Below are 115,343 nucleotides of genomic sequence, written 5' to 3'. Positions count from 1 at the left end.
CACCGGACTGATCGGCGTGCAGCTGCCCATGGGCGTGATGCGCGCCGGCATCCCCGAGGTCCTGGCCGATGCCGCAGCGGATGAGGCGGCCGGGTTGCGCGCGGCCCGGGCGATCATGACCACCGACACCGTGCCCAAGCAGGCCGCGCACACGAGCCCCGAGGGCTGGAGCGTGGGCGGGATGGCCAAGGGCGCGGGCATGCTCGCCCCGGGACTGGCCACCATGCTCGTGGTGCTCACCACCGACGCCGAGGTCCGCCCGGAGGTCCTGCAGCGCAGCCTGCGCGAGGCCTGCGCCGTGACCTTCGACCGTGCCGACTCCGACGGCTGCATGTCCACCAACGACACCGTGACCCTGCTGGCCTCGGGGGCCTCCGGCATCAGCCCCGACGAGCTCGAGCTCACCCGTGCGCTGAGCGCCGCGTGCCACAGCCTGGCCCAGCAGCTGATCACCGATGCCGAGGGCGCCGCCCACGACATCGCGATCACCACCATGGGCGCCGCCTCCGTGGTCCAGGCCGAGACGGTCTCGCGCACGGTGGCCCGCTCGAACCTGTTCAAGACCGCGATCTTCGGCAACGACCCCAACTGGGGCCGGGTCCTGTCGGCCGTGGGCACGACCGATGCCGAGTTCGATCCGGACGAGCTCGACGTCTCCATCAATGGCGTCATGGTCTGCCGCGGCGGGATGATCGGCGACCCCCGGGAGGGTGTGGACCTGGCGTCGTCGCGAAAGGTCGAGGTCGTTGTCGACCTGAAGGCCGGGGCGCACGAGGCCACGATCTGGACCAACGACCTGACCCACGACTACGTCGAGGAGAACTCGGCGTACTCGTCCTGAAGCCGCCCGAGCCGAACCCCTCCCAGGAGACACCCGATGACCGCACCGAACGACCGCATCACCGCCGCGCGCGCCAAGGCCGGCGTGCTCATGGAGGCGCTGCCGTGGATCAGCCGCTTCTCCGGGGCGGTCATGGTGTTCAAGTACGGCGGCAACGCCATGGTCTCGGAGCCGCTGCGCCAGGCGTTCGCCGCCGACATGGTCTTCCTGCGCGAGGTGGGGATCTGCCCCGTCGTCGTGCACGGCGGGGGGCCGCAGATCAATCGCATGCTCGAGCGGCTGGGGATCGAGTCCGAGTTCCGCGGGGGTCTGCGCGTCACCACGGCCGAGGCGATCGACGCCATCCGCATGGTCCTCACCGGCCAGGTCCAGCGCGAGCTCGTCTCCCTGCTCAATGCCACCGGCCCGTACGCCGTGGGGGTCTCGGGGGAGGACGCCTCCCTGCTCAACGCGGTGCGCCGCGGGACGGTCGTCGACGGCCAGGAGGTGGACCTGGGGCACGTGGGCGAGATCGTCTCCGTGAACCCCGAGCCGCTGCGCGAGCTGATCCAGGCCGGGCGCATCCCGGTGATCTCCTCGATCTCCCCGGAGGTCGACGCCCACGGCCGCTTCACCGGCGAGGTGCTCAACATCAACGCCGACACCGCAGCCGCCGCGGTCGCCGTGGCGCTGGGCGCGGAGAAGCTCGTGGCGCTGACCGATATCGAGGGCCTGTACTCGGACTGGCCGGATCGCAGCTCGCTGATCTCGTCGCTGACCGACTCCGAGCTGCGCGAGCTGCTGCCCAGCCTGCAGTCCGGGATGATCCCCAAGATGGAGGCGGCGCTCACCGCTGTGGAGGGCGGGGTCCCGCGGGCCACGATCGTCGACGGGCGCGAGGCGCACTCGGTGCTGCTCGAGATCTTCACGGACGAGGGGATCGGCACCGAGGTCCGCCCCGACGGCACCGCGCCGGCAGCCGAGCGGCCTCTGCGCCGGCATCCGGAACCGGTCGGCGTTGCCACCGCGGAGATCGATCGCGTCGTCCTGCGATCCGGTGCGGGGAAGCACCCGACCGGCGAGGAGGCCGCGCAGGGCTCCTCCGGCGCAGGACGCAGCGCGCAGACCGTCGGCGCGGCGGAGACCGCCCCGACCGAGACCACCACGACGGAGGACCCCGAATGAGCCGCACGCACTCTGCCCAGGACGCCTCCGCGGAGGCCCTGCTCGAGCAGTACTCCCAGCACCTGATGAACGTCTTCGGCCCGCCCCAGGCCGTGCTCGCCCGCGGTGAGGGTGCTGTCGTGTGGGACGCCGACGGCAACCGCCTGCTGGATCTGCTGGGCGGGATCGCCGTGAACGCGCTGGGCCACGCCCACCCCGCCTGGGTGCGCGCCCTCTCGGAGCAGGCGGCCGCCCTGGGCCACATCTCCAACTTCTTCACCTCGCCGCAGCAGATCGAGCTGGCCAAGAAGCTGCTCGAGCTGACCGGGGCGCCGGAGGGCTCGCGGGTCTTCTTCGCGAACTCCGGCTCGGAGGCCAATGAGGCCGCCTTCAAGCTGGCCCGCCGCCAGGGCCACGAGGTCCCCGGCCCGGACGGTCCCCGCACGCGGATCCTGGCCCTGGAGGATTCCTTCCACGGACGCACGGCCGGCTCGCTGGCCATGACCGCCAAGAAGGCCTACCGGGAGCCGTTCGAGCCGCTGCCGACCGGCGTGGAGTTCCTCGCCCCCACGCTCGAGGCGCTGGAGGCCGCCGTCGACAACACCGTCAGCGCCCTGATAGTGGAGCCCGTGCGCGGCGAGGCCGGCGTGCGACCGCTGCCCGAGGGATGGCTGCGCCGGGCTCGGCAGCTCACCCGCGAGCACGGGGCGCTGCTGATCGTCGACGAGGTCCAGACGGGCGTCGGGCGCACGGGGCAGTGGTTCGCCAGCTCGGCGGAGCTCTCGGGTGCCGATGCCCCGGATGCCATGACGCTGGCCAAGGGGCTGGGCGGAGGCTTCCCGATCGGGGCCATGATCACCTTCGGCGAGCACGCCTCCGGTCTGCTCGGCCCTGGCCAGCACGGTACGACCTTCGGCGGCAACCCGCTGGCCACCGCGGTCGGTCTGGCCACGCTCACGACGATCGAGGACGAGCAGATCCTGCAGAACGTCCGTTCGGTGGGTCAGCATCTGGCCGACGGACTGCGCGCGATCGACGGCGTCGCCGAGGTCCGCGCCCACGGGCTGCTGATCGGCATCGACCTCGAGCCGATCGATCGTTCGGCATCGCAGACCGCCGCTCTGGCCCCGGCCGTCGTGGCGGCGGCCCGCCGCGCGGGATTCATCGTCAATGCCCCGGGGCCGCTCACGCTGCGCCTGGCCCCGCCGCTGATCCTCAGCGCAGAGCAGGCCGACGAGCTGCTCGGGGCGCTGCCCTCCATCCTCGACGCGGCCCGCGAGGCCGTGCTCAGCGCTCCGGGCGCCTGAGCCTTCCGCCTCCGCCCGTCGGCCCCACCTTCCTTCCGAGAGGACGCCTCATGCCACGCCACTTCCTTCGCGACACGGATCTGAGCCCCGCCGAGCAGGCGGAGGTCCTGGACCTGGCCCTCGAGCTCAAGGCCGACCGGTGGCGCCATCGCGCGCTGGCGGGGCCGCAGACCGCGACCGTCATCTTCGACAAGACCTCCACCCGCACGCGCTACTCGTTCGCCACGGGCATCGCGGATCTCGGGGGATCGCCCCTGGTCGTGAATCCGGGGGAGGCGCAGCTGGGGGTCAAGGAGTCGGTCTCAGACACCGCCCGGGTCATCTCCCGGATGGTGGGGCTGATCGTGTGGCGGACGTACGACCAGGCCGGTCTCGAGGAGATGGCGCAGCACTCCCACGTCCCGGTGATCAACGCGCTGTCGGACGAGTACCACCCGTGCCAGATCCTGGCCGACCTGCTCACGATCCGCGAGCACTTCGGCGAGCTGGCCGGGCGCAGCTTCGCGTACCTGGGCGATGCCGCGAACAACATGGCCAACTCGTACCTGCTGGGGATGGCCACCGCCGGCATGCACGTGCGCGTCGCGGGCCCTGCCGGCTACCTGCCCGAGGAGTCGATCGTGGCCCGGGCGCGCGAGCTCGCCGAGCTCACGGGCGGCTCGATGCTCGTGACCGAGGATCCCGCCCACGCGCTCGCCGAGGCCGATGTGGTCTGCACCGACACCTGGGTCTCCATGGGCCAGGAGGACCAGAAGGACGCGCGCGCCGAGGTCTTCCGCCCGTACTCGATCGATACCGCGGCCATGGACCAGGCCGCCCCCGAGGCCGTGTTCATGCACTGCCTGCCGGCCTACCGCGGCAGCGAGGTCTCGGCCGAGGTCATCGACGGCCCGCGCTCGCTGGTCTTCCAGGAGGCCGAGAATCGGCTGCACGCCCAGAAGGCGCTGATGGTCTGGCTGCTGGCAGCCTCGGGGCAGTACAGCCTCGAGACGGGCGAGATCACCCTGCCGGAGCTGGGCTGATGAGCATCCCGGCCACCAAGATCGCCCGCCAGGCGCGCATCGTCGCCCTGGTCAGCTCGGGCTCCGTGCACTCGCAGGCCGAGCTCGCCGAGCTGCTGGCCCGCGACGACCTGCAGGTCACGCAGGCCACGCTCTCGCGCGATCTCGTCGAGGTCGGGGCGGTGCGCGTGCGGGACTCGTCGGGCTCGCTGGTCTACGCCGTGCCGCCGGCCTCCGGCGAGGTCGCGGGACCGGACGGCTCCGCCGGACCCGACGCCCGCCTTGCCGGTGTGTGCCGCGAGCTGCTGGTCACCGCCGAGTCCTCCGGCAACCTCGTCATGCTCAAGACCCCGCCGGGGGCCGCGCAGTACTTCGCCTCGATCATCGATCAGGCCGCTGTCCAGCTCGTCCTGGGTACCATCGCCGGGGACGATTCGATCATGGTCGTCAGCCGCGACCCCTCCGGGGGCGCCGAGCTGGCGGAGTTCTTCCTGCGGCTGGCGGGAGGCGACTGACGCGCGCGAGCGCCCGGATCCGGATCGGACCTGCACCTCCTTTCGCACGGAGCCGGGCCGTCGGGCCCGCTCCTGCGTCCGGTGACGGACGCACCGAGCCAGAAGGCCCCCATACGTGACGAACCTCGCGACACTGCTCACCGACTCCGCCCGCCGAGCCCCCGAGTCCCCGGCCCTGCGCCTGGGGGAGCTGAGCCTCAGCTACGGGCAGCTCGACGCGCTGTCCGCGGCGTTCGCCCAGCGGCTGCACGAGGCAGGTGTGGGCGTGGGGGATCGTGTCGCCCTCGTGGCGCCCAACGCGCCGCAGATGCCGGTCGCGTACTACGCCATCCTGCGCCTGGGCGCCGTCGTCGTCCCGCTCAGCCCGCTGCTCAGCGCTCGCGAGCTGACCGCTCTGTTCCGCACGGCCGAGCTCAGCGCGGTCGTCGTCCACGACGCGGTGAGCGCACCTGCCGAGCAGGCCTGCGCCGAGCTCGAGCCGTCGGTCCCCCTGCTCCTGCTGGATCAGCAGACCCTCGCCGCGCCGTCGAGAGACCTCGAGGTCCGGGAGCCGGTCGAGCGCGCCGCCGACGACCTCGCGGTGCTGCTGTTCACCTCCGGGACTACCGGCGAGCCCAAGGGCACCGCCCTGACGCACGACAACGTCACCTCGAACGCGTGGATGACCACCCGCATGTTCAGCTACGTGCCCGAGGACGTGATCCTGGGGGCGCTGCCGTTCTTCCACGTCTTCGGCCAGACGGTGTGCCTGAACGCCCCGGTGGCGGTCGGGGCCTGCATCAGCCTGGTCCCGTCGTTCCAGCCGCGCGCTGTGCTGCAGCAGCTGGGCGAGCACGGGGTGACCCGCGTGATCGGCGTGCCGTCCATGCACATGGCGCTGTGCCAGGTCCAGGCCCGACAGCCGCTCGAGCTGCCGAGCCTGGATTCGGCGCTCTCCGGCGGAGCGGCCCTGCCGGTCGAGGTCCTGCGCCGGTTCGAGCAGCTGTTCGGGATCACTCTCTACGAGGGCTACGGGCTCTCCGAGACCTCGCCCGTCGTCGCGTTCAACCAGCCCGTCGACCAGCGCGTCCCCGGCTCGATCGGCACCCCCGTGGAGGAGGCCCGCGTGGCGATCCTCGACGACGACGGCCGTGAGCTGCCGCGCGGCGAGATCGGGGAGCTGGCGGTGGCCGGTCGCTATGTCATGGCCGGGTACTGGAAGCAGCCCGAGCTCACCGCGGCGGCCTTCGCCGGCGAGTACTTCCGCACCGGGGACATGGCGCGTCAGGACGAGGACGACCGACTCTGGATCGTCGATCGCAAGAAGGACACGATCCTGCGCAACGGCTACAACGTGTACCCGCGCGAGATCGAGGAGCTGATCTACGAGCACCCCGGGGTCGAGGAGGCCGCGGTCGTCGGTCGCGGCGGGGCGACCACCGACCAGCAGGTCGTGGCCTGCCTGGTGCTGCGCGACGGGGCGCAGGAGGCCGAGGTGATCGAGCAGCTGCGCGCCACCATGCGCGAGTCGCTGGCCAGCTACAAGCGCCCGCAGGCCTACAAGGTCGTCGACGCGCTGCCCAAGGGCTCGACCGGCAAGATCCTCAAGCGGGAGATCGACCCGAGCTGATCAGGGGCGGGCCGACGCGCACGTTCCGCCGTGCTCAGGCGTGCTCGTCGAGCAGCGGGATCACGTTCTCGCGACCGAACTCCTGGGCCACGGCCCGAGCCGGCTGGAAGCCGGTGTCCTGCCCGGCCCCTGCCTCGAGGAGGCGTCGGGTGATGGCCTCGTTGCCGCGGAACACGGCGCAGATCAGGGCGGTGAAGCCCATGTCGGAGACCCGCTCGGTGTCGGCGCCGGCCTCGAGCAGCATCGCGACCGTGTCCTCGTGCTCGTGATAGGCGGCCAGGTTCAGCAGGGTGTCGCCCTTGCCGTTGGTGAGGTTCACCGGCACCCCCGCCTCCAGGGCCTGCCGCAGCTGATCGGTGCTGCCCTCGCGGGCCAGGTCGAACATCTGGTTCAGCAGGGCGAGCTCCTCCTCGCTGAGCTGCGGCGCGCCCTGCCCCGTCTGAGGTGAGGCTCCCGCCGGGGACTGGCCTTCGGCGTCGGGGGAGGATGGGCTCGTGCTGTGCTCGGACATGGTGCTCCTTGGCGGGGTCGGGGCGCCGACTGCGAGATGATGGCGGTCAGAGGCCGCCCGCGGTCGTGCTCGGGGATCGACCACCCAGTATCCCGCCTGCCGACGCGCCCCGGCAATGCATAAATACAACACGCTGTGTATAGTCATGCACAGAAGACCTGAAGCATCGAACCTCTCAAGGAGACACTCATGACCGAGCGCGTCGTACTCGCCTACTCGGGCGGCCTGGACACCTCCGTCGCCATCGGCTGGATCGGCGAGGCCACCGGGGCCGAGGTCGTGGCCGTGGCCGTGGACGTCGGACAGGGCGGTGAGGACCTCGAGGCCATCCGCCAGCGCGCGCTGGACTGCGGCGCCGTGGAGGCCGTGGTCGCCGATGCCCGCGACGAGTTCGCCGAGCAGTACTGCATGCCGGCGCTGAAGGCCAACGGCCTGTACATGGACTCCTACCCGCTGGTCTCGGCCGTCTCGCGCCCCGTGATCGTCAAGCACCTGGTGGATGCGGCCAAGCAGTTCGGCGCCACCACCGTCGCCCACGGCTGCACCGGCAAGGGCAACGACCAGGTCCGCTTCGAGGTCGGCATCCAGACCCTGGGCCCGGACCTCAAGTGCATCGCCCCGGTGCGCGACCTGGCGCTGACCCGCGAGAAGGCCATCGACTACGCCGAGCGCAATGACCTGCCGATCGTGACGACCAAGAAGAACCCCTTCTCGATCGACCAGAACGTGTGGGGCCGCGCCATCGAGACCGGCTTCCTCGAGGACATCTGGAACGGCCCCACCAAGGACGTCTACGACTACACGGACGATCCCGCCTTCCCGCCGGCGCCCGATGAGGTCATCATCGGCTTCGAGCAGGGCATCCCCGTCTCGATCGACGGCCGCCCGGTGACCCCGCTCGAGGCCATCCAGGAGATGAACCGCCGCGCCGGCGCCCAGGGTGTGGGCCGCATCGACATCGTCGAGGACCGCCTGGTGGGCATCAAGTCCCGCGAGATCTACGAGGCCCCCGGCGCCATGGCCCTGATCGCCGCGCACCGGGAGCTCGAGAACGTCACCGTCGAGCGCGAGCAGGCCCGGTTCAAGAAGACCGTCGGCCAGCGCTGGACCGAGCTGGTCTACGACGGCCAGTGGTTCTCCCCACTGAAGAAGTCCCTGGACTCCTTCATCGACGACACCCAGCGCTACGTCAACGGCGACATCCGCATGACCCTGCACGCCGGCAAGGCCACCGTCACCGGCCGTCGCTCGGAGACCGCGCTGTACGACTTCAACCTGGCGACCTACGACGAGGGCGACTCCTTCGACCAGTCCCAGGCCCGCGGCTTCATCGAGCTGTTCGGCATGTCCTCGAAGGTCGCCTCCGCTCGCGACCAGCGCCTGGCTGCCGAGGGCAAGTGAGGCTTCTGCTCTGAGCATCCTGGCTCGTCACGGAAGGCGCGGCGGCCCCTCCTCCCTTGACTGCTTCGCTTGACGTCTGCGGGAGGAGGGGCCGCCGCGCCTTCTCCCGTCCGCGACGTGGTCGGCCGGCGTCCGTCGTTCGCGGACCCGGACGCGACTCCCTCCCGACGACCTCGCGAGGAGCCCCGTGTGCAGACCTTCACCGGATGATGCCCTGCACACGCGGCCCCTCGGGAGGCTGCGACGGCCTGCTTCGGTGACGTGAGGCTGCGAGGCGTCGGCGCGGGGGATGGGCGGTGGGCCCCTTCCGCAGACGTCAAGCGAAGCAGTCAAGGAAGGGGCCCACCGGCCATCCCGTACCAAGTGAACGACGAACCCACACACCTCCAGCCCTAAGCTGGGACCAGTAGACGGAAGCGATCGAGGAGCAGCACCAGTGGCAGAGCACGTCAAGCACGGGACCAACGAGGGCGCGCTGTGGGGAGGCCGCTTCGCCGGCGGACCGGATCAGGCCCTGGCGGCGCTGTCCAAGTCGACGCAGTTCGACTGGCGCCTGGCTCCGTACGACATCGCCGGCTCCCGCGCCCACGCCCGCGTGCTGCACGCCGTGGACCTGCTCACCGACGACGAGCTCGCGGGCATGATCGAGGCGCTCGATCAGCTCGAGGCAGACGTCCGCTCCGGGGCCTATCGGCCTGCCGAGTCGGACGAGGACGTGCACGGCTCCCTGGAGCGCGGGCTGATCGAGCGCGCCGGCCCGGAGCTGGGCGGCAAGCTGCGCGCGGGCCGCTCGCGCAATGACCAGATCGCCACCGAGGGCCGCATGTACCTGCGCGATCACGCCTCGATCATTGCCAAGGAGCTGCTGGACGTCGTCCGCGCGCTGGTCCAGCAGGCTGAGGCGCACCCGTTCGCCCCCATGCCGGGGCGCACGCACCTGCAGCACGCCCAGCCGATCCTGCTCTCGCATCACCTGCTGGCCCATGCCTGGGCCATGGTCCGCGACGTCGAGCGCTTCGCGGACTGGGACCGCCGCGCGGCCGTCTCCCCGTACGGCTCCGGCGCTCTCGCCGGGTCCACGCTCGGGCTGGACCCGAACGCCGTGGCCCAGGAGCTCGGTTTCGACTCCGCGGTCCACAACTCGATCGACGGCACCGCCTCGCGCGACGTCTACGCCGAGTTCGCCTGGATCTGCGCCATGCTCTCGGTCGACGTCTCCCGCATCTCGGAGGAGATCACCACCTGGGCCACCAAGGAGTTCTCCTTCGTGACCCTGCACGACTCGTTCTCCACGGGCTCGTCGATCATGCCGCAGAAGAAGAACCCGGACGTGGCGGAGCTCGCCCGCGGCAAGGCGGGGCGCCTGATCGGCGATCTCACGGGTCTGCTGGCCACGCTCAAGGCCCTGCCGCTGGCCTACAACCGCGATCTGCAGGAGGACAAGGAGCCGGTCTTCGACGCCATCGATCAGCTCGAGGTCCTGCTGCCGGCCGTCTCCGGGATGGTCGCCACGCTGAGCTTCCACACCGAGCGCATGGCCGAGCTGGCACCGCGCGGATTCGCGCTGGCCACGGACATCGCCGAGTGGCTGGTCCGCCAGGGCGTGCCCTTCCGCGACGCCCACGAGATCTCCGGCGACGCCGTGCGGGTCTGCGAGCAGCGCGACATCGAGCTGTGGGACCTCACCGACGAGGACTTCGCTGCCATCGACGAGCGCCTCACCCCGCAGGTGCGCGAGGTCCTGACCCTGGAGGGCTCCCTGCGCTCGCGGTCCTCGCAGGGCGGCACCGGTCCCGACGCCGTCGCCGCTCAGCTGGCGGCGCTGAAGGAGCGCCTGGCGGCTCTGGAGGCCTTCGAGAACCGCGCACCCGTCGTCCAGGCCTGAGCGGACGGATGCACGAGAGCGCAACAGCTGATCTGGACCCTCAGCTGCTCGAGCTGCTGCAGCGCCCGGCCCCGGAGGCCGCGCCGCTGCTGCTGGGGTGCCTGCTCACCACCATCACCCCGCAGGGCCGCGTGACCGTGCGCCTCACAGAGGTCGAGGCCTACGGCGGGCCCGCGGACACGGATCTGCCGGACCCCGGAGCGCACACCTACAACGGGCGCACCGCGCGCAATGCGTCCATGTTCGGCCCGGCCGGTCACGCCTACGTGTATTTCACCTACGGGCTGCACCATGCGCTGAACCTGGTGTGCCGCCCGCAGGGCATCCCCGGCGGCTGCCTGCTGCGCTCCGGCGAGGTCGTCGAGGGCCAGGAGCTGGCCGTGGCCCGTCGCAGCGCCCGGCGGGCCTCGGAGCCCGCGGCGGTCTCCCTGGCCCGTGGCCCGGGCAACCTCGCCCAGGCCCTGGGGCTCGGCCTGCAGGACGACGGCGCGCCCCTGCGCGGCCGCGCGCACGACGACGGCGGCCGGCACCTGGTGCTCGCACCGGGGAGCCCTCCGCAGACGATCGTGACGACCCCGCGCACAGGGGTCTCGGGGAGGGCGGCACGGAGCGGTTCCCATGGCGCTTCGCCGCCCAGGGCGACCCCACGGTCTCCCCGTACCGTCGTGCGACGCCCAAGAAGCGGCGCACCCGCGGCGGTGGCACTAGCATGGCCGGGTGACTCAGCCCAGCCCTGCTCCCGTGCCCGCCCCGCGACCCGAATCGGTCGAGGAGATGATCGACCGGCTGTGCGCAAAGATCCCGGACTACCCCGAGCCCGGGGTCCTCTTCCGGGATCTGACGCCGCTGTTCGCCGACGGGGCCGCCTTCGCCCGCGCCGTGGACGCCCTGGGTGAGGCCTTCCGGGGGCAGTTCGAGTACGTGGCGGGCATCGAGGCGCGCGGCTTCCTGCTGGCCGGTGCGGTCTCGCGCGCCACGGGCGCCGGCGTGATCCCCATCCGCAAGGAGGGCAAGCTGCCCCGGGAGACCTACCGGGAGAGCTACCAGCTCGAGTACGGCTCGGCCGTGCTGGAGATCCACACCGACGACGTCGCCCGCGGTTCCCGCGTGCTCGTGGTCGACGACATCCTGGCCACCGGCGGCACGCTCGAGGCGAGTGCCAAGCTGCTGCACCGCGCGGGGCTGCACATCGCGGGCTTCGGGCTGCTGATGGAGCTGACCGACCAGCGCGGCCGAGGCAAGCTGGGCGGGCACCGCACCCGGGCCCTGTATCGCGTCTGAGAGCCGGGAGGTCCCGCCGCGATCCGCTGAGGGCGGACGACATGAAGCGCTGCGGGCAACCTCCTGTTCATGCCCGGGGGATTAGCATGACTGGTTCCCCGATCGCGGCTGATCGGGGAGGTGGACGTTTCAAGGAGCACGAGCACATGACGGATGTCGCCAGGAGCAGCGGTGCTGGGACCGGCCTGCCCGACGACCGCGGGCAGGGCCACGGCAGCGCAGTGGACGAGCAGCTGGAGATCGAGCAGCGCTACGTCACGGGGCTCTACGACCGCCTGGACGAGCTGCGACGCGAGAAGGCCGATGAGCTGGCGCGCGTGCGCCGCACGGACATGGGCACGGGACATCAGTCCCGCTCGGAGCGCGATGCCTTCGCCACCCACTACGAGGACCGGCTCGCCCAGCTCGAGGCCGTCGACAAGCGGTTGGCCTTCGGACGCCTGGACACCACCGAGACCGGAGAGGCCTCCACGCGCTACATCGGGCGCATCGGCCTGGCCACGGAGGACCACCGACGCCTCCTGGTGGACTGGCGCGCCCGCGAGGCCGCCGCGTTCTACCAGGCCACGGGCCGCAGCCCCATGGGCGTGCGCCGCCGTCGCCACCTGATCCTCGACGGACGCCATGTCTCGGCGATCGAGGACGACGTCCTGGACCCCGAGCTGCTCGACGATGAGTCCGTCCTGCAGGGCGAAGGCGCTCTGCTGGCGGCGCTGAACTCCAAGCGCACGGGTCGCATGACGGACATCGTCGCCACGATCCAGGCCGAGCAGGACCGGATCATCCGCGCCCCTCTGCAGGGCGTGCGCGTGGTCCAGGGCGGTCCGGGCACCGGCAAGACCGCGGTCGCCCTGCACCGCGCGGCGTTCCTGCTCTACGAGCACCGGGAGCGGCTGCGCAAATCAGGGGTGCTGCTCGTCGGGCCGTCGTCGTCGTTCCTGTGGTACATCGACCGCGTGCTGCCCTCTCTGGGCGAGACGGGCGTGGTGATGTCGTCGCTGGCCGATCTGTTCCCCGGGATCCACGGCGCGCCGGAGCGCGACCGCGAGGTCGCCGGTCTCAAGGCAGGCCTGGAGATGGTCGACGTCATCAAGCAGGCGGTCAAGGACCGGCAGAAGCTGCCCGAGCGCGACCTCGTGCTCACCGTGGACTCGCACCGCGTGGTGCTGACCCGGCAGCTCGCCCGACGGGCCCGCGAGAAGGCCAGGGGCACGGGCAAGCCGCACAACGAGGCCCGCGCGACCTTCGTGAAGATCATCCTGCGCGAGCTCGCCGAGAAGCTGGGGGAGGAGCTCGACGCCTCCTCCGGCAACGCGATCGATCGCTCCTACCTGGTGGAGGACCTGCGCCAGGCCCCCGAGGTGCGCCGGGCCGTGAACCTGCTGTGGCTGCCGCTGTCGGCCGAGACGCTGGTGCGCCAGCTCTTCGCCAAGCGGCGCTACCTCGACTCGGCCTTCCGCCACCTGAGCCCCGCCCAGCGGGACCAGCTCGAGCGCCCGGCCGCCGCTGCGCTGACCGTCTCGGACGTCCCGCTGCTGGACGAGGCCGCCGAGCGCCTGGGGACCCTCGAGGACGCCGGCGTGCGGATGCGCACCGGTGAGGCGGAGCGCGCCAAGGCCACCGAGATGGCCGAGCGGGCGCTCTACAACATGAGCCAGGCCCTCGAGGACGTCGGGGTCGACGGCGTGGTGAGCGCCAGCGACCTCACGGAGTTCAACGAGGAGCAGGAGCACCGGATGACCGCGGCCGAGGCCGCGACCTCCGATCGGACCTGGGCCTACGGGCACGTCGTGGTGGATGAGGCGCAGGAGCTGACGCCCATGCAGTGGCGGGTGCTCATGCGCCGATGCCCCATGAAGTCGTTCACGGTCGTCGGCGATATCGCCCAGGCCGGCTCGGCCTCGGCCGCCGCCTCCTGGGGCGAGGCCCTGGCGCCCTTCGTGGGGGAGCGTTTCAGCCTGGAGGAGCTCACCGTCAACTACCGCACGCCTGAGGCGGTGGCCTCGGTCGCCGCGGCCGTCGCCCGCGCCGCCGGTCAGCACGTAGCCGCTCCGCGGGCGGTGCGCGAGGGGGAGCCGCCGATCATCGCGCAGCTGCCCGCTCAGGCCGACGACGCCGCGATCATGCGCGCGATCGACGACCAGCTCGAGGAGGAGCTCGAGGTCGTCCAGGGCGGTCTCGTGGCCGTCATCGCCCCGGAGGAGCGCGTGCGCGGCATCGGCCGGCATCTCTCCGAGCGCCTGCCCGGCAGGGTGGGCGCGGGTGTGCGCCGGCTGGAGCACCAGGTCGTCGTGCTGTCCACGTGGGATGCCAAGGGCCTGGAGTTCGACTCCGTGGTCCTCGTGCAGCCGCAGGAGATCATCGACGAGTACCGCGGCGTCGGATCCCTGTACGTGGCCATGACCCGTCCCACCCAGAGGCTGCGCACCGTCTCGGCCGGCCCGCTGCCCGCCGGCTACGACGGCGTCCGCGCCTGAAACCCCTTCCGCTTCCGCAACCCGAGAGGTACCCCGACGTGATCCCGACACCCACCACCGCGATCGATCTGGCGGCCCAGCACAACGACCCCGACTTCCCGGGCATCTGGGAGGAGCTGAACTGGCGCGGGCTCGTGCACGTGTCCACGGACCGGGCGGCCCTCCAGGAGCTGCTGGACGGGGAGCCGATCACGTTCTACTGCGGCTTCGACCCCACGGCGGCCTCGCTGCACCTGGGGCACCTGGTGCAGCTGCTGACCATGCGCCGGCTGCAGCTGGCGGGGCACCGTCCGCTGGGGCTCGTCGGCGGCTCGACCGGACTGATCGGCGATCCCCGCCAGACCTCGGAGCGGGTGCTGAACACTCGCGAGGTCGTGGAGCAGTGGGTCGGGCAGCTGCGCGAGCAGATCGAGCGCTTCCTGTCCTTCGACGGCGACAGCGCCGCTCGCATGGTCAACAACATGGACTGGACCGGCGAGATGTCGGCGATCGACTTCCTGCGCGACATCGGCAAGCACTTCCGCGTGGGCACCATGATCAAGAAGGAGATCGTGGCCAAGCGGCTGAACTCGGAGGAGGGCATCTCCTACACCGAGTTCAGCTACCAGATCCTGCAGGGCATGGACTTCCTGAACCTGCACCGCGAGTACGGCTGCATGCTGCAGACCGGCGGCTCGGATCAGTGGGGCAACCTGACCTCGGGCACGGAGCTGGTGCGCAAGGTCGAGGGGACCGCGGTCCAGGCCATCGGCACGCCGCTGATCACCAACTCGGACGGCACCAAGTTCGGCAAGTCCGAGGGCAACGCCATCTGGCTGGACCCCGAGCTGACCTCGCCGTACGCCTTCTACCAGTTCTGGCTCAACACCGCCGACGCCGATGTGCTCGACCGCCTCAAGGTCTTCACCTTCCGCACCAGCCAGGAGATCGCCGAGTTCGAGCGCAAGGTCGCCGAGGAGCCCTTCCGCCGAGAGGCGCAGAAGCAGCTCGCGTGGGATGTGACCGTGCTGGTGCACGGGGCCCAGGCCACCGAGCAGGCGATCGCGGCCTCCGAGGCCGTGTTCGGCAAGGGGGACCTCGGCGCTCTGGACGAGCAGACCCTGGCCGCGGTGATCGGGGAGCTCCCCTCGGCGACCGTGGGTGCTGAGGATCGAGCGCTGATCGACCTGCTCGTGGCCACGGGGCTGTCGACCACCCGCTCCGAGGCGCGACGCACCCTCCAGGAGGGCGGCGTCTCCGTGAACAACCAGAAGGTGCAGGGCATCGAGGCTCAGCTAGAGGACGAGCAGCTGCTGCACGGCCGGTACGCCCTGCTCAAGCGCGGCAAGAAGAACATGGCGGGAGTCGTGCTGGGGGAGTGACCCGAAAGGCACCTTCATGCGGGTGCGCGCCTGGCTCGGCCCCCGAGGCCCGCGGCTGTCAGCCGCGGGGCTCGGGGGCCTCGTCGTGGTCCTCGGCCGGCGGATGAGGGCTTCCTGTGGGGTGCAGCACAAACGGCCCAGATGGTTTGCGGGGGGGCGCAGGGGGTGTGTAATGTTCTTCTCTGTCGCCGCGAGCGGCCCGCCGGTTCGAACCGGTGCGGCGCAGCGGCAGGATCACCGATCCGGATGATCCTGCGTCGACACAACCATTGAACGGCTCGATCGAGCAGATCGCTTCGCCCTGCACTGCATGGGCGTGGGGGGATCGGATCGAAGGAGCCGGGTTGTGAAGACCGGGTGAAGCGAGTACGATGATCTGGCCGCACAACGGTGAACGAGAGATGAACGAAGGTTCGGGTCTCGTGAGCTGCGGCGGCTGAAGGAACTGATCTTCGCGGGCCTGGTGAAACGGGCTGGTTGATCGTCTGTTGTTTGAGAACTCGATAGTGTGCCAAATTGTCTGCTGATACCAGTTCAAGCAATTTTTTGTTTGGTTGGATCAGCTGATGCGTCAGTGCGTCTCGTTCCCGTGACGTGCTGGCGATCTTATTTTTGATTCCAGCCAGGTATGGTTTTTCGTTTTTCAACGGAGAGTTTGATCCTGGCTCAGGACGAACGCTGGCGGCGTGCTTAACACATGCAAGTCGAACGCTGAAGCACCAGCTTGCTGGTGTGGATGAGTGGCGAACGGGTGAGTAATACGTGAGTAACCTGCCCTTGACTCTGGGATAAGCCCGGGAAACTGGGTCTAATACTGGATGCTACATGTCACCGCATGGTGGTGTGTGGAAAGGGTTTACTGGTCTTGGATGGGCTCACGGCCTATCAGCTTGTTGGTGAGGTAATGGCTCACCAAGGCGACGACGGGTAGCCGGCCTGAGAGGGTGACCGGCCACACTGGGACTGAGACACGGCCCAGACTCCTACGGGAGGCAGCAGTGGGGAATATTGCACAATGGGCGAAAGCCTGATGCAGCGACGCCGCGTGAGGGATGACGGCCTTCGGGTTGTAAACCTCTTTCAGCAGGGAAGAAGCCACAAGTGACGGTACCTGCAGAAGAAGCGCCGGCTAACTACGTGCCAGCAGCCGCGGTAATACGTAGGGCGCAAGCGTTGTCCGGAATTATTGGGCGTAAAGAGCTCGTAGGCGGTTTGTCGCGTCTGCTGTGAAAGCCCGGGGCTTAACCCCGGGTGTGCAGTGGGTACGGGCAGACTAGAGTGCAGTAGGGGAGACTGGAATTCCTGGTGTAGCGGTGGAATGCGCAGATATCAGGAGGAACACCGATGGCGAAGGCAGGTCTCTGGGCTGTTACTGACGCTGAGGAGCGAAAGCATGGGGAGCGAACAGGATTAGATACCCTGGTAGTCCATGCCGTAAACGTTGGGCACTAGGTGTGGGGGACATTCCACGTTTTCCGCGCCGTAGCTAACGCATTAAGTGCCCCGCCTGGGGAGTACGGCCGCAAGGCTAAAACTCAAAGGAATTGACGGGGGCCCGCACAAGCGGCGGAGCATGCGGATTAATTCGATGCAACGCGAAGAACCTTACCAAGGCTTGACATATACCGGATCGTTCCAGAGATGGTTCTTCCCCTTTGGGGTCGGTATACAGGTGGTGCATGGTTGTCGTCAGCTCGTGTCGTGAGATGTTGGGTTAAGTCCCGCAACGAGCGCAACCCTCGTTCCATGTTGCCAGCACGTGATGGTGGGGACTCATGGGAGACTGCCGGGGTCAACTCGGAGGAAGGTGGGGATGACGTCAAATCATCATGCCCCTTATGTCTTGGGCTTCACGCATGCTACAATGGCCGGTACAAAGGGTTGCGATACTGTGAGGTGGAGCTAATCCCAAAAAGCCGGTCTCAGTTCGGATTGAGGTCTGCAACTCGACCTCATGAAGTCGGAGTCGCTAGTAATCGCAGATCAGCAACGCTGCGGTGAATACGTTCCCGGGCCTTGTACACACCGCCCGTCAAGTCACGAAAGTCGGTAACACCCGAAGCCGGTGGCCCAACCCTTGTGGAGGGAGCCGTCGAAGGTGGGACTGGCGATTGGGACTAAGTCGTAACAAGGTAGCCGTACCGGAAGGTGCGGCTGGATCACCTCCTTTCTAAGGAGCTTCACTCTGGTCGCCGTGTGGCGGCCCGCCCGCGCACCGCTTACTTGGTGTGGGGGTTGTTTTGGTGAGACCCGCTGCACCTGGCCCGTTTCGAGGGCCCGGTGGTGGGTTCGTGCTCATGGGTGGAATATCAGCGGACGAGGCAGCCGGTGCGACCTTCGGGTTGTGGTGGGTGTCTGATCACTGTCTGGTGTCTGCGTGCTTGCTTGGTGCGTGGGTGCTGTTGACGGTTGGTGGTTTGGTGCACTGTCGGGTCCTGGAACAACAGGCCCCGTCACCGTGGTCCTTGCCTTCGGGTGGGGGTGTGGTGGTTGGGTGTGTGTTCTGTGGCTTGCTTCAGGTAGCTGCGCACGGTGTGTGTGGTGAGGGGGCGGCTGGTGTTGTTTGAGAACTGTATAGTGGACGCGAGCATCTTATTCTTTATGTGAGAATATTTTTGTGTGTCTGTTTGAAGATTACTAAGGGCGCACGGTGGATGCCTTGGCATCAGGAGCCGATGAAGGACGTGGCAATCTGCGATATGCCTCGGGGAGCCGATAAGCGGGCTGTGATCCGAGGATTTCCGAATGGGGAAACCCCGTCGTCTGTGAGGGCGATGACCTGTATCTGAATACATAGGGTGCAGGGGGGAACGCGGGGAAGTGAAACATCTCAGTACCCGCAGGAAGAGAAAACAACAGTGATTCCGTGAGTAGTGGCGAGCGAAAGCGGAAGTGGCTAAACCGTCTGTGTGTGATACCCGGCAGGGGTTGCATGGGCGGGGTTGTGGGAGCATCAGTGCCCGGTCTGCCGGCTGGGTCGTGTGAGTGCAGCGTGATAGTCGAATCATCTTGAGTGGTGTGCCGTAGAGGGTGTGAGTCCCGTAGACGAAATCATTGCTGCCGCGCGTGGTGTTTCCCGAGTAGCACGGAGCCCGTGAAACTTCGTGTGAATCTGCCAGGACCACCTGGTAAGCCTGAATACTACCTGATGACCGATAGCGGACCAGTACCGTGAGGGAAAGGTGAAAAGCACCCCGGGAGGGGAGTGAAATAGTACCTGAAACCGTGTGCCTACAAGCCGTCGGAGCCTTTTGGGGTGACGGCGTGCCTTTTGAAGAATGAGCCTGCGAGTTAGTGTCATGTCGCGAGGTTAACCCGTGTGGGGTAGTCGTAGCGAAAGCGAGTCTGAAGAGGGCGTTGAGTGGCGTGATCTAGACCCGAAGCGAAGTGATCTACCCATGGCCAGGTTGAAGCGCGTGTAAGAGCGCGTGGAGGACCGAACCCACTTCAGTTGAAAATGGAGGGGATGAGCTGTGGGTAGGGGTGAAAGGCCAATCAAACTTCGTGATAGCTGGTTCTCCCCGAAATGCATTTAGGTGCAGCGTCGTGTGTTTCTTGCCAGAGGTAGAGCTACTGGATGGCTGATGGGCCCCAACGGGTTACTGACGTCAACCAAACTCCGAATGCTGGTAAGTGAGAGCACGGCAGTGAGACTGTGGGGGATAAGCTTCATAGTCGAAAGGGAAACAGCCCAGACCACCGACTAAGGCCCCTAAGCGTGTGCTAAGTGGGAAAGGATGTGGAGTTGCTCAGACAACCAGGAGGTTGGCTTAGAAGCAGCCATCCTTGAAAGAGTGCGTAATAGCTCACTGGTCAAGTGATTCCGCGCCGATAATGTAGCGGGGCTCAAGTACACCGCCGAAGTCGTGGCAATGCACATTTCCGCACACCGATCCTGTCAGGGCTTTTGGGTTCTGGTGGGGTGCTGTGTGGTGACTGTAATGGTTTTGTGTGTGTTGGGTAGGGGAGCGTCGAGCGGGTGGTGAAGCTGCCGGGTGACCGAGTGGTGGAGCCTGTTCGAGTGAGAATGCAGGCATGAGTAGCGAATGACGGGTGAGAAACCCGTCCGCCGAATGATCAAGGGTTCCGGGGTCAAGCTAATCTGCCCCGGGTGAGTCGGGACCTAAGGCGAGGCCGACAGGCGTAGTCGATGGACAACGGGTTGATATTCCCGTACCGGCGAAGAACCGCCCATACTGAACTGGGGATACTAACCACCGGTTCCACCCGTTTCTCATGCGCCACTTTGTGGTGTGTGGTTGTGGTGGGATGCGTGGGACCTGATCCAGGGAGGTAAGCGTGTTAACAGGTGTGACGCAGGAAGGTAGCCGAGCCAGGCGATGGTAGTCCTGGTCTAAGCGTGTAGGGCGAGTCATTGGTAAATCCGTGGCTCATATAGCTTGAGACGTGATGGGACCCCTTTGGTGGGGGATTCGGTGATCCTATGCTGCCGAGAAAAGCATCGACGTGAGGTTCTAGCCGCCCGTACCCTAAACCGACACAGGTGATCAGGTAGAGAATACTAAGGCGTTCGAGAGAATCATGGTTAAGGAACTCGGCAAAATGCCCCCGTAACTTCGGGAGAAGGGGGGCCCGGACCCTGATATGCCCTTGCGGTGTGGAGGGGGTAAGGGTCGCAGAGACCAGGGGGAAGCGACTGTTTATCAAAAACACAGGTCCGTGCGAAGTCGTAAGACGATGTATACGGACTGACTCCTGCCCGGTGCTGGAAGGTTAAGAGGACCTGTTAGACGCAAGTCGAAGCGGAGAATTTAAGCCCCAGTAAACGGCGGTGGTAACTATAACCATCCTAAGGTAGCGAAATTCCTTGTCGGGTAAGTTCCGACCTGCACGAATGGAGTAACGACTTCCCCGCTGTCTCAACCATGAACTCGGCGAAATTGCAGTACGAGTAAAGATGCTCGTTACGCGCAGCAGGACGGAAAGACCCCGAGACCTTTACTATAGTTTGGTATTGGTGTTCGGTGCGGCTTGTGTAGGATAGGTGGGAGACTGTGAAGCGGACACGCCAGTGTTCGTGGAGTCGTTGTTGAAATACCACTCTGGTCGCTCTGGATATCTAACTTCGGCCCGTGATCCGGGTCAGGGACAGTGCCTGATGGGTAGTTTAACTGGGGCGGTTGCCTCCTAAAGAGTAACGGAGGCGCCCAAAGGTTCCCTCAGCCTGGTTGGCAATCAGGTGTTGAGTGCAAGTGCACAAGGGAGCTTGACTGTGAGAGTGACGGCTCGAGCAGGGACGAAAGTCGGGACTAGTGATCCGGCGGTACATTGTGGAATGGCCGTCGCTCAACGGATAAAAGGTACCTCGGGGATAACAGGCTGATCTTGCCCAAGAGTCCATATCGACGGCATGGTTTGGCACCTCGATGTCGGCTCGTCGCATCCTGGGGCTGGAGTTGGTCCCAAGGGTTGGGCTGTTCGCCCATTAAAGCGGCACGCGAGCTGGGTTCAGAACGTCGTGAGACAGTTCGGTCCCTATCCGCTGCGCGCGTTGGAAATTTGAGAAGGTCTGTCCTTAGTACGAGAGGACCGGGACGGACGAACCTCTGGTATGTCAGTTGTACCGCCAGGTGCATGGCTGATTGGCTACGTTCGGGAGAGATAACCGCTGAAAGCATCTAAGCGGGAAGCTTGCTTCGAGATGAGATTTCCTTCCTCCTTTGTGGGGGTGAGGCTCCCAGGAGACTACTGGGTTGATAGGCTGGATGTGGTAGCGAGGACTGACGACTCGTGGAGCTGACCAGTACTAATAAGCCGATGATCTTCACACACACAACATGTCTTGCAGCCCCGTTTGGGGTGTGAATAGCAGCGTGTTTCGCGTCCACTGTACGGTTTTGGAACAACACCGTCCCACAACCACTGAATGTCCTTCGGGGTGATGTGGTGGTGGGTGGTAGGTTCGTGAACAGGTTTCCACGCGCACTGCGGTGTGTGGTGGTGGCAGGTTTGCGGTGGTTATAGCGTGAGGGAAACGCCCGGTCCCATCCCGAACCCGGAAGCTAAGGCTCACAGCGCCGATGGTACTGCACTCTGATGGGTGTGGGAGAGTAGGTCGCCGCCGCAATTATTTGTACGGAGAGAGGCTGATCGCTGACTCCTTGTCTTCACCGTGAGGGTGAGGATGAGTCGAGTCGCGGTCGGCCTCTTTCCGCGTACCTAGATGCTTTGTGCCCCCTCCTGCTGAGTGGATACCTGATTGCGCTATGAGGGCCTTTAGCGCAATTGGGGATCCACTCGAATGCCGGTCAAGGGCCAGCTTCGGTGAGGGGGGATGCGGCCGTGAGCAGCGAAGCGAAAGACAGCACCTGCGCGCGATGACGCCGCAAGCTGAGCTGCCGCCCCACGACGATTGGATGCTCAATTGCGTTGTCGGCGTCCTCAACGCAATTGAGCATCCAATCGATCTCAGGGGCCGGTGCCGGTTCTGAGTAGGACTGAGGGCCGTTCGGGGCATCGGCACGGGCAGCTCTGGACCCCGCTGCGCCTGGGTGCGGAGCCGGGGCTGGCTCCCGACGCTCGAGTGGACCCTCAGTTGCGGTATCGGCGTCCTCAATGCAGCTGGCGATCCACTCGAACAGGGGAGTGGGTGTTTCCGCTCCAGAAGCTCTCCTGGCTCTGTCTGCCGGCTCTCGGCCGCCCTGGCCCTGTCTGCCGACCCTCCGCGGGCCCTGCTGGCTTGAGACGTGATTCGAGTGTGCGCTGCCTTGCGCTGAGGGGTGTTTCAGCGCAAATGGGTATCCACTCGGCGAGAGGCAGTGGCCTTGGCCGCTCTTGTCGTCATGGCGGGGCCGTGGGCTTCTGGGGGTGTGGTGTCGTTTTCCGCTGCGGTGCGGCACTGGTGCTCGCGGTGCGGTGAGACGAATGACGAAGGCCCCGAGCCTCCTCCAGAGAGCTCGGGGCCTTCGCGTCGTCCGCGCTCAGGGCGCGGGGAGCAGATCACACAGCAGACGGCCGCGGATCCTCAGCGACAGCGTCGTCGTCGATGTCCTCCGACTTCTTGTAGAAGCGGTCGATGGCCACGGCGATCGCACCGTCACCGGTCACGTTGGTGGCCGTGCCGATCGAGTCGATGGCCACGTAGGTGGCGATCATGATGGAGATTGCAGTCTCGTCGAAGCCGAGCATGGACTGCAGGATGCCCACGGCGGCCATGATGGCACCGCCGGGAACGCCCGGTGCGGCGACCATGGTGATGCCGAGCATCAGGATGAAGCCGAAGTACTGCACCGGATCGATCTCGATGCCCGTGACCATCATGACGGCGGTGGAGAACAGCACGATCTTCACGGTTGAGCCGGCCAGGTGGATCGTGGCGCACAGGGGGATCGTGAAGCCGGCGACCTCCTCGCTCACCCCGTTGTTCCGGGTGGCCTGCAGGGTCACCGGGATGGTGGCCGCGGAGGAGGACGTGCCCAGGGCAGTGAAGTAGGCCGGCAGCATGTTCTTGAGCAGGCGGATGGGGTTCTTCTTGGCGATGGCCCCGGCGATCACGTACTGCAGGAGCAGCAGGATGATCGTGAGCACGAACGCGGTGATGACCACCTTGAAGAACGTGGAGATGACCGTCCCGATCTGCCCGTTCATGGTCAGCGACAGGAACGAACCGAACACGTAGACCGGCAGCAGCGGGATCACGATGCGGGTGACCACGAGCATGATGATGTCGCGCAGCTCCTCCAGACCGCTCTTCAGCGTGGTCCCGCGAACCATCGTGATGCCCACGCCCACGCAGAAGGCGAGCAGAAGCGCGGTCATGATGTCGAAGGGCGGGGGCATCTCGATGCTGAAGAACGACGACAGCGACTCCTCCGAGGGATCGCTCAGTGCGCCGCCGTCGTGGGTCTCATCGGCCAGCAGCGACGGGAACAGCGCCATCGAGGTGCCGAAGGCCATGAGGCCGGCACAGATGGTGGAGCCGTAGGCCACGGCGGCCGTGATCAGCAGCCACTTGCCGGCGCCGCGCCCGAGATCCGCGATCGCCGGAGCGACGAGGGCCAGGATCAGCACGGGGATCAGGAAGCCGAGGAAGCCGCTGAAGACGCCGTTGAACGTGACGAAGACGCGAGCGATCGGTTCCGGGAAGAACAGGCCGCACAGGGCGCCGAGCACGATGGCGACGACGATTCTCGTCAGCAGTGAGGACAGCATTCGATGGAGCATGGAGGGTCTTTCTTCGGGGTGTGGGGAGGCGGCCCTGAGACCAGCTGTGGTGCGCTCGCTCAGGTGCTGCGACCGATTCTGCGATCGGCGGACGAGTAGACTGTGCCGTCCATGGCTCAGAGGCCGCATCCGCTGCGGCCTCACTATGGCACGACTGCGCTCGGATGAGCTGCAGATCACGGAATTGTTGAACACATATCTGCGCGACGCGCACCGGAGGACTGAGATGGCCGAGGCCTGGTCGCAGGACAGCAACGATCGCGGCGAGGACCGGGGCGGCGATCGTCGGACTCCGGGGCGGGGTCGCGATGATCGCGGCGGCTCCGGATACCGATCGTCGGGGCAGGGGCGCAGCGGCGCCCGGCGTGACGATCGCCAGGGTTCGGGCCGCGGCTTCCGCGACGACGCGCGCGGCGGATCCCGCGATGGTGAGCGACGCGGCTTCCGCGGCGACGATTCCCGCAGCGGGCGCGACGCACGCGGCGGATTCTCGCGCGAGGGCCGCGGCGGCCAGGGACAGCGCTCGGACGGTCCTCGGCGTGATTTCCGCGGCGACGATCGCCGTGGGGCTCAGGGCGATCGCTCGGAGGGCCCGCGCGGGGACTTCCGCGGCGATGATCGTCGTGGTGGCCGGGAGGGGCGCTCCGGCGGTCCGCGTAGGGACTTCCGCAGCGATGATCGTCGGGGTGGCCGCGATGAGCGCTCGGGTGCTCCGCGCAGGGACTTCCGCGGCGACGATGGGCGTCCGGACGACCGGGGACCCCGTCGTGACTTCCGGGGCGGCTCTCAGGGCGGCGGCTCCGGTCGTCGCTGGGAGGACCGCGGCGGGCAGCGCCGTGACGAGCGCAGGGATGATCGCGGCCCGCGTCGGGACGGCGATCGCCCCGGCGGGCGCGACGATTCCCGCGGCGGCGCGCGCTCTGGCGAGCGGCGCAGCAGCTGGGGCGATGACCGTCGCGGAGGACAGTCCCGCTCGACATGGCGCGACGAGCCGCGTCACAGCAGCGAGGCACGTCGCGGCGGCGAGGGGCGTCGCGACGAGCGCAGGGACGACCGTCGAGGCCCGGGCACTCGCCCCGACGGCGGTCGGGACGGCGCCCGTGATGACCGTCGCGGCGGCTCCCGCGGCTCCGACTCCCCGCGGGGGCTCCAGAGGAGGGGGCTCCCGCGATGGCCAGCGTCGGGGCTTCCGCGGCGAAGACTCGCGCGGCGGGCGTAGGGATGATCGGCAGGGCGGCTTCCGCGGGGAGCGTCGGGACGATCGTCGCGGCGGCCAGCGGCGGACGTCGAGCTCCTTCGAGGAGCGCGGCCGTCCCGTGCGCGCACCGCGTCCGGAGGTCGATGCCGACATCACCGGCCAGGAGCTGGACCGCGACGCCCAGTTCCAGGTGCGCGCGCTCGAGGCCGACAACGCCGAGGCCGTCTCGCAGCACCTGGTGATGGTCGCCCGCTACATCGAGGACGATCCCGCCTTCGCGCTGGAGCACGCCCGCTACGCCGTCAGCCGCGCCGGTCGCGTGGCCGCGGTCCGCGAGGCTGCAGGCGTGGCTGCCTATGAGAACGGCGAGTACCACGAGGCCCTCAAGGAGCTGCGCACGTACCGCCGCATGACCGGCGACGACATCCACCTCCCCCTGATGGTCGACTGCGAGCGGGCCCTGGGCCGTCCGGAGAAGGCCCTGGAGCTGGCGACCTCGGAGGGCGTGACCGAGCTTCCGGCCGATGCCCGCGTGGAGCTGGCGATCATCGTGGCAGGGTTGCGCCGGGACGAGGGCGACGCCGACGGCGCCCTGAAGGCCCTGGAGATCCCGCAGCTGGACCGCAACCGCGGCTTCTCCTACAGCCCGCGCCTGTTCCGCGCCTACGGCGAGGCTCTGCGCGGCGTCGGGCGGGAGAAGGAGGCGACCGCCTGGGACCGGCAGGCCCTCGTGGCAGAGGCCGCTCTGGGCACCGGCCCGTTCGAGGACCCGGAGATCGTGGACCTGGGCGAGGACGAGATCGGAGTGGAGCTCGACTCCGCCGAGGGTGCCCAGCGCGACATCGACCGGGTCTCCGACGTCACCGGGCAGTCCGACGCCGAGGCCGAGGCGGACGACGCGGCGCAGGGCTCCGAGGAGCCCGCTGCGCAGCATCAGCCGGGTCTCGACGACGAGGACCTCGCCTCGATGGGCGGGGAGTCGGCCTCCGCCGACGGCTTCGACGACGATGAGGATCCGGCGCCGTCGTCGGGCCCAAGCGGCATCGTCCGCGACGCCGCCGCCGATGACGAATCCCTCGCGGACGGTGCTGCGAGCGAGGGCGAGACGGAGCAGGAGGACTCCTGAGATGACTCGGCGACTGATCGACGGTTGCGACGCGATCCTGGCCGACCTGGACGGCGTGGTCTACGCCGGTCCCGGGGCGATCTCGGAGGCTCCGGAATCGCTCGAGCGGGCCAAGTCCGAGGGCGTGCCGGTGATGTTCGTGACGAACAACGCCTCGCGCGCCGTCGAGACGGTCGCCGAGCACCTCAGCGAGCTCGGTGTGGCGACCCGCGGCGAGGACGTGGTCAGCTCCGCGCAGGCCGCCGCCCAACTGCTCAGCGACCGCCTTCCGGCCGGATCGCGGGTGCTGATCACGGGGGCCCAGGCGCTGTCGGACTACATCGCCGAGGCCGGCCTGACCCCGGTGAGCTCCCAGCACGACGACCCCGTGGCGGTCGTCCAGGGATTCGACCCGGAGATCGGCTGGAGCGATCTGGCCGAGGCGGCCTACACCCTGGCCGATGCCTCGGTGCTCTGGATCGCCACGAACACCGACGGTTCGATCCCGCGCGAGCGGGGCATCGCCCCGGGCAACGGGACGCTGGTGGACGCGGTGGCCAGGGCGACCGGGCGCACCCCGGAGGTCGCGGGCAAGCCCGAGGCCCCGATCTTCCGCACCGGCGCCCAGCGCCTGGGGGCTCAGCGCCCGCTGGTGGTCGGCGACCGGCTGGACACCGACATCCTGGGCGGCAATCGCGCCGGCTTCGCGACCGCCCTGGTGCTCACCGGCGTGGATACGGTGCGCACCGCCCTCGGTGCGATCACCGACGAGCGCCCCGATCACCTCATCGCCGATCTCACGGGGCTCTTCGCCCCGGAGGCGGAGATCGCCGTGGAGGAATCGGACGGCGCCAGCATCGCGCGCTGCGGTGCCGCGCAGGCCACCGCGCACGACGACGGCCTGCGGATCTCCGGTGATGAGGACGACCTCGACGCCTGGCGCGCCGCCTGCGCCGCCTGGTGGGTCCGGCATCCGCAGGTCGACACGGCCTCGATCCCCGAGATCGAGTGGACGGCGGCATGACCCAGTCGTTCGAGCCCTCGCAGAGCCCCGGGGTCCAGCGCGTCCTGCAGGACCTCGAGGACCTGGACCAGCGCCCCGTGGGCGAGCACGCCGCCGCCTATCAGGACGCCCACGAGCGGCTGACCCGCGAGCTCGAGTCCGCGCAGTCGCGCATCGCCGGTGCCGGCGGGACGTCGTGAGCTCTGAAGGACCGAGCGCCGAGCGGCTGGACCGCGCCCTGGTGACCCGGGGCCTGGCGCGCTCGCGCACCCTGGCCGCCCGATGGATCGCCGAGGGCCGCGTGAGCGTGGACGGGCAGCGCACGAGGAAGGCCTCGCTGCTGGTGGCCGCGACCTCCGGGGTGGAGCTCGAGGAGGCCGAGGGCCCCGAGTACGTCAGCCGCGCCGGGCACAAGCTGGTAGGGGCGCTCGAGGCGTTCCCGGACGTCGTCGTGGAGGGGCTGCGCTGCCTGGACGCCGGAGCCTCCACCGGGGGATTCACCGACGTGCTGCTGCGGGGCGGGGCACGGGAGGTCGTGGCCGTGGACGTGGGCCACGACCAGCTCGTGCCGCAGCTGCGCGCGGATCCGCGGGTGCGCGTGCACGAGGGCCTGAACCTGCGCTACATGGCCCCCGAGGACATCGGCGGCCCTGCCGAGCTGACCGTCTGCGATGTCTCCTTCATCTCCCTGACCCTGGTGATCGCACCGCTGGCGGCGGCCACCCTGCCCGGCGGGCACCTGCTGCTCATGGTCAAGCCGCAGTTCGAGGTCGGAGCGGATCGACTGGGCCGCGACGGAGTGGTCGCCTCGGAGCAGCAGCGCCTCGAGGCGGTCGAGAAGGTGGCGGCCGCAGGCGTCGCTGCGGGCCTGATCGAGCTCGGGCGGACGCGCTCGCCGCTGCCGGGCCAGGACGGCAACCATGAGTTCTTCCTGCACCTGCAGCGTCCGGTGCCGGCGTCGTCCTGAACCCGAGGGCAGAACCGGGCCCTCCGTGTGCCGTCGGTCGGAGGACGTAGGGTGGAGCGCATGATCGACGACTCCGGCATGCGCGCGCCCGCCTCACGACGCATCCTGGTGCTCGCCCACATGGGACGTCCGGAGGCCCGGGTCGCAGCCCAGCAGACACTGCGCCAGCTGGCCGACTCCGGCGTGGAGGGCGTCCTGACCGCCGAGGACCGCGACGCCATGCTGCGCGCCCCGGAGGTGGACGAGCTGCCCCCGGTGGGAGTGGTGCCGGACAACTGCGCGCTGTCGGACATCGAGCTGGTGGTTGTGCTCGGCGGCGACGGCTCCATCCTGCGCGCCGCGGAGGTCGTCCGCGACGTCGAGGTCCCGCTGCTGGGTGTGAATCTGGGCCATGTGGGGTTCCTGGCCGAATCCGAGCGCTCCGGCCTGGCGGAGACGGTCCAGGCCGTCGTCGACGGCCGCTACACCGTCGAGGACCGCATGGCCCTGGACGTGCGGGTCTGGCACGCGGGACGCCCCGTGCTGCACACCTGGGCGCTGAACGAGGCCTCGGTGGAGAAGGGCGACCGCGAGAAGATGCTCGAGGTCGTCACCGAGGTGGACCGCAGGCCCCTGTCGTCCTTCGGCTGCGACGGCGTCATCATGGCCACACCCACCGGTTCGACCGCCTACGCGTTCTCCGCCGGGGGACCGGTCGTGTGGCCGGAGGTCGAGGCGCTGCTGATGGTCCCGCTCTCGCCGCACGCGCTGTTCTCGCGGCCGCTGGTCGTCTCGCCGTCGTCCATGATCGCCGTGGAGGTGCTCACCCGCACCGATGCCCGCGGCGTGCTGTGGTGCGACGGCCGCCGCACGGTCGAGCTGCCTCCGGGATCGCGCATCGAGGTCACCCGCGCCGAGCGGCCCGTGACCCTGGCGCGCATGCATCGCACGCCGTTCTCGGAGCGCCTGGTCAAGAAGTTCGGCCTGCCGACCGCAGGCTGGCGCGGCCCCGTGGAGCGGGACGAGATCTCGGACGCCACCTCCACGCTGCCGATCGTCCAGCCGGACTACCGCACGACCATCCGCCGCCAGGAGCCGGGCACGCCTCAGCACCTGTCCGTGGGCCAGGAGATCCCGCAGGCCGATCGTCCGGAGGAGGGCTCATGATCGAGGAGATCCACATCCGCGATCTCGGGGTGATCACCGATGCCGTGCTCCCCCTGGGGCCGGGGCTGACGATCCTCTCCGGCGAGACCGGCGCGGGCAAGACCATGGTCGTGACCGCCCTGGGCATGCTGCTGGGACGCCGCGCCGACGCCGGCGCTGTGCGCGTGGGCGCAGAGAAGGCCGTGGCGGAGGCCGTCGTGAACGTCCCGTCCGATCACGCCGCGGTGGCTCTGGTGGAAGACGCCGGGGGAGACGTCGACCACGAGCAGGACCGCGCCTCCCTGCAGCTCAGCCGCACCATGGCCGCCACGGGGCGCTCGCGGGCGCACGTGGGCGGACGCAGCGCCCCGGTGGCTCGGCTCGGCGAGCTCGGCGAGACCCTGGTGGCCGTGCACGGGCAGTCGGATCAGCTGCGGCTGACCTCGGCGGCCGCGCAGCGCCATGCGCTGGACACGTTCGCAGCCGTGCACGACACCGGCTCGGCACGCGGTCGGAAGAAGGCCGCCGAGAGCCGGGGCTTCGAGGAGCTGCTGGGCGAGTACCGTGCGGCGCTGTCGTCGTTCGAGGCCGTCGAGGCCGAGCTCTCCGAGATCCGCGAGAAGGGCCGGGAGCGCGCGCTCGAGGCGCAGTCGCTGCGGGCCGCGCTCGAGGAGATCGACGCCGTCGAGCCGGTCAGCGGTGAGGACGAGGCCCTGAACGCCGAATCGCAGAAGCTCACGAGCCTCGAGTCGCTGCGCGGCGCCTCCATGACCGCGCACGCGGCGCTGTCGGGAAGCGAGGAGGATCCGGACGCGGCGTCGTCGATCCTGCTGGTGGACCGGGCGCTGTCCGCCCTCGACCAGGAGGCCGACTCCGATCCCGAGCTCGAGCAGCTGGCCCAGCGCGTGCGCGAGCTGTCCGTGCTGACCAACGACGTCGCGGCGGATCTCTCCGCCTACGCGACCGGCCTGGACGAGGACGGCCCGGCGCGGCTGGCCGAGGTCGAGGCCAGGCGCGCGGCCCTGCGCGGGCTGACCAAGACCTACGGCGCGGACATCGACGAGGTCCTCGCCTTCGCCGAGACCGCTCGCACCCGGCTGGAGTCCCTCGGCGATGATCCCCACCGCGAGGAGCAGCTCAGCGCGCAGCGCGATCAGCTGCTGGAGGCCCTCGAGGCCCAGGCCGGCGAACTCACGCAGCGCCGCCGCGGCGCGGCCGAGCAGCTGGCGCAGGAGGTCGGCACCGAGCTCAAAGCGCTGGCCATGCCCAACGCCGCGCTGATCGTCTCCGTCGAGCCCTCGCAGCGCTTCGACCGCTGGGGCCGCGACACCATCGAGTTTCTGCTGCGCGCCCACGCCGATGCCTCGCCGCGGCCTCTGGGCAAGGGCGCCTCCGGCGGCGAGCTCTCGCGCCTGATGCTGGCGCTGGAGGTCGTGCTGGCCGCCGTCGACCCCGTGCCCACGTTCGTGTTCGACGAGGTCGACTCCGGCGTGGGCGGCAAGGCCGCCCTGGAGATCGGCAGGCGCCTGAAGATGCTGGCCCAGAACGTGCAGGTGCTCGTGGTGACGCACCTGCCGCAGGTCGCGGCCTTCGCCGATGAGCACGTGCTCGTGACCAAGAGCTCGGACTCGACCGTCTCGGATGTGAGCGTGCTCTCGCAGGACGAGCGCGTCATCGAGCTCGCCCGCATGCTGGCGGGCCACGAGGACTCCGAGGCGGCCCAGGAGCACGCCCGCGAGCTGCTGCGCGATGCCTCGGCCTAGCGCCCCTCCCCGCCCCCTCGCAGACCCCCCGACCGTCCAGTGATAGGCTTGAACCCCGTGGTGAACGCTCAGAATGCCGCCGCAACGGCTGGCGATACGCAGACAGAGACCTCCGGCTCCACCGGCAAGGTCACCCGGCAGATCTTCGTGACGGGCGGTGTGGTCTCGTCCCTGGGCAAGGGGCTGACGGCCTCCTCGCTCGGGATGATCCTCAAGGCTCGCGGCCTCAAGGTCACGATGCAGAAGCTCGATCCCTACCTCAACGTGGATCCGGGCACCATGAACCCGTTCCAGCACGGAGAGGTCTTCGTGACCGACGACGGCGCCGAGACCGACCTGGACATCGGGCACTACGAGCGCTTCCTCGACGAGGACCTCGACGCCTCCTCCAACGTGACCACCGGCCAGGTGTACTCCTCCGTGATCGCCAAGGAGCGCCGCGGCGAGTACCTGGGCCAGACCGTGCAGGTCATCCCGCACATCACGGACGAGCTCAAGGCGCGCATGCGCTGGCACGCCGATCACGTGCCGGAGGGCGAGGAGGCCCCGGACGTGATCATCACCGAGATCGGCGGCACCGTGGGCGACATCGAGTCGCAGCCGTTCATCGAGGCCGCCCGCCAGGTCCGCCGCGACATCGGCCGACGCAACGTGTTCTACCTGCACGTGTCGCTGATCCCGTACATCGGCCCGGCCAAGGAGCTGAAGACCAAGCCCACCCAGCACTCGGTGGCTGCGCTGCGCAACCTCGGCATCCAGCCCGACGGCCTGGTGCTGCGCTGCGATCGCGACCTGCCGGACTCCATGCGGGCCAAGATCGCCGACGCCTGCGACGTCGACATCGACTCCGTGATCTCCTGCGCCGATGCCCCGAGCATCTACGACATCCCCAAGACCCTGCACGGCCAGGACCTGGACGGCTCCATCCTCGACTACTTCGGGATGGAGCGCACCGAGGCCGACTTCTCGCACTGGAACAAGCTGCTCAGCGCCGTCCACGAGCCCAAGCACTACCTGACGATCGGGCTGGTCGGGAAGTACATCGACCTGCCGGACGCCTACCTGTCGGTCTCCGAGGCGCTGCGCGCCGGCGGCTTCGCCAACGATGCCCGCGTGAAGATCAAGTGGGTGGCCTCGGACCTGTGCCAGACCCCCGAGGGCGCAGCGCGGGAGCTCGGCGACGTCGACGCCATCTGCGTGCCCGGCGGCTTCGGAATCCGCGGCCTGGAGGGCAAGCTCGGCGCGCTGACCTACGCGCGCACCACGGGCCTGCCCACCCTGGGCCTGTGCCTGGGCCTGCAGTCGATGGTCATCGAGTACGCCCGCTCCGTTGTGGGCCTGCACGACGCCTCCTCGACCGAGTTCGACCCGGACACGGCCACTCCCGTGATCGCCACGATGGCCGAGCAGGAGCAGTTCGTGGAGGGCGCCGGCGATCTGGGCGGCACCATGCGACTGGGCCTGTACCCGGCCAGGCTCACGGAGGGCTCGGTCGTGGCCGAGGCCTACGGCGCCACCGAGGTCCAGGAACGCCACCGCCACCGCTACGAGGTCGGCAACGACTACCGCGATCAGCTCACCGAGGCCGGTCTGGTCATCTCGGGCACCTCGCCCGACGGCACCCTGGTCGAGTTCGTGGAGCTGCCGCGGGAGACGCACCCGTACTACGTCTCCACGCAGGCCCACCCGGAGCTGCTCTCGCGTCCCACCAAGGCCCACCCGCTGTTCGCCGGGCTGGTCAAGGCCGGCCTGGAGCGCCAGGCCTCCCGCACGGACGAGTCCCCGGAGCGCTGAGCCCCATGGAGTTCGTGGAACTGGGTGCCGGGGAGCTGACGGATCGCGTGGATCCGCGGCGCGTCCTGGCTTCCGAGACGGTCTACGAGGGCCGGATCTGGGACGTCGTCTCGGAGCAGGTGGAGCTCTCCGAGGGCGGCCCCCGGATGACCCGCGACTTCATCACCCACCCCGGTGCTGTGGCGATCCTGGCCTTGGACGATCAGGATCGCGTCCTGCTCATCCGCCAGTACCGCCACCCCGTGGGGATGACGCAGTGGGAGATCCCCGCAGGCATCCTCGACGTAGAGGGCGAGCATCCGGCCCAGGCCGCCGCTCGCGAGCTGGGGGAGGAGGCGGACCTGTCCGCCGGGCGCCTGGACACGCTGGTCGAGTTCCACAACAGCCCCGGCTCCTCGGCCGAGTCCCTGCGGATCTACCTGGCACGGGAGCTCACGACCCTGGATCAGGAGTTCGAGCGCGAGGACGAGGAGTCCGAGATCGTGGCCACCTGGGTCCCGCTCGACGACGCCGTGGCGGCCGTGCTCGACGGCAGCCTGCACAACCCCAATCTGGTCACCGGAGTGCTGGCCGCCCACGCCTCGCGCGCCGCAGGCTGGTCCTCGCTGCGCTCGGCCGATGCCGCGTGGCCTGCCCATCCCGGGCTGCGCGGCACCGACGGGCTGACTCCCGCCACCATCACGCCGCCGGACGCTCGCTGAGGCGTCGTCCTCGGCATCCAGGTGTCTCCGGTGTCCCTCGCGTCTCGACCGCCCGCTTCCCCCTCAGGGGTGCAGCGGGCGGTTGAGCGCTATCTGCAGCACCTGGCGGTCGAGCGAGGCCTGGCGGCCAACACCCTGGCGGCGTACCGGCGGGATCTGGCGCGCTACGTCCGCTTCGTGACGGCGATCGGCGACGGCGCGCAGGCACCACCGGTCGATGATCCGCGGGAGATCACGGTCGCCCATGTCACCGGCTTCGTGCGCTGGCTGCAGCGCCCGGCACCGCCGAAGGAGGCGGCCGACGGCGGTGCTGACGGCGCGGGGCTGAGCGCTCGCAGCGCCGCCCGGGTCGTGGTGGCGGTGCGCGGTGCGCATCGCTTCTGGCTGCTCGAGGAGATCACCGAGCACGATCCCGCCGCCCAGGTCCCGCCCCCGACCCCGGGTATGCGACTGCCCAAGGCGATCTCCGCGCAGCGGAACACGAGGCTGCTCGAGGCGCCGGATCCGTCCACGCCTGCCGGGCTGCGCGATCGGGCGCTGCTCGAGGTCCTCTACTCCACGGGGGCGCGCGCCTCCGAGGTCATCGGCCTGGACGTCGACGACCTGTCGGCGGCGCTGAGGTCGGGTGAGGAGTCGTCGGGGCTGCCGTTCCTGCGGCTGTTCGGCAAGGGATCGAAGCAGCGGATGGTGCCGCTGGGCCGACCGGCCGTCGCGGCGCTGGACGCGTGGATGGTGCGCGGGCGGCCGGAGCTGGCGGCTAAGGGCAAGGCCGATGCCGCGGTCTTCCTCAATCAGCGCGGCGGGCGGATCACCCGGCAGACGGTGTGGAACACGGTGATCCAGGCCGCCGAGGCCGCAGGGCTGAGTGCTGAGGGCGTGGAGGTCAGCCCGCACACGCTGCGCCATTCCTTCGCCACGCACCTGCTCGAGGGCGGGGCGGACCTGCGCGTGGTCCAGGAGCTGCTGGGGCACGCCTCGGTGACCACCACGCAGATCTACACACTGGTCACCGCCGACTCCCTGCGCGAGGTCTGGGCCATGGCCCACCCGCGCGCCCGCTGAGGCTGCGCATCCCGCTGGTGGCGCTCACTAGCAGCAGGGCGAGGGCGGCCCCGATGCCGGTCTCGATCACGCGATCTCCGATCAGCTCATGAGCCGGGGTGGCGGCCACGAAGCTCGTCATCATCAGCGCCACCGGTGTGAGAAACACCAGGGCCAGGCTGTAGTGGCGGACCGCGTACAGCTCATTGGCGAACTGCAGCGCCGCCAGCAGCAGGGCCAGGCCCAGCGGGCTCCAGTCGATCAGCAGGAGGAGACCGGTCAGGGCCACGCCGGCGAAGGTCCCGATGATGCTGTGCACGACCCGGTTCGCGGCTCCGGCGAGATCCGCCGCGGCGATCGGGGCCGTCGCCGCCAGGATCGCCCAGTGTTGATGGCCCTGGCCGCTGGCGATGGCCACCGAGCCTGCCGCACCGACGGCGACGGCGTAGCGTGAGGCCCGCGCCAGCGCCTCCGGCCAGTCCACCCGCTCGGGCTGCGGCCTGGGAGCACGGGTGGTGGAGCCGGGGGAGGAGCGCCTCGAGAGGAAGCCCAGCGCCACGACGGTGGCCGCGCTCCCCCCAGCCGCCAGCGCCGACTCCCACAGCTGGCCCTGCTCGGGCACCCCGGCGGTGGTGGTGAAGGCGTACAGGAAGAAGAATGGGCCCGCTGGGCGCAGCTGCAGCCGGTCCGAGACGACGGACAGCACGGCGGCCACGACGACGGCTGCGAACGTCACAGCCCAGGGGCCGAGCCCGGCGCTGGCCGAGGCCGCCCCGGCGATGACGCTGCCGCTCATGAGCGCCCCTGCGATCGCCAGGTGCTGGAAGCGCAGGCGCGGTGCATCCGCGCGTCCGAACACACCCGTGAGCGATCCGAAGATCACGTGCACGCACAGATCCAGTCGCCCGAGCAGGACGACGGCCAGAAGGGGCAGCGCGATGCCGATCCCCACCCGCGCGGCAGGCCCGCGGTGACCGCGCCCGGAGGGAACATGGAGGAAGTCCTGGAGGTGGCTCTTCACGATCATGCGAAGGAGCGGACCATAAAGATCTTGGCGCAGCGGGTGCCGTCGCCGGGTGCCACGAAGTCCGCTAATCGGCCGTACTCCCGGAAGCCCTCCGAGGCGTAGAGATGCTGGGCTCGCTCATTGCCTTCGCGCAGGTCGAGGGTGAGGTGCTCGATGCCTGCGGTCTGCGCCTGCTCCAGCAGCAGGCGCAGACCGCAGGCGTCGTGGGCAGGGCCGTCGACGATGCCGCGCAGCAGGTCCTCGAGCTCTTCCCGCGCGGGCGGGTCGGTCCAGCCGAGGGCTGCGCCGTCGCTGACGAGGCCGCCGATCATGCGGGTGAGGGACTCCAGCACCGGGTCTGTCAGGTCGTCGGCGGTGGCGCGGTGCAGTTCGAGCATGACGAAGAGTCTACGAAGATCCGGACGACGTCCCCTCGCCGTGTTCTGTGGGAGCCGGAGGCGAGGCGCTGTCGTCGGGTCCCGACGAGCAAGTCCCCGAACGGACCGGGCCCCGCCGATCGTTGGGGATCGGCGGGGCCCGGTCAGGACGGATCGAGGATCAGTCCAGGTGGCGCTCGTCGGGGCCGTTGTAGGCCGACAGCGGCCGGATCAGCGAGTTCGTGGCACGCTGCTCCATGATGTGCGCGGTCCACCCGGTGAGGCGGGCGCACACGAACAGCGGGGTGAACGTGGGAATGTCGAAGCCCATGAGCCAGTACGTGGGCCCGGCCGGGTAGTCCAGGTTGGGCTTGATCTGCTTGGCCTCGTCCATGGACCGGGCCAGGCCGTTGTAGAGGCCCAGGATCTCGCGGCGGTCGTAGTGATCGAGCATGCGGAACAGGGCGTCCTGCATGGTCGGCACGCGCGAGTCGCCGTTCTTGTACACGCGGTGGCCGAAGCCCATGACCTTCTTCTTCTCGGCCAGGGCCTGGTCCATCCACTCCTTGGCCCGCTTCTCGGCGTCTTCCTCCGACTCGTCCTTGCGGATGCCGAGCTCCTGGAAGGTATGCATGACGGCCTCGTTGGCGCCGCCGTGCAGCGGGCCCTTGAGCGCGCCGACCGCACCGACCACGGCGCTGTGCAGGTCCGCCAGCGTGGAGGTGATCACGCGCGCCGTGAAGGTCGAGGCGTTGAAGGAGTGCTCGGCGTACAGGATCATCGACACGTTGAAGGCGTCGACGACCTCCGGATCGGCCTCCTCGCCGAAGGCCATCCACAGCAGGTTCTCGCTGTAGCTGAGGTCATCGCGGGCGGAGATCGGGCCCTTGCCGTGGCGGCGGCGCTGGTCGTAGCAGACCACCGCGGGCATGGCCGCGAACAGCGCCTTGGACTTCTCCAGCTCCGCCTCGGGGGAGGCGTCCTCGGCCTTGGGGTGCTGGGCGCCCAGGACGGAGACCGCGGTGCGGCACACGTCCATGGGGTGGCAGTCCGTGGGCAGGGCGTCGATCACGGCCTTGAGCTCGGCGCTCAGGTTGCGGTGCGCCCGCTCGAACTCCTCGAACTCCGTCAGCTCCTGCGCGGTGGGCAGCTCGCCGTTCCACAGCAGCAGCGCGACCTCCTCGATCGTGCGCGAGGCCGCCAGCTCCTGGACGGGATAGCCGCGGTAGAGCAGGGAGTTGGACTCGGGGTTGACCTTGGAGACGGCCGTGACATCGGCGACGACGCCGGCCAGGCCCTTGTGGACCTCGGGCTCCTGGGTGGACTGATCTGCAGTGCTCATCACTTGCCTCCTGGGACGTCGAATGCGAAGACCTGGCTGTCGAACTGGTTGTAGCCGTCGTAGTCGACGGTCTCGTACAGACGCGCTCGCGTCTGCATCTGGGGCACAGCGGCCTGCTGGGTGCCGTCCTGCCGGATGGTGTCGAGCAGGCGCTCGACCGCACCCATGGCTGCGCGCTGTGCGGAGACGGGGTAGATGACCATGGAGACCCCGGCGTCCTGCAGCTGCTGGACCGTGAACAGCTCGGACTTGCCGAACTCCGTCATGTTCGCCAGCACCGGCACGTCGAGTGCCGAGGCGACGGCCTCGAACTCGGAGAGGTCCTTCATGGCCTCCGGGAAGATCGCGTCCGCGCCGGCCTCGACCAGCGCCTGGGCACGCTCGATCGTGGCCTCGAGGGTGTCCACTGCGCGGATGTCGGTGCGGGCCATGAGCACGAAATCCGGATCGCGCCGTGCCTTGGCGGCGGCCTGCAGTCGCTGCACGGCGGTGTCCTGGTCCACGACGGCCTTGCCGTCCAGGTGCCCGCAGCGCTTGGGGTTGACCTGGTCCTCCAGGTGGCACCCGGACAGCCCGGCGTTCTCGAGCTCCTGGATGGTGCGGGCTACGTTCATGGCCTCGCCGAACCCGGTGTCGGCGTCGATCAGGGTGGGCAGGTCCGTGGTGCGGGCGATCTGCCCGCCGCGGGTCGCCACCTCGGTGAGCGTGGTCAGCCCGATGTCCGGAAGGCCGAGTTCGTTGGCCAGGACGCCGCCGGAGATGTAGACGCCGTCGAAGCCCTTCTCCTGGATCATCGACGTGGCCAGCGGCGTGAACGTGCCGGGGAACTGGACGCAGCGGTCCTCGGCGAGCAGCTCGCGGAAGCGCTTGCGCTTCTGCTGGGCGGTGACGTGGGAGTACAGCATCAGAAGATCCCCTCGGGTCCGGTGGCCAGGTCGACGGAGGCCAGGATGTTCAGCGCGCCGAGATCGCCCGCCTCCAGGCTGGGCAGCTCCTCGGCCGCCTGGATGAAGCGCTCGAGCTCGGATTCCGCCACGACGCCCTCGGCCAGCGAGCGAAGCTTGGTCAGGTACTGCTCGCGGGCGAACGGACGGGCGCCGAGCGGGTGGGCGTCCGCCACGGCGATCTCCTCGACGATCCGGGTGCCGTCTGTGAGGGTGATCTCCGCACGGCCGCCGAAGGCCTTCTCGGAGATGTCCAGGGAGTGGTAGCGGCGGGTCCACTCCGGATCTTCCTGCGTGGTGACCTTGTTCCACAGGGCGACCGTCTCCGGACGGCCCGCGCGCTCGGGGGCGTAGGAGGCCGAGTGGTTCCATTCGCCGTCCTGCAGCGCCACGGTGAAGATGTACGGGATCGAGTGATCCAGGGTCTCGCGAGAGGCCTTGGGGTCGTACTTCTGCGGATCGTTGGCGCCGGAGCCGATGACGTAGTGGGTGTGGTGCGAGGTGTGCAGCACGATCGAGTCGACGTTGTCCGCGTTCGCGATCTCCGGGTGCTCGGAGTGCAGGCGCCGCGCCAGGTCGATCCAGGCCTGGGCCTGGTACTCGGCGGAGTGCTCCTTGGTGTAGGTGTCCAGGATGGCGCGCTTGGCCTCGCTCGGACCCGGCAGCGGGACCTCGTAGGAGGCGTCCTTGCCGTCCAGCAGCCAGGCGATCACGCCGTCCTCGCCCTCCCAGATGGGAGTGGGGGAGGTCTGCCCGCGCATGGCGCGATCGACGGCCTCCACGGCCATCTTGCCGGCGAAGGCCGGGGCGTGGGCCTTCCAGGTGGAGATCTCGCCCTTGCGGGACTGGCGGGTGGCCGTGGTGGTGTGCAGGGCCTGGCCGATCGCGTGGAAGATCACGGACGGGTCCAGGTGCAGCAGCGTGCCGATGCCGGCTGCCGCGGAGGGGCCCAGGTGGGCCACGTGGTCGATCTTGTGGGCGTGCAGGCAGATGGCCTTGGTCAGATCGACCTGGATCTCGTAACCGGTGGCGATGCCGCGGACCAGGTCCGCGCCGCTGGCGCCGGTGTGCTGAGCCACCGCGAGGATCGGCGGGATGTTGTCGCCGGGGTGGGAGTACTCCGCGGCCAGGAAGGTGTCGTGGAAGTCGAGCTCGCGCACGGCCACGCCGTTGGCCCAGGCAGCCCACTCGGGGGAGACCGCGGTGGCCGAGTCCACGCCGAAGACCTGCGCGCCGCGGGCGTCCGAGGCCGGGCGGTGGCGCAGGGCCTGGTCGCGGGCCGAAACGATGGGGGCGCGGTTGATCGAGGCCATGGCGACCGAGGCGTTGTCCAGCACGCGGTTGATCACCATGTCGGTGACCTCGGGGGAGACCTCCACCGGGTCGGCGGCGACCTCGGCGATCTTCCAGGCCAGCTGCTCCTCGCGGGGCAGCTGCGCCGATGACGGGTGGACCTTCACGGTGTGGTTGACGGTCATGACGTCCTCTCTGATGCGGTGGTTTCGGTCTTCTCGAGGGCTGCGCTCAGGGCCTGGTGCAGGTGCAGGCGCACGGCGGCCTCGGCCAGCTGCTCGGAGCCGGAGGCGATGGCCCGGGCGATCGCGGCGTGCTCCTGGGCGGCGCTGACCAGCCGGGACGGGTCGTGGGACGAGAGCCGGCGCACCCGGATGAGCTGGGTGCGCACGGTCTCCAGGGCGGTGACGAGCCAGGGGTTGGCCGCGGCGTCGTCGATCATCCGGTCCATGCGGGCGACGAGCTCGTAGTACTCGTCTGGGATGGGGTCTCGGTCCAGCTGGTTCGAGATGCCCTGCAGCTCCTCGGCCAGGTGCACGAAGTCGCCCGGCGTGCAGCGCACCGCCGCCAGTCGAGCGGCCTTGACCTCGAGGGCCTCGCGGAGCTCGAACAGCGGCTCGATGTCCGAGGAGCTGATCCGGCTGACCGCCGTGCCGCGGCCTCCGATCTGCTCGGCCAGGCCGTCGGCGGCCAGCAGCCCCAGGGCCTCGCGCACCGGGGTGCGAGAGGTCCCGAAGCGCTCGGAGAGCTCGACCTCCCCCAGGGGGGCCCCGGGGGCGAGATCTCCGTTGAGGATCTCCGTACGCAGCTGGAGGTGCACGCGCTGACCTGCTCGCATGGTGCTCCTCTCCGCCCGGGGACTCGGTGCGCGCCCGACGTGCTCGCGGCGCCTGCTGTGTATACACACCCTGCCACGGACCGCGGTTCCTGTCACGCCGCCGGGCAGGCGATGGGCATCAATGTATACACAGGGGTGGTGCCGAGTGAGCTGAGTCACTACTGTGGCGGATATGGAACCGGGCGGGGCCCGGCGGCGGCGCACCGCGTGCATCGCCTGCGCGGCGCCCCGGACCGGCCCACGAGCCACGCACAGCACGGACAAGGAGCATCCATGAGCCAGCACAGCGCGGACCAGCCCCGCCCCACCACAACCGCCGAGCGCACGCTGCCCGGCGACGGCACCTACTCCGGGACGTGGCGGCGCAGCGTCGAGGATCGGGAGGGCTTCTGGCTGGAGGCAGCTCAGGGCATCGACTGGATGACGCCGCCCAGCCGGGCGCTGGATGGTTCCGGCGACCCGATCTTCCGCTGGTTCCCGGAGGCCACGCTCAACACGTGCGCCAATGCGGTGGACCGCCACGTCGCGGCCGGTCGCGGGGATCAGGCGGCCATCATCTACGACTCCGCCGTGCTCGAGCGGCAGGAGACGATCACCTATGCCCAGCTGCAGGACCGGGTGGCGCGGGCCGCCGGGGCCCTGCGGGAGCTGGGCGTGCAGAAGGGCGATCGGGTGCTCATCTACCTCCCGATGATCCCGGAGGCGCTGATCTCCATGCTGGCCTGCGCCCGGCTGGGCGCGGTGCACTCGGTGGTCTTCGGCGGCTTCGCCCGCGCGAGCTCGCCGTGCGGATCGACGACTGCGCCCCGCGCGCCGTCATCACGGCCTCCGGCGGAGTGGAGCCCAAGCGGCGCATCGAGTACCTGCCCTCCGTGGAGGAGGCGGTGCAGATGGCCGAGCATAAGCCGTCTGCGGTGCTGGTGGTCGGGCGCGAGGGCTTCGAGCACGACGTCGCGGGCATGCGCGAGCGCGCGGCCGTCGACGGCCTGGAGTGGGTGGACTGGCAGGAGGCGGTCGAGGCCGCCGAGCCTGCCGAGCCGGTCGAGGTCGCTGCCACCGATCCGCTCTACATCCTCTACACCTCCGGCACGACCGGCAGCCCCAAGGGCGTCGTGCGGGACAACGGCGGCCACGCCGTGGCGCTGAGCTGGTCCATGGCCAACATCTACGACATCGGCCCCGGCGAGGTCATGTGCACCGCCTCGGACGTGGGCTGGGTCGTGGGCCACTCCTACATCGTCTACGCGCCGCTGCTGGCCGGGGCCACGACCGTGCTCTACGAGGGCAAGCCGGTGGGCACCCCGGATGCCGGTGCGTTCTGGCGGCTGGTGGCCGAGCACCGCGTGAAGGCCTTCTTCACCGCCCCCACCGCGCTGCGGGCCATCCGCAGGCAGGACCCCGAGGGCGAGCTGGTGGCCGAGCACGACCTGTCGAGCCTGGACACGCTGTTCGTGGCCGGCGAGCGCCTGGACCCGGAGACCTGGAGCTGGGCGGGCAGGGCGCTGGATATCCCCGTGGTCGATCACTGGTGGCAGACCGAGACGGGCTGGGCCATCAGCGGCAACCCGGTGGGCCTGGAGCAGCTGCCGCTGAAGTCCGGCTCCTCCACGGTGCCGATCCCGGGCTACGAGATCGAGATCCTGGATCCGCTGGGCGAGCCGGTGCCGCAGGGGGAGGAGGGCAACATCGCCGTGCGCCTGCCGCTGCCGCCGGGCACGCTGGCCACCCTGTGGGGCAGCGACGACCGCTTCCGCAGCGCCTACCTGGAGGCCTTCCCCGGGTACTACGTCACGGGCGACTCCGGGCGGATCGACGAGGACGGCTACGTCTTCGTGATGGGCCGCACCGACGATGTCATCAACGTCTCCGGCCACCGGCTCTCCACCGGTGCGCTCGAGCAGGCCCTGGCCCAGCACCCCGCGGTGGCCGAGTGCGCCGTGATCGGCGTGGCCGATGAGCTCAAGGGCCAGCGCCCGTGCGGATACGTGGTGGTCAAGCAGGGCATCGAGACCTCGCAGGAGCAGCTCAGCGAGGAGCTCGTGCAGCTCGTGCGCCGGGAGATCGGCGCGGTCGCCGACCTTAAGCAGATCGCGGTGGTCGAGGCCCTGCCCAAGACCCGCTCCGGGAAGATCCTGCGCAAGACCATGCGCCAGATGGCCGATGGTCAGGAGGCGCCGGTGCCGTCGACCATCGAGGATCCGGCCGTGCTGGAGGCGCTGGAGCCCGTGCTGCGGGGCCGGTGAGTGCGCGGCGGGGCGATCCTGCCGAGCGGATCGCCCCGCCGCTGTCAGTCGCTCGGAGCCGTGCGCTGAGCGCGCAGCTCGCGCTTGAGCAGCTTGCCGGACTGGTTGCGCGGCAGCTCGGCCACGAACTCCACGCGCTTGGGCACCTTGTAGTCGGCCAGGCGCTCGCGGGCGTGCCGGCGGGCCGTCTCCGCGGTGAGCTGCTGGTCGGGATGCACCACGATCACCGCCGTGATGGCCTCGCCCCAGCGCTCGTCGGGAAGTCCGAGCACCGCCACCTCGGCGACCTCGGGCAGTCGGTAGAGGCAGTCCTCGATCTCGCGCGGGGCCACCAGCACGCCGCCGGTGTTGATGACGTCCTTGATCCGGTCGACCACCTCGATGAAGCCCATCGAATCGCGGGTGACCTGATCTCCCGAGCGGAACCACCCGTCCGCGAAGCTCTCCTCCGTCTGCTCCGGGCGTCCCCAGTAGCCGGACATCAGCTGCGGGGAGCGGTACTGGATCTCGCCGGGCTCACCCGCACCGGCCGGGGTGCCGTCGGCGGTCATCACGCGCGCCTCCACGTGGAAGACCGGGCGGCCGCACGACGTCGGGCGCAGGTCGTGCTCCTCGGGGCGAAGCACGGTGCACAGGGGACCCAGCTCGGATTGCCCGAAGCAGTTGTAGAAGCCCTGCCTGGGGAACCGGTCGCGCAGTCTCTGCAGCACCGTGGACGGCATGATCGAAACGCCGTACTGCGCCTGGGTCAGCGAGGACAGGTCGCGGGTCTCCAGCTGAGGGTGCGAGCTCAGGGGGACCCACACGGTGGGGCCAGAAAAAGTGAGGAGAGGTGCTCGAGCTCCACCAGCTCGAGCATGGCGGAGATGTCCGGCTTGACGATCAGGCGGATCGAGGCGCCCAGGCACAGGTAGAACACGAGGAGCACGTGCAGAGTCGCCGAGTGGTACAGCGGCATGGCCACCAGCGGCCGGTACTCGGCGCCGCGCTCACGGGTCAGATCGGCTGCCGCCTCCTCGGCCAGGCCCAGCAGGGCGGGATCCGCGGCGATCAGGGCGACGTCCGCATTGCGCAGGATGTGGCGCAGCTCCTCGCCCTTGAGAGCGAAGTTCACCGGCACGTGCACCGCGCCCATGGACGCGCAGGCCAGGAAGAGGATCGCGAAGGCGTCGGAGTTCGCGCCGAAGGCGGCAACCCGATCGCCCGGCGAGATCCCGGATCGTGTCTCCGGCCGGGGGCTGCCCGAGGGGAGGGGTGATGCACTCCGGTGCCACGGGTGCCGTCGAACGGGGCCCTCACTCGCCGCAGGACCGATACTCCATCTCGGGTCGGCCCACCGTGCCGCGGCGTGCCCGGCGCTGTGCGCGGTCGACCTCGGTCAGGTGCTCCAGATAGCGCCGAGCCGTCACGCGGGAGATGCCCGTCCGCGCCGCGACCTCGGCCGCCGACTGCCACGGCAGGGCCGCTAGCTCCTGGGCCACGCGCTCCAGCGTCTCAGGGGACAGGCCCTTGGGGCTGCCCGAGGCTGCGAATGGCCGAAGCCCATCGAGTGCTCGATCGATCGCCTCCTGATCGAGCGGCTGCTCTCCCCGCAGACTGGTGCGGTACTGCTGATAGGCGGCCAGGCGATGCAGCAGCTGCTCGCGGGTGAAGGGCTTCACGAGGTAGCCGACGACTCCGAGCGAGGCAGCTGCTCGAACCGTCTCCACATCCCTGTGGGCTGTCACCGCGAGGATGTCCACGTCATCTCCGGCGGCGCGCAGCCGGCGTGCGACGTCGATGCCGGTGGCGTCGGGGAGATTCACATCCAGCAGCAGAAGGTCCGCGGGGCGGCCTTCGCGACGCAGCGAACTCACGGCTCGCAGGGCTTCTGCGGCTGTGGCCGCACTGCCCGCCGCCTCGAATCCCGGTACCTGCTGAACGAACCGCAGGTGCGCGTCCCGGGTCAGCGGCTCGTCTTCCACGACGACCACCCGAAGCTCCCTGCTCATGATCGGACCTCCTTCGAGACCAGGGGGAAGCTGAGCACGAAGGCCGTGCCGCCGTCGTCGATCACCTCGATCGCACCGCGATGGCGGTGGACGATCTCGCTCACGAGTGCAAGTCCCACACCGTGGCCGCCCACGGTGTCCGAATCCTTCGTGGAGGCGCCGCGCTGGAAGATCCGCTCCCTCACCGACGCCTCGATGCCCGGCCCCGAATCCGCGACGCTGAGGATCGCGGCGCCGTCATCATCGTGCGCGATCTCGACTTCCACCAGCGGCCCTTCGGCACCGGATGCGGCGACGGCTGCTTCGATTGCGTTGTCGATGAGATTGCCCACTACGGTCACGGTCTCCGATGCGCTCAGCGGAAGTCCGGGTGCTCCGTCCGCCACATGGACCTCCAGTCGGACTCCGCGCTCCTGGGCCGCGGAGGCCTTGCCCAGCAGCAGGGCCGTGAGCACGGGATCCTCGATCCCTGCCCCGACGTCCCCGGCCAGACTCAAGGTGCGCTGCTGATCCGCGGCGGCGAAGCGCCTTGCCTGCTCGGTCTCGCCGAGCTCCAGCAGTGCGACGATCGTGTGCATCCGGTTCGCGTGCTCGTGGGTCTGCGAGCGCAGCGCCTGGGCCATCGTGGTGGTCGCACGCAGCTGTCCGGACAGCCGGGTGAGTTCGGTGTGATCGCGCAGGATCGCGACCATTCCGGTCGAGGGCTCCGACGCGCGCAGCAGGGAGACGATCAGGGTGCGCTCGCCGTGCATGATCCACTGCTCGCGGACCTCCTGCTGCCCGGTGAGCAGGTCCTGCAGCTGCGGGGGCAGACTCGCTTCCTCCAGGGGGATGCCTCGACGACGTCGCCGATCGGTCCATCGGTAGACAAGGCTGCGCCCGTCCGGCTGCTGGAGGGCTTCCAGGGCAGGCTCGGTCAGGCCCAGCAGCTCACGAGCTCGAGCGTTGGCGAGCATGAGTCTGCCGTCCTCGATCAGCAGAAGGCCCTGGGCCGCCTGCTCGAGCACGGCGTCCTGAACCGAGACGGCCTCGGCCAGCTCCTCCGGAGTCCGTCCCCCGGTGCGCTGGGAGAGGTATCGGGCCAGGGGAAGATGGGCCGCAGCCCCGGCTGCGAGCAGCGCCAGCGCCATCCCGAGCAGCAGCGGGGCCTCGGCCCAGACCTCGTCGGCGGTGTGCTCGACCAGCACTCCCGTGGAGACCAGAGCGACGATCTCTCCGTCCTCGTCGCGCACCGGTGCGGTGGTGCGGGCCGACAGGCCGAGCTGCCCCTGTTCCGTCGAGGTCCTGACCTGCCCGCTGCGCGCTTCCTCGATCGAGCCGCGGAATCGCTGCCCGATCATCTCCGGCCGAGGGTGGGTCCATCGGATGCCCTCTGGCGACATGATGGTGATCCAGTCGAGCTCGGTGCTGCGCACGAGGTCATCTGCCAGGGGCTGCAGCTGGGCGTGGGGGTCGTCAGCACCCGACTGCTCGATCACGAACGGGTCGTCAGCCAGGGCTATGGACATGGTGCGGCTGATCTCGCGGGCTCGCTCGTCGGCATCCTGGGCGGCTCGGTGGATGAGGACGGCGCCGAAGATGGCCGCTAGGACAAGGACCAGCAGCAGCTGCAGGACCAGGATGCGGCGGGCCAGGGACATGGGAGCTCCTCGTGCGGATCGGGGTGTCCGGAAGTCTCCCACCTCGCTGACCGCTTGTGGTCCCGCTCACGACCACAACGACCACAACGAGACGTGCATCACAGATCCCGTCAAGCTGGTTGTGGCGCCGAGCGAGGCGCAGCACCGCCCACCGCCGGCCTCGTCCGGCGTCGCATCGTTCAGGAGCAGCACATGGCAGCAGCCGAGCAGCCGGGCCCGACGTCGTCGACAGCGCCCCGGAAGAAGAAGGACCGCACGCACACCCTCTACATCGCCGTGATCATCGCTGTGGTCGCCGGTGCCGTCCTGGGGCTGGTCGCTCCGGAGGTCGGCGTGGCGCTGAAGCCCGTCGGCACCGGGTTCATCGCGCTGATCAAGATGATGATCGCTCCGGTCATCTTCTGCACGATCGTGCTGGGCGTCGGCTCGATCGCCAAGGCGGCCACGGTCGGCAAGGTCGGGGGCATGGCTCTGGCCTACTTCATCGCCATGTCGACCTTCGCCCTGGCCATCGGCCTGGTGGTGGGCAACATCGTCCAGCCAGGCTCCGGCCTGGACATGAGCAACGCGACGTACGAGGTCCCCGCCGACGCTTCCCATGGCACCGGTGCCGAGGAGGGGACCGTCGGGTTCCTCCTGGCGATCATCCCCACCACGCTGGTGTCATCGTTGACCTCCGGCAACATCCTGCAGACCCTGTTCGTCGCACTGCTCGTGGGCTTCGCGCTGCAGGCGATGGGAGAATCCGGTCGGCCCGTGCTCAAGGCGGTGACCTACATCCAGGCCGTCGTGTTCCGACTGCTGATGATGGTCATGTGGCTGGCGCCGCTCGGCGCGTTCGGCGCGATCGCAGCCGTGGTGGGCGCCACCGGCGTGCAGGCCATCACATCGATGCTGGTGCTGATGCTCGCGTTCTACATCACCTGCGCGCTGTTCATCATCGTGATCCTCGGCCTGATGCTGAAGATCGTGACCGGGGTGAACATCTTCTCGCTCATGAAGTACCTGGCCCGCGAGTACCTGCTGATCTTCTCGACCTCGTCGTCCGAGGCGGCACTGCCGCGGCTGATCGCCAAGATGGAGCACCTGGGTGTCTCCAAGCCGGTCGTGGGCGTCGTTGTGCCCACCGGCTACTCGTTCAATCTCGACGGCACGGCCATCTACCTGACCATGGGTGCCCTGTTCGTGGCCGATGCCATGGGCACTCCGCTGGCACTGGGCGAGCAGATCACCCTGCTGCTGTTCATGATCATCGCCTCCAAGGGCGCGGCCGGCGTCTCCGGTGCGGGCATCGCCACCCTGGCGGCCGGCCTGCAGTCGCACCGTCCTGATCTCGTCGACGGCGTGGGGCTGATCGTGGGCATCGACCGGTTCATGTCCGAGGCTCGTGCGCTGACCAACTTCTCCGGCAATGCCGTGGCCACGCTGGTGCTGGGCACCTGGGTCCGTGAGATCGACCGGGACCGGGTGAGCCAGGTGCTGTCCGGGAAGCTGCCCTTCGACGAGGCGCAGATGGCTGTGGACCCGCACGCCTCGCCGACCGCCCCCGAGCAGGCACTCGAGGGCCACGAGCAGTCGAAGCTCGCCTGAGGTTCCGGCAGGCACTGCATGCGCCGCCTGGTCCTTGCCGCGGAAGCGCTCGGCCAGGCGGCGCGTCCATGCAGGTCCCGCCCCGCGGCGGTAGGGTGACTGGCCAGAGAAGGCGGGCGCGCGTCGGCGCGGCTCGCACGCCGTCCCCAGACCAGGAGTGGTTCCCACAGTGAGCAGCAAGAACGAGGATCGGTTCCCCGAGCTCGGCGAAGCCGAGACCGGCAAGGTCGGCCCTACCGGGCGCCCGCTGCGTCGCTTCCCGGACCCGCCCGAGCTGGACTCCCACGGCCCGGCGCGGATCATCGCGATGGTCAACCAGAAGGGCGGCGTGGGCAAGACGACGTCGACCATCAACCTGGGTGCGGCCCTGGCCGAGACCGGGCGCAAGGTCCTCATGGTGGACTTCGATCCGCAGGGCGCGCTGTCGGCGGGCTTCGGCGCGAACCCGCACGAGCTCGACCAGACCATCTACAACGTGATGATGGAGCGCGGGGTCGACCCCTGGGACGTGATCCTGGAGACCGAGACCGAGGGCATCGACCTCATGCCCGCCAACATCGACCTCTCGGCCGCCGAGGTCCAGCTGGTCTCGGAGGTGGCCCGCGAGCAGGTGCTGGCCTCGGCGCTGCGCAAGGTCGAGGACCACTACGACGTCATCCTCATCGACTGCCAGCCCTCGCTCGGGCTGCTGACCGTCAACGCGCTGACCGCCGCCCACGGCGTGATCATCCCGCTGATCTGCGAGTTCTTCGCCCTGCGCGCGGTGGCCCTGCTGGTGGACTCGATCGAGAAGGTCCAGGACCGGCTGAACCCCAAGCTGCAGATCGACGGCGTCCTGGCCACCATGTTCGACTCCCGCACCCTGCACTCGCGCGAGGTGTTGGACCGGATCGTGGAGGCCTTCGGCGACAAGGTCTTCGACACCGTCATCAAGCGCACCGTGAAGTTCCCGGACGCCACGGTCGCCGCCGAGCCGATCACGTCGTTCGCGACCAACCACACGGGAGCGGATGCCTACCGCCAGCTGGCCCGCGAGCTGATCTCGCGCGGCGGCGCTCCGTGATCCGAGCATGAGCGCACTCGTCCCGGAGATCGAGTCCTCGGGCCTGGCCGGGTCCGAGGGCGGCTTCGCGGTCGAGCTCGAGAACTTCGCCGGGCCGTTCGAGGTCCTGCTGGGGCTGATCGGCAAGCACGAGCTCGACATCACCACGGTCTCGCTGTCGATGGTCACCGACGAGTTCCTGGACTACGTCCGCGCCCTGCGCGAGACGAACTCGCTGGCGGCCCTGGACGCCGCCAGCGATTTCCTGGTCGTGGCCGCCACGCTGCTGGATCTGAAGGCCGCCCGGCTGCTGCCGCGCGGCGAGGTCGCCGACGAGGCCGACCTGGCCGTGCTCGAGGCCCGCGACCTGCTCTTCGCCCGGCTGCTGCAGTACAAGGCGTTCAAGGACATGTCCCAGCTCATGGCCCAGACCATGCGCACCGAATCCGCCCGCCAGGCCCGCTCCGTGCCGCTGGAGCCGCAGTTCGCGAAGCTCATGCCCGAGCTGATCTGGCGCACCACCCCCGAGGAGTTCGCCCAGATCGCGATCCGGGCGCTCACGCCCAAGGAGGCCGCGCCCACCGAGGTCGGCGTCGATCACCTCCACGGCTCCGAGGTCACCGTGCGCGAGGAGGCCGATCAGCTGCGCCTGATGCTCGCCGACGGCCAGGAGCACGCCTTCGCCGAGCTGATCGCCGACGCCGAGACGGTGCTGGTGGTCGTCGTGCGCTTCCTGTCGGTCCTGGAGCTGTTCCGCGACCGCGCGATCGACGTCCGCCAGGACGAGCCGCTGGCCGATGTCTGGATCACCTGGACCGCCCCGGAGGACTGGAGCCCCGAGCGGCTCTCCGACGAGCACGACGTCCCCGCCCCGACCGATTCCGCCGCCGAGGGCTCCGCGGCAGAAGACACGCCCCATGACTGAGCAGCACGAGCCCGCCCCCGACGGCAGCGCGGACGAGGCGGCCGCGTCGTCCCCGGCGCAGGAGATCTCCGCCGGCGTCGTCGACGTCGACACCCTGCCCGGGGGACTGGCCGCCGCGATCGAGGCCGTGCTCATGGTCGCCGAGCGCCCCGTCTCTGAGTTCGACCTGGCCGAGGTCCTGGGCCAGTCGGTCGACGAGATCCGCGCGACCTTGGATTCGCTGCGCGCCGAGTACGACGGCCTCACCGGCGATGACGACGACCCGGCCGTGCCGCGCGGTTTCGAGCTGCGGAAGGTGGGCGGGGGCTGGCGCTTCTACTCGCGCGCGGAGTTCGCCCCGGTGGTGCAGGCCTTCGTGCTCGAGGGACAGACCTCACGGCTGTCGCAGGCTGCGATGGAGACCCTGGCCGTGATCGCCTATCGCCAGCCGGTCAGCCGGGCGCGCGTCTCGGCGATCCGTGGCGTGAACGTCGACGGCGTGGTGCGCACCCTGGTGGCCCGCGGGCTCGTGCAGGAGATGGAGCGCGATCCGCTGACCGGCGCGCTTCTCTACGGCACGACCCCGTACTTCCTGGAGAAGCTCGGCCTGGACTCGATCTCCGAGCTGCCGCAGATCTCGCCGTACCTGCCCGGCGTCGAGGACGTCGGCGACTTCGACGGCTGAGCCGCCGCCCCTCGCGGCTGAGGGGTGTTGCCAAGCGGCGGGCTCCCTGCGCCGCGCGTGATCCCGGGTACTGCGCCGGCGGGTGCTCAGCGGATAGGATGGCCTGTCGTCCGCGCGGGAATCCCCGCGCATCACGCCGACCGGCGCAGCGGGACCCGAACCAGGGTCCGTACCGATCGAGCGACGACGACCGCCACCCGACGCCCGCCCTCGCGGCGGCTCGGTGCGTGCTGAGTCGACTCCCACAGGACGTCAGGCCCGGCACGCGAACGATCCCGGCGCTGCCGCTGCCCAGCATGCGAGTCAGCGCCGAGCCAGGCGGCACCGACAGACCACCACAGACCTGCAAAGGACAGTGCGACATGGCTGAGAACCATTCGAACTCCCGGGGCAAGCGCCCCTCCCAGAGCCGCGGCAGCGGCCCGTCCCGCCCCGGCAAGGGCTCGGGCGGCCGCTCCGGCGCACCGGGACGCTCCGGCGGTCCCGGCAAGGGCCCGAAGAGCGGCCCCAAGACCGGCCCCAAGGGCGCCGGCCCCCGCGGTGCAGCAGCCGGAGGCCCCAAGGGCCGTCCCGGCAAGCCCGCCACCAAGGCGAATGCCGTCGGCCCCAAGGCGCCCAAGGGCCAGAAGGGCCCCAAGCCCTTCGCCAAGTCGGAGCGCTACGGGCGCAAGATGCCGGACAAGGTGGCGATCTACGGACCGCACCGCCGTCGTCGTCCCAAGAACCCGCCGGTGGACCGCCTGGAGGTCCACGACTCCGAGGGCGTGCGCCTGCAGAAGCTGCTGGCCAACGCCGGAGTCGCCTCGCGGCGGGTGTGCGAGGAGATGATCGCCGAGGGCCGCGTGACGGTCGACGGCCAGAAGGTCACCGAGCTCGGCGTGCGCGTGGATCCGCGCACCGTGGAGATCACGGTCGACGGGCTGCCCATCCAGCTCGATGACAAGCTCGTCTACTTCGCCTTCAACAAGCCGGAGGGCGTCGTGTCCTCGATGGAGGACCAGGAGGGGCGTCCGTGCATCTCGGACTTCCTCACCTCCTCCAAGCACCTCCAGCACCGCGTCTTCCACGTGGGTCGCCTGGACTCGGAGACCGGGGGCCTGCTGCTGCTGACCAACGACGGCGAGCTCACCAACCGCCTGACCCACCCCTCCTACGAGGTGCCCAAGACCTACCTGGTGCAGGTGCGCGGGCCCATGGAGAAGGGCATCGGCGACATCATGAAGGCCGGCGTCGAGCTCGAGGACGGCGTGGCCAAGGTGGACGAGTTCCGCCTGGTCGACTCCGTGCCCGGCCACATCCTGGTCGAGGTCGTGCTGCACTCGGGGCGCAACCGCATCATCCGCCGCCTCTTCGACGCCGTGGGCTACCCCGTGGAGCGCCTGGTGCGCACCCAGGTGGGCCCCATCCGCATCGGCGATCAGAAGCAGGGCGTGGTGCGCGATCTGTCCAACACCGAGGTCGGGCACCTGCTGGCCTCCGTGGGCCTGGAAGGCTGAGGGTGGCCGCTGAGACCGCTGCCGAGGGGCCCGTGCTGATCATCGGCGCGGGCCTGCTCGGCGCCTCGGTGGGCCTGGGCCTGCGGCATCTGGGTGTGTCCACCTGGCTGCGCGATGCCTCCCCGACCGCCGAGGCCATCGGCGCGGACATCGGCGCCGGCAGCTCCGAGCGCCTGGCCCTGGCGGCGGGGGAGACCGTCCCCGAGCCGAGCCTGATCGTGGTCGCCACGCCTCCGGACGTCGTCGTGGAGACCGTGGCGCAGGCCCTGGCGGAGCACCCGCAGGCGATCGTCACGGACGTGGCCTCGGTCAAGTCCGCGATCCAGGAGGGTCTGCGCGCACGCGGTGCGGATCTGCGCCGCTACGTGGGCTCCCACCCCATGGCCGGGCGCGAGCGCTCCGGGCCGGTGGCCGCGCGCGGCGAGCTGTTCACGACCATGCCGTGGGTGCTGTGCGCAGCGCCGGAGACCGATCCGGCGGCCGTGAAGCGCGTGCGCTCGCTGGCCCAGGACCTGGGCGCGCACGTCACGGAGCTGGAGGCGGATGAGCACGACGCCGCCGTGGCCCTGATCTCGCACGTCCCCCAGGTGATGTCCTCGCTGCTGGCCTCGCGCCTGCAGGACACGCCGCTGCACCATCTGTCCCTGGCGGGGCAGGGTCTGCGCGACACCACGCGCATCGCCGCCTCCGATCCGGGGCTGTGGGTGCAGATCCTCTCGGCCAATGCCGGCTCGATCGTGCCGTCGCTGCACGGCGTGCGCGAGGACCTGGACCGGCTGATCAACACGCTGGAGGACCCCACGGGCCCGGGCGCGCGCCTGGACATGGCCGAGCTGATCGCCGAGGGCAATGCGGGTCAGGCCCGGATCCCGGGCAAGCACGGCGGAGCCCCCAAGGCCTTCGCCCAGCTCACCGTTCTGGTGGATGACAAGCCCGGCAAGCTGGGCGAGCTGTTCAGCGCGGTCGGCGAGACCGGGATCAACCTGGAAGACTTGCGCCTGGAGCACTCCCTGGGCCGGCGCGTCGGCCTGGCGGAGATCTCCGTGGACCCGAACCGTCGGGATGAATTGGTGGAGGCGCTCGAGCAGCGCGGATGGAAGGTGGTCCAGTGACCGAGCACAGCACCCAGGCCGTGGTGGCCATCGACGGACCCTCCGGGTCCGGCAAGTCCACGGTCTCCAAGGAGATCGCCCGCCGGCTGGACCTGGGCTACCTGGACACCGGGGCCATGTACCGCGCCGTGGCCTGGTGGGCCGTGCACAGCGGCATCGACCTGGGCGACGGCGATGCCGTGGTGGAAGCCGCCCGCACCGCACCGATCGAGGTCTCGACCGATCCCGATCAGCAGCAGGTCCGCGTGGACGGCCAGGACGTCACCGCGGCCATCCGCTCGACCGAAGTGACCGGCGCGGTCTCCTCGGTCTCCACCATCCCGGCCGCGCGCGAGATCCTGGTCCGGCGCCAGCGCGAGATGATCGAGGCCTCCGGTCGCCGGATCGTGGCCGAGGGCCGCGACATCACCACCGTGGTGGCCCCCGACGCCGACGTCCGCGTGCTGCTCACCGCCTCCGAAGCGGCCCGGCTCTCCCGCCGCGGAGCGCAGCTGGGCTCCTCGCAGTCCAAGGAGGCCCTGGCCGCGCAGGTCACCGGCCGCGATGCCAAGGACTCCAAGCTGGTGAACTTCACCGACGCCGCCGACGGCGTCACGCACCTGGACTCCTCGGAGCTGAGCATCGAGCAGACCGTCACCGCCGTGATGGACCTGGTCCTGCGCGCGGTCCCCGAGCTCGCCTGAAGCTCCCGCACACTTTTCCGCACCACATCAGAAGGAGGGGCCCGATGCCCGAGACCCCCGAGAACACGAACCACGACTCCGAGTGGTCCGGCCCCGGCCCTGAGGGAGCGCCTCAGCGCCCGGCGGATCAGTACGAGGAGAAGATCCTCGGCGGCGGCGATCAGGACATCTCCGAGCGCCTGGCCGCGATCGACGACGACGAGGCCGAGCTGCGCGCCGAGGCCCTGCGCGAGGGCCTGGAGGACTACGACCTCGACGAGGAGGACCTGGCGCTGCTCGCGGAGTGGGCCGGCGACGACGTCGCGGACCTGTACCGCAAGCCGGCCCCGGTGGTCGCCGTGGTCGGTCGCCCGAACGTCGGCAAGTCCACGCTGGTCAACCGCGTGATCGGCCGCCGCGAGGCCGTCGTGGAGGACGTCCCCGGCGTGACCCGCGACCGCGTGCGGTATTCCGCCGAGTGGATGGACCGGCCCTTCACCATGGTCGACACCGGCGGATGGGAAGCCGATGCCACCGGCATCGATCACTCCGTGGCAGAGCAGGCTGAGCTCGCCGTGGAGCAGGCCGATGCCGTGCTGCTCGTCCTGGATACCACCGTGGGTGTGACCGCCACCGACGAAGCCATCGTGGGCATGCTGCGCCGGGCCAACAAGCCTGTCATCGTGGTGGCCAACAAGGCCGATTCGCAGGCCATGGAGCTGGAGGCCACCGCGCTGTGGTCGCTGGGCATGGGGGAGCCGTACCCGGTCTCCGCGCTGCACGGCAAGGGTGCCGCGGACCTGCTGGACGCCCTGTTCGAGATCCTGCCCGAGTTCTCCGAGGTGGCCGAGCCCGAGCTGGTCGGCGGACCGCGCCGCGTGGCACTCGTGGGCCGCCCCAACGTGGGCAAGTCCTCCATGCTCAACAAGCTGGCCGGCTCCGAGCGCGTGGTCGTCAACGAGCTCGCCGGAACCACCCGCGACCCCGTGGACGAGAACATCGAGCTCGGCGGGAAGACCTGGCGGTTCGTGGACACGGCGGGCATCCGCCGTCGTCAGCACATGGCCAAGGGCGCGGAGTACTACGCCTCGCTGCGCACGCAGTCGGCGATCGAGCGGGCCGAGGTCGCGCTGATCCTGCTGGCGGTCGATGAGCCGCTGGCCGAGCAGGACGTGCGGATCGTGCAGACCTCGATCGACTCGGGCCGAGCGATCGTGCTGGCCTTCAACAAGTGGGACCTGCTCGACGAGGAGCGCCGGTACTACCTGGAGCGCGAGATCGAGAAGGACCTGGCGCACGTGGCCTGGGCCCCGCGCGTGAACGTCTCGGCCAAGACCGGCTGGCACAAGGACAAGCTCGTCCCCGCCCTGGAGACCGCGCTGGAGTCCTGGGACACCCGCATCCCCACCGGGCGCCTCAACGCGTTCCTGGGCGAGCTCGTGGCCGCGCACCCGCACCCGCTGCGCGGCGGCAAGCAGCCGCGCATCCTGTTCGGCACGCAGGCCTCCACGCGCCCGCCCAAGTTCGTGCTGTTCACCACGGGCTTTCTGGATCCCGGCTACCGACGGTTCATCGCTCGACGGCTGCGCGAGACCTTCGGCTTCGAGGGCACCCCGATCGAGGTGACCATGCGCGTGCGCGAGCGCCGCTCCCGCAAGCGCTGAGCCCCGAACTCTCCACGACGGCCCCGATCCCTTCTGCGCGACAGGGATCGGGGCCGTCGTCGTGCCCGGGGCCGCGACGGCCGCTCGGTGAGTGTCCACGGGGCCTCCGCCGCGGGGCTCGGTGACGGACGCGCCCCGAAAAGTGTGGTCAGACCACATCGAGTGCGTAAGCTGGCCCACAACTGCTAGTACCCCAAAGGGGGCGGCGGCTCGCGTCGCGCTCCCGGAGATGGAGTCTCTGTGTTCTCGAAGATCTTGGTGGCCAACCGCGGTGAGATCGCGGTGCGCGCCTTCCGCGCGGCGTACGAGCTCGGGGCCAAGACCGTGGCCGTGTTCCCCTACGAGGATCGCAACTCGATCCACCGGCAGAAGGCCGATGAGGCCTACCGGATCGGGGAGGAGGGCCACCCGGTCAAGGCCTACCTGGACGTGGACGAGATCATCCGCGTGGCCCTGGAGTGCGGCGCCGATGCGATCTACCCCGGCTACGGCTTCCTGTCCGAGAACGCGGAGCTGGCAAGAAAGTGCGCGGACAACGGCATCACGTTCATCGGCCCTGCCGCCGACGTCCTGAGCCTGGCCGGCGACAAGGTCGCCGCGCTCAAGGCCGCCAAGAAGGCCGGGATCCCCACGCTGGCCAGCTCCGAGCCCTCCGATGACAAGGAGCAGCTGCTCGAGTGGGGCAAGGAGATCGGCTTCCCGGTCTTCGTGAAGGCCGTGGCCGGCGGCGGCGGGCGCGGCATGCGTCGCGTGGAGTCCGAGGACAAGCTCGAGGACGCACTCGATGCCGCCATGCGCGAGGCCGGCACCGCGTTCGGGGATCCCACCGTGTTCCTGGAGCAGGCCGTGCTCAAGCCGCGGCACATCGAGGTCCAGGTCCTGGCCGATGCCACCGGCGAGACCGTGCACCTGTTCGAGCGCGACTGCTCGCTGCAGCGCCGCCACCAGAAGGTCATCGAGATGGCGCCGGCGCCGAACCTCGACGAGGACATCCGCCAGGCACTGCACAAGGACGCCGTCGCTTTCGCGAAGGAGCTGGGCTACCTCAACGCCGGCACCGTCGAGTTCCTGGTGGACACCGTGGGCGAGCGCGCCGGGCAGCACGTGTTCATCGAGATGAACCCGCGCATCCAGGTGGAGCACACCGTGACCGAGGAGGTCACGGACGTCGACCTGGTCCAGGCCCAGATGCGCATCGCCGCGGGGGAGACTCTGGAGCAGATCGGCATCCGCCAGAAGGACCTGTACGTCCGCGGCTTCGCCATGCAGTGCCGCATCACCACGGAGGATCCGGCCAATGGGTTCCGCCCGGACGTCGGGAAGGTCTCGGCCTACCGCTCCGCAGGCGGTTCGGGCGTGCGCCTGGACGGCGGCACGATCTACGCCGGTGCGGAGATCTCCCCGCACTTCGACTCCATGCTGGTCAAGCTGACCTGCCGCGGCCGCGACTACCAGACCGCCGTGCACCGCGCCTCGCGCGCGCTCGCCGAGTTCCGCATCCGCGGCGTGGCCACCAACATCCCGTTCCTGCAGTCGGTGCTGCAGGATCCCGAGTTCCTGGACGGGCAGATCACCACCGACTTCATCGAGCGCCACCCGGAGCTGCTCGAGGCCCGCGGCTCCGCCGATCGCGGCACGCGCGCGCTGCAGTACCTGGCAGAGGTCACCGTCAACCAGCCCAACGGCCCGCGCGTTGAGGGCATCGATCCCCGCGAGAAGCTGCCGCGCCACCCCGGCGACAAGACCGAGGAGCCGGATCGCTCGCCGTTCGACGGGCCCTCCGAGGCGCCGTACCCCGAGGGCTGGCGCAGCTACCTGCTCGAGCACGGCCCCGAGGAGTTTGCGGCGCACCTGCGCTCCAAGACCTCGGTGGCCGTCACCGACACCACGTTCCGCGACGCCCACCAGTCTCTGCTGGCCACCCGCATCCGCACCCGTGACCTGCTGGCCGCCGCTCCCGCCTACGCGCACACCGTCCCGCAGCTGTTCTCTGTCGAGGCCTGGGGCGGCGCCACTTACGACGTGGCGCTGCGCTTCCTGGGTGAGGACCCCTGGGACCGGTTGGCCCGCCTGCGCGCGGCCATGCCGAACATCCCGATCCAGATGCTGCTGCGCGGGCGCAACACCGTGGGCTACACCCCGTACCCGGTGGAGGTCACGGACGCCTTCGTGAAGGAGGCCGCGGCCACCGGCGTGGACATCTTCCGCATCTTCGATGCCCTCAACGACGTGTCCCAGATGGAGCCGGCGATCAAGGCCGTGCGCGAGACCGGGACCGCCGTGGCCGAGGTGGCACTGTGCTACACCTCCGATCTGCTGGATCCGGACGAGACCGTCTACACGCTGGACTACTACCTGGACCTGGCCCAGCAGTGCGTCGACGCCGGGGCGCACATCCTGGCGATCAAGGACATGGCCGGTCTGCTCCGCCCGGAGGCCGCACGCCGTTTGGTCACCGCGCTGCGTGAGAAGTTCGACCTGCCCGTACACCTGCACACCCACGACACCGCCGGCGGGCAGGTGGCCACGCTGCTGGCCGCCGTCGAGGCCGGGGTGGATGCCGTGGACGTCGCCGCAGCCTCGATGGCCGGGACCACCTCGCAGCCGTCGGCTTCGGCCCTGGTGGCAGCGCTGAAGCACACCGAGCGCGAGACGGAGCTGTCCCTGGACGCCGTCTCCGACCTGGAGCCGTACTGGGAGATCGTGCGCGGGATCTACTCGCCGTTCGAGTCCGGGCTGGCCGGTCCCACCGGTCGCGTGTACCGCCACGAGATCCCGGGCGGGCAGCTGTCCAACCTGCGCCAGCAGGCGATCGCTCTCGGGCTGGGGGAGAAGTTCGAGAAGGTCGAGGACATGTACGCCGCGGCCGACCGGATGCTGGGGCACCTGGTCAAGGTGACGCCGTCGTCCAAGGTCGTGGGCGATCTGGCCCTGCAGCTCGTGGGCATGGACGTGGATCCGGCCGAGTTCGAGGCCAACCCGCAGAGCTTCGACATCCCCGATTCCGTGATCGGCTTCCTCAACGGCGAGCTCGGCACTCCGCCGGCCGGCTGGCCCGAGCCGTTCCGCACCAAGGCGCTGGAGGGGCGGCACGAGACGCCCTCAGAGAAGGACCTCTCCGACGACGACCTGGCCGGTCTGAACTCGGACGACGCCGCTGTGCGCCGCTCGACCCTGAACCGGCTGCTGTTCCCCGGCCCCACCCAGGAGTTCGAGGCGCGTCAGGCGGAGTACGGCGACATGTCCGTGCTGCACACCCGCGACTTCCTCTACGGCCTGCTGCCGGACAAGGAGCACATCGTCTCCCTGGGCCGCGGCGTGCGCCTGCTGGTCACCCTGCAGGCCATCTCCGAGGCCGATGAGAAGGGCATGCGCACCGTGATGGTCACGCTCAACGGGCAGATGCGCATGCTGGAGGTCCGCGACACCTCGGTGGCCACGGACTTCGTGGAGGCCGAGAAGGCGGACAAGTCCAACCCGGGGCACGTGGCGGCGCCCTTCGCGGGTGCGGTGACGCCGACGGTCTCCGAGGGCGACAAGGTCGAGGCCGGCGACAAGATCGCGACGATCGAGGCCATGAAGATGGAGGCCTCGGTGACCACCCCGGTGGGCGGCACAGTCAAGCGCGTGGTCGTCCAGGGGCCGGCGCAGGTGGCCGGTGGGGATCTGGTGGTGGAGATCGAGACGGAGTGATCCTGTTCGGAGACTAATGAAAAGTGGCCCCGGCGATCTGCAGATCGCCGGGGCCGTCGTCATTTGTGTGTTCTTTCATCCTTCAAGAGGGCTGTGTACTGTGAATCAGCCGAATGCATCCTGTGCATCATCTGGGTGTCGGATCCCGTTCGGTGTGACCATGCATCGAACGAAGGAGCCGCTCCATGTCCCTGCCCGTGTCCCGTGGATCCCTGGGAGCGGTCGCCGTCATGGCGAGCGCATCCCTCCTGCTGAGCGCATGCAGCGGGTCGGGGGGCTCTGATGCGTCAGCCGACTCCTCCGATGGGGGCTCGGACCTCTACACCGTGCAGCGCGTGATCGATGGCGACACCATCGAGGTCGAGGGACAGGGCGAGCAGCTTACCGTCCGCCTGCTGAACATCGACACCCCGGAGACGAAGGACCCGAACGAGATCGTCAAGTGCCTGGGTCCCGAGGCGACGGAAGAGCTGAAGTCGCTGCTCAACGAAGGCGATCAGGTGCGCCTGGAGTACGACGTCGAGCGGAAGGACTCCTACGGCCGCACGCTGGCCGGGGTCTACGAGGATGACGTGCTGATCAACGCCGAGATCGCCCGCGCGGGGCTGGGCGTGCCCATGGCGATCGATCCGAATTACCGGTTCTACGACGAGGTCGAGGCCGCATTCGAGGAGGCTGCTGATGCTGAGGTCGGCTTCTTCGACCCGAGCATCGATTGCACGATCCCGGCGCAGGCGGAGGATGCTCAGTCGCCGGAGGACGCCCAGGAAGTCCTGGATGTGATTGAGGATGCCGCCCACTCTCATGCCTGGGTCGCCGAGCTTCGTGATCACCACGGCATCTCTCCGCATATCTCCGATCTGCGCTTCCGGAGCCGAGAGGTCTCTGGCGGCAAGGATGAGTCGTCGTCGGCGGACAGCACCGAGTCCTCGGAGGATGCCGGGGCCGCGGCGGGTCTCGATGAGGACGAGTACTCGATGCCCGAGTCCTCGGAGGACATCGACGTGGACCAGTACGTCCCCGAGGATCTGTCCGAGGCCGAGCAGTACATCCCCGACGAGGCGCGCGACGCGGTCGACGACTACGTCGACGTTCCGGATGTCTCCGCGCCGGAGCCCGCAGCCCCTGCGCCCGCACCCGACCCGGCTCCTCGGCCCGCTCCGGCCCCGGCCCCCAAGCCCGTGCCGGCTCCTGCCCCCAAGCCGGCACCCGCACCGGCTCCTGAGCAGAACGACAACAGCTCGTCGGGCGGCGATGGCGCCTATCCGGGCTACACCGGTCCGCGCTGCTACGCCCCGGGCGGCAAGACCTGGACGCCCTGCTGATCCAGGAGATGCGTTCACCGCAGTGACATCACGCGGCCCCGGGATTCTTCGGATCCCGGGGCCGCTTGTCTTGCGCCTTCTGAACCGGCTCCACCACATAGGCTGCCTTTCAGCGGAGCAGTCGAGGGCAGGAGCCAGGGTGAAAAAGCAGGTCGAGGTCGTCGGTGCAGTGCTAGTCGACAGGCAGTCGGTGCTGGCTGCGCGGCGCAGCGAGCAGATGAGCCTGCCCGGCATGTGGGAGTTCCCCGGTGGGAAGATCGAGGCGGGGGAGACGCCCGAGGAGGCGCTGGCTCGCGAGCTCGTCGAGGAGCTGCAGTGCACCGCCGAGATTGGTGCGCACGTGGAGACCACGGTCTACGAGTACGAGAAGATCATCGTCTCCCTGGCCACCTACTACTGCACCCTGCGCCAGGGCACGCCCCGGCTGACGGAGCACTCTGAGATCCGCTGGGTGCCCGTGGAGGAGCTGCGCAAGCTGGACTGGGCGCCGGCGGACATCCCCGCTGTCGAGCGCGTGATCCAGGACCTGCAGGCATGAAGCGCGAGGCGCTCCGCGCCGACACTGCCTTCGGCTTCCTGGACAGGCAGACCGCCTCGGAGCAGCTGCACCACCCGGTGCTGATCTCCAATGACGACGCGAACACGATGCTGCGCGGCATCCTCGACGAGCTGCGCCGCTCCCGCAGCTTCCTGTTCTCCGTCGCGTTCGTGACCACCGATGCCCTGGCGATGCTCAAGCAGCCGCTGCTCGACTTCGTGGCCGCCGGCGGCACCGGGCGGATCGTCACCTCCACGTACCTCAACTTCAACGCCCCGGACGCGCTGCGCGAGCTGCTCGCCCTGCCCGGCATCGAGGTCTACGCCCACCTGGATCCCAAGCGCGGTTTCCACTCCAAGGGCTACGTCTTCGACCAGGAGCTGGGCACCACCGCGATCATCGGCAGCTCGAACCTGACGTCAAACGCGCTGCTGCGCAATCGCGAGTGGAACCTGCGCTTCTCCGCGCTGCCCGAGGGCGATATCGCCGAGCAGCTGCGCACGGCCGTGGACCGGCAGATCGACGAGGCCGTCGTGCTCACCCACGAGCTCATCGACGCCTATGCGATCGAGTACGCGCAGCGTCCGCAGCTCGTGGCGACTCCCGTCGACGGCTTCCTGCCGCCGGCGTCGTCGGGGATCCCGACGACGATCGTGCCCAACTCCATGCAGGAGGAAGCGCTCGAGCGGATCGAGCGGCTGCGTCTGGCGGGGGAGCGGCGGGCCCTGGTCATCTCCGCGACGGGCACCGGCAAGACGATCCTGGGCGCGCTGGAAGTCCGCCAGGCCAAACCGCGCAAGATGCTGTTCGTAGTGCACCGCGAACAGATCGTGGACAAGGCGCTCAGCGAGTTCCGACGCGTGCTCGAAGAGACTGCCGATCAGTTCGGCAAGTTCGTGGCGCAACGACGGGATCTGGACCGGCGATATGTCTTCGCCACGATCCAGTCGATCTCCCGTCCTGGGGCGCTGGAGGAGATCGAGGCCGCCGGCTTCGACTACGTGATGATCGATGAGGTCCACCGCTCGGGTTCGCGCACCTATCGGGAGATGATCGATCGACTCACCCCGGATTTCCTCCTGGGGCTCACCGCCACTCCGGAGCGCACGGATGCCGTCGATGTGTTCGAGCTCTTCGAGCACAACGTGGCCTATGAGATCCGTCTGCAGGCAGCGCTGGAAGCCGACATGCTCGTGCCGTTCCACTACTACGGCGTGCAGGACTTCCAGTACGAGGACGGCACCACCGTCGACGAGACCGCGCAGCTCTCCCGGCTCGTGGCTCCCGAGCGCGTGCACCATCTGCTGCGAATGATCGAGCGCTATGGACACAATGGCGAGGTGCGCGGGCTGATCTTCTGCAGCCGAGTGGAGGAAGCTCGGGAGCTCAACGAGCTGCTGAATCTCTCTGCCGTCAACGGCCGGCGGCTGAGGACGGAAGCACTCACGGGTGCGCAGTCGCAGCAGGAGAGGACGGCCGTCGTCGAACGACTGGAAGCCGGCGAGCTCGACTACATCCTGACGGTCGACATCTTCAACGAGGGCATCGATATCCCGTCCGTGAATCAGGTGGTGATGATGCGCCAGACGCAGTCGCGGATCATCTTCACCCAGCAGCTCGGGCGCGGGCTGCGGCTGTCCGAGGGCAAGGATCATCTGCGGGTCATCGACTTCATCGGCAACTACACCAACAACTACATGATCCCCATGGCGCTGTTCGGGGATTCCTCGCTGAGCAAGGACCAGCTTCGCCGGCAGGTCCTTGGCGCGCAGACCGCCGGAGCGATCTCGGGCCTGTCGTCTGTGAACTTCGACGAGATTGCCCGTCAGAAGATCCTCGACTCCATCACCGACACCACGCTGGACTCCCTGGCGAATCTGAAGACGGCGTACCGGGAGATGCACCAGCGGCTGGGACAGCAGCCCTGGCTGATGGACTTCGCCCGCTTCGACACAGTCGATCCTGTGGTGCTGGCTACTGCCAGGTTGAAGACCTATTGGGACTTCCTGGTGAAGGTCGAGACTGTCGAGCAGGCCCCGACGGAAGCGCAGCGCGGCTACCTGATCATGCTTGAACGCGAGTTGCTGCCTGGGAAGCGTCCTCACGAGCTGCTCCTGCTGCAGACGCTGCTGGGCGGTGAGTCGCTGACGCGATACGAGTTCCGCAAGATGCTGCGATCGCAGGGTCTCGACGACGATCCCTTGACCGTCATGTCAGCCGAACGAGTGCTGACGTACGCGTTCTTCACCGTGACCGAGAAGGAGACCTACGGAGGTACCGGTGTTCTGGAGACTCCGGGGCAGGGATACGAGCTGTCGCAGGCCTTCCGAGACCAGTGGGAGTTCGATGAGATGTTCCGGGCGCACGTGCGCGATGCAGTCGAGACGGGGCTGTACCTGGCCCGGCATCGACATGGCTGGACCAGTCGACTCCAGCAGGGCCATCGGTACTCCCGCAAGGACGTGTGCCGTCTCCTGGGATGGAAGACGAACCAGCAGGGCGTGGTCAATGGATACAAGATCGACAAGGCCACGGGCACCTGTCCCGTCTTCATCACATACCACAAGGATGACGACGTCTCCGCGTCCACGAAGTACGAGGACAAGCTGCTCGATCCGTCGACGGTCCGCTGGTACACGCGCAGCCGGAAGACGCTTCAGTCGAGCGACGAGCGGGCGATCGCCGCCGATGAGGTCTCGCTGCACGTGTTCGCCAAGAAGGACGATGCCGAGGGCACCGACTTCTACTACCTGGGCCAGGCCGCCCCGCGCGAGGCCGAGCAGTCGCAGATGCCCGACGACTCCGGGGCCATGCTGCCGGTGGTGACCATGAAGCTCGACCTGGAGACGCCGCTGGAGGACAGCCTGTACGAGTACTTCCTGCGGCCGACGTCGCCGGGTGCGTCGATGTGAACTTGGCCCGCCGGTGCGGTACAGTACTGCGAGTGCTCGGAGCGATCCGGGTGCAGTGGACGGCAACGTCCACGGGATGTGGCGCAGCTTGGTAGCGCACCTGACTGGGGGTCAGGGGGCCGCAGGTTCAAATCCTGTCATCCCGACACTGTGATGTCGCACGACATCGGAATAGCCGAACCTACGGTTTTCGTAGGTTCGGCTATTCGTGTTTCTGGGGACTGGTGCGTTGTGGTCCGTAGGGCTTGCCGGTGGGCTGGTAATCGCGGTTCGGGTTGAGGTTGAGTTCGCGGAGGATCTCGCCGGTGGCGGCGTCGATGACCCGGATGTGAAGGCCGTGCACGAGCAGCAGGACGTAGGTTCCTGCGTAGGTTCGCCCGATGCCGATGTGGTGCAGTCGGCTGTTGTGCCGCAATATGAAGCGCCCTGGGTTTGGTTCCGAGCTTCCTGAAGGAGAATCGGATCATGCCCAAGAAGTTCACCCCCGAGTTCCGCGAACGAGCTGTGCGGATGGTCTTCGAGCGCCAAGCTGCCGAGGGAGGCCCACGAGCGGCCTCCATCCGAGTGGTGGCCGAGTCGCTGAGCTGTGGGCCCGAGACCCTGCGCGCCTGGTGCAACCAAGCCATCACAGCAAGCATAGCCAACCCCGCAGCCCCCACTGACGAGAGCCTGGGCGAAGAGAATCGCAGGCTGCGTCGAGAACTCGCCGAAGCCCGCCGCGCCAATGAGATGGCGGATTCAAGCGGTGAGCGCAAGGAACTCTGCGAGCTTCTCTGATGGTGTCAGATAGCCCAATGTCTTCCGAGGGCGTCCGTTGAGACTGTCCTGGATCATGTCGAGTTCCCTGCGGCTGAGGCCGCTGAGGTCGGTGCCTTTGGGGAGGTACTGGCGCAGCAGGCCGTTGGTGTTCTCGTTGCTGCCGCGCTGCCAGGGCGAGTGAGGATCGCAGAAGTAGATCGGAATGCCCGTGGCGGTAGTGAACGCAGCATGCTTGGCCATCTCCGCGCCCTGGTCCCAGGTGATCGTTCGGGCCAAGGAGGACGGCAGCTTGCTGACCGCCTCGCGCATTGCTGCCTCGACCTGCTCGGCGCTCTTGCCATCGGGCAGGTGCAGCAGCAATGTCATCCGTGTCGAGCGCTCGACGAGCGTCCCGACAGCGCTGCGGCTGCCCTGACCAAGGATGAGGTCACCCTCCCAATGCCCGGGCACTGCACGGTCGTCGGCTTCGGCAGGGCGCTGGCTGAGCATCACCATGCCGGGGATGCGGCCACGACCCTCGATGGCCCCGCGAGGCTTGCGAGCCGTCCTTCCGGACCGCAGGCACCGGGCCAGTTCACGGCGCAACTCTCCTCTGCCCTGCACGAACAGCGACTGGTAGATCGTCTCGTGGCTCACACGCATCTGCGGATCATCGGCATGATCCAACCGTAGGCGCACCGCGATCTCGTCGGGCGACCACAACTGCTCCAGCCGACTGGCGACCTCCTCGAGCAGTCGGCCGGGCCTGAGCTTGAACGGCTTCGGCCGACGAGTCTGCTGGCGGGCACGTTCATGTGCGCGCCAAGCCGAGTATTCGCAGCGGCCTCCGCCGCGCTTGACCTCACGGCTGATGGTGGACACCGTTCGCCCCAGCTGCCCGGCGATCGCGGTGAATGTGTCGCCACGATTGATCCCCAGAAGGATCTGCTCGCGCTCATCGATCGTCAGGCAGCCCTGGCGTGGTTTCCAGCCGAGCGGTTTGGCATCGAGGTGCCTGCCGCTCCGGGCCATGACCCCGACCATCGGCGCGCTGCAGCCGATCTCCTTGGCGATATCGACCAGCCGCCAGCCCCTCGCGTGCAACCTGAGCGCCAGCTGCTTCTGCTCCCGGCTGAGATGACCGTGCTTGCCCTGCATCCGGATCCTCCTGTGGTCAGTGACTGTCCCATCTCACAGGAGATGTTGCGCTGACCGCTTGAATCCGCCGATCCTGAAGAAGGCCTCGGCTTTTTTCGCAGCGGAACTCGACCGCCCCACGACGAGATGATCCGGTTCATCGACAAGAACCGCGACGATTTCGGGGTCGAGGCCATCTGCCGCGTGATGCACGAAACAGAATGTAGGTTCATCACCTCCCGGGCCTACCGGGCTGCGAAAACACGACCGGCCTCAGCTCGTGCTCTGCGTGATCAATCACTGATCCCGGAAATACAGCGCGGCCATGCGCAGAACTATGGTGTCTACGGGGCGCGGAAGATGTGGCATGCGATGCGCCGAGCCGGCTGGGACCTGGGCCGCGATCAGGTCGCACGCCTGATGCGCAGCGCCGGGCTGCACGGGGTCCGCCGGGGCCGCAAGCCCAACACCACCCGTCCAGCCCAGGCAGATGATCATCGCCCGGACCTAGTCCAGCGCGACTTCACGGCCGCGGCTCCGCATGAGCTCTGGGTCGCCGACATCACTTATGTGCGTCTCGTGTCGGGATTCTGCTATGCCGCATTCATCACGGATGTCTGCACCCGCAAGATCGTCGGCTGGTCGGTCGCTTCAACGCTGCACACCGAACGCCTGCCGCTGCTGGCTCTGGAGCACGCATTATTGACGACAGGAGCGCGGCGAACGGCTTTTGGATTGATGCATCATTCGGATTGAGGATCTCAATATGTGTCTATTGCCTATTCGATGTTTTGATCGCGGCGGGTGTGACTGCTTCGGTCGGTACGGTCGGGGATTCCTATGACAATACGTTGGCTGGGACGGTCAATGGTCTCTATAAGACCGAGATTATCTACGCCAAGCGTGTCTGGTCCTCGGCTACTGCGGTGGAGATCGCGACGCTGGACTGGGCCCGTTGGTGGAACACCGCCCGTCTGCACGAAGGACTGGCCTGCCGCACCTCGGTGGTGGTCGAGGCGGCCTACACTCACGACCAAGACGTAGCGCCCGTTGCGTCCTGACCTCGGAACGAAACCCAGGACGCTTCAGTCCTGACGGCGGCTCAGCGCGCTTTTTGGCCAAGTGCCTCCTCGCTTCAGGTGGGCCCGATTCGGCCGTGCAGGCCACCCCGAGCCGCTGTGGTCGCTCGGAAAACGCGACGAGTCGGCCTCAGACAGCAGTCGCGACCCATTCCGCCACATCCGGCCCGCGCAGCTCAGCATCGCTCAGCGCCAGCAGCGTCCCATCCCCGAAGGCCGGCAGGGACGGCGGGATCGTCACGACCCGGCGCTCGTCGCCGCGCGCCTCGAGCAGGCCGCGGGTGAGCTCCGGCAGACGGGCCTGCTCGGGACCGGCAACGGCCAGCGGCTGGATCAACCAGTCCTCTGCATGCGGTTTCCTGCTCTGACTTCGAGACGGCATTCGGCTTGAGGGTGAACTCCATCCACTGGGCCGATCGAATCAGCGTGGGCGGCGCCTCCGCTCAGGCAAGCGATTCCTTCCGGGCCCGACCAGCTTGTCGTCGGGGTCATCGGGGAAGCGGCTGGACGTGTCGATCACGGCGTCGATTCGTGGCAGGGCGTCGTCGAGCCTCCGGCCGACGCAAACCCACCCCAGTGGACCACAACAGATCCGATCTGGAGCCCGGCGTGGTGCACGTCACCGCCCAGGCCCTCGGTGACAATGGCGAGGTCCTGGCCACCGGCGCGCCGCCGGGCTGACGGACCGACGGGCTCTGGCCCGCTGTCGAGAGCCCAGCCCGCCGCGTGTGACCGGCGACGACCGAGCCCCCGGAGCACCTGGAGCACCCCTATGAACATCGCCATCATCGTTCTCTACCTGATCGCCATGGTCGCGATCGGGCTTATCGCGGCCCGTCGGGCCCGCAGCGCGGAGGACTACCGCGTGGCCGGGCGGCGGCTCGGGCCGGTGTTCTACACCGGGACCATGGCCGCCGTCGTCCTGGGTGGCGCCTCCACGGTCGGCGGCATCGCGCTGGGGCACACGTACGGGCTGTCCGGGATGTGGCTCGTGGTCGCGATCGCCGTGGGCGTGCTGACGTTGAGCCTGTTCTTCGCCGGGCGGATCGCGTCGCTGAAGATCTATACGGTCTCCGAGATGCTGGCGCTGCGCTTCGGGGCGGGCATCGCCTCGCGGGTCTCCTCGATCGTGATGCTGGCCTACACCGTGATGCTCGCAGTGACGTCCACGTCCGCCTACGCCTCGATCTTCACGGTCCTGTTCCCCATGGGGCGGACCTCGGCCATCCTGCTGGGCTCGCTGGTGGTCATCGCGTACTCGTGCCTGGGTGGCATGTGGTCGATCACGCTCACGGACATGATGCAGTTCCTGTTCATGACGGTGGGCATCTTCGCGATCCTGCTGCCCTTCTCGCTCAGCGCGGCCGGCGGCTGGTCGGGCCTGGGCGAGCGCCTGGATGCCACCTACTTCTCCCTGGACGGCATGGGCTTCCAGTCGATCATCACGATGTTCGTGGTCTACGGCTTCGGCATGCTGATCGGGCAGGACATCTGGCAGCGCGTGCTGACCGCGCGCTCGCCGCAGACCGCGCGATGGGGCGGCGTCCTCTCTGCGGTCTACATCGGCATCTTCGGCGTGGCCGGTGCGGTGATCGGCATGGCAGCCGCCATCCTGATGCCCGGCCTCGAGGTGTCCGACGACGCCTTCGCCCGCATGGCTGTGGAGCACGTCCCCGCGGGGCTGGGCGGCATCGTCCTGTCGGCCGGTGTGGCAGCCATGATGTCGACGGCCTCCGGCGCGCTGATCGCCGCGGCCACGGTGGCCCGCGTGGACGTGCTGCCGATGCTGAAGGGTGCCGTCTCCAGCACGGACGGTGGCGAGGAAGAGGTCTCCGGCGACCGACGCTACATGATCGTGCTCGGCGTGGCCGTGACGATCTTCTCGGTGCTGGTCCCGGACGTGGTCACCGCGCTGACCATCGCCTACGACCTCCTGGTCGGCGGGCTGCTGGTCGCGATCCTGGGCGGGCTCACCTGGCGGCGCGGCAATGCGGTGGGGGCGGCGAGCTCGATGGTCGCCGGTGCGATCGCCGTGGTGATCGGGATGATCGCCTTCGGCGTGATGGCCAATGCGCCGATCTACATCGGCCTGGCGGTCTCGGCGGTCGTGTTCGTGGTCGTCTCGCTGGCCACCCGGCCCACGGATCCCGAGGTGCTGCGGGTCTGGGACGAGCGGCTGGCGGCTCGGGAGAGCGCTGCTCCGGAGGAGCGGGCCTCCGCGGCCTGATCAGCCCGACGACGGCGGGGTGTGCACTTCAGCGGTGCACGCCCCGTTCTTCGCTGAGCTCTCAGTCCTCGAGCACCCCGACGGCGACGGCCAGGTCCTCCCAGGACATGCCCGTGCCCTTGAAGACATTCGGGCGGTCGTCGCGCCGTGCGACCTCGCCCGTGAGGAGGCTGCGCAGGGGGACGAGGTCGGACTCGGCCAGGGCGCCGTCGTCGAGGGCCATGACCACGTCACCGGCCTCGCGCAGTGCCGCCGCCGGATCCTCGACGACGACCAGAGACCGGCCCATCAGCGACGAGTCGAGCTCGCGGCGATCCGGTTCGTGCGAGCCCATGGCGATCACGCAGGCGCCATCGGGCACCAGGGAGCCGTCGAGCAGCGGCTCGGCAGCGGAGGTGGCGCACACGACGATCTCCGCCTCGGCCACCGCATCGGCGGTGCCGGCGACGACCTGCGGGCCGAGCTGGCCCAGCTCGGCGACCAGATGCTCGACCTTCTCCGGGCTCCGCCCCACGATCGTGACGCGCTCGAGCGGGCGGATCGCCAGCATGGCGTGCACGTGCGCCTCGGCCTGCGGGCCGGTGCCGAACACCACCAGATGCTTCGCCTCGGCCGGAGCGAGGTCCTCGGCGACGGCCGCCGAGACGGCCGGGGTGCGCAGAGTGGTCAGCGCGGCGCCGTCGAGCAGGGCCGTGGGCGTGAGGGTGCGGGTGTCCATCAGGAGGTAGGTCGCCTGGATGCGCGGCAGGCCGAGCTGCGCGTTCTCGGGGGACACGGTGGCGACCTTCACGCCCGTCCACTGCGTGAGCGTCGAGGGCATCAGCAGCACGTGCCCGGCCCCGGCCGGGACGCCGATGCGGTGCGGATCCTCGGAGGGGTCGAAGCCGTCGAGGATCGCCTGCCGGATCAGCCGACGGGCGCGATCGGGGGAGATGCGCTGCGCGATCTGCTGGGCGGTGAACCACTCGGGCTGGGTGTCGCTCATGGCGAGGCTCCTTCGCTGCGGGGCGGGTGCTTCGAGGAACGCTACGGGCGTTCACTGGACGTGAGTCGGTAGGGCTTGAGCTGTCGGACCCTCGCTCCACAATGGTAAGAGGAATCACAGCAGAAGGAGACCTCCGCATGACCGCCGCATCCGCCACCACCGACCCCGTCATCGTCGGAGGCGCTCGCACGCCGTTCACCCGGCTGCTCGGGGCTCAGGCTTCGCTGAGCGCCGTCGAGCTCGGGACCGCCGCGATCCGCGGGGCTCTGGAGCGTTCCGGGGTAGGGGCCGAGTCCGTGGACACGGTGCTCATGGGCCAGGTCGTCCAGGCCGGCGCCGGTCAGAACCCGGCGCGCCAGTCCGCTATCGCCGCGGGCATCAACCGGGACGTCCCCGCCATGACCATCAACAAGGTCTGCCTCTCGGGACTTGCCGCGATCATCGACGCCGCCCGTCTGGTGCGCCTGGGGGAAGCCTCGGTGGTGGTCGCCGGCGGCCAGGAGTCCATGACCAACGCTCCGCACCTGCTGCCGGGCTCTCGCACCGGGCACAAGTACGGGACCGTGGGGTTGCTGGACTCCGTGGCCCACGACGGCCTCACCGACGCCGACACCGGCGAGTCCATGGGCCTGCTGACCGAGCAGGGCAACGTGCAGCGCGGCCTCAAGCGCCCCGAGCAGGACCAGGCTGCGGCAGCCTCGCACCAGCGGGCCGCCGCCGCCCAGGCGGACGGGATCTTCGCCGACGAGACCGTCCCCACCGAGATCCCGCAGCGCAAGGGCGATCCGGTCAAGGTGAGCGCCGATGAGGGCGTGCGCGCCGATGCCACCGCCGAGTCGCTGGGCAAGCTGCGCCCTGCCTTCTCCCAGGACGACGACGCCTCCGTCACCGCCGGCAACTCCTCGCCGCTGACGGACGGGGCGGCCGTGGTGATCGTGACCTCGCGGGCCTATGCGGAGGAGCACGGACTCCAGATCCTGGCCTCGATCTCCGGGGCCGGGCAGGTGGCCGGACCGGATACCTCGCTGCATTCCCAGCCGTCGAACGCCATCAAGGCCGCGCTGTCCAAGGCCGGGTGGACCGCAGAGGAACTGGACTTCATCGAGATCAATGAGGCCTTCGGCGCCGTCGTGTGCCAATCGCTGGCAGATCTCGACTACCCGCTCGAGAAGACCAACATCCACGGCGGGGCGATCGCCCTGGGCCACCCCATCGGCGCCTCGGGCGCCCGCCTGGCGCTGACGGCGGCCTACGAGCTGAGCCGACGCGGCGAAGGCAAGGCTGCGGTGTCCCTGTGCGGCGGCGGCGGGCAGGGCGACGCGCTGCTGCTGAGCCGGTGAGGGGACGTGCGCTCGCGGTGAGGCCTCACAGCCGCACGTGCTGCAGGGTGTCCGCGGGAAGCTGACGCGCCTCGGGGCGGGCATCGGCGGGATCGTCGTGCGGGTCGTCGTCGGGGTGATCGTCGAGCCCGAGCGCACGTGCGGCGGTCAGGGAGCGCGAGGCCAGGAACTGGCCGAGCAGCCCGCCCATCGACAGGCAGAAGGCGGTGACGGCTCCGGCGATCAGCTGGCCCCCGGAGCCGTCCACGCCGAAGATCGTGCCGAGCATCCCCTGGTAGATGTACAACCCCGGGAACAGCGGCAGCAGCGCGATCATCATGGACGCATTCGACGGCAGCCCCAGTGAAGGAGCGGCGCGCACGCAGATCGCCCCCACCACCACAGCGGCGGCCAGGATCGCCACGAAGGAGCTCAGCCCGACCGCTTGAGCGATCAGCACGAGCAGCTGCACGAGACCGCCGAGCGCCGCGAGCGAGACCAAGCGGATTCCTCGCCCGCTGCTGGCCAGCCCGTAGCCGCCGGATACCAGCACGGCGCCGGTGATGGCGGTGGCCCAGGTGACGCCGTCGGGGCGCAGAGCCTCGATGTAGGCCACCGACTCCCCGACGAACGGCGCCATCAGGTGGATCCCCAGCGCCACGCCGGCCACGAGCCCGGCGGTGCGCGAGGCGATGTCCATGACGCGTCCGGCGGCGGAGAGGTACCAGCCGGTGATCATGTCCTGAGCCGCGCCGTAGGCGGTGATCCCGGCCAGCCACGCAGCCAGCGCGGCCACGATGCACAGGGCTGTCTGGGCGTCGTCGATCACAGCGGTCGCGGCGGTGGCCCCGAGCACTGCGGTGAGACCCGCGGCGGCCAGGGAGAAGATGCCGGGGGAGCGCAGGTGCTGCATCACGGCGAAGGCGGTATAGGCGGCCACCGACAGCATCCCGGCGCACATCGTCGTGGCCGCGGTTCCGCCCATGAGCAGGCAGAACCCCACACCCAGGAGGCTGAGCCCGGCTGCGGGGATCGCATGCCGGGCGCCGGTGTGCTGAGCGCTGCCGGGGCCGTCGGCCTCCCGGGACTCGAGCTCGGCCAGGCACTCGCGTACGGTGCGCCGACCTTGGGCGAGGTCGTCGAGCGTGGCCGTGATGCGCCGACGCAGCTCGAGGTCAAGGGAGCCCGGCGGCGCCTCGGAGACGTGGGTGATCGCAGCACTCGTGCCGCGACCGGGGCGGCTGAGGATGATCTGGCCCATGGTCACCCCGACGGTGGCGTCGTCCACTCCGGCGCTGCGCAGTGCACGCTGCAGGCACGTGGTCGTGGCGGCGGAGCTGGCCCCGCCGCGGATCAGCGCCTCGCCCAGCAGCACGGCCAGGCGGAAGGCGTCGTCGTCTCGTGAAGGCATGGCCAGGACGCTAGCGACGCCCCCGGCGCAGGGGCTGGGCCAGCGGTGCTCAGCACCGGCGGGCGGAGTGTGAATCGTCTGGACTGCGCCTTTCCCGCTCCTGACGACGCCCCGCCTGTCGCGCTAGGGCATGTCTCCTTTATCGGCGTAGCCATGTCAGGATCGCGCTGATCACGACCGCCGCCCGATAGGTGATCGCGAGCTTGTCGTAGCGCGTTGCTAATCCTCGCCACTGTTTGACGTAGGCAAACGAGCGTTCCACGACGTTGCGGTTCCGATAGGCACCAGCATCGAACGTCGGCGGCCGTCCATCCTTACTCCCGCGTCTCTTTCGGCTCGCGACCTGGTCCTTCTTCTCCGGGATCACTGCCCGAATGCCTCGCGATCGCAGGTACTCGCGATTCGCCCTGGACCCATAAGCACGATCAGCGAGAACGGTATCCGGACGAGTGCGAGAGCGACCGCCACCAGCCCGCGGCACTCGAATATCGGCAAGGACCTGCGGCAGGATCACCCCGTCGTGGCGCTGTCCACCGGTGACCACCACTGCCAGGGGGCGGCCATTGCCGTCGACGGCATGATGGATCTTCGTCGTCAGCCCACCGCGCGAGCGACCGATGCCATGCCCGGTCGGCTCACACTCCTGATCGGGCAGATTCTTGTAATTCGACGTAGCCCCTGTGTCTTGGTCAGGGCGCGTCGTGTTCGTTGCATGCTGGTGGCCACGATTGATGGTGCCATCCACGGAGACGTTCCAGTCGATATCACCGGCAGCATCAGCATCAGAAAGTACGTGGGCCAGCACCCGGTCCCAGGTGCCATCGGCGGCGTAGCGGCGGTGACGTTTCCATACCGTCTGCCAAGGCCCGAAGTGCTCACGGGGCAGATCGCGCCAGGCGATGCCGACACGGTAGCGGTAGACGATTCCCTCGACGATTCGACGGTTGTTTTCAAACGGTCGGGCTCTTTTGCCGGCATTCGAAGGTAGGAGAGGTTCAATCTTCTCCCACTGCTCATCAGTGAATACTCGGTGTCGTTGCTTCGTAGTCACAACACCACCGTGTCAGTACTGGAATGGTCAATAAAGGAGACACGCCCTAGCCCGGCACGCGTCGTCGGCGCCTACCCGTCAACCCTCCTCAACGAAGAAGAGGCCCGCCATGAGCTCCCCCGACCGTTCCTCAACTCCTGCGGCGACCGCCGACCCCGTGCTTGCCCGGGCCATGAAGCCCGTGAACTACGTGGTGGAGCGGTTCATCCCCTCCGCGCTGATCTTCGCGATCGTCCTGACACTGGTGGTTGCGGTCATGGCACTGGTCCTGACCGACTCCGGCCCAGTGACCGTTGTCATGGGGTGGGGGACGGGACTTTCGGGGCTGCTGGAGTTCATGACCCAGATGGCGCTGGTGCTGCTGCTCGGCCACGCCCTGGCGAGCACTCGGCCGGTTCGGGCGCTTCTCGCACGGCTCGCCGGCATCCCGCGGTCGCCGCTTGCGGCCTACGTGTTCGTGTTCGTGATCGCTGCGGTGGCGTCACTGATCACATGGGGCTTCGGCCTGGTGGTCGGCGGTCTGCTCGCGCGCGAGGTCGCCGCCGGGTTCTCGCGCCGCAGCAGGCCGGTGAGCTTCCCCATGCTCGTGGCCTCCGGCTTCTCCGGCTTCGTGGTGTGGCACATGGGCTACTCGGGCTCGGGGCCGCTGACCGCGGCAACTCCCGGCTCGTTCATCGAGAAGCAGGTGGGCCACGTCATCCCCATCTCGCAGACCACGTTCTCGTGGTGGAACATCACGGCTACGGTGGCCACCGTGGTGCTCGTCGCCTTCGCCCTGTGGCTCGTGGCGCCTCGGGCCGTGCCCGCGAGTCACGCGGTGACCGCAGACGCGCTCGCCGAGTCCGACCAGCGCATTGCCACCCCCGAGGTGGAAGTGCCCGCCGACCGCCTCGACGCCTCACGCATCCCCACCCTGCTCGTGGGCCTCGCCCTGGTGGCCTACCTGGTCATCCACTTCACCGGCGGCACCGTGACCCTGAACATTGTGAACTGGATGTTCCTGGCGCTGATCTTCCTGCTCTCCCGCAACGCGTTCGAGGTCATGGCGCTCGTCAAGAACGCCGCCTCCAACGTGGGTGACATCCTGCTGCAGTTCCCGCTCTACGCCGGGATCATGGGCATCATGACGGCCAGCGGGCTCATCCAGGTGCTCTCGGACTCCATCGTGGAGGTCGCCTCCCCCCAGACCCTCGGCTTCCTGGCCTTCCTCTCCGCGGGTCTCGTGAACTTCTTCGTCCCCTCCGGCGGTGGACAGGTGGCCATCCAGGCGCCCATCCTCCTCGACGCCGCCGCCCGCCTGGGCGTGGACCCGTCCGTGATCATCATGTCCGTGGCGTACGGCGACCAGTGGACCAACATGATCCAGCCCTTCTGGGCCCTGCCCCTGCTGGCGATCGCCGGGCTGAAGATCCGGGACATCCTCGGCTACACCACCGTGGTGCTGGTGGTCTCCGGGGTGGTCTTCGGGGCGACCATGCTGATCGTGGGCGCGGGGGTCTGAGGACGACGCCGCACGGTCCCGTGCCGCGCGTGGGTGGCGGGGAGCGACGTCGTCCGCGGTCTCACCGGACCATGCGGACCTCGCGCAGGTCCTCCAGCCCGGGATCGGTCAACGAGGCGCTGTCCGCCCGGAACCCGTTGCGCTCGTAGAAGCGGATGGCGCGTGGATTGGCCTCCGCGACCCACAGCTGCGCGGGCTCCCCGCCGAGAACGGCGTCGAGCAGGGCCTGTCCCGCGCCCGTGCCGTGGTGCTCGCGGAGCACATAGAGCAGGTGCAGGGCGTGCTCGCGGGCGGGGTCGTCTTCGCGGGGCTGCCCAGTGCCCGCGAAACCGATGATCGTCTCGCCCACCACGGCCACCCTAACCCGTACACGGCGGGACGGTTCTGCGAGCATCCGGGTCCACGTCTCCTCCCGACGGCGCAAGGCGTCGTCGTCGAAGAACCGCTCCGGCACGAGCCCGGTGTACGTTTCCCGCCACGACTGCGTGTGCACTCTCGCGATCCCCGGGGCGTCTTCGGGGACGGGTGTACGCACGGTGAAGGGGGTGCCGGTGGTCATGCAGACATTCTGGCCGCCGCCCGCACCGGCTGACACCCCCGGACGGCGGACCCGGCGGTGGAGAGGAGCGCGCACGCGTTCCCACCACCTGCAACAACGGAGCAAGTGCAGTTCCGGGGTCGCAGTTCTGCGTTTGCTCCGTAGTCGCAGGGGCGCCCCGTCTGGACCGGCGGCTTCAGCGAGAGCGGTGGCCCCGGCAGGCTCACTGAAGCCCCCTCCCGCCTCCTGCATTAACAGAGCAAGTGCGGTTTTGCGGCCGCAATTCGGCATCTGCTCAGTTGTTGCAGGGGTGCGGGCGGTGGAGGGGGGCGACGACGCCGCTACGCCAGGATCGCGCGCACGCCCGCCTCGAACTCGGCGGCCATCGTGGCGGTGGGGAGGTCCATCGACTCGCGGGTCTGCTGGGCGGTCACGGATCCCAGGGTGAAGCGGACCAGGGTGAGCGCGGCCGTCTCGGCCGGGGCGGGGTCCATGCCCGCGCGGGTCAGCGCCGCGGTGAGCAGGGGTGTGGGCTGCATGCCCGAGGGGTCCAGCGCGTGGGCCACGCTCACCACGTCCGCGCCGTCTCGCACGGCGAGCACCGCGGAACGGAACCGGGCGATGAGGAGGGTGGCGTCGTCGTCGGCGACTGCCGGGGAAGTGCCCGCGGGAGAGGCTCCTGTGGTGGGAGCGCCTGTGGAGGAGGTGCTCAGCGGGGCGACCATGCGCTGCGCGAGGACTGCCAGCAGCTCCTGCTTGTTCGCCACGTGCCAGTACAGGGCGCCGGGCTGCACGCCCAGCTCGCGGGCCAGGCGGCGCATCGAGAGGTCCCCGAGCCCGTAGGTCTGCAGGATGTGCCACGCGGCGTCCACCACCTGGCCGCGGTCCAGTGCCACGGTGTCCCTCCCTGCTCTCGTGCCCGGGTGCGGGCCACGCGGAAACTCTACCGAGCGTACGTGGGGTGGGAGCGACGTCGTCGTGACCAGGACAGCGGCGCGGCAGCGCCAGGCCGCGCGCCGCCTCTCGCAACGGCCGCCCGGGAAATTGACAATCCTGAACACCGTTCAATAATTGAACAATGTTCAAGAACCCTGCCGAGCTGGCCGAGCGCGTCCTCGCCGGCGACCCCGTGACCCCGGACGAAGCCCTCGAGCTGCTGCACACCGACGACCCCGGCATGCTGGACCTCGTGGCCGCCGCCGCCCGGCTGCGCCGCGAGCACTTCGGGATGACCGTGAAGGTGAACTACCTGGTCAACCTGAAGTCTGGGCTGTGCGCCGAGGACTGCGGCTACTGCTCCCAGCGCCTGAACGCCGGGACGGACATCCTCAAGTACTCGTGGCTGAGCCCCGAGAAGGCCGTGGAGCAGGCCGAGTACGGCATCCGCGGTGGCGCGAGCCGCGTGTGCCTCGTGGCGAGCGGCCGCGGCCCGTCCAACCGAGAGGTGGGCAACGTGACCCGCACCGTGGAGGCGCTCAAGGAGCAGCACCCGGACGTGGAGGTCTGCGCGTGCCTGGGCCTGCTCAAGGACGGCCAGGCGGAGACGCTGAGCGGCGCGGGCGTGGACGCCTACAATCACAACCTCAACACCGCCGAGTCCCACTACGAGTCCATCTGCTCCACCCATACCTACCAGGACCGCGTGGACACCGTGGAGCGCGCGAAGGACGCCGGGCTCTCGCCGTGCTCCGGGCTGATCGTGGGCATGCGGGAGACAGACGAGCAGCTCGTTGAGGCGCTCTTCGCGCTGCGGGAGCTGGGCTCGGACTCCGTGCCGGTGAACTTCCTCATGCCCTTCGACGGCACGCCCCTGGCAGGCACGTGGCAGCTGAGCCCGCAGAAGTGCCTGAAGATCCTCTCCGTGGTGCGCTTCGTGTGCCCGGATAAGGAGATCCGCATGGCCGGCGGCCGCGAGATGCACCTGCGCTCCCTGCAGCCCCTCGCCCTGCACGTGGTCAACTCCCTCTTCCTGGGCGACTACCTCACCTCCGAGGGGCAGGCGGCAAAGGCGGACCTGGACATGGTTGCCGACGCCGGATTCACCGTCCTCGGCGCGGGTCCGTTGAGGGAGCACGACGACACGGTGCCCGCCGACACCTCGAACGGTGCGGCACCCGAGCAGGCCGCGGCGGGCCAGGCAGGTTCGACGGGCCCCGCGACCACGCCCTGCGGGTCCACGTGCGGAACCGGTGGACCTGCCGGTTCCGATGCCGCCTCGGGCGGCCGTCCGGACCCCTCCGACCCGGTCTCTTCCGGTCAGGGCGACGACGCCGCGGTGCCCTCCGCCGCCCCGGGCCCGGTTCCGACCCCGCCAGCTGCCCCCGCCCCCGTGTCTGCGGCGCTCGCCGCCCTGCTGAGCTCGGGCGAGGGACCCGAGCGCGACGAGGACGACACCCGGGTGAGGATCGAGCTGAGCCCGACCGTGCGGCGTCGCGGTGCGGGGACCTCGGTGGCGCCGAATGCCTGACCCGGCACCGCAGATCACGCACGACACCGCGCCCGCCGAGAGCAGCGGGGAAGCTTCTTGCCCCACCGCGGGTGCCGTGGCAGATACGGCAGAACAGGGTGACGACGCCGCGCAGCCCACCCGCCTCGCCGCCCGTGACCGCGGGCTGCTGTGGCACCCCTACGCACCGCTGGACGGGCCCGCACCCCACGCGGTGCTGGCCGCGGAGGGCGTGACCCTGACCCTGGAGACCCCTGAGGGGGACCGGATCCGGGCGATCGACGGCATGGCCTCGTGGTGGTGCGCGGTGCACGGCTACCGCAACCCGGAGCTGGACCGCGCCGCCGTGGACCAGATCACCGAGTTCTCTCACGTGATGTTCGGCGGTCTCACGCACCGCCCGGCCGTGGAGCTGGCGGAGCTGCTGGTGGAGGTCACCCCGGCCGAGCTGCAGCACGTGTTCTTCGCGGACTCCGGCTCCGTGAGCGTGGAGGTCGCGCTGAAGCTCGCCGTGCAGTACCAGGCGGCCCTCGGGCGGCCGGAGCGCCGTCGCATCCTGACCGTGCGCGGCGGCTACCACGGGGACACCACTGGCGCCATGAGCGTGTGCGACCCCGAGGGCGGAATGCACGCCGAATTCTCCGGGCTGGTGGCGGAGCAGCTGTTCGTGGCACCGCCTCCGCGGCGCACCCCGGCGTAGGTCCGGGTACGAGGATCCCGAGGGGTTGCGGTCCCCGGAGAACCTCGGTGCGGCGGCCTCGGACACCGCTGGTTTCGTGCCTTCCGGGGACACCGAAGGGCCAGGTGGGAGCGGCGCGCAGGGCGCGGGAGCGCCGTCGTCGTCCGGGGCCGTGGACTGGGACGCCGACGACGCCGCCGTTGAGGCGTGGATCGCGGACGTGCGCAACGTCGCCCGCGCCCACCGGGACGAGCTCGCCGGGATCATCGTGGAACCCGTGCTGCAGGGCGCGGGCGGGATGCGCACGTACGACCCGCGGTGCCTGCGGGTGCTGCGAGAGCTGGCGGACGAGCTGGACCTGGTGTTCATCGTGGATGAGATCGCCACGGGCTTCGGCCGCACCGGGAAGTGGTTCGCCAGTGAGTGGGCGGACGTGGTCCCGGACGTGATGTGCGTGGGCAAGGCGCTGACCGGCGGATACATGTCCCTGGCGGCGGTGCTCGTGTCCGAGGCCGTGGGAGCGGTCATCACGGCGTCGGAGCAGCGCGCGCTGATGCACGGGCCCACGTTCATGGCGAACCCGCTCGCGTGCGCCGTGGCCCTGCAGTCCGTGCGGATGCTGCGGGACTCCTGGTGGGCGAACGTCTCCCGGATCGAGGAGACCCTGCGGGAGATACTGCCCGTGGCGGCGGAGCTGCGCGTCGTGAAGGACGTGCGGGTCATCGGCGCCGTGGGGGTCGTGGAGTTCCACGAGGCCCCGGACCCGGAGCTGCTCACCCGCGCGGCTCTGGAACAGGGGGTGTGGTTCCGCCCGTTCGGACGCCTGCTCTACACCATGCCCCCGTACGTCTGCACGGACGAGGAGGTCCGCACCATCGCCTACGCCCTGCTGCGGGCCGCGCAGGAAGTGGAGCTGACGGGCGGGGGATGGGCATGACGGTCGGTCCCCTTGACGACTGGCTCCGCGCTCGCGGCGAGCAGCGCGCGGAGGCGGGACTGCGACGTCGGCTGCGGACGCCGCCCCGGGCGTGCGTGGACCTGGCCTCGAACGACTACCTGGGGCTCTCCCGGGACCCGCGCGTGGTGGCCGCCGCCCAGCACGCGCTGGGGGAGCACGGCACAGGCTCTCGGGCCTCCCGGCTGGTGACCGGAACCCTGGGGGTCCACGAGGTGCTGGAGCGCGAACTGTGCGAGCTCACTGACCAGCCCGTCGCGCTCGCGTTCTCCAGCGGGTACGCCGCGAACACCGGGGTGCTGACGGCGCTGGGGGACGCGGACACGCTGATCGTCTCGGACGCCCACGCGCACGCGTCCCTGGTGGACGGGGCACGGCTGTCCCAGTCGCCGGTGCGGATCGCGCGGCACGCGGACGTCGCGCACGTGGCGCAGCTGCTGGCGGAGCGCGCGGAGGCGCGCGCCGTCGTGGTCGTGGAGTCCGTGTACTCGGTGTGGGGCGACCACGCGCCGCTCGCGGAGCTGGCCGCGCTCTGCCGCGCCGAGAACGCGCTGCTGCTCGTGGACGAGGCGCACGGGATCGGGGTAGCGGGCGGCGGCCGGGGGCTCGTGCACGAGCTTGGTCTTGCGGGATCGCCGCACGTGGCCGTGACCATGACGCTGTCCAAGGCGCTCGGCGCGCAGGGCGGCGCGGTGCTCGGGTCCGAGGCGCTGCGCGAGCACCTGGTGAACACGGCGCGCCCGTTCATCTTCGACACCGCCCTCGCGCCCGCCTCTGCCGCTGCGGCCACGGAGGCCGCGCGGATCGTGCGGGCGCACCCCGAACTGGTGGAGACCCTGCACGAGCGGGCGCGGTTCGTGGCCTCCGCGCTGGGCACCCCGCCGGCCCGCGCGGCGGTGCAGTCCCTCCCGGTGGCCTCCGCGGAGTCGGCCGTGCGGGCAGCGGAGGTGATCCGTTCCCGGGGCGTGGTGGTGGGGTGCTTCCGCCCGCCCTCGGTCCCGGACGGCATCAGTCGCCTGCGCATCACGGCTCCCGCGGACATGGAACTACACGTTCTGGCCCGGGCGTTGGACACCGTCCGGGACGTGGTAGGGGACGAACCGCAGGGCGTGTGAGGGGCCGCTCACCCTGCGGAGGAACTGCCCGCCGCCGCGTCAGCCACGTCCAGCGCACGTGGCCGCACTGCTTTCACTCTGACAGGAGAGACCATGACCACCAATCCCCTGGGCGACCTCGTCGCCTCCCTGGGCCACGCCGTCGTCGTGACGGGAACCGACACGGACGTGGGCAAGACGTACGCCACGGCGGCGCTCACGGTCTCCGGGTGGAACGTGGGCCGGCGGCGGATCGCGGTCTACAAGCCGCAGCAGACCGGGATACGGGGCGGGGAACCGGGGGACGTTGACGACGTCGCCCGGCTGGCTCGCGCCGCCGGCGTGCCTTCCGAGGCACTCACCACCGCCGAGGGCCAGCGTCTCACCGAGCCGATGGCCCCGCCTCCCGCGGCGGCGATCGACGGGGTGGAGCTGCTCCCGCTCTCGGAGCACGTGATGAAAATTGTGGAATTACAAGAATCCCACGACCTCGTGATCGTGGAGGGCAGCGGGGGTGTGCTCGTGGAGCTGGACGGGGACCGGCGCACGATTGCGGACCTGGCAGTGGCGTTGCAGGAGGCTTGTGGGGAGCCAGGCGGGGCGGCCCAAACGGGCCGAGCGGCGGCCGAAACCAGCGGCCAGTTGAGTTCTCCCGAGACGTCCGAGCCCGTGAACGCGGTGGAACGTGACGGGGGGACGGTGAGCACTGTGCTGGTGGCGCGCCCGGACCTCGGGACGCTGAACCACACGCTGCTGAGTCTGGAGGCGCTGCTGCACCGCGGCGTCGAGGTGGCCGGGGTGGTGCTGGGCAGCTGGCCCGCCGACCCCGACCGCCTCGCGACCTCCAACAGGGAGTACCTCGCGGACCTGCCACCCGTCGCGGGCCGACGCGTTCCCCTCCTGGGCGCGGTTCCGCGTGGTTGGGGCGGGGCCGCATAGGAGCGGACGGGCGAAAAGAGGGGGACCGCCGTCGTCGTCCTAGCCACTCCGCCCACCCGAGCAGGCACCGGCTGCAAAAACTGAGCAAGTGCAGATCCGGGGCCCCAAAACTGCACTAACGGAGCAAACGCAGGCCCGGCGGCGCAGGTGTGCACTAGGGCGTGTCTCCTTTATTGACCATTCCAGCACTGACACGGTGGTGTTGTGACTACGAAGCAACGACACCGAGTATTCACTGATGAGCAGTGGGAGAAGATTGAACCTCTCCTACCTTCGAATGCCGGCAAAAGAGCCCGACCGTTTGAAAACAACCGTCGAATCGTCGAGGGAATCGTCTACCGCTACCGTGTCGGCATCGCCTGGCGCGATCTGCCCCGTGAGCACTTCGGGCCTTGGCAGACGGTATGGAAACGTCACCGCCGCTACGCCGCCGATGGCACCTGGGACCGGGTGCTGGCCCACGTACTTTCTGATGCTGATGCTGCCGGTGATATCGACTGGAACGTCTCCGTGGATGGCACCATCAATCGTGGCCACCAGCATGCAACGAACACGACGCGCCCTGACCAAGACACAGGGGCTACGTCGAATTACAAGAATCTGCCCGATCAGGAGTGTGAGCCGACCGGGCATGGCATCGGTCGCTCGCGCGGTGGGCTGACGACGAAGATCCATCATGCCGTCGACGGCAATGGCCGCCCCCTGGCAGTGGTGGTCACCGGTGGACAGCGCCACGACGGGGTGATCCTGCCGCAGGTCCTTGCCGATATTCGAGTGCCGCGGGCTGGTGGCGGTCGCTCTCGCACTCGTCCGGATACCGTTCTCGCTGATCGTGCTTATGGGTCCAGGGCGAATCGCGAGTACCTGCGATCGCGAGGCATTCGGGCAGTGATCCCGGAGAAGAAGGACCAGGTCGCGAGCCGAAAGAGACGCGGGAGTAAGGATGGACGGCCGCCGACGTTCGATGCTGGTGCCTATCGGAACCGCAACGTCGTGGAACGCTCGTTTGCCTACGTCAAACAGTGGCGAGGATTAGCAACGCGCTACGACAAGCTCGCGATCACCTATCGGGCGGCGGTCGTGATCAGCGCGATCCTGACATGGCTACGCCGATAAAGGAGACATGCCCTAGCCCGGGCCTACGTGCGCCGATGCGCGATGTGCCTCCTCGTGCGCAAACAAGCACATAGGCATTGGGGTTGGTGGGGCGTGGGATCAGGCGGAGAGGCCGCGCCTCAGCGCCCCATCCGTGAAGAGGGCCTCATGGCCCAGGAGACCTACTGGGAGAACGGCCGGGAGAAGACCGGCACCATGATGTCGCGGGCGTTCTGCTCCACCGGCATCTCCTTGCGGAAGGTGCGCCCGGGGTGGGCCCTGGCGAACTGGCGGGCGCGAGTGGCCCACAGTGCCTCCGAGGCCAGGTACTGTCCGAGCAGGCCTCCCACGGACAGGCAGAAGGCCGTGATGGCGCCCTGCAGCAGGGCGTCCGCGGCGCCTTCGACGGAGAAGATGATCCCGAGCACCCCCTGGTAGACGTACATGCCGGGGAACAAGGGCAGCAGCACCACGGTCATGCTCGCGTTCGAGGAGACGCCCAGCGCTCGAGTCAGCACCACGCACATGCCCCCGGTGATCACCGACGCCGCCAGCGTTGCCGCATAGGAGCTGACGCCCATTTCGCCCAGGCTGAGCACGCCCACCTGGACCAGTCCGCCGAACACCGCGAGAGAGGCCAGCACTCGACCGCGCCCGCCCGCCGAGAACGCGAAGCCGCTGGAGACGAGCACCGCGCCCACGATGGAGGGGACCCAGCGTGAGCCGTCGGTCTGCAGCGTCTCCAGGAAGCCGGGGTCCCGGCCCAGCAGCGGCTCGAGCAGATGGATTCCCAGCGCCACGCCGAACACCAGGCCCGCAGTGCGTGTCAGCACGTCCATGAGCCGCCCGGTCGCGGAGAGGTACCAACCGGTGATGACGTCCTGGACAGCGCCGTAGGCCGCGACGCCTGCCAGCCAGGCGGCCAGGGCCGCGACGATGCACACCGCCGTCTGCGCGCCGTCGACGACGGCGGCGAGCCCGCTGGCCCCGGCCACTGCCATCAGGCCGCCGGCGCCCAGGCTGAAGATCCCTGGGGCGCGCAGGTGCTCCAGGGCGGCGAAGGAGGCATAGACGACGACGGCCAGGAGTCCCGCCGCGATCGTCGTGATGCCGTTTCCTCCGAGGATCATGCTGAACCCCACGCCGATCGCGCTGAAGCCGAGGGCGGAGGGCCAGTGCGACGCCAGGCTGCGCTGCGTCTCGAGCTCGTCCAGGGCCTCGAGAGCCTGTGTCGCCTCCAGATTCCCCAGGACCGCGTCCTCGAGGATCCGATTGGCCTGGGAGCGCAGATGGATGTCGAGCGTCCCGGCGGCCGTCTCGTGGACGCGCGTGCTCGGGGCTGCTCCATCCTGTCCCGGCCGACTGATGGTGATCTGGCCCATGGTGATCGCCACGGAGACGTCATGCAGCTCGGAGCTGCGGTAGAGCGCCAGCAGGGACGAGGTGGTGCTCGCCGAGCTGGCGCCGGAGCGGATCAGGGCCTCGCCCAGGCGCATGGCCAGATCGTCAGTGGCCTGAGGGTTTTGTTGCATGCACGGGACCCTATCGTTCGGGGACGACTCGGGCTGCGGCGCATGCGTCGTCGGTGCTCCCGCGTAGTGTGCGGTGCATGACTCCTCGCGTGCTTGTCACTGGATCCACTGGCTATGTGGGCGGGCGCCTGGTGCCGCGTCTGCTGGAGGCCGGCTATGCGGTGCGGGTGCTCGTGCGCTCGCCGCAGCGCCTTGAGGGGGTGCCGTGGCGCCAGGACGTGGAGGTGGTCCAGGGCGATCTGGGCGACGCCGAGACCGTGGAGAGGGCCTCCCGCGGCGTGGAGACCTTCTACTACCTGGTGCACTCGATGTCCTCGGGCTCGGACTTCGAGGCGACGGAGCTGGCCATGGCGCGCACGGTCGCGGCCGCCACCGCCCGGGCCGGAGTGCGTCGGATCGTCTACCTGGGAGGGCTGCACCCGGAGGGCGTGGAGCTCTCCCCGCACATGCGCTCGCGCACCGCAGTAGGCGATGCGCTGCTGGCGGGCGACGTCCCCGCGGTGGTCTTCGAGGCCGGCGTGGTGATCGGCTCCGGCTCGGCATCGTTCGAGATGATCCGCCACCTCACCGAGAACCTGCCGGTCATGCCGGCGCCCAGCTGGGTGCTGCGCCGGATCGAGCCCATCGCGGTGCGGGACCTGCTGCACTACCTGGTCCACGCCCCCGAGATCCCGGAGGGCACCAACCGCCGCTTCGGGATCGGCTCGCGCGAGGTCCTGACCTACGGGGCGATCATGTACGGCTACGCGCACGAGGCCGGTCTGGCTCAGCGCCGGGTCTACGCGCTGCCGATCCCTGCGCCCCGGCTGGCCGGCTGGTGGGTCGCGCTCACCACGCCGATCCCGCGCCCGCTGGCGGTGCCGCTGGTGCAGTCCCTGCAGCACGACGCCGTGACGGATGACCACGACATCGATCAGCACATCGCCCCGCCGGCCGACGGGCTCACGGGCTACCGCCGGGCCGTGCGCCTGGCGCTGGGCAAGCTGGCAGCCGACGAGGTCGAGACCACCTGGGCCTCTGCGGCCAACACTCCGCCCTCGGACCCGTTGCCCTCGGATCCGGACTGGGCCGGGCGCAGGGTCTATGTGGATGAGCGCAGCCGCTCCGGCTCGGCCTCACCGGACGACGTCTGGGCCGTGATCCAGGCGATCGGCGCGGACAACGGCTGGTACTCGTGGCCGCTGGCCTGGTCGGTGCGCGGGGTCATGGACAAGCTGGCCGGGGGAGTCGGGCTGGCTCGGGGCAGGCGCAGCCGCGACCGCCTGGTCGTGGGCGAGGCCGTGGACTGGTGGCGCGTGGAGTCGATCACCACCGGGCCCGACGGAACCCGGACCTTGCTGCTGCACGCCGAGATGAAGGCCCCGGGGCAGGCCTGGCTCGAGCTGTCCGCGGTGCCTGAGCACGGAGGGGGCACAGAGTACCGCCAGCGCGCGATCTTCTTCCCGCAGGGAGCGGCAGGCAAGGCCTACTGGTGGGGCGTGTACCCGTTCCACGGGTTCATCTTCCCGTCCATGGCGCGCAACATCCTGGCGCGGGCCGACGAACGGGGCCGAGACCGGGCTGCTGAGAGGGGAAGCCGAACGGACCCGGCGGACTGAGGGGGAAGACCGAACGGGCGCGGCTGACTGAGCGGGGTGGCCGGACCGGCCCTCCCGGCTGAGTGGGGAAGCCGACTGGGACCGGCTGAGGCCGGTGTCAGGCCGCTGGCCCGAGCCATAGGCCCAGGCCCAGCCCGAGTCCTGCCGCACCGACCGCGATCACGAGCGTCCCCAGCCCGTGCACCATGCCTGCCGTCCAGCGCCGCTGCTGCAGCAGTCGGACGGTGTCCACGCTGGCCGTGGAGAACGTGGTGTAGCCGCCCAGGAACCCCGTGCCGAGCACGAGGCGCCAGGCCTCGGGCAGCAGCCCGCTCACGGCGAATCCCGTGACCAGGCCCAGCAGCAGCGAGCCCGTGATGTTGATCAGGACCGTGGGCCACGGGAAGTCGGCCTCCGAGAGGGACGTCAGCAGTCCGTCGAGCACGAAGCGGCAGACCGCTCCCGCGCCGCCGGCCACGGCGATCGCCAGGAAGAGCAGCGGAGTCATTATCGGCCCTCGCCCGAACGAGGGTCGGTGCTGGGGTGGGTTGCGGGGCCCGCGTCGGATGTGGCCACGAGGTCAGAGTCGGCCCCAGGGCTGCAGTCCGCGCCTGCGTCAGGCCGCAGCGCCGTGGCCACCGCGATGCCCGCCCACGCCGCGATGCCGCCGGCGAGCACGCTGCCCAGTAGATAGACCGCACCCAGCGCGGGTGCCCCGGAGCCGAGCATCTGCGCCCCGTCCACGGCCAGCGTGCTGTAGGTCGTGAACCCGCCCATGAATCCGGTGCCCAGCAGGAGGCGCAGGTGCGTCAGCGGCGCCTCGTGGGCCCGCGGCGGGCCAGCGCTTCCAGCAGCATCCCGAGCAGGAAGGCGCCGAGCAGGTTGACGGCCAGGGTGCCCAGCGGGAACTCCGAGTCCGTGCCGAGGATCAGGGAGACACCCTCGCGGGCGGCCGTGCCCAGTGCCCCGCCCACCAGCACCAGGGTGATCGCGCCCGCCCGCAGGTGCGCAGGCCGCGGGGCAGCAGCGGGCGAGGGGACGGCTGAGCGCGGGGCCATGGGGATCCTTCCGGGCGAGAGACAGCAGGCATCCTCTCACCCTCAGCCCAGCGCCTGCGCGACTCCCGTCAGCTCCTCGACCGCGCCCTGCGCCCACGCGCGGGCGGCGTCGTGCGGCGGGATGGCCGCGGCTGCGTCGTGCCGGCCGAACTCGCCCACGCGCTGGGCCCCGCAGGCCCGCTGCGTCTCGTCCAGGATCTCGCCGCCGCGCGAGTAGGTCGCGTGGTACGAGTGATCGCCCAGCCCGAACACCGCATAGCGCAGGCCCTCCAGCGACGGCGCCTGCTCCCGCAGCGCCTGGCAGAACGGGCGCGCGGAGACCGGCAGCTCGCCGTCGCCGTAGGTCGAGCAGATCATCAGGTGGGGCACCTCGAGCTCCAGCGCGCTCGCGGGATCCTGAGGATCCAGGGAGGCGATGTCGCGCACCGTGACGTCCAGATGCTCGCTCAGCGCCGCGCCGAGCTCCTCGGCCACGAGCTCGGCATTGCCCGACTCGGTGCCGAACACGATGCTCAGCTTCGGCAGCCCCTCGGGGGATGCACGCCGGGTGCGGGTCGGTGCGGCGGCATCCGTGTCGGGCAGCTGCTGGGCCCCGTCGACGACGGCCACCTGCCCGTCCTCGATCCGGGACATGTAGCGCAGGAAGTCGTGATGGACGGCCCAGAGGAGACCTGTGGTCGCCATGGGGGTCCTCCGCGGGCCTCGGATGCTGTGTCCTTCCACTGTGAGGCACGTCTCAACTACTGTTGAACTGCGAATAAGAGTCCATCTTCCGCAGGTGAGGTGCGTTAGGCCGCTGACCAGCACGACGACCGCGACGATGCGGCCACGCCGCCTGCTGCCTCGGAGTCCATGGACCCCGGATTCACCCTGCGCCAGCTGGATCTCTTCGTCGCCGCCGCCGAGCACGGGGGATTCGCCCCGGCCGCCCAGGCTCGGCATCTGAGCCCCAACTCGGTGGCGCAGGCGGTCACGGATCTGGAGCGGCCGATGCAGACGCGCCTGGTCCTGCGGCATCGGGCTCGGGGGATCACGCTCACGGCCTCGGGCCGCCAGCTGGCGGAGGCCGCGCGCGATCTGCTGCGCCGCGCCGGCGAGCTGCCACGCGGCCTGAGCGGGGACGCCCTGAGCGGACCGGTTTCCGTGGGCTGCTACACCACGCTGGCGCCAACCGTCGTTCCTGAGCTGTGGACCGCGCTGGCCCAGCGCCACCCTGAGCTGGAGCTGTCGGTGCAGGAAGGCTCCGGAACCGAGCTCGCCCAGCTGTTGCGCGACGGGTCCCTGGACATGCTGATCGCCTACGAGCTGGCGCTGCCGGCGGACCTGCCGCGCAGGCAGCTGTTCCTGGCCCAGCCGATGGTCGCGCTGGCCGGCAGCCATCGGCTGGCGGATCGAGAGCAGATCGAGCCGTCGGAACTGGCTGAGGAGCCGCTGATCCTCTTCAACCAGCCGCCCAGCGCGCAGTCCACCCTCACCCAGCTGCGCCGGCTCGGACTCAGCCCGACGATCGCCCACCGCACCGCCGACTTCGAGCTCATGCGCTCGCTGGTGGCCCGCGGCCTGGGCTTCAGCATCCAATACCTGCCCGCGCCCGTGCCGCTGAGCCGCGAGGGCCTCCCGATCGTGATTGTGCCGCTGGCCCGCGACGCCGTCGTGGAGCCCGTGGTCCTGGCCTGGTCGCCCGATGCGGAGCCGACCGTGCGCGCCGCGGCGACGATGGCGCTGATCCGCGAGCGCCTGGGCCAGCAGGAGCGGATCACATGACGGGGTCGGGCACCCCGAACGGGTTGGGGACGCCGTCGGTGACATCCCAGTCCGCCGGGTCGGTGGTGGCGCAGTAGTCCTTGATCTCCTGCAGGGCCGAGGCGCTGGGGATGCCGGCGGGGAAGAAATCCGAGTAGCAGGCGCCGCCTGCCTGGAAGTGGGCGAAGGCCTCGTCGGAGAGCCCCGCGGGATTCTGAGCGGCCTGGTCCTGGCCGGTGCCGGTCTGGGTCGGCTGTTCACCCCGGCCCTGCTGGGCCGGGTCCTGGCCTGCTGCGGGGTCCTCGGTGAAGCCGGGGATGTCCTCCGGGCCCGGGTTGGCGGGCACGGCGCCCTGCTCGACCGGGGCGGAGTGCGGTGCGGGGGAGCTCGTGTCCTCCGCCGTCTCCTCGGCCGACCCTTCTGGCTGCCCCGTCTGCGCCGGCTGCTCGGTCCCCGTCGAGGGGGTGGCCTCTGGGGAGCTCGCGGCCTGCGAGGTCTCCTCGGCCGGCGTCGTGGGATCGGCGCTGTCGTCGTCGGAGCCGCAGGCGGTGAGCGCCAGAGCGAGGGCCGCGGTGACGGCGAGGTGACGGGGTGCGAGCTTCATGGGTCTCCTGTCATCTGCGCGGATCTCGGCCGGAGGAAGGGGTGGCCAATGGGGCTTCCGCAGCATCTCCATTCAACAGCGTCGTGGGATTCGCCGCATCCGGGCAGAGGCGGCCGTCGTCCTGAGGCGCCCTCGGAGCGGCGATAGGGTCGTGCTCACCTGACCACCCGAGCATGCTCCGGTCCGTCGCCGGTGCCTGCCGCCACTGGAAGGCTTCCGCCATGACCTCGCCGTCGCACCTCGCTCGTCCGTCCCGTCGTCAGCTGATCACCGGAGCAGTGCTGGCCTCCGCCGCCGTCGCCGCACCCGCGCATGCCGCCCCCGGCGGCAGCGGCAAGGGCATGGGGAAGGACAGCGGCTTCCGGCGCGATGCGATCCAGGACGCCCTCGAGGCCATGGTCGACGACGGCGCGGTGGGCGTCGTCGCCTCCGTCGTCGGCGCTTCCGGAGGCTTCCAGACGGCGGCCGGCCTGCGGCAGATCGGACGGGACTCGGCCAAGCCCCAGGATCGGGCGAGGGTCGCCTCGGTGACCAAGGGCATGGTCGCCACCATGGTCATGCAGGAGATCGAGGCCGGGCGCTGGAGCCTGGACACCACGATCGACGACGTCGTGCCGGGTCTGTACCCCGGCCACGGCCACGTCACGGTGGCCCAGCTGATGAACCACACCTCCGGGATGCCCGACGGGATCTACACCCTGCTCGGCGTCGGGGATGGTCAGGAGGCCGTCACCTCTCAGCAGCTGAAGGCCGCGATCGCCAAGCACTACCCCGAGCGCGAGCTCGTGCGCACCGCCCGCGAGCTGGACTGGCTGTTCGAGCCCGGGGAGGCGATGGCCTACTCGAACACCGGCTACGTGGTGCTGTCGATCATGCTCGAGGAGGTCTCCGGCACCCGGATCGAGGACCTCCTCCGCGACCGCGTGCTCCGCCCTGCGGGTATGCACCACTCCCGCCTGGAGGAATCCACCATCGTGCGCGGGCGGCACCTCATGCCCTACGGACGGTTCCAGGAGGGGCTCGTGGCTCTGGACACGATCGACCCGTCGATCTTCTCCGGTGCCGGCGGCGTCTACGCCACGGCCGAGGACCTCACGAGCTTCTCGGGAGCGCTGCTGAGCGGGAAGCTCGTGGACCCGGAGCTGGTCGAGCAGATGATCACGCCGCGGGGCGCGGCCGCCGCGGCGGGCATGGGCTTCGGCCTCTACGTCGCGGCCAGCCCCTGTCTGGACAGCTCGGGGCAGCCTGAGCGGCTGATCGGCCACGACGGCGCAGGCTTCGGCACCCAGACGCTGTCGTTCTCCACGGTGGACGCCTCCCGCCGGATGGCGGTGGCCTGGACAGGCCGCTCGTGGGTTCCGGGCGGCCCGGTCCCTGACGCCAACGCCGCTCTGCTGGCCGCGTTCTCCGCGACCTGCCCGGGTGAGACGCTGCCCGGCTCTCAGGCCGACGGCTCCGCCGGCGAAGCCGCGGCAGGGAGGGCTCGGCCCTGCAGCTGTGAGCCGGGGTGCGGCCGCCGCTCAGGATCCGGGACGACGACGGCGCCTGTCGCAGACCTGCTGCGTGTGGCGCATACCCCAACCCATGGCTAGCGTGGCGAGTCTGATCTCGTTGCCAGGAGGCCGTCATGTCGAAGCACCGTCGTGGGTCGTTGCCCGAGAGCACGCGCGATCGTCCCGAGGAGCGCCCGGAGCGCAAGCGCGAGGGCATCGGCATCCGCCGTCTGCGCGTGATCCGCGTCGAGGACATCACACCGCGGCTGCGTCGGATCGTGCTGACCGGGGAGGACCTGGGCGGCTTCCCGTTCCGGGAGTTCGCGCCCTCGGACAAGGTCAAGCTGCTCTTCCCGGATCCGTCCACCGGCTTGCTGCCGATGCCGGAGTCCACGGAGAAGGGCCTGCGCTGGCCCGGCGGGCGCAAGCCGCAGACGCGCAGCTACACGGTGCGCGGCTTCGACCCGGAGGCCTCCGACGGTCAGGGCGAGCTGCTGATCGAGTTCGTGCTCCACGACCACGGGCTCGCCGGCAGCTGGGCCCTGCGCGCGGCTGCGGGCGACGAACTGGGCGTGCTCGGCCCCAAGGGCGCCCGTCAGTTCCCAGCTGCTGCGCATTACGTGGCCCTGGGCGATGAAACCGCCCTGCCGGCCATCTCCCGGCTGATCGAGGAGGCGCCGGCTGAGTCTCGGGTGAGCGCTGTGATCGAGGTGGCCGACGCCGCCGAGGAGCAGCAGCTGGCCTCCCGCACCGGGGCCGACGTGCAGATCCGGTGGATGCACCGCGACTCCACACCCCTTCCCGACGGCTGCCTCAGTCTCCTGGAGCCGACCGTGGACGAGCTCGATCTCGGGGATCCCGAGGAGCTCTTCGTCTTCGCGGCGGGGGAGTCGCACGCCATGAAGGCGCTGCGCGGGCGGATCGCCGAGCGGGTGCGGCTGAACAAGCACCAGCTCGATATCCACGGCTACTGGAAGGACCGCACGCGGGCCGACCCGCGGCGTCGTCGCTGAACCCGCAGCCACCCCGCGAGACAGGCCCGAGGGCTAGACTGCTCAGGCATCTCGTCGGGTCCGGACCCGACGGCACCGATCCGCGAGCACGAGAGGCAGGCCGGGTTCCGCGTGACGACCTCCGCATCACCGAAGCTCGAGACCCAGGCCCTGCGGATCCTCGAATCGGTCTTCGGCTACGAGTCCTTCCGCGGCAAGCAGGCGGAGATCGTGGAGCACGTGGCCGCAGGCGGCGACGCCGTCGTGCTGATGCCCACCGGCGGCGGCAAGTCGCTGTGCTATCAGATCCCCGCCCTCATGCGCTTCGGCACGGGCGTGGTCATCTCCCCGCTGATCGCGCTGATGGAGAACCAGGTCGACGCCCTGGCCGCCGTCGGCGTGAACGCGGCGTATCTGAACTCGTCGCTGTCCTTCGAGGAGGCCGACGAGATCGAGCGGAGGCTGCTGGCCGGTGAGCTCGACATGGTCTACATGGCCCCGGAGCGGCTCGTGCAGCCGCGCACCCTGCACCTGCTCTCGCGGGTGCAGGTCTCGCTGTTCGCGATCGACGAGGCGCACTGCGTGTCCCAGTGGGGCCACGACTTCCGCAAGGACTACCTGGGGCTGTCCGTGCTGGCCGAGCGCTTCCCCGACGTCCCTCGGATCGCCCTGACAGCCACGGCCACGCAGGCCACCCACCAGGAGCTGACCCAGCGGCTGTCCCTGCAGGACGCCCAGCACTTCGTGGCCAGCTTCGATCGGCCCAACATCCAGTACCGGATCGTGGAGAAGGACCAGCCGCGCCAGCAGCTGCTGTCCCTGATCCGCAACGAGCATCCCGGAGACGCCGGCATCGTCTACTGCCTGTCCCGCAAGTCCGTGGAGCAGACCGCCGCGTTCCTGTCCAAGCAGGGGATCGACGCCGAGGCCTACCACGCGGGTCTCACCGAATCCGAGCGCTCGCAGCGCCAGGCACGCTTCCTGCGGGAGGACGGCGTGGTCATGGTCGCCACGATCGCCTTCGGCATGGGCATCGACAAGCCCGACGTCCGCTTCGTGGCCCACCTGGACCTGCCCAAGTCGATCGAGGGCTATTACCAGGAGACCGGCCGCGCAGGCCGAGACGGTCTGCCGGCGACCGCCTGGCTGGCCTACGGCCTGCAGGACGTGGTGCAGCTGCGGCGGATGATCGATCAGTCCGAGGGCACCGCCGAGCACCAGCGCTCGCAGCGCCAGCACCTGGACGCCATGCTCGCGCTGTGCGAGACGATGACCTGTCGCCGCGTGCAGATCCTCAGCTATTTCGGGCAGACCGGTGAGCCCTGCGGCAACTGCGACAACTGCCTGAACCCGCCCCAGGGCTGGGATGCCACCGTCCCCGCGCAGAAGATCCTCTCGGCGATCATCCGCCTGGACCGCGAGCGTCGCCAGCACTTCGGCTCGGGGCAGCTCATCGACATCCTGCGCGGCAAGCCGAATCCCCGCTCCACCGAGTCCAACCACGAGGCGCTGAGCGTGTGGGGCATCGGCCAGGACCTCAGTCCGCAGCAGTGGAAAGGCCTGGTCCGGCAGCTGCTGGCCCGCGATGTCCTGGCCGCGGTGGGCGACTACGCCACCCTGGCCCTGGGCCCCGGGGCCGACGGCGTTCTTCGCGGGCGGACCACCTTGGAGCTGCGCAAGGAGTCGGGGCGCAGCAGGGCATCTGCCCCGCGCGGATCGCGGACGACGGCCGCCGCGGCGCGCAGCGAGCTCACGCCGGAGGAGATGGAGATCTTCGAGGCGCTGCGCAAGTGGCGCACTGCCCAGGCGAAGGAGCAGGAGGTCCCCGCCTACGTCGTGTTCGCCGACGCCACCCTGATCGCGATCGCCCAGCGCCGCCCGGAGACCACCTCGGACCTCCACGGCGTCAGCGGCATCGGCGCCAAGAAGCTGGACCGCTACGGCTCCGCCGTCGTCGACGTGGTCACCCGGACCCTCAGCTGACCCGTCCCGTCGTCATCCGCGGGCCGCTGTCGCTGTCTGATGCGCAGCCGCTTCGGCGCTCGCCTCATCGAGTGGCGTCGCGGCGTGCGATCGAGGACCCACTGTCATCGAGTGGCGTGGTGGTGTGCGTTTCGACATCGAAACGCACACCACCACGCCACTCGATGCGGGAAGCGCACGGCAAGGCCGCTCGATGGGTGCGGCGTAGGCGGGGGCGGCGGCGATGGTGGAGCCCCCGCCATCGTGGCGACCAGCGCGGAGGCGGAGACGGCCGAGGACGCCTTCATGAGGCGAGTCCGGCGCAGGGCGGGCTCGGTGGTGCGAGCTGCCCGGGTGTCCGGCCGCTTCTTGGCCATGGTGTCTCTCCCTTGATTGCTGTGACATGCGAACCGCCCGGTTCGCACCGGCGAGATGAGGGGGCGCCGGCGCCGCGCTGTGCACGGCATGTCGAAACGCTTGAAAAGTAATCAATGCCGCAGGTCGGAGTGCGTGACGCGTCACCACAGAGAAGGGGCAGTGACCTCGACGTCCCCCGAACGGTTGTGCATTGAACTGGGGCAACGCGAGTTGCCGGGTGTTGTCGATCAGATCTGGGCCGAAATCTGTCCCCAGGTGAGCGGGGACGGTCGCGTCGTCACAATCCGATGCAAATGGATCGGATTTGACGCTGGCCGGCTCATGGGTCGGGGAAGCGGCTCGACCGACGCTGGCCTACCGTGGGGCTCATGGATTCGACGACTCAGCAACCTCACCGGACGCACGACTCCTCCCCGGAGGAGCAGGCCCGCGAGATCGCCGCCGGCCTCGAGGGCGTGCGCGAGCGCATCGCAGCGGCGGCGCGGGAAGCCGGACGCGATCCGGAGGGCATCCGCCTGCTGCCGGTGTCCAAGACGGTGCCCGCCGAGCGGCTGCGCGCCGCCGTCGCCGCCGGGTGCCGGGAGCTGGGGGAGAACAAGGTCCAGGAGGCCGCGGGCAAGGCCGCCGAGCTCGCCGACCTGGAGCTGCGCTGGTCGGTGATCGGGCATCTTCAGCGCAATAAGGCCAAGGACGTGGCGGCCTTCGCCCACGAGCTGCAGTCCCTGGACAGCCTGCGCACCGCAGAGGCCCTCGAGCGCCGCCTGCAGGGAGAGGGGCGCAGCCTCGAGGTGATGGTCCAGGTCAACACCTCCGGCGAGGAGTCCAAGTCCGGGCTGGCCCCGGAGCAGCTGCCCGAGCTGCTGAGCGAGCTGGAGCAGTTCGAGACGCTGCGGGTCACGGGGCTGATGACCATCGCCATGGACTCCGAGGACGAGCAGCGGGTGCGCGGCTGCTTCCGGCTCCTGCGTCAGCTGCGCGATCGGGCGCGCGAGGACGGCCCGGGCTTCGTGGGCGATGGCGAGCTGTCCATGGGCATGTCCGGCGACCTCGAGCTGGCGATCGCCGAGGGAGCCACCTGCGTGCGGGCGGGGCGCGCGATCTTCGGCCAGCGCCCGCGCCCCTGAGGCGGTGGCCCCGCCTGGCCTGAGCGGGGCCGAGGCAGCAGGGTATTGTTGCCCTCCCGCAAAGACCCTGTGACGGCAGCGGCGGAGCCCCCGAAGGAGATCTGCGCATGAGCGGAAGTCGCACCGAGACCTCGGAGTATGCGGATCCCCTGGTCATGGAGATGGGGGAGCGGCGCCGACGGAACCTGTTCGGCGCGCGCAACGTGCTCTCCCTGCTGGCCCTGCTCGGGCTGTGCATGGCAATCACCTCGCTGGCAGCCGGCGGGGCCCCGGGGGCCTGGACCCCCTGGCGCTCCGAGGCCGATGAGCGCAGCTACCTCTTCGCCACGATCTGCCTGCAGGCGACCATGACGATCAGCGGCATGCTGGTCGCCCATACCGTCCTCAGCCAGCCGCCGCGCGTCGGGCCCCGGATCCTGGCGGGACGCATCGGCACGTACTTCATCACCCTGATCCCGATCGCGGGCGTCCTGGTGGTCGCCGAGCTGCTCAGCGACGGCCCCCTGCCGGTGCCCCGGCTTCTCGTGGCCATGATCGCGGTCTATCCGGTGTGCATAGGGGTGATCGACCTGCTGCTGGCGCCCCTGCTGCTGCGGCAGTGGGCGTGGGTGATCGCCTTCGCCGCGCTGGCGGTGTGGATGGTCGTGGCGCTGGCCGCCGGCACCACCCAGGTCTCGGCGCCGACCACGTTCATGGCGGTGCTCTCCGGGGTGGAGTTCCTCTCCGACGCCGCGACCGTGAACTTGATCCTCACGCTCGGAACGTGCTTCTGGGCCGGAGCCGCCGTGGCCTGTCTGGGAAACCTGGTGGACAGCCACAGCCCGGTCGTGCGGACCATGGTGCCGCCGGTGGCCGCGCTCGGCACGCTGATCTTCCTGCCGCAGATGCTCACCGGCGCCTCCGTCGGACACATCATGCTGGCCACGGCACTGGCCCCGCTCGTGGACGTCGACCAGCCGCGCTGGCTGACGGAGTTCGACGTCGGCTTCGGTCTGCTGACCATCGGCTGGGCCGCGGGTGTCGTCGGCAGCCTCCTCGTGGTCGGGGCGATCACCCCGTGGGGCACAGCGGTGAGCGCCCTCGTGATCGGCGGCGGTCTGAGCGTCCTCATCGGATCCCTGGTGGGGCGCCCCTGGGGCAGCGGCACATCGTCGGGCCCGCACGGGGCGGCCTCGGCGCTGAGCGGCCGAGGCAGGCGCCGCCGGGAGGCGACGCGGCGCGGACGGGCCCTGAGGCCGGGTGAGCACGCCGGGTTCCCGGACTCGCGGCGTCGTCTGGTGGCCGATCGGGGACGGACGTACTGGGAGGAGCGCGCGCAGGACGACGACGAGCCCGGGGCGCGCTGGAGCACCACGACGCCTGCGCCGCCGGGCGGGTGCGCGCCATTAGAGTAGGGCGCGTGAATCGAGTGCTCGTCATCGCGGCGCATCCGGCGGAGACCGCGCAGCTGCCACCGGAGGCCGACGTCGTCCTGACGGGGATCGGCATGTCCCGAGCCGCCGCGGTCACGGCCCGTGCGGTGCTCGAACGGGCTCCGTCGCCTGCCGAGCGCCGTGGGCTCAGGGTGGTGAACCTGGGCAGCTGCGGCGGCCTGCGGCCCGGGCTGTCGGGGGTCTGCGAGCCCTCCGAGATCCTCAACCGGGATGTCGACGCCGAGCTCATGCGCGCCATGGGCTCCGATCCCGATGACCTGATCCGCCTGTCCGAGCTGGGGCAGACCGGCGATGGCTCCGTGCTGGCCACCGGCGACTCGCTCGTGGCCGGCGGGCCGGTGCGCGATGCCCTGGCCGAGCGGGCCCACCTGGTGGACATGGAGGGCTTCGCGGTGGCCACGGCCTGCCGCGAGCTGGGCGTGTCCCTGCGCATGGCCAAGCACGTCTCCGACGACGCCGACTCCCAGGCCCTCGAATGGCTCGAGCGGGTGCAGATCTCCGCGCGCGAGCTCGCCGCCTGGTACCGGGCCCATCACCACGAGCTGGTCTCCGGCGCACCGGCCGACGCAGCGTCGAATCGACCGGAGGACGAGGCATGAAGCTGATCCGACAGCGCGATTCCCTGGGGCCCGAGCTGGACTACACCGCCGGCGAGCGGATGCTGCGCGCAGTGCGGGCCAGCCGCGAGCCCGTGCTGCGGCTCTACCAGCCCCGGCCCACGGTGGCCTTCGGGCGCCGTGACGAGCTGCTGGCCGGCTTCGGCGCAGCGGAGCGCTCCGCTCGGCGCAGCGCCTTCACCCCGCTCGTGCGCAAGGTCGGCGGGCGGGCGGCCGCTTACCACCGCGGCTGTCTGATCATCGACCACATCGAGCCCTCGGAGGATCCCAAGGCCGGGATCCAGGACCGCTTCGAGCTCTTCGGCGACATGATCGTGGCGGCCCTCGAGGAGCTCGAGGTCCATGCGGATGTCGGCGAGCTGCCGGGGGAGTACTGCCCCGGGGAGCACAGTGTCCACGGCACGGGGCGCACCGTCGATCGGGCGCAGGCGCAGATCAAGCTCGCCGGTGCCGCCCAGCGCGTGGTCTCCGATGCCTGGTACTTCTCCACGGTGATCGTCGTGGAGCAGTCCGAGCCGCTGCGCTCCGTGCTCACGGACGTCTACCGCGACCTCGGCCTGGAGTGGGATCCCGGCACCTGCGGGGCCGTCGACGACCTCCGCCCCGGCACCCGCGTCTCGGAGGTCGAGGCCGCGGTGCGCAAGGTCTACGGCATGTACGCCCGGCACATGGGCTACGGATCCTTGAGAGAGCAGGCCTTCTGATGTGCGGACGCTATGTGATCGCCCGGGCCGCCGGGGACCTGATGGCTGATGTCGATGCAGCCCCCGGAGAGCACTTCCAGGGCGAGGACCTCGATGAGCTGCGGGCCAACTGGAACGTCGCGCCCACCACCGAAGTGCCCATCGTCCTGGAGCGGCTCGACGACGGCCAGGTGCTGCGCGAGCTGCACGTGGCCCGCTGGGGCCTGGTGCCGTCGTGGGCCAAGGAGATCTCCGTGGGCGCCCGCATGTTCAACGCGCGCTCGGAGACCGCCGCCGAGAAGCCCTCGTTCCGCGCGGCCGTGAAGAAGCGGCGCTGCGCGATCCCAGCCAACGGGTACTACGAGTGGCGCAAGCGGCTCGGACCCGACGGCAAGCCCGCCAAGGGCACCAAGGACGCTCCGGCCAAGCAGCCGTACTTCGTCCACCCGCCCAGCGAGTCCGAGAACATCTGGTTCGCCGGGCTCTACGAGTGGTGGCAGGACCCGCAGGGCCAGTGGATCCTCTCGTGCTCGATCCTCACCGCCGAGTCCCCGGATCCGGACAGCGACGACGAAACCCTGGCCGAGCTCGCCGCGATCCACGACCGCATCCCGGTGGCCATGGATCGCGATGCCCTGGACGCGTGGCTGGATCCGTCGGTCGACGACAAGGACGGAGCCCAGGCACTGATCGAGCGCGTGGTGGCCCAGCACGAGACCGTGGCGGCCACGTGGGAGCTGAGGCCGGTGGGCCAGGCCGTGGGCAGCGTGCGGAACAACTCGCCGGAACTCGTCGAGCCGGTGGCCTCCCTCTTCTAGCGTGGAGGTGCCCGGCGACGAGGCTGGGCGCCATCTCGAGCTGGAGGAACCGTGAGCGATTTCACCGAGAACCCGTCCGCCGCGCTGTCCGCGTTCGTGGCTGCCGCCGGAGGCGTCGTCATCGCGACCGAGCCGGTCGACGGCGGCTTCCCCGAATCCGCGTGGGTCAACACGGCCGTCACGCCGTCCGGTCTGATCGTGTTCGGGACGTCGAAGGAATCGCGCAAGGCCCTCAACCTGCAGTCGAACCCCAAGGTCTCGCTCGTGGCGGTGGACGGCCAGGGTCATGAGATCCAGGCCCATGCCGAGGCTCAGGTCCTGACCGGCCCGGAGGCAGGGCAGACCGGTCAGGCGCTGGCTCAGGCCCACCCCGGCGGTGAGGCTGACCCCGAGACCTCGATCCTGGTGGGGCTGTCGGTCGTGTGGGCCCGGTGGGTCGACGCCACGCAGGTGCCCCCGCACGCGGAGGAGGCCTCCTTCTGAGCTTCAGCTCGAGCGCTCGGCCAGGCTCCGGCAGCGGCTCAGCGCCGCCAGGATCTCCGCGCGACGCGGCCTGGCCATGTCGCCTGGATGCCCCCGATGCGCGGACAGCGTGTCCAGGCCGTCGCGATCGATCGTCTCGAGCACCCGATCGATCGCCGCGGCCGCTGTCGTCGTCCCGTCCAGGTGCCCGGCCGCAGCGTCCAGCGCAAGGGCGATCGCCTGGGTCTGGCCCGGCTCCATGAGCTGAGCCAGCGCCGAGAGGTCGACGTCCTCGTGACCCCGCTGGATCGTGTGCAGTCCCCGGGCGCGCGATGGCTTCGGCCGGTCGTCGCCTCGACCCGAGCCTCGCCCGCGGCGTCCTGCGCCGGATCCGCCGTCAGGCTTCGAGAAGCCCAGAGCACCGGCAGGAAGCACCCGGTCCACGCCGTGCGGGAAGAGCTCGTCATCGCCCTCCTCCAGAGCCGACGGATGCTCGGCGATCAGCTGCCGCACCTGCGCGGTGGCATCGCGCGGCTGGTAGGACTCCATGGCGATCACAAGATCGGCCGCTTCGAAGAACGCGCTGGAGCCGCCGGCCACCAGCACGGTCGAGACGCCGAGCTGGCGGTGCAGCGGCCCGATCCTGTCCATGAACGGCGTGATCGGCTCGGCATCGGCCGGGATCAGGGCGCGCATGCGAGCGTCGCGGATCATGAAGTTCGTGGCCGAGGTGTCCTCATCGATCAGCAGGGCGGGGCTGCGCGCCTCGAGCGCCTCGACCAGACCGGCGGCCTGGGAGGTCGAGCCGCTGGCATTGGCAGTGACGAACGCGGAGGTGTCGGTGCCCTGTGGCAGCCCGGCGATGAACGGCGAGATGTCCGTGCCGGCCACGCTGCGCCCGTCCTCGGCGCGGATGGACACGGCGTCGGGGCGGGTGAGCACCCACTCGCGTCCGTCGCCGGCGATATGCGGGTGGACCCCGCGCTCCAGCGCGCGCAGCAGCGTGGACTTTCCGTGGTACCCGCCGCCCACGATGACCGTGATGCCCTCGGGGATGCCCATGCCGGTCACCGTGCGGCCGCTGGGCAGCTCGAAGCTCGTGCGCAGGGTCTCGGGGCACTGCAGGGGCTGTGCGCCGCGGCGCAGCGGCAGGTCTGAGTCCCCGGAGGCCCGCGGCAGGATCGAGCCCTCGCCCACGAAGGCGATCAGCCCGCGCTCGCGCAGCTGCGACTGAAGATCCAGCTGATCCAGCACCAGCTCCACATGCTTCCGCAGCGCCTCGACGTCCAGGGCGCCGGGCAGCAGCGAGCGCTCCACCGCCTCGGGCAGGGCCTCGGCCAGCAGCGCGGTCGCGGCGCGGCCGCGGATCCGTCGCCCGCCGGCCGGCAGGGCGGCCTCCAGCCGCAGCTCCACGCTCTCGCGATCGACGAGCACGGCCGTGCGCTCCAGGACCTGCTGGCCGGGGGTCATCATCCGCAGCGAGCCGGCTGACTTGTCGCGACCGCTCGGGGTGACCCGCTGCAGCGCCGCGCAGAACACGCGGTTCAGGTGATCGCCCGCGGCCACGCGCTGGGAGTGCTCGCGCACCAGCTCGGCTGGCACCGCGGTCGCCGCGCGATCGAGCACCAGGCGGATCTTCGACGGCGGCGCGTACGGATCGGACTGCACATGATCCACGTGCAGGACCGCGGGGCCCAGGTCCCAGGCACCCTGCAGTTCGCGGTAGGCGGGGTAGCCGCGCCCGTCCATCCGGGCGAGCTCACGGCGGAGGTCATCGAGGGTGCGCATCCCTCCAGGCTAGGCACGAGCTCGGCGTCTCGGCCAGCGAGGGCCACGCCGCCCGCGTCGTCTCCGACGGGTGCCGCGGTGGCGCCCCTCGTGTGTCGAGCGGCGCCGTGGCGTGCCCAGCCGCATCGTCGGGGGCCTTCCGTACTCTGGTGCCTCATGAGCGATCCAGCCCCTCGTGACGCCGCCGGCAGCGGCCGGGACAGCACCGCCGAGCGAGCCCATGAGGTCATCCGCGTGCTCGGCGCGCGGCAGAACAACCTGCAGGACATCTCGATCGAGATCCCCAAGCGCCGTCTCACGGTCTTCACCGGAGTCTCGGGCTCGGGAAAGTCCTCGCTCGTGTTCTCCACCGTCGCCGCGGAGTCGCAGCGGCTGATCAACGAGACCTACAGCTCGTTCGTGCAGGGGTTCATGCCGTCCATGGCGCGCCCGGACGTCGATCTGCTGGAGGGCCTGACCGCCGCGATCATCGTGGACCAGGAGCGCATGGGCTCGAACCCGCGCTCCACGGTCGGCACCGCCACCGACGCCCACGCGGTGCTGCGCATCCTGTTCTCCCGGCTGGGGGACCCGCACATCGGTCCGCCCCCGGCGTTCTCGTTCAACACGCCGTCGGTCACGGCCAAGGGCTCCATCACCGTGGCCAAGGGCAGGCAGGAGAAGCAGCTGAGCTCCTTCACGCGCACCGGCGGGATGTGCCCCGAGTGCGAGGGCCGCGGCATGGTCTCGGACCTGGATCCGCATGAGCTCTACGACCCGACCAAGTCGCTCGAGGACGAGGGCGCCATCAAGGTCCCCGGCTACAAGGCCGGCGGCTGGTCCGTGCGCTACTACGCCGAGTCGGGCTTCCTGGACCCGACCAAGAAGGTCGGCGACTACACCGAGCAGGAGCTGCACGACTTCCTGCACCACGAGCCCGAGCGCATCAAGTTCCGGGGCATCAACACCACGTACGAGGGCCTGATCCCCAAGATCCGCACCTCCATGCTCTCCAAGGACCGCGAGTCCATGCAGCCCCACATCCGGGAGTTCGTGGACCGGGCCGTCGCCTTCTCGACCTGCCCGCAGTGCGGCGGCACCCGGCTGTCCCAGGCGGCGCTGTCGTCGCTGATCGACGGCAAGTCCATTGCCGATCTGTGCCGGATGCAGATCACGGAGCTCGCCGAGTGGGTCCGCACCCGCGACCTGCCCTCGGCCGGTCCGCTGCTGGAGTCGCTGCAGCAGATCCTGGACTCGTTCATCGACATCGGCCTGGGCTACCTCTCCCTGGACCGAGCCACCGGCACGCTCTCGGGCGGCGAGTCCCAGCGCACCAAGATGATCCGCCACCTGGGCTCGGCGCTCTCGGATGTCACCTACGTCTTCGACGAGCCCACCACCGGCCTGCACCCGCACGACATCGAGCGCATGAACCGCCTGCTGCTGAGCCTGCGCGACAAGGGCAACACCGTGCTGGTCGTCGAGCACAAGCCCGAGGTCATGCGCATCGCCGACCACATCGTGGACCTCGGCCCCGGGGCGGGCTCCGACGGCGGGCGGATCACCTTCCAGGGCGGCTTCGACGAGCTGCGCACCTCCGAGACCCTGACTGGGCGCCACGTGGAGTACCGCGCCCGCCTCAAGGACGACGTCCGTCGGGCGAGCGGCGCGCTCGAGATCCGCGGGGCGGATGCCCACAACCTCCAGGACGTCGACGTCGACATCCCCCTGGGCGTGCTCACCGTCATCACGGGCGTGGCCGGGTCGGGCAAGTCCTCGCTGATCCACGGCTCGCTGCCGGCCGATGCCGCGCAGGCCCACGGCGTGGTGAGCATCGACCAGGCCCCGATCCGGGGATCGCGGCGCTCGTCCCCGGCCACCTACACGGGCCTGCTCGAGCCCATCCGCAAGGCCTTCGCCAAGGCCAACGGCGTCAAGCCCGCGCTGTTCTCCGCGAACTCGGAGGGCGCCTGCCCGCAGTGCGGCGGCGCCGGGGTGATCGAGACCGATCTGTCCGTCATGGCCTCGGTCTCCAGCCCGTGCGAGCTGTGCGAGGGGCGCCGCTACGACGCCTCCGTGCTCGAGCACACCTTCGGCGGCAAGGACATCGCCCAGGTGCTGTCCATGTCGGTGGCTGAGGCTGCGGAGTTCTTCGCCGGCGCAGAGGCCAGGATCCCGGCCGCGCAGAAGATCCTCGCCCGGCTGCAGGACGTGGGCCTGGGCTACCTGCGGATCGGCCAGCCGCTGACCACGCTGTCCGGCGGCGAGCGTCAGCGCCTCAAGCTGGCGGCGCACCTGGGGGAGAAGGGCGGGGTGATCGTGCTCGACGAGCCGACCACCGGCCTGCACCTGGCCGACGTAGCCGCCATGCTGGAGATGCTCGATCGCCTCGTGGACGGCGGACGCACCGTGATCGCCGTGGAGCACCACCAGGCGGTCATAGCCCACGCGGACTGGATCATCGACCTGGGCCCGGGCGCGGGCACCGAGGGCGGGCGCGTGGTCTTCCAGGGGACCCCGCGCCAGCTCGTCGAGGACGCCTCCACGCTGACCGGGCAGCACCTGGCGGAATACGTGCAGGACTGACGACGGCGGCCGACCCTGCATCGGCCCCAGGGCCATGACGGGCCGGTCGGCCTCTGTCCGCCGTCGAGCGTGCTCAGGCCGGCCACATCCCCGAGGCGCCCCGGCGGTGGGAGCCCATCAGGTGCAGGTCGACCATCCCGATCGCCGACATCAGCGCGTACATGGTGGTGGGCCCCACGAACACGAAGCCCTCCTTCTTCAGCGCCTTCGACATCGCCTTCGACTCCGGCGACTGGGTGGGAACCTCGGCCATGGTCCGCGGCTGCGGTGTGGTCTCCGGCTGGAAGGACCAGATCAGCTGCGCCAGCCCGCCCTCGTCCCGCAGCGCGACCGTGGCCTGAGCGTTCGTGATCGTGGCCCGGATCTTGGCCCGATTGCGCACGATGCCGGCATCGGCCATCAGGCGGGCCTCGTCGTCGTCGCCGAATCCGGCCACGGCCTCCGGGTCGAAGCCGGCGAAGGCCTCGCGGAAGGCCGGGCGCTTGCGCAGGATCGTGGCCCAGGACAGCCCGGACTGGAAGGCCTCGAGGCTCAGCCGCTCGAACAGTCCCTGCTCGTCGCGGATCGGCATGCCCCACTCGGTGTCGTAGTACTGCTGCAGCAGCGGGCCGGCCGCCGCCCACTCGGGGCGCAGCAGCCCGTCGTCGCCGCGCACGAGCCCGTGCTCGTCGGGCGCGGCTCCCGGATGGTCGGCGCTCGGATCGCTCATGGGGCTCCTCGGCTCGAGAGACGGAAGACGGCGGGCGCGCTGCTGCGCGCCCGCCGAGATCCTACGGTCCGGCGAACCCGCCGGGGGTGCCTGCGGCTCAGACCGCGGCGTGCTTGCCCGTGCCGTGGATGAGCCCGCGGCGACCGGAGATCCGATCCCACAGCGGGCTGACGATCACGGCCAGCACGAGGAACGCGGCGAGAACGCCCAGCAGTCCGAGCACACCGGTGCCGAGACCGGCATCCGCCTTGGCGTCGAAGAAGAAGACGTCGCGGGTGCACAGCCACAGGTAGTGCAGCGGCTCCCACTGGGACAGCCCGTGGAAGAACCCGGGCAGCGCCTCGGGCGGGGAGACGGCCCCGGCCGAGGGCAGGCCCATGAAGACCAGGTAGAACATGGCCACGAGCATCCCGGCGCTGCCCATCACGGTGATCAGCGACAGGGTCGCCGCGCCGAAGGTCACGATGCCCAGCCAGGTCACCAGGAAGAGCGTGCCGCCGTTGGGCATGGGGACATCCACCATTGCCCCGGCCAGCATCATCAGGCCCGACGCCCCGGCGGCGCCGATGATCACGATGCCGAGCTTGAGCGCGAAGGTCGCCAGCCGGGACATGCCGGTGGGGGGGTAGAACTTCAGCGAGGGGCCCATCTCCCAGGGGGTCACGCCGTTGAGCCCATCCACGAGGGTGGACACCGCCACGGAGCCGGACAGGCCCACGACCAGCGCCACGATGGCCCAGTAGAAGGGACCCATGCCCAGGGCGACGCCGTCGGGAAGCTCCTCCCAGACCGTCTGGTTCTCGACGATGGGATCGCTGAGCGTGCCCTCGGCGACCGTGGTGAGGCTCGGGGTCGGGCCGTCGGCCTTCTCGAGCTGCTGGATCTGGCTCTGCGCGCTCGGCAGCAGCTGCTCGCCCAGGCTCGAGGACGCCGACGAGACGGCCGGATCCATCACGCCCGTGGCCAGCCGGGAGGTCATGGACCCGGCCTGAGGGGAGGTGACGATGTCGATCACCGGCTGCTGGCCGTCGCCGTCGCCGCCCAGCGAGGCGCTGATCAGCGCGGTCGAGCGCTGGCTGAAGTCCGAGGGCACGACGATCGCGCCGTAGGCATCGCCGCGGTGCAGGGCGTCCTCGGCGTCCTCGCGGGAGAGCAGACGGAAGTCCACCTCGTCGCTGTCATCGCCCTGAGTCACGATCGCGTCGGCGATCTCCTGGCCCATCTGCACGTCGGTCTGCTTGCCGTCGGGCCCGGGCATCTGCGCGCCCTCGTCCTCGTTGACCACGGCGATCGGGAACTCGTGCAGGTTCTGCTGGGGCGCGCCGAGCCCGCCCATGTAGAGCAGGACGCCCAGGAAGCCGATGGCCATGACGGCCAGCGGCGGCAGCACCCAGCGGACGGTCCGCGGCAGCGCTCGCACGATCGGCCGAGTCGTGTCTGGCTTGGGAGAAGGTGTCAATTCGTGCTCCTCGCTTGACATTTCGGGTATTCTCAATACACTGATGTATTGAATGTCTGGTATCCACGCTACACTCGAGCACTGCACTGACAGGACTCGACGGGAACTCGAAGGGACGTGAGATGCACGACGCATGGGCGGATGCCGACACGGAGGTCGCCAAGCGATCGCGCACGCAGACTCGACGCCGCCTGATCGAGGCTGCACCCAGGGTATTCGTGGAGCGCGGGATCGGTGGAGCCAGTGTGGCGCAGATCTGCTCGGCGGCGGGCTTCACCCGCGGTGCCTTCTACAGCAACTTCGAGTCCAAGGAGGAGCTGGCCGCAGCCATCTACGTGGACCACGTCGACGGTTTGGTCGAGCTGCTCTCGCACCGCGTGGTCGAGCAGCTCGAATCGGGCATGGCCATCGGCAGGATCCTGCGAGAGGTCTTCGACGCGATCGCAGGGGTCTCCGACGGCTCCGACTGGCACCTGTTCCGGCTCGAGATGCACCTGGCCTCCCGTCGCAGCGAGCAGATGCGCCGGGTCGTCGAGGACCAGTACGAGCGTCTGCTGGGAGCGGCCGAGGAGGCGCTGGGACACGCCCAGGCCCATGGGGTGCGGCTCCAGCTGCCCGTCGACGTCCTGGCCCGTCTCTTCGTGGCCGTGCGCGACGGCGAGGAGATGCGCGTGCAGGCACCCGTCGGCGACAGCCTCCTGCATCCCGTGTGGGATGCGTTCACGATCATCCCCAGTGATGATCAGCGCATGTCTCGGGCATGACTAGACTGTCTGTGATCATCCGCATCTGCGTCATGCGCCGGGGGCTGATGAGCATGCGTCCGGCGGACGACTCACGGGCCGACCGCCTCTCGTCGGCCTGACGGCCCGCGAGCACGACTTCTACCGAGGAGCACGGAAGCCATGAGCACGCCGTCCGAGAGCACCGCCCCCTCCGCTGGCCCTGAGACCACCACCATCCAGGTCGTCACGGAGGTCCTGTCGCGGGAGGCCAACCGCCGCCTGACCGCCGAGGAGCGCGCCGCCGTCGAGGCCCTGCCTCCCCGCACCGCGATCCTGGTGGAGACGGTGGAGAACGGTGCCCGCGCCTCCCGCTTCCTGCTGGACACCGATGAGGTCTCCGCTGGCCGCCACCCCAGCTCGGACGTCTTCCTGGACGACGTCACCGTCTCGCGCAAGCACGCCGGCTTCCTGCGCCGGGAGAACGGCTTCGAGCTCGTCGACCAGGGCTCGCTCAACGGGACCTACGTCAACGGCGACCGCGTGGACTCCGTGCGCCTGAACAGCGGCGACGAGGTCCGCATCGGCAAGTTCACCTTCGTCTACTACAGCTCCGCTCGCACCGCCGGTCAGGGCGCCTGAGCCGCTGGCCGCACCAGGAGCCTGCCGCGCGCGTCGTCCTCGACGCAGTCAGTCGCATCCGTTGAAGGGAGGACGCCCGTGAGCGATCAGCCCGCCGCCGACCGGCCCGTCCGCCGCGTCAGCATCGGCCCGCTGCTGCGTGCGCTCGAGCCGGACTTCCCCGGCATCACTGCCTCCAAGATCCGCTTCCTCGAGGATCAGGGGCTCGTGCACCCCGAGCGCACCGCCTCGGGCTATCGCAAGTACAGCGCCCAGGACCTCGAGCGCCTGCAGGCGGTGCTGCGACTGCAGCGCGAGCACTACATGCCGCTGAAGGTCATCCGCGAGCTCGCCGACGCCGGGCGGCTGCTGGACTTCCAGGAGCCTGCCGCACCGGTCGCCTCGAAGGACCGTGAGCCTGCCGAGAGCTCGGAGCAGCAGCAGCCGGATGTGCCGTCGTCGGGGCCCATGATCAGCCGCCGCAGCGAGCACTCCCTGACCATGCGCGAGCTGTGCCGGCGCTCCGGTGCCGGCGTGGCGCTGGTGCGGGAGCTGCTGAACTTCGGGCTGATCCGCGACGGCGAGGGCCACTTCGACAGCCACGACATCGCCGTGGCGGCCGCCGCCCGCGAGCTGCAGGCCTTCGGCGTGGAGCCGCGGCACCTGCGCACCCTCAGGCAGGCCGCCGACCGGGAGACCGGGCTCGTGGAGCAGGCCGTGGCCACCGAGGCGACCCGGCGCACCCAGGAGTCGGCGCGCCGAGCCGCCCAGCGCGCCGAGGAGATCGCCGGGCTGTGCCTGTCGATGCACGCCGCGCTCGTATCCAGCCGCCTCGAGCAGCTGCAGCGGGGGATCGCCCCCGAGGAGCCGTCGCAGGGCTGAGGCGGCACCGCAGCCGGCCGCGAATGATTGGGAAAGGACCGCCATGGCCCAGGAGGACCACCTCATGGAGATCGACGGGGTGCGCATGGATCTGCCCTCCGCACAGCCCGTCGTGATGCTGCGCGAATCCAGCGGCAGCCGCTTCCTGCCGATCTGGGTGGGCAGCTCCGAGGCCACCTCGATCGTGTTCGCCGTGCAGGGCATCGAGCCGCCCCGCCCGCTGACTCACGATCTGCTGCTGTCGGTCGCCGCCTCCTTCGGCCGCAGCCTCGAGCAGGTGCGCGTGCACATGGTCGAGGACACGGTCTTCCACGCCGCGCTGGTCTTCGACGACGGCACCGTGGTGGACTCCCGGGCCTCGGATGCCATCGCGCTGGCGGTGCGCGTCGAGTGCCCGGTGCTGTGCGCGTCGTCGGTGCTGGAGCAGGCCGGGCTGATCATGACGGGCGACGGCGAGCTGCGCGAACCCGGGGAAGCGGCGCCCGGCGACGGCGATTCTGCGGGCCCCGAAGAGGCCGACCGGCAGGTCAGGCGCTTCCGCGACTTCCTGGACACGGTGGATCCCGAGGATTTCCGGGGCTGACGGGTAGACTTTCCGGAAGCGAGTCCGTCGGGCCCGCTTCCGCCTCCGGCATCTGCCGCGGGACGTCATCGGCAGCACAGGAAGGGAGGACGCGCGTGAAGGACACCGACCACGTCGAGCACCTCTCCGCCGGTTTCCCGGACGAGCTCCTCTCCGAGGACCCCCTCCTGCCGATCTTCACGTCTCTGACCGGCGGCACCCAGGGCGTGCTCTTCGACGACGAGCGCCAGGCCCTCGACGACACCGTCGGCTATCGCGGCGCCACCGCCTGCAAGATCGCTGGCATCACCTACCGTCAGCTCGACTACTGGGCGCGCACCGAGCTCGTAGAGCCCACGGTGCGCAGCGCCAAGGGCTCCGGCACGCAGCGCCTCTACAGCTTCCGCGACATCGTCGTGCTCAAGATCGTCAAGCGCCTGCTGGACACCGGCGTCTCGCTGCAGCAGATCCGCTCGGCTGTCCACGCGCTGCAGGAGCGCGGCGTGGAGGATCTGGCCCGCCTGACGCTCATGAGCGACGGCGCCTCGGTCTACGAGTGCACCTCCCAGGAGGAGGTCATCGATCTCGTCCAGGGTGGGCAGGGCGTCTTCGGGATCGCCGTGGGCCGCGTCTGGCGCGAGGTCGAGGGCTCCCTGGCCGGAATGCCCCCGGCCAACGGAGATGCCGAGGCCGGGGAGTTTCCCGGCGACGAGCTCTCCGCCCGGCGTGCGCGCCGCCAGCAGAACGTCAGCTGATCCCGGGCCTCAGCGCCTGATCCGGTCCGTCCGCCAAGCCGACGGCCCGATCTGACTCCGACCGTCCGCATCGGGCAGCCGTTTCTCGACCGCCGATTCTTCGAGCGGTCTCTTCGTCACTTCCGGCTCATGGAGCGCCCCCGTTCGCCACCGCTGCGTCATCGAGTGGACGATTCACCACCTCTGGCTCATCGACTGGCCCAGAAGCCCCTGATGCCGCGTCGAATCGGTGGCGGATCGACCAGTGGATTGCTGTGCGGTGACGAATCGGCCTCTCGCGCACGTTCTGTGCACCTGCGCAGGTGCCGACGGCGCAGCCGACTCCGGCTCGGCGGCGCGGAACCAGACGGCTCAGTCCAGCAGGCCCCTCAGGATCGAGGTGAAGCGCGCTGCCATGTCCGCGGCATCGGCGCCCGGCCAGCGGTGGATCGGCCAGGCAGCGCCCTGCGCGCGATGCCACACGGGGCGATCGGGGATGACCTGGGAGACCAGCAGCGCGCCGAACAGCTCCTGCAGCTCTGCCACGCGATGCTGATGCTCGGGATCGTCCTCGGCCACCTTGTTGACCAGCACGGAGGCCGAGGGCACGGCGCGCTTGGAGCTGGTCTCGAACTGACCGATCGCCGTCATGGTGCGCTGCGCGCCGGCCACGGAGAACAGCGACGGCTCCGCGACCGTGAGCACCTTGTCCGAGGCGGCCCAGGCCAGCCGGGTCAGGGCGCTGAGGTTCGGCGGGCAGTCCACCAGCACCAGGTCGTAGTCCGTGTCGAGCCCCTCGAGGGCGCGGGAGAGCCGGTCCAGGTCCTTGCCGCGGAAGGTCGAGCGGTCCAGTCGCGAGGAGTTCGACGAGCCCGGCAGCACATCCAGGCGGGCCGAAGAGGTCCGCCCGGTGTCGCGGGCGGCCGCGTGCTCGCGCTCGATCCAGGCTGAGGGCACGGCCGCGGCACGGGCACCGGAGCGGGCCACGCGGCCGTTGAGCACCGAGCCCGCATCTGCTGCGCTGGTGGCGGCGGCGCCGAGGCCGGTGGTGGCATCGGCGTGCGGATCGAGATCGACCACGAGGGCACGATGGCCGTCGTCCATGGCCGCCGAGGCCAGGCCGAGGGTCACGGAGGACTTGCCGACCCCGCCCTTGAGGCTCGAGATGCTCACGATCTGCACAGTGGGATCCTCCGACGTCGGTGCCTCCGCCTCTGGGGCTGCTCCATGTGGGGGAACAGGCGGGCGCCCTCATGGTACCCAGCGAGGGCCGCCGGACCGGCACGGCAGCAGCGCGCCGCCGCGCCGATACAGTGGGGGCCATGCGACGCTTCGACATCATCATCATCGGCTCGGGCTCGGGCAACACGATCCTCTCGGAGGCCTACGACGGTCTGGACGTCGCGCTCATCGATGGCGGGATCTTCGGCGGAACCTGCATCAACGTGGGCTGCATCCCCACCAAGATGTACGTCTACCCTGCGGAGATCTCCGATTCGGCGCGCGAGCTGGACCGGCTGGGCGTCTCCGTCTCGATCCAGGACGTGCGCTGGCGCGAGATCCGGGACCGCATCTTCGGGCGGATCGACGCGATCTCCGAGGGCGGGCTGGCCTACCGGCAGTCGCTGGAGAACGTCACCGTGTTCCAGGAGATGGTCCGCTTCACCGGCCCCAAGACGCTGATGACGGCCTCGGGCGAGCAGCTCACGGCGGATCAGATCGTGATCGCCTCCGGCTCGCACGTCACCACCCCGGGGGTGCCCGGCGAGGACCTTCCGCAGGTGCACACCTCGGACACCGTGATGCGCATCGACGACCTGCCGCAGCGCGTGGTAGTGGTCGGCGGCGGGTTCATCGCCGCGGAGTTCGCGCACATCTTCCACGGACTGGGCTCCTCGGTCGTGCAGCTCAACCGCTCCGGGAGGCTGCTGCGCGCACATGACGCCGAGATCGTCGAGCGCTTCACCGCCGCGGCCTCCGAGCAGTGGGACCTGGCCCTGCACCACGGCATCGAGGCCATCGTCGACAACGGCGACGGCACCGTCACCGTCCGCTCGATCGCCAGCGGCGACGGCTCCGCACCGGCGGGCGAGGTGCGCGAGGACGTCGCGGACATCGTCCTGCTGGCCACTGGCCGACGCCCCGCGACCGACCTGCTCGACCCAGCCGCCGGTGGCTTGGGGGTCGACGAGCGCACTCATCTGCTGCAGGTCGACGAATTCCAGCGGGTCCTGTCGCCCACGGGCGAGGTGGTCGAGGGCGTCTGGGCGCTGGGCGATATCTGCAGCCCCTGGCAGCTCAAGCACGTGGCCAACCACGAGGCCCGGGTGGTCGCCCACAACCTCCTGCACCCGGAGTCCCTGCTGCGCAGCGACCACCGCTTCGTGCCGTCTGCGGTGTTCACGCATCCGCAGATCGCCTCCGTGGGCATGACCGAGCACCAGGCGCGGACCTGGGCGGCCGAGAACGGCACCGAGATCGCCGTGAAGGCACAGGAGTTCGGCGACGTGGCCTACGGCTGGGCCATGGAGGACCGCTACGGGCTGTGCAAGCTGATCGCCGACCGGTCCACCGGCCAGCTGCTGGGCGCGCACATGATCGGGGAGTCCTCGTCGTCGCTGATCCAGCCGCTGATCCAGGCCATGAGCTTCGGGCTCGACGTCTCCTCGATGGCCCGCGGCCAGTACTGGATCCACCCGGCTCTGGCGGAGGTCGTGGAGAACGCGCTGCTCGGGCTGGATGTCGACGTCGAGGAGGCAGTGGCGCTCGAGCACTGAGCTGCTGGACTGGATGGGCGGTGGCCCCCTCCCTTGACTGATTCGCTTGATGTCTGCGGGAGGGGGCCACCGCCCATCCCTTACGTGTGGCAGTCCGGTTCCCCGCACGTCCCGGTCCCCAGCGGGGGCAGGCCGAGTCGACGCCTGCGTGCGCGCTTCGGGGCCTTGTGCGGCATCGAAGCGTCGATTCGGCGGGGTCTGACGGGTCAGGGGCGGGCGGGCTGGTGGAGGTGGCCGGCGGCGAGCACGGCGAGCACCGCCGCCACCGGGATCACCAGGAAGGCCAGTCGCAGGCCGAGCGCATCCGACACGACGCCCACGAACGGAGACAGCGACAGGAACGCCCCGCGCATCAGCCAGCTCACGACCGCCAGACCGGTTCCAGGGCGCAGGCCGGGGACCAGATCGGCGGCGTGGTAGGCGGAGGGCACCAGCGTGGCCGAGCCCAGCCCGGCCAGGAAGAACCCGGCCACGGCAGCAGCCGGTGCCGGAGCGGCGACGACCAGGCCCAGGCCGGCCGCGATCCCCACTGCCCCCAGGCGCGCCATGGTCACGTGCCCCAGCCGATCGACCATGCGATCGCCCAGCAGGCGGCCGATGAACTGGGCGCCCATCAGCGCTACCAGGCCCAGCCCGGCCATCGTGGCCGAGGCCTCCAGGACCTGGCTCAGGTACAGGGCCGACCAGTTCTGCCCCAGATCCTCGACCATCACACCCGTGATCGACACGACCGAGATCAGCAGCAGCATCAGCACCGCGCGGCGGGCGGCCCCGGCGCTGCCCGGCGACGCCGTCGCAGCCGAGGCCGCCCCCGATGACGGCTCGTGTGCGGCAGCCGCCACCCCCGGCGCGTCCTGCTCGGACAGCCCGGGCAGGTCCTGGGCCGGCTCGGGGCCGTCCGCCGGCAAGGCGTCCTGCTGCGCGGACGACTCGGCGAGAGGTCGCACCCGGGCGACCTCTTCCATGGTGAGCACCCGGGTCCCGGCGAACACCGCCACGGCGGAGAAGAGGATGCCGCTGATCGTCAGATGCATGGCCAGGGGCACCTGCAGCGCCAGGGCAGCCGTGCCCATCAGCCCGCCGATCACGGAGCCGAGACTCCACAGGGCGTGCATGGAATTGAGGATCGAGCGGCCCATGGCGCGCTGGACGTCCAGGGCCTGCGCATTCTGAGCGGTGTCGGTGATGGCATCGAGCATGCCTGCGAGCATCAGGGGCACGATGTAGGCCAGCAGCACCAGCAGGCCGCCGCCGATACCTCCGGAGACGCCGGCGAGCAGGATCATGAGTGCGATGGCGACGGAGCCCATGACCGCAGTGCGCCCCGAGCCCCATCGCCGCATGATGGGAGCCGGTGCCGTGCCTGCCATCAGCGACCCCAGCGGGAAGGCGATCACCACGAAGCCGTAGACCGAGTTCGACAGCTCGAAGGCATCCTTGATCTGCGGCAGGCGCGGCAGGAGATTGGCGAAGACCGCCCCGTTCACCAGGAACAGCAGGGCCGCGCCCAGACGGGCCCGCCGAAGATGCTCTGGGCTGAGGAAGGATCCGGCGGGCGAGGGCATCGGCCCAGCCTAGCCGCCCTGCGGACCCTCCCCACGGCGCTGGTCAGCGCCGTCGTCCTCGACCTCCTGGGAGCCGAGCCGCAGCTCGCGCAGCCGCTCGAGGGAGGCCTCCGACGACTCCCGGACGCGCTCTCGCAGACCGCGCAGCTCCTCGCGCAGCTGGGCGGCGCGCTCGCGCGTCATCTCCTGGCGAGGGGCCGGAGCGGGCCGGGAGTAGATCTCCTCGATCTGCTCGGCGAAGTCCTGCAGGATCACCGCGCGGCGCAGCTTCAGCGAGGGCGTGAGGTGCCCCGAAGCCGGTGTGAAGTCGACGGGCAGGATCTGGAACGCGCTGATTCCCTCGGCCCGGGAGACGCGGCGGTTGGCGAAGTCCACGATCTCCTGCACGTGCTCGATCACCGCGGGATGCTCGGAGGCCTGCGCGGCAGTCATGGACGGGTCCAGGCCGAGCGCGCGCAGGCACTGCGGCAGCAGCTCCGCGTCCAGGGTGATCAGAGCGGCGATGAACCGCCGGCCGTCGCCGATGACCATGCACTGGCTGACGATCGCCGCGGTGCGGATGGGGCCTTCGAGGACATCGGGGATCACGTTCTTGCCGGCGGCCGTCACCAGGATCTCCTTCTTGCGCCCGGTGATCCGCAGCATGCCGCGCTCGTCGAAGGCTCCGAGGTCTCCGGTGGCGAACCAGCCCTCGTGCAGCGCCTTCTCGGTGAGGTCGGGGCGGCCGTGGTAGCGGGCGAGCACATGGGGCCCGCGGACCTCGATCTCGCCATCCTCGCCCAGGCGCATCTCATGCCCGGGCAGGGGCCGCCCGACGGTGCCCAGCGCGGCGGTGCGCGGAGTGTTCGCGGCCACCGGGGCGGTGGTCTCGGTCAGGCCGTAGCCCTCGACCACGAAGATCCCCATGCCGGCCAGGGTGTGGGCGAGCTCCTCGCCCAGGGCCGCGCCACCGGAGATCGCCCAGCGCACGCGCCCGCCCATGGCATCGCGCAACGGCGCGTAGACCAGGCGGTCCCAGAGCCGGTGGCGCAGCTTCAGCGCGGGGGAGACGCGGCCGTCCTGACGCTGACGGGAGAAGGCCTCCGCGTCCTCGACGGCGCGCTGGAAGATCCCGGCGCGCAGCCTCCCTCCGCCCTCGGCCTTGAGCCGAGCGCTGGTCATGATCTTCTCGAACACCCGCGGCACGGCCAGCAGGAACGTGGGCTGCACGCGCTGCAGGTCGCTCATCAGCGACTTCACATCCGGGGTGTGGCTCAGGGCGACGCCGCCGTGGACCGAGATCACCTGGACCATGCGGGCGAACACGTGGGCCAGCGGCAGGAACAGCACGGTGCGAGAGCCGGGGCGGACGACCTCGGGCAGGAACGGACGCAGGTTCTCGCTCAGGAACACGAAGCTGCGGTGCGTGAGCTCGCAGCCCTTGGGCGGGCCGGTGGTGCCGGAGGTGTAGATGATCGTGGCGGTGTCGTCGAGCCCGCGGCTGGTGCGTCGCCGCTCGAGCTCGTCGTCCTCGACAGCGGCTCCCAGACCGATCAGCCGCGAGAGGTCCTCGCCGGTGCCGTCCAGGCGCCAGATCCGCTCGGCGGCGCTCAGCTTCGAGCCCAGCTCGGGAGCGTCATCGAAGCCGTGGAGGCTGCCCGCCGCCAGATCGTCCGCGGCCTGTCGGACAGCGGCCTCGAGCCGCTCGTCCTCCACGAAGACGGCGCGGGCCTGCGAATCGCCCAGGTTCCACGCGATCTGATCCGGCGACGAGGAGTCGTAGACCGGGACCGGCACCGC

The 115,343-nt window shown here is 69.8% G+C and carries 88 protein-coding genes, 1 tRNA gene, 3 rRNA genes, 5 pseudogenes and 1 other annotated feature (2 of these 98 running past the window's edge); of the genes and pseudogenes, 66 read left to right on the top strand and 31 right to left on the bottom strand.

Going from position 1 to position 115,343, the window contains the following annotated elements:
- The 6 genes and pseudogenes from argJ to OVA15_RS05825 all read left to right on the top strand — a co-directional run.
- On the top strand, nucleotides 1–841 hold the 3' portion of the coding sequence (gene argJ / locus OVA15_RS05850) for a bifunctional glutamate N-acetyltransferase/amino-acid acetyltransferase ArgJ (protein WP_268143716.1). The gene continues 380 nt to the left of window position 1, outside the view; the window shows 841 of its 1,221 coding nt (coding positions 381–1,221); its start codon lies beyond the left edge, outside the window; its stop codon occupies nucleotides 839–841.
- 36 nt (nucleotides 842–877) lie between these two features.
- Nucleotides 878–1,783 (top strand): annotated as a pseudogene (gene argB / locus OVA15_RS05845) (acetylglutamate kinase); the annotation flags it as partial.
- Nucleotides 1,784–2,001: 218 nt separating this feature from the next.
- The gene (locus tag OVA15_RS05840) at nucleotides 2,002–3,291 is read left to right on the top strand and encodes an acetylornithine transaminase (protein ID WP_006214537.1); all 1,290 of its coding nucleotides are present in this window, start codon (nucleotides 2,002–2,004) and stop codon (nucleotides 3,289–3,291) included.
- 50 nt (nucleotides 3,292–3,341) lie between these two features.
- Nucleotides 3,342–4,313: an ornithine carbamoyltransferase gene (gene argF / locus OVA15_RS05835; protein WP_006214538.1), complete on the top strand. Its 972-nt coding sequence runs from the start codon at nucleotides 3,342–3,344 to the stop codon at nucleotides 4,311–4,313.
- Nucleotides 4,313–4,807 carry an arginine repressor gene (locus OVA15_RS05830; RefSeq protein WP_006214539.1) on the top strand — a complete coding sequence of 165 codons (495 nt, stop codon included), beginning with the start codon at nucleotides 4,313–4,315 and terminating at the stop codon, nucleotides 4,805–4,807. The genes argF and OVA15_RS05830 overlap by 1 nt, the downstream gene beginning before the upstream one ends.
- Nucleotides 4,808–4,922: 115 nt before the next feature.
- On the top strand, nucleotides 4,923–6,416 hold the full coding sequence (locus tag OVA15_RS05825; protein ID WP_268143713.1) for a long-chain-fatty-acid--CoA ligase: 1,494 nt from the start codon (nucleotides 4,923–4,925) through the stop codon (nucleotides 6,414–6,416).
- Nucleotides 6,417–6,450: 34 nt separating this feature from the next.
- Here OVA15_RS05825 and OVA15_RS05820 read toward each other — a convergent pair whose 3' ends face one another.
- Nucleotides 6,451–6,927, bottom strand: coding sequence for an ankyrin repeat domain-containing protein (locus tag OVA15_RS05820; RefSeq protein WP_006214541.1), 477 nt, complete (start codon nucleotides 6,925–6,927; stop codon nucleotides 6,451–6,453).
- Nucleotides 6,928–7,116: 189 nt separating this feature from the next.
- Here OVA15_RS05820 and OVA15_RS05815 point away from each other — a divergent pair, with 189 nt between their 5' ends.
- From OVA15_RS05815 to rrf, 9 genes are all read left to right on the top strand, one after another.
- The gene (locus OVA15_RS05815) at nucleotides 7,117–8,328 is read left to right on the top strand and encodes an argininosuccinate synthase (RefSeq protein WP_006214542.1); all 1,212 of its coding nucleotides are present in this window, start codon (nucleotides 7,117–7,119) and stop codon (nucleotides 8,326–8,328) included.
- A 436-nt stretch (nucleotides 8,329–8,764) separates the two neighbouring features.
- Nucleotides 8,765–10,213, top strand: coding sequence for an argininosuccinate lyase (gene argH / locus OVA15_RS05810; protein ID WP_006214543.1), 1,449 nt, complete (start codon nucleotides 8,765–8,767; stop codon nucleotides 10,211–10,213).
- Nucleotides 10,214–10,221: 8 nt separating this feature from the next.
- On the top strand, nucleotides 10,222–11,109 hold the full coding sequence (locus tag OVA15_RS05805; RefSeq protein WP_326493262.1) for a DNA-3-methyladenine glycosylase: 888 nt from the start codon (nucleotides 10,222–10,224) through the stop codon (nucleotides 11,107–11,109).
- Entirely contained in the window at nucleotides 10,991–11,494 is a 504-nt protein-coding gene (locus tag OVA15_RS05800) for an adenine phosphoribosyltransferase (protein ID WP_326493304.1), read from the top strand. Before OVA15_RS05805 ends, OVA15_RS05800 begins: the two co-directional genes overlap by 119 nt.
- 146 nt (nucleotides 11,495–11,640) lie before the next feature.
- A complete protein-coding gene (locus tag OVA15_RS05795) occupies nucleotides 11,641–13,971 on the top strand; it encodes a HelD family protein (RefSeq protein ID WP_259870373.1) in 2,331 nt (776 codons plus the stop codon).
- Between the two features lie 38 nt (nucleotides 13,972–14,009).
- The gene (tyrS, locus tag OVA15_RS05790; RefSeq protein WP_268143709.1) at nucleotides 14,010–15,332 is read left to right on the top strand and encodes a tyrosine--tRNA ligase; all 1,323 of its coding nucleotides are present in this window, start codon (nucleotides 14,010–14,012) and stop codon (nucleotides 15,330–15,332) included.
- 643 nt (nucleotides 15,333–15,975) lie between these two features.
- A 16S ribosomal RNA gene (locus tag OVA15_RS05785) occupies nucleotides 15,976–17,502 on the top strand.
- A 457-nt stretch (nucleotides 17,503–17,959) separates the two neighbouring features.
- Nucleotides 17,960–21,123, top strand: a 23S ribosomal RNA gene (locus OVA15_RS05780).
- Nucleotides 21,124–21,303: 180 nt separating this feature from the next.
- Nucleotides 21,304–21,420, top strand: a 5S ribosomal RNA gene (rrf, locus tag OVA15_RS05775).
- The 16S, 23S and 5S rRNA genes sit together here, the layout of an rRNA operon.
- Nucleotides 21,421–22,292: 872 nt before the next feature.
- Here rrf and OVA15_RS05770 read toward each other — a convergent pair.
- Nucleotides 22,293–23,516, bottom strand: a complete 1,224-nt coding sequence (locus OVA15_RS05770; protein WP_268143707.1) for a dicarboxylate/amino acid:cation symporter — start codon at nucleotides 23,514–23,516, stop codon at nucleotides 22,293–22,295.
- Between the two features lie 1,316 nt (nucleotides 23,517–24,832).
- Between OVA15_RS05770 and OVA15_RS05765 the strand changes: the two genes are divergently transcribed.
- From OVA15_RS05765 to OVA15_RS05725, 9 genes are all read left to right on the top strand, one after another.
- Nucleotides 24,833–25,840, top strand: coding sequence for a hypothetical protein (locus tag OVA15_RS05765; protein WP_268143705.1), 1,008 nt, complete (start codon nucleotides 24,833–24,835; stop codon nucleotides 25,838–25,840).
- A gap of 1 nt (nucleotide 25,841) precedes the next feature.
- Complete coding sequence (locus tag OVA15_RS05760) at nucleotides 25,842–26,843, top strand: HAD-IIA family hydrolase (protein ID WP_268143703.1); 1,002 nt, start codon at nucleotides 25,842–25,844, stop codon at nucleotides 26,841–26,843.
- Nucleotides 26,840–27,022 carry a hypothetical protein gene (locus OVA15_RS05755; protein ID WP_006215836.1) on the top strand — a complete coding sequence of 61 codons (183 nt, stop codon included), beginning with the start codon at nucleotides 26,840–26,842 and terminating at the stop codon, nucleotides 27,020–27,022. The genes OVA15_RS05760 and OVA15_RS05755 overlap by 4 nt, the downstream gene beginning before the upstream one ends.
- Entirely contained in the window at nucleotides 27,019–27,789 is a 771-nt protein-coding gene (locus OVA15_RS05750; RefSeq protein WP_268143701.1) for a TlyA family RNA methyltransferase, read from the top strand. The genes OVA15_RS05755 and OVA15_RS05750 overlap by 4 nt, the downstream gene beginning before the upstream one ends.
- Before the next feature lie 60 nt (nucleotides 27,790–27,849).
- Entirely contained in the window at nucleotides 27,850–28,935 is a 1,086-nt protein-coding gene (locus tag OVA15_RS05745; RefSeq protein ID WP_235586709.1) for an NAD kinase, read from the top strand.
- Nucleotides 28,932–30,677: a DNA repair protein RecN gene (gene recN, locus OVA15_RS05740; RefSeq protein WP_268143699.1), complete on the top strand. Its 1,746-nt coding sequence runs from the start codon at nucleotides 28,932–28,934 to the stop codon at nucleotides 30,675–30,677. Before OVA15_RS05745 ends, recN begins: the two co-directional genes overlap by 4 nt.
- Nucleotides 30,678–30,716: 39 nt before the next feature.
- Nucleotides 30,717–32,471, top strand: a complete 1,755-nt coding sequence (locus OVA15_RS05735; RefSeq protein ID WP_442786726.1) for a CTP synthase — start codon at nucleotides 30,717–30,719, stop codon at nucleotides 32,469–32,471.
- Nucleotides 32,472–32,476: 5 nt separating this feature from the next.
- Nucleotides 32,477–33,172 (top strand): NUDIX domain-containing protein, encoded by a 696-nt coding sequence (locus tag OVA15_RS05730; RefSeq protein ID WP_206390566.1) that lies wholly within the window; start codon nucleotides 32,477–32,479, stop codon nucleotides 33,170–33,172.
- Between the two features lie 69 nt (nucleotides 33,173–33,241).
- Nucleotides 33,242–34,234, top strand: a complete 993-nt coding sequence (locus tag OVA15_RS05725; protein ID WP_268143697.1) for a site-specific tyrosine recombinase XerD — start codon at nucleotides 33,242–33,244, stop codon at nucleotides 34,232–34,234.
- Here OVA15_RS05725 and OVA15_RS05720 read toward each other — a convergent pair.
- From OVA15_RS05720 to OVA15_RS05695, 6 genes are all read right to left on the bottom strand, one after another.
- Nucleotides 34,179–35,240 carry an FUSC family protein gene (locus tag OVA15_RS05720; protein ID WP_268143695.1) on the bottom strand — a complete coding sequence of 354 codons (1,062 nt, stop codon included), beginning with the start codon at nucleotides 35,238–35,240 and terminating at the stop codon, nucleotides 34,179–34,181. The two genes, OVA15_RS05725 and OVA15_RS05720, sit on opposite strands and share 56 nt — an antisense overlap.
- The gene (locus tag OVA15_RS05715; RefSeq protein ID WP_268143693.1) at nucleotides 35,237–35,617 is read right to left on the bottom strand and encodes a GNAT family N-acetyltransferase; all 381 of its coding nucleotides are present in this window, start codon (nucleotides 35,615–35,617) and stop codon (nucleotides 35,237–35,239) included. The genes OVA15_RS05720 and OVA15_RS05715 overlap by 4 nt, the downstream gene beginning before the upstream one ends.
- A 160-nt stretch (nucleotides 35,618–35,777) precedes the next feature.
- Nucleotides 35,778–36,938: a bifunctional 2-methylcitrate synthase/citrate synthase gene (locus OVA15_RS05710; protein WP_268143691.1), complete on the bottom strand. Its 1,161-nt coding sequence runs from the start codon at nucleotides 36,936–36,938 to the stop codon at nucleotides 35,778–35,780.
- Nucleotides 36,938–37,843 carry a methylisocitrate lyase gene (gene prpB, locus OVA15_RS05705; protein ID WP_053447576.1) on the bottom strand — a complete coding sequence of 302 codons (906 nt, stop codon included), beginning with the start codon at nucleotides 37,841–37,843 and terminating at the stop codon, nucleotides 36,938–36,940. The genes OVA15_RS05710 and prpB overlap by 1 nt, the downstream gene beginning before the upstream one ends.
- Nucleotides 37,843–39,360, bottom strand: a complete 1,518-nt coding sequence (locus OVA15_RS05700) for an MmgE/PrpD family protein (RefSeq protein WP_268143689.1) — start codon at nucleotides 39,358–39,360, stop codon at nucleotides 37,843–37,845. The genes prpB and OVA15_RS05700 overlap by 1 nt, the downstream gene beginning before the upstream one ends.
- Entirely contained in the window at nucleotides 39,357–40,013 is a 657-nt protein-coding gene (locus tag OVA15_RS05695) for a GntR family transcriptional regulator (protein WP_268143687.1), read from the bottom strand. The genes OVA15_RS05700 and OVA15_RS05695 overlap by 4 nt, the downstream gene beginning before the upstream one ends.
- 273 nt (nucleotides 40,014–40,286) lie before the next feature.
- Between OVA15_RS05695 and OVA15_RS05690 the strand changes: the two are divergent.
- A pseudogene (locus tag OVA15_RS05690) lies at nucleotides 40,287–42,256 on the top strand (acetate--CoA ligase).
- A 44-nt stretch (nucleotides 42,257–42,300) separates the two neighbouring features.
- On the opposite strand, the pseudogene OVA15_RS13415 reads toward OVA15_RS05690, so the two are convergent.
- From OVA15_RS13415 to OVA15_RS05675, 3 genes and pseudogenes are all read right to left on the bottom strand, one after another.
- Nucleotides 42,301–43,571, bottom strand: a pseudogene (locus tag OVA15_RS13415) (AMP-binding protein).
- Nucleotides 43,552–44,247 carry a response regulator gene (locus OVA15_RS05680; RefSeq protein ID WP_268143685.1) on the bottom strand — a complete coding sequence of 232 codons (696 nt, stop codon included), beginning with the start codon at nucleotides 44,245–44,247 and terminating at the stop codon, nucleotides 43,552–43,554. The pseudogene OVA15_RS13415 and the gene OVA15_RS05680 overlap by 20 nt, the downstream one beginning before the upstream one ends.
- Entirely contained in the window at nucleotides 44,244–45,887 is a 1,644-nt protein-coding gene (locus OVA15_RS05675) for a sensor histidine kinase (RefSeq protein ID WP_268143683.1), read from the bottom strand. Before OVA15_RS05675 ends, OVA15_RS05680 begins: the two co-directional genes overlap by 4 nt.
- Nucleotides 45,888–46,079: 192 nt before the next feature.
- On the opposite strand from OVA15_RS05675, the gene OVA15_RS05670 reads away from it, so the two are divergent.
- From OVA15_RS05670 to OVA15_RS05610, 13 genes are all read left to right on the top strand, one after another.
- The gene (locus OVA15_RS05670; RefSeq protein WP_268143681.1) at nucleotides 46,080–47,477 is read left to right on the top strand and encodes a cation:dicarboxylate symporter family transporter; all 1,398 of its coding nucleotides are present in this window, start codon (nucleotides 46,080–46,082) and stop codon (nucleotides 47,475–47,477) included.
- A 169-nt stretch (nucleotides 47,478–47,646) separates the two neighbouring features.
- Nucleotides 47,647–48,540, top strand: coding sequence for a ParA family protein (locus tag OVA15_RS05665; protein WP_058870826.1), 894 nt, complete (start codon nucleotides 47,647–47,649; stop codon nucleotides 48,538–48,540).
- Between the two features lie 7 nt (nucleotides 48,541–48,547).
- Nucleotides 48,548–49,444, top strand: coding sequence for a segregation and condensation protein A (locus tag OVA15_RS05660; protein WP_268143678.1), 897 nt, complete (start codon nucleotides 48,548–48,550; stop codon nucleotides 49,442–49,444).
- Nucleotides 49,437–50,108, top strand: coding sequence for an SMC-Scp complex subunit ScpB (scpB, locus tag OVA15_RS05655; RefSeq protein ID WP_268143676.1), 672 nt, complete (start codon nucleotides 49,437–49,439; stop codon nucleotides 50,106–50,108). Before OVA15_RS05660 ends, scpB begins: the two co-directional genes overlap by 8 nt.
- 362 nt (nucleotides 50,109–50,470) lie before the next feature.
- A complete protein-coding gene (locus tag OVA15_RS05650) occupies nucleotides 50,471–51,604 on the top strand; it encodes a pseudouridine synthase (protein ID WP_268143674.1) in 1,134 nt (377 codons plus the stop codon).
- 2 nt (nucleotides 51,605–51,606) lie between these two features.
- Nucleotides 51,607–52,716 (top strand): prephenate dehydrogenase, encoded by a 1,110-nt coding sequence (locus OVA15_RS05645; RefSeq protein WP_268143672.1) that lies wholly within the window; start codon nucleotides 51,607–51,609, stop codon nucleotides 52,714–52,716.
- Nucleotides 52,698–53,399, top strand: a complete 702-nt coding sequence (cmk, locus tag OVA15_RS05640) for a (d)CMP kinase (protein ID WP_390886424.1) — start codon at nucleotides 52,698–52,700, stop codon at nucleotides 53,397–53,399. Before OVA15_RS05645 ends, cmk begins: the two co-directional genes overlap by 19 nt.
- A gap of 44 nt (nucleotides 53,400–53,443) precedes the next feature.
- Entirely contained in the window at nucleotides 53,444–55,042 is a 1,599-nt protein-coding gene (gene der, locus OVA15_RS05635; protein WP_259904048.1) for a ribosome biogenesis GTPase Der, read from the top strand.
- A 240-nt stretch (nucleotides 55,043–55,282) separates the two neighbouring features.
- Entirely contained in the window at nucleotides 55,283–58,735 is a 3,453-nt protein-coding gene (locus tag OVA15_RS05630) for a pyruvate carboxylase (RefSeq protein ID WP_268143668.1), read from the top strand.
- A 185-nt stretch (nucleotides 58,736–58,920) separates the two neighbouring features.
- Complete coding sequence (locus OVA15_RS05625) at nucleotides 58,921–60,060, top strand: thermonuclease family protein (RefSeq protein ID WP_268143666.1); 1,140 nt, start codon at nucleotides 58,921–58,923, stop codon at nucleotides 60,058–60,060.
- 139 nt (nucleotides 60,061–60,199) lie between these two features.
- Nucleotides 60,200–60,598, top strand: a complete 399-nt coding sequence (locus OVA15_RS05620) for a (deoxy)nucleoside triphosphate pyrophosphohydrolase (protein ID WP_006215806.1) — start codon at nucleotides 60,200–60,202, stop codon at nucleotides 60,596–60,598.
- Nucleotides 60,595–63,510 carry a DUF3427 domain-containing protein gene (locus OVA15_RS05615; RefSeq protein ID WP_268143663.1) on the top strand — a complete coding sequence of 972 codons (2,916 nt, stop codon included), beginning with the start codon at nucleotides 60,595–60,597 and terminating at the stop codon, nucleotides 63,508–63,510. Before OVA15_RS05620 ends, OVA15_RS05615 begins: the two co-directional genes overlap by 4 nt.
- Before the next feature lie 72 nt (nucleotides 63,511–63,582).
- Nucleotides 63,583–63,656, top strand: a tRNA-Pro gene (locus OVA15_RS05610).
- Nucleotides 63,657–63,712: 56 nt separating this feature from the next.
- Here OVA15_RS05610 and OVA15_RS05605 read toward each other — a convergent pair.
- Nucleotides 63,713–63,925, bottom strand: coding sequence for a hypothetical protein (locus OVA15_RS05605; RefSeq protein WP_268143661.1), 213 nt, complete (start codon nucleotides 63,923–63,925; stop codon nucleotides 63,713–63,715).
- A gap of 50 nt (nucleotides 63,926–63,975) precedes the next feature.
- Here OVA15_RS05605 and OVA15_RS05600 point away from each other — a divergent pair, with 50 nt between their 5' ends.
- A complete protein-coding gene (locus tag OVA15_RS05600) occupies nucleotides 63,976–64,287 on the top strand; it encodes a transposase (RefSeq protein ID WP_268143659.1) in 312 nt (103 codons plus the stop codon).
- Here the strand turns inward: OVA15_RS05600 and OVA15_RS05595 are convergent.
- Nucleotides 64,249–65,406: an IS30 family transposase gene (locus tag OVA15_RS05595; RefSeq protein ID WP_053446838.1), complete on the bottom strand. Its 1,158-nt coding sequence runs from the start codon at nucleotides 65,404–65,406 to the stop codon at nucleotides 64,249–64,251. The two genes, OVA15_RS05600 and OVA15_RS05595, sit on opposite strands and share 39 nt — an antisense overlap.
- Nucleotides 65,407–65,493: 87 nt before the next feature.
- Nucleotides 65,494–65,590, top strand: a sequence feature (AL1L pseudoknot).
- Between OVA15_RS05595 and OVA15_RS05590 the strand changes: the two are divergent.
- Nucleotides 65,497–66,446, top strand: a pseudogene (locus OVA15_RS05590) (IS3 family transposase); the annotation flags it as partial. (Overlaps the previous feature by 94 nt.)
- 148 nt (nucleotides 66,447–66,594) lie before the next feature.
- Here OVA15_RS05590 and OVA15_RS05585 read toward each other — a convergent pair.
- Nucleotides 66,595–66,801: a hypothetical protein gene (locus OVA15_RS05585; protein ID WP_268143655.1), complete on the bottom strand. Its 207-nt coding sequence runs from the start codon at nucleotides 66,799–66,801 to the stop codon at nucleotides 66,595–66,597.
- Between the two features lie 435 nt (nucleotides 66,802–67,236).
- Between OVA15_RS05585 and OVA15_RS05580 the strand changes: the two genes are divergently transcribed.
- Nucleotides 67,237–68,691 (top strand): sodium:solute symporter, encoded by a 1,455-nt coding sequence (locus tag OVA15_RS05580; RefSeq protein ID WP_268143654.1) that lies wholly within the window; start codon nucleotides 67,237–67,239, stop codon nucleotides 68,689–68,691.
- Nucleotides 68,692–68,752: 61 nt separating this feature from the next.
- On the opposite strand, the gene OVA15_RS05575 is transcribed toward OVA15_RS05580, so the two are convergent.
- On the bottom strand, nucleotides 68,753–69,676 hold the full coding sequence (locus tag OVA15_RS05575) for an ornithine cyclodeaminase family protein (protein WP_268143652.1): 924 nt from the start codon (nucleotides 69,674–69,676) through the stop codon (nucleotides 68,753–68,755).
- Between the two features lie 137 nt (nucleotides 69,677–69,813).
- On the opposite strand from OVA15_RS05575, the gene OVA15_RS05570 reads away from it, so the two are divergent.
- The gene (locus OVA15_RS05570) at nucleotides 69,814–71,016 is read left to right on the top strand and encodes an acetyl-CoA C-acetyltransferase (RefSeq protein WP_268143650.1); all 1,203 of its coding nucleotides are present in this window, start codon (nucleotides 69,814–69,816) and stop codon (nucleotides 71,014–71,016) included.
- A gap of 25 nt (nucleotides 71,017–71,041) precedes the next feature.
- Here OVA15_RS05570 and OVA15_RS05565 read toward each other — a convergent pair whose 3' ends face one another.
- Nucleotides 71,042–72,406, bottom strand: coding sequence for a threonine/serine exporter family protein (locus OVA15_RS05565; protein ID WP_268143648.1), 1,365 nt, complete (start codon nucleotides 72,404–72,406; stop codon nucleotides 71,042–71,044).
- A gap of 139 nt (nucleotides 72,407–72,545) precedes the next feature.
- Complete coding sequence (locus OVA15_RS05560) at nucleotides 72,546–73,457, bottom strand: IS5 family transposase (protein ID WP_206391343.1); 912 nt, start codon at nucleotides 73,455–73,457, stop codon at nucleotides 72,546–72,548.
- A 109-nt stretch (nucleotides 73,458–73,566) separates the two neighbouring features.
- On the opposite strand from OVA15_RS05560, the gene OVA15_RS05555 reads away from it, so the two are divergent.
- Nucleotides 73,567–74,958 carry a short-chain fatty acid transporter gene (locus OVA15_RS05555; RefSeq protein WP_024289466.1) on the top strand — a complete coding sequence of 464 codons (1,392 nt, stop codon included), beginning with the start codon at nucleotides 73,567–73,569 and terminating at the stop codon, nucleotides 74,956–74,958.
- Between the two features lie 61 nt (nucleotides 74,959–75,019).
- Here the strand turns inward: OVA15_RS05555 and OVA15_RS05550 are convergent, their stop codons facing one another.
- Both OVA15_RS05550 and OVA15_RS05545 read right to left on the bottom strand, forming a co-directional pair.
- Complete coding sequence (locus OVA15_RS05550) at nucleotides 75,020–75,517, bottom strand: GNAT family N-acetyltransferase (RefSeq protein ID WP_024289465.1); 498 nt, start codon at nucleotides 75,515–75,517, stop codon at nucleotides 75,020–75,022.
- 320 nt (nucleotides 75,518–75,837) lie between these two features.
- Nucleotides 75,838–76,392, bottom strand: a complete 555-nt coding sequence (locus OVA15_RS05545) for a TetR family transcriptional regulator (protein WP_024289464.1) — start codon at nucleotides 76,390–76,392, stop codon at nucleotides 75,838–75,840.
- 182 nt (nucleotides 76,393–76,574) lie between these two features.
- Between OVA15_RS05545 and bioB the strand changes: the two genes are divergently transcribed.
- The 5 genes and pseudogenes from bioB to OVA15_RS05520 all read left to right on the top strand — a co-directional run bounded on the left by bioB (nucleotide 76,575) and on the right by OVA15_RS05520 (nucleotide 82,725).
- On the top strand, nucleotides 76,575–77,963 hold the full coding sequence (bioB, locus tag OVA15_RS05540) for a biotin synthase BioB (protein ID WP_024289463.1): 1,389 nt from the start codon (nucleotides 76,575–76,577) through the stop codon (nucleotides 77,961–77,963).
- 76 nt (nucleotides 77,964–78,039) lie between these two features.
- Nucleotides 78,040–79,558: pseudogene (locus tag OVA15_RS05535) on the top strand (aspartate aminotransferase family protein).
- Entirely contained in the window at nucleotides 79,555–80,691 is a 1,137-nt protein-coding gene (locus OVA15_RS05530; RefSeq protein WP_024289461.1) for an aminotransferase class I/II-fold pyridoxal phosphate-dependent enzyme, read from the top strand. Before OVA15_RS05535 ends, OVA15_RS05530 begins: the two are co-directional and overlap by 4 nt.
- A gap of 93 nt (nucleotides 80,692–80,784) precedes the next feature.
- On the top strand, nucleotides 80,785–81,609 hold the full coding sequence (gene bioD, locus OVA15_RS05525) for an ATP-dependent dethiobiotin synthetase BioD (protein WP_137803218.1): 825 nt from the start codon (nucleotides 80,785–80,787) through the stop codon (nucleotides 81,607–81,609).
- Nucleotides 81,610–81,813: 204 nt separating this feature from the next.
- Nucleotides 81,814–82,725: an IS5 family transposase gene (locus tag OVA15_RS05520; protein ID WP_206391343.1), complete on the top strand. Its 912-nt coding sequence runs from the start codon at nucleotides 81,814–81,816 to the stop codon at nucleotides 82,723–82,725.
- 161 nt (nucleotides 82,726–82,886) lie between these two features.
- Here OVA15_RS05520 and OVA15_RS05515 read toward each other — a convergent pair whose 3' ends face one another.
- Entirely contained in the window at nucleotides 82,887–84,236 is a 1,350-nt protein-coding gene (locus OVA15_RS05515) for a threonine/serine ThrE exporter family protein (RefSeq protein ID WP_239546396.1), read from the bottom strand.
- Nucleotides 84,237–84,313: 77 nt separating this feature from the next.
- Between OVA15_RS05515 and OVA15_RS05510 the strand changes: the two genes are divergently transcribed.
- Nucleotides 84,314–85,834, top strand: coding sequence for an SDR family oxidoreductase (locus OVA15_RS05510; RefSeq protein ID WP_268143640.1), 1,521 nt, complete (start codon nucleotides 84,314–84,316; stop codon nucleotides 85,832–85,834).
- A gap of 97 nt (nucleotides 85,835–85,931) precedes the next feature.
- On the opposite strand, the gene crcB is transcribed toward OVA15_RS05510, so the two are convergent.
- From crcB to OVA15_RS05490, 4 genes are read right to left on the bottom strand one after another with little or no spacing between them, the layout of a single operon-like run.
- On the bottom strand, nucleotides 85,932–86,321 hold the full coding sequence (crcB, locus tag OVA15_RS05505) for a fluoride efflux transporter CrcB (protein WP_268143638.1): 390 nt from the start codon (nucleotides 86,319–86,321) through the stop codon (nucleotides 85,932–85,934).
- Nucleotides 86,321–86,590, bottom strand: a complete 270-nt coding sequence (locus OVA15_RS05500; RefSeq protein WP_268143636.1) for a fluoride efflux transporter FluC — start codon at nucleotides 86,588–86,590, stop codon at nucleotides 86,321–86,323. The genes crcB and OVA15_RS05500 overlap by 1 nt, the downstream gene beginning before the upstream one ends.
- Before the next feature lie 32 nt (nucleotides 86,591–86,622).
- Complete coding sequence (locus tag OVA15_RS05495; RefSeq protein ID WP_268143634.1) at nucleotides 86,623–86,871, bottom strand: FluC/FEX family fluoride channel; 249 nt, start codon at nucleotides 86,869–86,871, stop codon at nucleotides 86,623–86,625.
- 42 nt (nucleotides 86,872–86,913) lie between these two features.
- On the bottom strand, nucleotides 86,914–87,555 hold the full coding sequence (locus tag OVA15_RS05490; protein ID WP_268143632.1) for a flavodoxin domain-containing protein: 642 nt from the start codon (nucleotides 87,553–87,555) through the stop codon (nucleotides 86,914–86,916).
- A gap of 168 nt (nucleotides 87,556–87,723) precedes the next feature.
- Here OVA15_RS05490 and OVA15_RS05485 point away from each other — a divergent pair, with 168 nt between their 5' ends.
- Complete coding sequence (locus OVA15_RS05485) at nucleotides 87,724–88,635, top strand: LysR substrate-binding domain-containing protein (protein WP_268143630.1); 912 nt, start codon at nucleotides 87,724–87,726, stop codon at nucleotides 88,633–88,635.
- On the opposite strand, the gene OVA15_RS05480 is transcribed toward OVA15_RS05485, so the two are convergent.
- On the bottom strand, nucleotides 88,628–89,218 hold the full coding sequence (locus OVA15_RS05480) for a hypothetical protein (RefSeq protein WP_268143629.1): 591 nt from the start codon (nucleotides 89,216–89,218) through the stop codon (nucleotides 88,628–88,630). The genes OVA15_RS05485 and OVA15_RS05480 overlap by 8 nt on opposite strands.
- Nucleotides 89,219–89,391: 173 nt before the next feature.
- On the opposite strand from OVA15_RS05480, the gene OVA15_RS05475 reads away from it, so the two are divergent.
- The 9 genes from OVA15_RS05475 to OVA15_RS05435 all read left to right on the top strand — a co-directional run bounded on the left by OVA15_RS05475 (nucleotide 89,392) and on the right by OVA15_RS05435 (nucleotide 99,201).
- Nucleotides 89,392–90,810 carry a serine hydrolase domain-containing protein gene (locus OVA15_RS05475; protein ID WP_268143627.1) on the top strand — a complete coding sequence of 473 codons (1,419 nt, stop codon included), beginning with the start codon at nucleotides 89,392–89,394 and terminating at the stop codon, nucleotides 90,808–90,810.
- A gap of 35 nt (nucleotides 90,811–90,845) precedes the next feature.
- Complete coding sequence (locus OVA15_RS05470) at nucleotides 90,846–91,724, top strand: siderophore-interacting protein (RefSeq protein ID WP_268143625.1); 879 nt, start codon at nucleotides 90,846–90,848, stop codon at nucleotides 91,722–91,724.
- 111 nt (nucleotides 91,725–91,835) lie between these two features.
- Nucleotides 91,836–93,686, top strand: coding sequence for a DNA helicase RecQ (gene recQ, locus OVA15_RS05465; protein ID WP_268143623.1), 1,851 nt, complete (start codon nucleotides 91,836–91,838; stop codon nucleotides 93,684–93,686).
- Nucleotides 93,687–94,411: 725 nt separating this feature from the next.
- Complete coding sequence (locus OVA15_RS05460; protein WP_442786725.1) at nucleotides 94,412–95,167, top strand: YggS family pyridoxal phosphate-dependent enzyme; 756 nt, start codon at nucleotides 94,412–94,414, stop codon at nucleotides 95,165–95,167.
- Nucleotides 95,168–95,274: 107 nt separating this feature from the next.
- The gene (locus OVA15_RS05455) at nucleotides 95,275–96,561 is read left to right on the top strand and encodes a hypothetical protein (protein ID WP_268143619.1); all 1,287 of its coding nucleotides are present in this window, start codon (nucleotides 95,275–95,277) and stop codon (nucleotides 96,559–96,561) included.
- Nucleotides 96,562–96,566: 5 nt separating this feature from the next.
- Nucleotides 96,567–97,199: a nucleosidase gene (locus OVA15_RS05450; RefSeq protein WP_259872514.1), complete on the top strand. Its 633-nt coding sequence runs from the start codon at nucleotides 96,567–96,569 to the stop codon at nucleotides 97,197–97,199.
- Nucleotides 97,196–97,921 carry a lipoate--protein ligase family protein gene (locus OVA15_RS05445; protein WP_268143616.1) on the top strand — a complete coding sequence of 242 codons (726 nt, stop codon included), beginning with the start codon at nucleotides 97,196–97,198 and terminating at the stop codon, nucleotides 97,919–97,921. Before OVA15_RS05450 ends, OVA15_RS05445 begins: the two co-directional genes overlap by 4 nt.
- The gene (locus tag OVA15_RS05440; RefSeq protein WP_268143614.1) at nucleotides 97,921–98,718 is read left to right on the top strand and encodes an SOS response-associated peptidase; all 798 of its coding nucleotides are present in this window, start codon (nucleotides 97,921–97,923) and stop codon (nucleotides 98,716–98,718) included. The genes OVA15_RS05445 and OVA15_RS05440 overlap by 1 nt, the downstream gene beginning before the upstream one ends.
- A gap of 51 nt (nucleotides 98,719–98,769) precedes the next feature.
- Nucleotides 98,770–99,201: a pyridoxamine 5'-phosphate oxidase family protein gene (locus tag OVA15_RS05435; protein ID WP_268143612.1), complete on the top strand. Its 432-nt coding sequence runs from the start codon at nucleotides 98,770–98,772 to the stop codon at nucleotides 99,199–99,201.
- A 3-nt stretch (nucleotides 99,202–99,204) separates the two neighbouring features.
- Here OVA15_RS05435 and OVA15_RS05430 read toward each other — a convergent pair whose 3' ends face one another.
- The gene (locus OVA15_RS05430) at nucleotides 99,205–100,968 is read right to left on the bottom strand and encodes an ABC-ATPase domain-containing protein (RefSeq protein WP_268143610.1); all 1,764 of its coding nucleotides are present in this window, start codon (nucleotides 100,966–100,968) and stop codon (nucleotides 99,205–99,207) included.
- A gap of 156 nt (nucleotides 100,969–101,124) precedes the next feature.
- Between OVA15_RS05430 and OVA15_RS05425 the strand changes: the two genes are divergently transcribed.
- Entirely contained in the window at nucleotides 101,125–103,533 is a 2,409-nt protein-coding gene (locus OVA15_RS05425) for an excinuclease ABC subunit UvrA (RefSeq protein ID WP_268143608.1), read from the top strand.
- 73 nt (nucleotides 103,534–103,606) lie between these two features.
- On the opposite strand, the gene OVA15_RS05420 is transcribed toward OVA15_RS05425, so the two are convergent.
- Complete coding sequence (locus tag OVA15_RS05420; RefSeq protein ID WP_268143606.1) at nucleotides 103,607–104,242, bottom strand: DNA-3-methyladenine glycosylase I; 636 nt, start codon at nucleotides 104,240–104,242, stop codon at nucleotides 103,607–103,609.
- Nucleotides 104,243–104,339: 97 nt separating this feature from the next.
- Complete coding sequence (locus OVA15_RS05415; protein ID WP_268143605.1) at nucleotides 104,340–105,701, bottom strand: YhgE/Pip domain-containing protein; 1,362 nt, start codon at nucleotides 105,699–105,701, stop codon at nucleotides 104,340–104,342.
- Between the two features lie 122 nt (nucleotides 105,702–105,823).
- Between OVA15_RS05415 and OVA15_RS05410 the strand changes: the two genes are divergently transcribed.
- The 5 genes from OVA15_RS05410 (at nucleotide 105,824) to OVA15_RS05390 (ending at nucleotide 109,243) form a co-directional block, all read left to right on the top strand.
- Nucleotides 105,824–106,465 carry a TetR/AcrR family transcriptional regulator gene (locus tag OVA15_RS05410; RefSeq protein WP_024290263.1) on the top strand — a complete coding sequence of 214 codons (642 nt, stop codon included), beginning with the start codon at nucleotides 105,824–105,826 and terminating at the stop codon, nucleotides 106,463–106,465.
- Between the two features lie 141 nt (nucleotides 106,466–106,606).
- Entirely contained in the window at nucleotides 106,607–107,065 is a 459-nt protein-coding gene (locus tag OVA15_RS05405; protein WP_024290264.1) for an FHA domain-containing protein, read from the top strand.
- A gap of 78 nt (nucleotides 107,066–107,143) precedes the next feature.
- A complete protein-coding gene (gene ftsR, locus OVA15_RS05400; protein ID WP_268143602.1) occupies nucleotides 107,144–107,926 on the top strand; it encodes a transcriptional regulator FtsR in 783 nt (260 codons plus the stop codon).
- Between the two features lie 43 nt (nucleotides 107,927–107,969).
- Nucleotides 107,970–108,509 (top strand): bifunctional nuclease family protein, encoded by a 540-nt coding sequence (locus OVA15_RS05395; RefSeq protein WP_268143601.1) that lies wholly within the window; start codon nucleotides 107,970–107,972, stop codon nucleotides 108,507–108,509.
- A 167-nt stretch (nucleotides 108,510–108,676) separates the two neighbouring features.
- Complete coding sequence (locus OVA15_RS05390) at nucleotides 108,677–109,243, top strand: MerR family transcriptional regulator (protein WP_036307921.1); 567 nt, start codon at nucleotides 108,677–108,679, stop codon at nucleotides 109,241–109,243.
- 351 nt (nucleotides 109,244–109,594) lie between these two features.
- Here the strand turns inward: OVA15_RS05390 and OVA15_RS05385 are convergent, their stop codons facing one another.
- Nucleotides 109,595–110,404 (bottom strand): ParA family protein, encoded by an 810-nt coding sequence (locus OVA15_RS05385; protein ID WP_268143599.1) that lies wholly within the window; start codon nucleotides 110,402–110,404, stop codon nucleotides 109,595–109,597.
- 140 nt (nucleotides 110,405–110,544) lie between these two features.
- On the opposite strand from OVA15_RS05385, the gene OVA15_RS05380 reads away from it, so the two are divergent.
- Nucleotides 110,545–111,999 carry a mycothione reductase gene (locus tag OVA15_RS05380; RefSeq protein WP_268143597.1) on the top strand — a complete coding sequence of 485 codons (1,455 nt, stop codon included), beginning with the start codon at nucleotides 110,545–110,547 and terminating at the stop codon, nucleotides 111,997–111,999.
- Between the two features lie 206 nt (nucleotides 112,000–112,205).
- Here OVA15_RS05380 and OVA15_RS05375 read toward each other — a convergent pair whose 3' ends face one another.
- Nucleotides 112,206–113,564 (bottom strand): MFS transporter, encoded by a 1,359-nt coding sequence (locus tag OVA15_RS05375; protein ID WP_268143595.1) that lies wholly within the window; start codon nucleotides 113,562–113,564, stop codon nucleotides 112,206–112,208.
- Between the two features lie 9 nt (nucleotides 113,565–113,573).
- Nucleotides 113,574–115,343 carry the 3' portion of an AMP-dependent synthetase/ligase gene (locus tag OVA15_RS05370; protein ID WP_442786724.1) on the bottom strand. The gene runs 288 nt beyond the window's last position, so only the last 1,770 of its 2,058 coding nucleotides appear in the window; its start codon lies off the right edge, out of view — the gene reads right to left on this strand; the stop codon is at nucleotides 113,574–113,576.

The sequence above is a fragment of the Kocuria sp. SL71 genome, assembly GCF_026672465.1.
Taxonomy (GTDB): Bacteria; Actinomycetota; Actinomycetes; order Actinomycetales; family Micrococcaceae; genus Kocuria; species Kocuria palustris.
Note: the sequence above shows the minus strand (reverse complement) of the source record. Positions and strands in the feature narration are given on the sequence as shown.

Bases quoted from the DNA above. Each gene is read 5' to 3' on its own strand.
- OVA15_RS05840 (WP_006214537.1), top strand. From the start codon at position 2,002: ATGAGCCGCACGCACTCTGCCCAGGACGCCTCCGCGGAGGCCCTGCTC.
- argF (WP_006214538.1), top strand. From the start codon at position 3,342: ATGCCACGCCACTTCCTTCGCGACACGGATCTGAGCCCCGCCGAGCAG.
- OVA15_RS05830 (WP_006214539.1), top strand. From the start codon at position 4,313: ATGAGCATCCCGGCCACCAAGATCGCCCGCCAGGCGCGCATCGTCGCC.
- OVA15_RS05820 (WP_006214541.1), bottom strand. From the start codon at position 6,927: ATGTCCGAGCACAGCACGAGCCCATCCTCCCCCGACGCCGAAGGCCAG.
- OVA15_RS05815 (WP_006214542.1), top strand. From the start codon at position 7,117: ATGACCGAGCGCGTCGTACTCGCCTACTCGGGCGGCCTGGACACCTCC.
- OVA15_RS05805 (WP_326493262.1), top strand. From the start codon at position 10,222: ATGCACGAGAGCGCAACAGCTGATCTGGACCCTCAGCTGCTCGAGCTG.
- OVA15_RS05795 (WP_259870373.1), top strand. From the start codon at position 11,641: ATGACGGATGTCGCCAGGAGCAGCGGTGCTGGGACCGGCCTGCCCGAC.
- OVA15_RS05770 (WP_268143707.1), bottom strand. From the start codon at position 23,516: ATGCTCCATCGAATGCTGTCCTCACTGCTGACGAGAATCGTCGTCGCC.
- OVA15_RS05760 (WP_268143703.1), top strand. From the start codon at position 25,842: ATGACTCGGCGACTGATCGACGGTTGCGACGCGATCCTGGCCGACCTG.
- OVA15_RS05755 (WP_006215836.1), top strand. From the start codon at position 26,840: ATGACCCAGTCGTTCGAGCCCTCGCAGAGCCCCGGGGTCCAGCGCGTC.
- OVA15_RS05745 (WP_235586709.1), top strand. From the start codon at position 27,850: ATGATCGACGACTCCGGCATGCGCGCGCCCGCCTCACGACGCATCCTG.
- recN (WP_268143699.1), top strand. From the start codon at position 28,932: ATGATCGAGGAGATCCACATCCGCGATCTCGGGGTGATCACCGATGCC.
- OVA15_RS05730 (WP_206390566.1), top strand. From the start codon at position 32,477: ATGGAGTTCGTGGAACTGGGTGCCGGGGAGCTGACGGATCGCGTGGAT.
- OVA15_RS05720 (WP_268143695.1), bottom strand. From the start codon at position 35,240: ATGATCGTGAAGAGCCACCTCCAGGACTTCCTCCATGTTCCCTCCGGG.
- OVA15_RS05715 (WP_268143693.1), bottom strand. From the start codon at position 35,617: ATGCTCGAACTGCACCGCGCCACCGCCGACGACCTGACAGACCCGGTG.
- OVA15_RS05710 (WP_268143691.1), bottom strand. From the start codon at position 36,938: ATGAGCACTGCAGATCAGTCCACCCAGGAGCCCGAGGTCCACAAGGGC.
- prpB (WP_053447576.1), bottom strand. From the start codon at position 37,843: ATGCTGTACTCCCACGTCACCGCCCAGCAGAAGCGCAAGCGCTTCCGC.
- OVA15_RS05700 (WP_268143689.1), bottom strand. From the start codon at position 39,360: ATGACCGTCAACCACACCGTGAAGGTCCACCCGTCATCGGCGCAGCTG.
- OVA15_RS05695 (WP_268143687.1), bottom strand. From the start codon at position 40,013: ATGCGAGCAGGTCAGCGCGTGCACCTCCAGCTGCGTACGGAGATCCTC.
- OVA15_RS05680 (WP_268143685.1), bottom strand. From the start codon at position 44,247: ATGAGCAGGGAGCTTCGGGTGGTCGTCGTGGAAGACGAGCCGCTGACC.
- OVA15_RS05675 (WP_268143683.1), bottom strand. From the start codon at position 45,887: ATGTCCCTGGCCCGCCGCATCCTGGTCCTGCAGCTGCTGCTGGTCCTT.
- OVA15_RS05670 (WP_268143681.1), top strand. From the start codon at position 46,080: ATGGCAGCAGCCGAGCAGCCGGGCCCGACGTCGTCGACAGCGCCCCGG.
- OVA15_RS05660 (WP_268143678.1), top strand. From the start codon at position 48,548: ATGAGCGCACTCGTCCCGGAGATCGAGTCCTCGGGCCTGGCCGGGTCC.
- scpB (WP_268143676.1), top strand. From the start codon at position 49,437: ATGACTGAGCAGCACGAGCCCGCCCCCGACGGCAGCGCGGACGAGGCG.
- OVA15_RS05650 (WP_268143674.1), top strand. From the start codon at position 50,471: ATGGCTGAGAACCATTCGAACTCCCGGGGCAAGCGCCCCTCCCAGAGC.
- cmk (WP_390886424.1), top strand. From the start codon at position 52,698: ATGGAAGGTGGTCCAGTGACCGAGCACAGCACCCAGGCCGTGGTGGCC.
- der (WP_259904048.1), top strand. From the start codon at position 53,444: ATGCCCGAGACCCCCGAGAACACGAACCACGACTCCGAGTGGTCCGGC.
- OVA15_RS05625 (WP_268143666.1), top strand. From the start codon at position 58,921: ATGTCCCTGCCCGTGTCCCGTGGATCCCTGGGAGCGGTCGCCGTCATG.
- OVA15_RS05615 (WP_268143663.1), top strand. From the start codon at position 60,595: ATGAAGCGCGAGGCGCTCCGCGCCGACACTGCCTTCGGCTTCCTGGAC.
- OVA15_RS05600 (WP_268143659.1), top strand. From the start codon at position 63,976: ATGCCCAAGAAGTTCACCCCCGAGTTCCGCGAACGAGCTGTGCGGATG.
- OVA15_RS05595 (WP_053446838.1), bottom strand. From the start codon at position 65,406: ATGCAGGGCAAGCACGGTCATCTCAGCCGGGAGCAGAAGCAGCTGGCG.
- OVA15_RS05580 (WP_268143654.1), top strand. From the start codon at position 67,237: ATGAACATCGCCATCATCGTTCTCTACCTGATCGCCATGGTCGCGATC.
- OVA15_RS05575 (WP_268143652.1), bottom strand. From the start codon at position 69,676: ATGAGCGACACCCAGCCCGAGTGGTTCACCGCCCAGCAGATCGCGCAG.
- OVA15_RS05570 (WP_268143650.1), top strand. From the start codon at position 69,814: ATGACCGCCGCATCCGCCACCACCGACCCCGTCATCGTCGGAGGCGCT.
- OVA15_RS05565 (WP_268143648.1), bottom strand. From the start codon at position 72,406: ATGCCTTCACGAGACGACGACGCCTTCCGCCTGGCCGTGCTGCTGGGC.
- OVA15_RS05555 (WP_024289466.1), top strand. From the start codon at position 73,567: ATGAGCTCCCCCGACCGTTCCTCAACTCCTGCGGCGACCGCCGACCCC.
- OVA15_RS05550 (WP_024289465.1), bottom strand. From the start codon at position 75,517: ATGACCACCGGCACCCCCTTCACCGTGCGTACACCCGTCCCCGAAGAC.
- bioB (WP_024289463.1), top strand. From the start codon at position 76,575: ATGTTCAAGAACCCTGCCGAGCTGGCCGAGCGCGTCCTCGCCGGCGAC.
- OVA15_RS05530 (WP_024289461.1), top strand. From the start codon at position 79,555: ATGACGGTCGGTCCCCTTGACGACTGGCTCCGCGCTCGCGGCGAGCAG.
- bioD (WP_137803218.1), top strand. From the start codon at position 80,785: ATGACCACCAATCCCCTGGGCGACCTCGTCGCCTCCCTGGGCCACGCC.
- OVA15_RS05515 (WP_239546396.1), bottom strand. From the start codon at position 84,236: ATGCAACAAAACCCTCAGGCCACTGACGATCTGGCCATGCGCCTGGGC.
- OVA15_RS05510 (WP_268143640.1), top strand. From the start codon at position 84,314: ATGACTCCTCGCGTGCTTGTCACTGGATCCACTGGCTATGTGGGCGGG.
- crcB (WP_268143638.1), bottom strand. From the start codon at position 86,321: ATGACTCCGCTGCTCTTCCTGGCGATCGCCGTGGCCGGCGGCGCGGGA.
- OVA15_RS05500 (WP_268143636.1), bottom strand. From the start codon at position 86,590: ATGGGCGGGTTCACGACCTACAGCACGCTGGCCGTGGACGGGGCGCAG.
- OVA15_RS05495 (WP_268143634.1), bottom strand. From the start codon at position 86,871: ATGGCCCCGCGCTCAGCCGTCCCCTCGCCCGCTGCTGCCCCGCGGCCT.
- OVA15_RS05490 (WP_268143632.1), bottom strand. From the start codon at position 87,555: ATGGCGACCACAGGTCTCCTCTGGGCCGTCCATCACGACTTCCTGCGC.
- OVA15_RS05485 (WP_268143630.1), top strand. From the start codon at position 87,724: ATGGACCCCGGATTCACCCTGCGCCAGCTGGATCTCTTCGTCGCCGCC.
- OVA15_RS05480 (WP_268143629.1), bottom strand. From the start codon at position 89,218: ATGAAGCTCGCACCCCGTCACCTCGCCGTCACCGCGGCCCTCGCTCTG.
- OVA15_RS05475 (WP_268143627.1), top strand. From the start codon at position 89,392: ATGCTCCGGTCCGTCGCCGGTGCCTGCCGCCACTGGAAGGCTTCCGCC.
- OVA15_RS05470 (WP_268143625.1), top strand. From the start codon at position 90,846: ATGTCGAAGCACCGTCGTGGGTCGTTGCCCGAGAGCACGCGCGATCGT.
- OVA15_RS05460 (WP_442786725.1), top strand. From the start codon at position 94,412: ATGGATTCGACGACTCAGCAACCTCACCGGACGCACGACTCCTCCCCG.
- OVA15_RS05455 (WP_268143619.1), top strand. From the start codon at position 95,275: ATGAGCGGAAGTCGCACCGAGACCTCGGAGTATGCGGATCCCCTGGTC.
- OVA15_RS05445 (WP_268143616.1), top strand. From the start codon at position 97,196: ATGAAGCTGATCCGACAGCGCGATTCCCTGGGGCCCGAGCTGGACTAC.
- OVA15_RS05440 (WP_268143614.1), top strand. From the start codon at position 97,921: ATGTGCGGACGCTATGTGATCGCCCGGGCCGCCGGGGACCTGATGGCT.
- OVA15_RS05430 (WP_268143610.1), bottom strand. From the start codon at position 100,968: ATGCGCACCCTCGATGACCTCCGCCGTGAGCTCGCCCGGATGGACGGG.
- OVA15_RS05425 (WP_268143608.1), top strand. From the start codon at position 101,125: ATGAGCGATCCAGCCCCTCGTGACGCCGCCGGCAGCGGCCGGGACAGC.
- OVA15_RS05420 (WP_268143606.1), bottom strand. From the start codon at position 104,242: ATGAGCGATCCGAGCGCCGACCATCCGGGAGCCGCGCCCGACGAGCAC.
- OVA15_RS05410 (WP_024290263.1), top strand. From the start codon at position 105,824: ATGCACGACGCATGGGCGGATGCCGACACGGAGGTCGCCAAGCGATCG.
- OVA15_RS05405 (WP_024290264.1), top strand. From the start codon at position 106,607: ATGAGCACGCCGTCCGAGAGCACCGCCCCCTCCGCTGGCCCTGAGACC.
- OVA15_RS05395 (WP_268143601.1), top strand. From the start codon at position 107,970: ATGGCCCAGGAGGACCACCTCATGGAGATCGACGGGGTGCGCATGGAT.
- OVA15_RS05380 (WP_268143597.1), top strand. From the start codon at position 110,545: ATGCGACGCTTCGACATCATCATCATCGGCTCGGGCTCGGGCAACACG.
- OVA15_RS05375 (WP_268143595.1), bottom strand. From the start codon at position 113,564: ATGCCCTCGCCCGCCGGATCCTTCCTCAGCCCAGAGCATCTTCGGCGG.